Annotated in this window: 111 protein-coding genes, 1 tRNA gene, 3 rRNA genes and 2 pseudogenes (1 of these 117 cut by a window edge); 33 read left to right on the top strand and 84 right to left on the bottom strand. The window is 69.1% G+C overall.

Going from position 1 to position 113,545, the window contains the following annotated elements; translation table 11 throughout:
- Window positions 1-346: 346 nt before the first annotated feature.
- The 7 genes from ACPW96_RS05015 to ACPW96_RS05045 are packed head-to-tail and all read left to right on the top strand — an operon-like array spanning window position 347 to window position 5,893.
- Window positions 347-649 (top strand): urease subunit gamma, encoded by a 303-nt coding sequence (locus tag ACPW96_RS05015; RefSeq protein ID WP_425817741.1) that lies wholly within the window; start codon window positions 347-349, stop codon window positions 647-649.
- Between the two features lie 9 nt (window positions 650-658).
- Window positions 659-1,009 carry an urease subunit beta gene (gene ureB / locus ACPW96_RS05020; protein WP_425817739.1) on the top strand — a complete coding sequence of 117 codons (351 nt, stop codon included), beginning with the start codon at window positions 659-661 and terminating at the stop codon, window positions 1,007-1,009.
- Window positions 996-2,693: an urease subunit alpha gene (locus ACPW96_RS05025; protein ID WP_425882242.1), complete on the top strand. Its 1,698-nt coding sequence runs from the start codon at window positions 996-998 to the stop codon at window positions 2,691-2,693. The genes ureB and ACPW96_RS05025 overlap by 14 nt, the downstream gene beginning before the upstream one ends.
- A 9-nt stretch (window positions 2,694-2,702) precedes the next feature.
- Complete coding sequence (locus ACPW96_RS05030; protein ID WP_425882243.1) at window positions 2,703-3,377, top strand: urease accessory protein UreF; 675 nt, start codon at window positions 2,703-2,705, stop codon at window positions 3,375-3,377.
- Window positions 3,370-4,170: an urease accessory protein UreG gene (ureG, locus tag ACPW96_RS05035; RefSeq protein WP_425817733.1), complete on the top strand. Its 801-nt coding sequence runs from the start codon at window positions 3,370-3,372 to the stop codon at window positions 4,168-4,170. The genes ACPW96_RS05030 and ureG overlap by 8 nt, the downstream gene beginning before the upstream one ends.
- The gene (locus ACPW96_RS05040; protein WP_425882244.1) at window positions 4,167-4,889 is read left to right on the top strand and encodes an urease accessory protein UreD; all 723 of its coding nucleotides are present in this window, start codon (window positions 4,167-4,169) and stop codon (window positions 4,887-4,889) included. Before ureG ends, ACPW96_RS05040 begins: the two co-directional genes overlap by 4 nt.
- On the top strand, window positions 4,886-5,893 hold the full coding sequence (locus ACPW96_RS05045) for a HoxN/HupN/NixA family nickel/cobalt transporter (RefSeq protein ID WP_425882245.1): 1,008 nt from the start codon (window positions 4,886-4,888) through the stop codon (window positions 5,891-5,893). The genes ACPW96_RS05040 and ACPW96_RS05045 overlap by 4 nt, the downstream gene beginning before the upstream one ends.
- Window positions 5,894-6,183: 290 nt before the next feature.
- Here the strand turns inward: ACPW96_RS05045 and ACPW96_RS05050 are convergent.
- Window positions 6,184-6,257 (bottom strand) — tRNA-Pro (locus ACPW96_RS05050).
- Window positions 6,258-6,384: 127 nt separating this feature from the next.
- On the opposite strand from ACPW96_RS05050, the gene ACPW96_RS05055 reads away from it, so the two are divergent.
- Window positions 6,385-6,966 carry a GNAT family N-acetyltransferase gene (locus tag ACPW96_RS05055; protein WP_425882246.1) on the top strand — a complete coding sequence of 194 codons (582 nt, stop codon included), beginning with the start codon at window positions 6,385-6,387 and terminating at the stop codon, window positions 6,964-6,966.
- On the opposite strand, the gene ACPW96_RS05060 is transcribed toward ACPW96_RS05055, so the two are convergent.
- Entirely contained in the window at window positions 6,963-8,141 is a 1,179-nt protein-coding gene (locus ACPW96_RS05060) for a low temperature requirement protein A (RefSeq protein ID WP_425882247.1), read from the bottom strand. The genes ACPW96_RS05055 and ACPW96_RS05060 overlap by 4 nt on opposite strands.
- Before the next feature lie 57 nt (window positions 8,142-8,198).
- On the opposite strand from ACPW96_RS05060, the gene ACPW96_RS05065 reads away from it, so the two are divergent.
- On the top strand, window positions 8,199-8,894 hold the full coding sequence (locus tag ACPW96_RS05065; RefSeq protein ID WP_425882248.1) for a lysoplasmalogenase family protein: 696 nt from the start codon (window positions 8,199-8,201) through the stop codon (window positions 8,892-8,894).
- On the top strand, window positions 8,891-9,274 hold the full coding sequence (locus ACPW96_RS05070) for an RNA-binding S4 domain-containing protein (RefSeq protein WP_425882249.1): 384 nt from the start codon (window positions 8,891-8,893) through the stop codon (window positions 9,272-9,274). The genes ACPW96_RS05065 and ACPW96_RS05070 overlap by 4 nt, the downstream gene beginning before the upstream one ends.
- Here ACPW96_RS05070 and ACPW96_RS05075 read toward each other — a convergent pair.
- The gene (locus ACPW96_RS05075) at window positions 9,271-10,173 is read right to left on the bottom strand and encodes an NUDIX domain-containing protein (protein ID WP_425817719.1); all 903 of its coding nucleotides are present in this window, start codon (window positions 10,171-10,173) and stop codon (window positions 9,271-9,273) included. The genes ACPW96_RS05070 and ACPW96_RS05075 overlap by 4 nt on opposite strands.
- Window positions 10,174-10,333: 160 nt before the next feature.
- Between ACPW96_RS05075 and ACPW96_RS05080 the strand changes: the two genes are divergently transcribed.
- Window positions 10,334-10,750, top strand: coding sequence for a GNAT family N-acetyltransferase (locus tag ACPW96_RS05080; protein ID WP_425817717.1), 417 nt, complete (start codon window positions 10,334-10,336; stop codon window positions 10,748-10,750).
- Window positions 10,751-10,780: 30 nt separating this feature from the next.
- Complete coding sequence (locus ACPW96_RS05085; RefSeq protein ID WP_425882250.1) at window positions 10,781-11,170, top strand: hypothetical protein; 390 nt, start codon at window positions 10,781-10,783, stop codon at window positions 11,168-11,170.
- A gap of 25 nt (window positions 11,171-11,195) precedes the next feature.
- Here ACPW96_RS05085 and der read toward each other — a convergent pair whose 3' ends face one another.
- The 23 genes from der to ACPW96_RS05200 form a co-directional block, all read right to left on the bottom strand.
- A complete protein-coding gene (der, locus tag ACPW96_RS05090; RefSeq protein WP_425817713.1) occupies window positions 11,196-12,719 on the bottom strand; it encodes a ribosome biogenesis GTPase Der in 1,524 nt (507 codons plus the stop codon).
- Window positions 12,709-13,428 carry a (d)CMP kinase gene (gene cmk / locus ACPW96_RS05095; RefSeq protein ID WP_425882251.1) on the bottom strand — a complete coding sequence of 240 codons (720 nt, stop codon included), beginning with the start codon at window positions 13,426-13,428 and terminating at the stop codon, window positions 12,709-12,711. The genes der and cmk overlap by 11 nt, the downstream gene beginning before the upstream one ends.
- Before the next feature lie 115 nt (window positions 13,429-13,543).
- Window positions 13,544-14,665 carry a prephenate dehydrogenase gene (locus tag ACPW96_RS05100; RefSeq protein ID WP_425817710.1) on the bottom strand — a complete coding sequence of 374 codons (1,122 nt, stop codon included), beginning with the start codon at window positions 14,663-14,665 and terminating at the stop codon, window positions 13,544-13,546.
- Window positions 14,662-15,516 carry a pseudouridine synthase gene (locus ACPW96_RS05105; protein ID WP_425882252.1) on the bottom strand — a complete coding sequence of 285 codons (855 nt, stop codon included), beginning with the start codon at window positions 15,514-15,516 and terminating at the stop codon, window positions 14,662-14,664. Before ACPW96_RS05105 ends, ACPW96_RS05100 begins: the two co-directional genes overlap by 4 nt.
- Window positions 15,513-16,223, bottom strand: coding sequence for an SMC-Scp complex subunit ScpB (scpB, locus tag ACPW96_RS05110; protein WP_425882253.1), 711 nt, complete (start codon window positions 16,221-16,223; stop codon window positions 15,513-15,515). Before scpB ends, ACPW96_RS05105 begins: the two co-directional genes overlap by 4 nt.
- Window positions 16,213-17,046 carry a segregation and condensation protein A gene (locus tag ACPW96_RS05115; protein ID WP_425882254.1) on the bottom strand — a complete coding sequence of 278 codons (834 nt, stop codon included), beginning with the start codon at window positions 17,044-17,046 and terminating at the stop codon, window positions 16,213-16,215. The genes scpB and ACPW96_RS05115 overlap by 11 nt, the downstream gene beginning before the upstream one ends.
- Window positions 17,030-17,863: a ParA family protein gene (locus ACPW96_RS05120; RefSeq protein WP_425818605.1), complete on the bottom strand. Its 834-nt coding sequence runs from the start codon at window positions 17,861-17,863 to the stop codon at window positions 17,030-17,032. Before ACPW96_RS05120 ends, ACPW96_RS05115 begins: the two co-directional genes overlap by 17 nt.
- 158 nt (window positions 17,864-18,021) lie before the next feature.
- On the bottom strand, window positions 18,022-19,341 hold the full coding sequence (locus ACPW96_RS05125; protein WP_425882255.1) for an ABC transporter permease: 1,320 nt from the start codon (window positions 19,339-19,341) through the stop codon (window positions 18,022-18,024).
- Window positions 19,338-20,036, bottom strand: a complete 699-nt coding sequence (locus ACPW96_RS05130; protein WP_425882256.1) for an ABC transporter ATP-binding protein — start codon at window positions 20,034-20,036, stop codon at window positions 19,338-19,340. The genes ACPW96_RS05125 and ACPW96_RS05130 overlap by 4 nt, the downstream gene beginning before the upstream one ends.
- On the bottom strand, window positions 20,033-21,730 hold the full coding sequence (locus ACPW96_RS05135) for a hypothetical protein (protein WP_425882257.1): 1,698 nt from the start codon (window positions 21,728-21,730) through the stop codon (window positions 20,033-20,035). Before ACPW96_RS05135 ends, ACPW96_RS05130 begins: the two co-directional genes overlap by 4 nt.
- Window positions 21,727-22,698 carry a hypothetical protein gene (locus ACPW96_RS05140; RefSeq protein WP_425882258.1) on the bottom strand — a complete coding sequence of 324 codons (972 nt, stop codon included), beginning with the start codon at window positions 22,696-22,698 and terminating at the stop codon, window positions 21,727-21,729. Before ACPW96_RS05140 ends, ACPW96_RS05135 begins: the two co-directional genes overlap by 4 nt.
- Before the next feature lie 101 nt (window positions 22,699-22,799).
- A complete protein-coding gene (gene xerD, locus ACPW96_RS05145) occupies window positions 22,800-23,699 on the bottom strand; it encodes a site-specific tyrosine recombinase XerD (RefSeq protein ID WP_425882259.1) in 900 nt (299 codons plus the stop codon).
- An 81-nt stretch (window positions 23,700-23,780) separates the two neighbouring features.
- Window positions 23,781-24,407 (bottom strand): NUDIX domain-containing protein, encoded by a 627-nt coding sequence (locus tag ACPW96_RS05150; protein ID WP_425882260.1) that lies wholly within the window; start codon window positions 24,405-24,407, stop codon window positions 23,781-23,783.
- Complete coding sequence (locus tag ACPW96_RS05155; protein ID WP_425882261.1) at window positions 24,400-26,100, bottom strand: CTP synthase; 1,701 nt, start codon at window positions 26,098-26,100, stop codon at window positions 24,400-24,402. The genes ACPW96_RS05150 and ACPW96_RS05155 overlap by 8 nt, the downstream gene beginning before the upstream one ends.
- 14 nt (window positions 26,101-26,114) lie before the next feature.
- On the bottom strand, window positions 26,115-27,806 hold the full coding sequence (gene recN, locus ACPW96_RS05160) for a DNA repair protein RecN (protein WP_425882262.1): 1,692 nt from the start codon (window positions 27,804-27,806) through the stop codon (window positions 26,115-26,117).
- Entirely contained in the window at window positions 27,803-28,831 is a 1,029-nt protein-coding gene (locus tag ACPW96_RS05165; RefSeq protein WP_425882263.1) for an NAD kinase, read from the bottom strand. Before ACPW96_RS05165 ends, recN begins: the two co-directional genes overlap by 4 nt.
- On the bottom strand, window positions 28,777-29,589 hold the full coding sequence (locus ACPW96_RS05170; RefSeq protein ID WP_425882264.1) for a TlyA family RNA methyltransferase: 813 nt from the start codon (window positions 29,587-29,589) through the stop codon (window positions 28,777-28,779). Before ACPW96_RS05170 ends, ACPW96_RS05165 begins: the two co-directional genes overlap by 55 nt.
- On the bottom strand, window positions 29,589-29,813 hold the full coding sequence (locus ACPW96_RS05175) for a hypothetical protein (protein WP_425882265.1): 225 nt from the start codon (window positions 29,811-29,813) through the stop codon (window positions 29,589-29,591). The genes ACPW96_RS05170 and ACPW96_RS05175 overlap by 1 nt, the downstream gene beginning before the upstream one ends.
- A gap of 17 nt (window positions 29,814-29,830) precedes the next feature.
- The gene (locus tag ACPW96_RS05180; protein WP_425882266.1) at window positions 29,831-30,868 is read right to left on the bottom strand and encodes an HAD-IIA family hydrolase; all 1,038 of its coding nucleotides are present in this window, start codon (window positions 30,866-30,868) and stop codon (window positions 29,831-29,833) included.
- Window positions 30,868-31,797, bottom strand: coding sequence for a Replicase polyprotein 1ab (locus ACPW96_RS05185; protein WP_425882267.1), 930 nt, complete (start codon window positions 31,795-31,797; stop codon window positions 30,868-30,870). The genes ACPW96_RS05180 and ACPW96_RS05185 overlap by 1 nt, the downstream gene beginning before the upstream one ends.
- A gap of 430 nt (window positions 31,798-32,227) precedes the next feature.
- Window positions 32,228-32,344, bottom strand: a 5S ribosomal RNA gene (gene rrf / locus ACPW96_RS05190).
- A gap of 131 nt (window positions 32,345-32,475) precedes the next feature.
- Window positions 32,476-35,579 (bottom strand): 23S ribosomal RNA (locus tag ACPW96_RS05195).
- Between the two features lie 420 nt (window positions 35,580-35,999).
- Window positions 36,000-37,521, bottom strand: a 16S ribosomal RNA gene (locus tag ACPW96_RS05200).
- Together the 16S, 23S and 5S rRNA genes form the textbook arrangement of a ribosomal RNA operon.
- Window positions 37,522-38,284: 763 nt before the next feature.
- On the opposite strand from ACPW96_RS05200, the gene ACPW96_RS05205 reads away from it, so the two are divergent.
- Entirely contained in the window at window positions 38,285-38,497 is a 213-nt protein-coding gene (locus tag ACPW96_RS05205; RefSeq protein WP_425882268.1) for a hypothetical protein, read from the top strand.
- On the opposite strand, the gene ACPW96_RS05210 is transcribed toward ACPW96_RS05205, so the two are convergent.
- The 3 genes from ACPW96_RS05210 to tyrS are packed head-to-tail and all read right to left on the bottom strand — an operon-like array spanning window position 38,484 to window position 41,292.
- Window positions 38,484-39,125: a UdgX family uracil-DNA binding protein gene (locus ACPW96_RS05210; protein ID WP_425882269.1), complete on the bottom strand. Its 642-nt coding sequence runs from the start codon at window positions 39,123-39,125 to the stop codon at window positions 38,484-38,486. The genes ACPW96_RS05205 and ACPW96_RS05210 overlap by 14 nt on opposite strands.
- 25 nt (window positions 39,126-39,150) lie before the next feature.
- Window positions 39,151-39,957, bottom strand: coding sequence for a DUF4184 family protein (locus tag ACPW96_RS05215; protein WP_425882270.1), 807 nt, complete (start codon window positions 39,955-39,957; stop codon window positions 39,151-39,153).
- 33 nt (window positions 39,958-39,990) lie between these two features.
- A complete protein-coding gene (gene tyrS / locus ACPW96_RS05220) occupies window positions 39,991-41,292 on the bottom strand; it encodes a tyrosine--tRNA ligase (RefSeq protein WP_425817670.1) in 1,302 nt (433 codons plus the stop codon).
- 166 nt (window positions 41,293-41,458) lie between these two features.
- On the opposite strand from tyrS, the gene ACPW96_RS05225 reads away from it, so the two are divergent.
- The 3 genes from ACPW96_RS05225 to ACPW96_RS05235 are packed head-to-tail and all read left to right on the top strand — an operon-like array spanning window position 41,459 to window position 43,571.
- Window positions 41,459-42,055, top strand: coding sequence for a DNA-binding protein (locus ACPW96_RS05225; RefSeq protein WP_425817668.1), 597 nt, complete (start codon window positions 41,459-41,461; stop codon window positions 42,053-42,055).
- 12 nt (window positions 42,056-42,067) lie between these two features.
- Window positions 42,068-42,673: a hypothetical protein gene (locus ACPW96_RS05230; protein ID WP_425817666.1), complete on the top strand. Its 606-nt coding sequence runs from the start codon at window positions 42,068-42,070 to the stop codon at window positions 42,671-42,673.
- 37 nt (window positions 42,674-42,710) lie between these two features.
- A complete protein-coding gene (locus tag ACPW96_RS05235; RefSeq protein WP_425882271.1) occupies window positions 42,711-43,571 on the top strand; it encodes a CHAD domain-containing protein in 861 nt (286 codons plus the stop codon).
- A gap of 9 nt (window positions 43,572-43,580) precedes the next feature.
- Here the strand turns inward: ACPW96_RS05235 and argH are convergent, their stop codons facing one another.
- The 18 genes and pseudogenes from argH to infC form a co-directional block, all read right to left on the bottom strand.
- Window positions 43,581-45,020, bottom strand: coding sequence for an argininosuccinate lyase (argH, locus tag ACPW96_RS05240; RefSeq protein WP_425817662.1), 1,440 nt, complete (start codon window positions 45,018-45,020; stop codon window positions 43,581-43,583).
- Window positions 45,017-46,138 (bottom strand): heparan-alpha-glucosaminide N-acetyltransferase domain-containing protein, encoded by a 1,122-nt coding sequence (locus tag ACPW96_RS05245; protein WP_425882272.1) that lies wholly within the window; start codon window positions 46,136-46,138, stop codon window positions 45,017-45,019. Before ACPW96_RS05245 ends, argH begins: the two co-directional genes overlap by 4 nt.
- 12 nt (window positions 46,139-46,150) lie before the next feature.
- The gene (argF, locus tag ACPW96_RS05250) at window positions 46,151-47,074 is read right to left on the bottom strand and encodes an ornithine carbamoyltransferase (RefSeq protein WP_425882273.1); all 924 of its coding nucleotides are present in this window, start codon (window positions 47,072-47,074) and stop codon (window positions 46,151-46,153) included.
- Entirely contained in the window at window positions 47,071-48,315 is a 1,245-nt protein-coding gene (locus tag ACPW96_RS05255; RefSeq protein WP_425882274.1) for an acetylornithine transaminase, read from the bottom strand. The genes argF and ACPW96_RS05255 overlap by 4 nt, the downstream gene beginning before the upstream one ends.
- Entirely contained in the window at window positions 48,312-49,211 is a 900-nt protein-coding gene (gene argB / locus ACPW96_RS05260; protein ID WP_425882275.1) for an acetylglutamate kinase, read from the bottom strand. The genes ACPW96_RS05255 and argB overlap by 4 nt, the downstream gene beginning before the upstream one ends.
- A complete protein-coding gene (gene argJ, locus ACPW96_RS05265) occupies window positions 49,208-50,365 on the bottom strand; it encodes a bifunctional glutamate N-acetyltransferase/amino-acid acetyltransferase ArgJ (protein ID WP_425882276.1) in 1,158 nt (385 codons plus the stop codon). Before argJ ends, argB begins: the two co-directional genes overlap by 4 nt.
- A complete protein-coding gene (gene argC / locus ACPW96_RS05270; RefSeq protein ID WP_425817650.1) occupies window positions 50,362-51,417 on the bottom strand; it encodes an N-acetyl-gamma-glutamyl-phosphate reductase in 1,056 nt (351 codons plus the stop codon). Before argC ends, argJ begins: the two co-directional genes overlap by 4 nt.
- 395 nt (window positions 51,418-51,812) lie before the next feature.
- Window positions 51,813-52,130 (bottom strand): GIY-YIG nuclease family protein, encoded by a 318-nt coding sequence (locus ACPW96_RS05275; RefSeq protein ID WP_425882277.1) that lies wholly within the window; start codon window positions 52,128-52,130, stop codon window positions 51,813-51,815.
- Window positions 52,131-52,486: 356 nt separating this feature from the next.
- The gene (gene pheT / locus ACPW96_RS05280; RefSeq protein ID WP_425882278.1) at window positions 52,487-55,015 is read right to left on the bottom strand and encodes a phenylalanine--tRNA ligase subunit beta; all 2,529 of its coding nucleotides are present in this window, start codon (window positions 55,013-55,015) and stop codon (window positions 52,487-52,489) included.
- A complete protein-coding gene (pheS, locus tag ACPW96_RS05285; RefSeq protein WP_425817644.1) occupies window positions 55,015-56,055 on the bottom strand; it encodes a phenylalanine--tRNA ligase subunit alpha in 1,041 nt (346 codons plus the stop codon). The genes pheT and pheS overlap by 1 nt, the downstream gene beginning before the upstream one ends.
- Before the next feature lie 63 nt (window positions 56,056-56,118).
- On the bottom strand, window positions 56,119-57,024 hold the full coding sequence (locus ACPW96_RS05290; RefSeq protein ID WP_425882279.1) for an amino acid ABC transporter permease: 906 nt from the start codon (window positions 57,022-57,024) through the stop codon (window positions 56,119-56,121).
- On the bottom strand, window positions 57,021-57,668 hold the full coding sequence (locus ACPW96_RS05295; protein WP_425817640.1) for an amino acid ABC transporter permease: 648 nt from the start codon (window positions 57,666-57,668) through the stop codon (window positions 57,021-57,023). The genes ACPW96_RS05290 and ACPW96_RS05295 overlap by 4 nt, the downstream gene beginning before the upstream one ends.
- Before the next feature lie 69 nt (window positions 57,669-57,737).
- Window positions 57,738-58,652: a glutamate ABC transporter substrate-binding protein gene (locus ACPW96_RS05300; protein ID WP_425882280.1), complete on the bottom strand. Its 915-nt coding sequence runs from the start codon at window positions 58,650-58,652 to the stop codon at window positions 57,738-57,740.
- A gap of 80 nt (window positions 58,653-58,732) precedes the next feature.
- Entirely contained in the window at window positions 58,733-59,488 is a 756-nt protein-coding gene (locus ACPW96_RS05305; RefSeq protein ID WP_425817636.1) for an amino acid ABC transporter ATP-binding protein, read from the bottom strand.
- A gap of 86 nt (window positions 59,489-59,574) precedes the next feature.
- Entirely contained in the window at window positions 59,575-60,381 is an 807-nt protein-coding gene (locus ACPW96_RS05310) for a TrmH family RNA methyltransferase (protein ID WP_425817634.1), read from the bottom strand.
- 126 nt (window positions 60,382-60,507) lie between these two features.
- On the bottom strand, window positions 60,508-60,894 hold the full coding sequence (rplT, locus tag ACPW96_RS05315; RefSeq protein WP_425817632.1) for a 50S ribosomal protein L20: 387 nt from the start codon (window positions 60,892-60,894) through the stop codon (window positions 60,508-60,510).
- A gap of 30 nt (window positions 60,895-60,924) precedes the next feature.
- Complete coding sequence (rpmI, locus tag ACPW96_RS05320; RefSeq protein WP_036301881.1) at window positions 60,925-61,119, bottom strand: 50S ribosomal protein L35; 195 nt, start codon at window positions 61,117-61,119, stop codon at window positions 60,925-60,927.
- Between the two features lie 613 nt (window positions 61,120-61,732).
- Window positions 61,733-62,237, bottom strand: a pseudogene (gene infC, locus ACPW96_RS05325) (translation initiation factor IF-3); the annotation flags it as partial.
- 244 nt (window positions 62,238-62,481) lie between these two features.
- Between infC and ACPW96_RS05330 the strand changes: the two are divergent.
- On the top strand, window positions 62,482-62,898 hold the full coding sequence (locus tag ACPW96_RS05330) for a DUF1844 domain-containing protein (protein WP_425817627.1): 417 nt from the start codon (window positions 62,482-62,484) through the stop codon (window positions 62,896-62,898).
- A 6-nt stretch (window positions 62,899-62,904) separates the two neighbouring features.
- On the opposite strand, the gene ACPW96_RS05335 is transcribed toward ACPW96_RS05330, so the two are convergent.
- The 6 genes from ACPW96_RS05335 to ACPW96_RS05360 all read right to left on the bottom strand — a co-directional run bounded on the left by ACPW96_RS05335 (window position 62,905) and on the right by ACPW96_RS05360 (window position 67,326).
- Entirely contained in the window at window positions 62,905-63,699 is a 795-nt protein-coding gene (locus tag ACPW96_RS05335) for an SseB family protein (RefSeq protein WP_425817625.1), read from the bottom strand.
- Complete coding sequence (priA, locus tag ACPW96_RS05340; RefSeq protein WP_425817623.1) at window positions 63,683-64,429, bottom strand: bifunctional 1-(5-phosphoribosyl)-5-((5-phosphoribosylamino)methylideneamino)imidazole-4-carboxamide isomerase/phosphoribosylanthranilate isomerase PriA; 747 nt, start codon at window positions 64,427-64,429, stop codon at window positions 63,683-63,685. The genes ACPW96_RS05335 and priA overlap by 17 nt, the downstream gene beginning before the upstream one ends.
- Window positions 64,430-64,487: 58 nt before the next feature.
- Entirely contained in the window at window positions 64,488-65,159 is a 672-nt protein-coding gene (gene hisH, locus ACPW96_RS05345; RefSeq protein ID WP_425817621.1) for an imidazole glycerol phosphate synthase subunit HisH, read from the bottom strand.
- 13 nt (window positions 65,160-65,172) lie between these two features.
- Entirely contained in the window at window positions 65,173-65,778 is a 606-nt protein-coding gene (hisB, locus tag ACPW96_RS05350) for an imidazoleglycerol-phosphate dehydratase HisB (protein ID WP_425817619.1), read from the bottom strand.
- On the bottom strand, window positions 65,775-66,854 hold the full coding sequence (locus ACPW96_RS05355; RefSeq protein WP_425882589.1) for a histidinol-phosphate transaminase: 1,080 nt from the start codon (window positions 66,852-66,854) through the stop codon (window positions 65,775-65,777). Before ACPW96_RS05355 ends, hisB begins: the two co-directional genes overlap by 4 nt.
- Before the next feature lie 73 nt (window positions 66,855-66,927).
- Window positions 66,928-67,326, bottom strand: coding sequence for a LysM peptidoglycan-binding domain-containing protein (locus tag ACPW96_RS05360; RefSeq protein ID WP_425817615.1), 399 nt, complete (start codon window positions 67,324-67,326; stop codon window positions 66,928-66,930).
- Between the two features lie 261 nt (window positions 67,327-67,587).
- On the opposite strand from ACPW96_RS05360, the gene lexA reads away from it, so the two are divergent.
- Window positions 67,588-68,304: a transcriptional repressor LexA gene (gene lexA, locus ACPW96_RS05365; protein WP_425817613.1), complete on the top strand. Its 717-nt coding sequence runs from the start codon at window positions 67,588-67,590 to the stop codon at window positions 68,302-68,304.
- A 55-nt stretch (window positions 68,305-68,359) separates the two neighbouring features.
- Here lexA and metE read toward each other — a convergent pair whose 3' ends face one another.
- Together metE and ACPW96_RS05375 are read right to left on the bottom strand one after the other, a co-directional pair.
- On the bottom strand, window positions 68,360-70,675 hold the full coding sequence (gene metE, locus ACPW96_RS05370) for a 5-methyltetrahydropteroyltriglutamate--homocysteine S-methyltransferase (RefSeq protein ID WP_425817611.1): 2,316 nt from the start codon (window positions 70,673-70,675) through the stop codon (window positions 68,360-68,362).
- 11 nt (window positions 70,676-70,686) lie between these two features.
- Window positions 70,687-71,664, bottom strand: coding sequence for a methylenetetrahydrofolate reductase (locus tag ACPW96_RS05375; RefSeq protein WP_425817609.1), 978 nt, complete (start codon window positions 71,662-71,664; stop codon window positions 70,687-70,689).
- Window positions 71,665-71,879: 215 nt separating this feature from the next.
- On the opposite strand from ACPW96_RS05375, the gene ACPW96_RS05380 reads away from it, so the two are divergent.
- The gene (locus ACPW96_RS05380) at window positions 71,880-73,817 is read left to right on the top strand and encodes an alpha/beta hydrolase family protein (RefSeq protein WP_425882281.1); all 1,938 of its coding nucleotides are present in this window, start codon (window positions 71,880-71,882) and stop codon (window positions 73,815-73,817) included.
- Window positions 73,818-74,023: 206 nt separating this feature from the next.
- On the opposite strand, the gene hflX is transcribed toward ACPW96_RS05380, so the two are convergent.
- Window positions 74,024-75,571, bottom strand: coding sequence for a GTPase HflX (gene hflX, locus ACPW96_RS05385; RefSeq protein ID WP_425882282.1), 1,548 nt, complete (start codon window positions 75,569-75,571; stop codon window positions 74,024-74,026).
- Between the two features lie 124 nt (window positions 75,572-75,695).
- Between hflX and ACPW96_RS05390 the strand changes: the two genes are divergently transcribed.
- Window positions 75,696-76,340: a class I SAM-dependent methyltransferase gene (locus tag ACPW96_RS05390; protein ID WP_425817603.1), complete on the top strand. Its 645-nt coding sequence runs from the start codon at window positions 75,696-75,698 to the stop codon at window positions 76,338-76,340.
- A 35-nt stretch (window positions 76,341-76,375) separates the two neighbouring features.
- On the opposite strand, the gene dapF is transcribed toward ACPW96_RS05390, so the two are convergent.
- The 16 genes and pseudogenes from dapF to thyX all read right to left on the bottom strand — a co-directional run bounded on the left by dapF (window position 76,376) and on the right by thyX (window position 91,771).
- Window positions 76,376-77,248, bottom strand: coding sequence for a diaminopimelate epimerase (dapF, locus tag ACPW96_RS05395; RefSeq protein WP_425882590.1), 873 nt, complete (start codon window positions 77,246-77,248; stop codon window positions 76,376-76,378).
- 38 nt (window positions 77,249-77,286) lie between these two features.
- The gene (locus tag ACPW96_RS05400; RefSeq protein WP_425817599.1) at window positions 77,287-77,706 is read right to left on the bottom strand and encodes a GNAT family acetyltransferase; all 420 of its coding nucleotides are present in this window, start codon (window positions 77,704-77,706) and stop codon (window positions 77,287-77,289) included.
- Window positions 77,703-78,647 carry a tRNA (adenosine(37)-N6)-dimethylallyltransferase MiaA gene (gene miaA / locus ACPW96_RS05405; protein WP_425882283.1) on the bottom strand — a complete coding sequence of 315 codons (945 nt, stop codon included), beginning with the start codon at window positions 78,645-78,647 and terminating at the stop codon, window positions 77,703-77,705. The genes ACPW96_RS05400 and miaA overlap by 4 nt, the downstream gene beginning before the upstream one ends.
- Window positions 78,644-80,224, bottom strand: coding sequence for a tRNA (N6-isopentenyl adenosine(37)-C2)-methylthiotransferase MiaB (gene miaB / locus ACPW96_RS05410; protein WP_425882284.1), 1,581 nt, complete (start codon window positions 80,222-80,224; stop codon window positions 78,644-78,646). The genes miaA and miaB overlap by 4 nt, the downstream gene beginning before the upstream one ends.
- Before the next feature lie 45 nt (window positions 80,225-80,269).
- Complete coding sequence (locus ACPW96_RS05415; RefSeq protein WP_425882285.1) at window positions 80,270-81,040, bottom strand: regulatory protein RecX; 771 nt, start codon at window positions 81,038-81,040, stop codon at window positions 80,270-80,272.
- A complete protein-coding gene (gene recA, locus ACPW96_RS05420; RefSeq protein ID WP_425817591.1) occupies window positions 81,040-82,104 on the bottom strand; it encodes a recombinase RecA in 1,065 nt (354 codons plus the stop codon). The genes ACPW96_RS05415 and recA overlap by 1 nt, the downstream gene beginning before the upstream one ends.
- A 243-nt stretch (window positions 82,105-82,347) precedes the next feature.
- A complete protein-coding gene (locus ACPW96_RS05425) occupies window positions 82,348-82,572 on the bottom strand; it encodes a DUF3046 domain-containing protein (protein WP_425817589.1) in 225 nt (74 codons plus the stop codon).
- Between the two features lie 21 nt (window positions 82,573-82,593).
- Window positions 82,594-82,902, bottom strand: a complete 309-nt coding sequence (locus ACPW96_RS05430; RefSeq protein ID WP_425817587.1) for a helix-turn-helix domain-containing protein — start codon at window positions 82,900-82,902, stop codon at window positions 82,594-82,596.
- 157 nt (window positions 82,903-83,059) lie between these two features.
- The gene (locus ACPW96_RS05435) at window positions 83,060-83,560 is read right to left on the bottom strand and encodes a CinA family protein (RefSeq protein WP_425817585.1); all 501 of its coding nucleotides are present in this window, start codon (window positions 83,558-83,560) and stop codon (window positions 83,060-83,062) included.
- Window positions 83,557-84,123, bottom strand: coding sequence for a CDP-diacylglycerol--glycerol-3-phosphate 3-phosphatidyltransferase (gene pgsA / locus ACPW96_RS05440; RefSeq protein WP_425882286.1), 567 nt, complete (start codon window positions 84,121-84,123; stop codon window positions 83,557-83,559). Before pgsA ends, ACPW96_RS05435 begins: the two co-directional genes overlap by 4 nt.
- 146 nt (window positions 84,124-84,269) lie before the next feature.
- Window positions 84,270-86,831, bottom strand: a pseudogene (locus tag ACPW96_RS05445) (DNA translocase FtsK 4TM domain-containing protein); the annotation flags it as partial.
- A gap of 84 nt (window positions 86,832-86,915) precedes the next feature.
- Complete coding sequence (locus ACPW96_RS05450; RefSeq protein WP_425882287.1) at window positions 86,916-87,407, bottom strand: GNAT family N-acetyltransferase; 492 nt, start codon at window positions 87,405-87,407, stop codon at window positions 86,916-86,918.
- Between the two features lie 23 nt (window positions 87,408-87,430).
- The gene (locus tag ACPW96_RS05455) at window positions 87,431-89,107 is read right to left on the bottom strand and encodes a ribonuclease J (protein WP_425817577.1); all 1,677 of its coding nucleotides are present in this window, start codon (window positions 89,105-89,107) and stop codon (window positions 87,431-87,433) included.
- Window positions 89,108-89,138: 31 nt separating this feature from the next.
- Window positions 89,139-90,116: a 4-hydroxy-tetrahydrodipicolinate synthase gene (gene dapA, locus ACPW96_RS05460; protein ID WP_425882288.1), complete on the bottom strand. Its 978-nt coding sequence runs from the start codon at window positions 90,114-90,116 to the stop codon at window positions 89,139-89,141.
- A gap of 58 nt (window positions 90,117-90,174) precedes the next feature.
- Window positions 90,175-90,972 (bottom strand): SDR family NAD(P)-dependent oxidoreductase, encoded by a 798-nt coding sequence (locus tag ACPW96_RS05465; RefSeq protein WP_425882289.1) that lies wholly within the window; start codon window positions 90,970-90,972, stop codon window positions 90,175-90,177.
- Window positions 90,973-91,015: 43 nt separating this feature from the next.
- Window positions 91,016-91,771 carry an FAD-dependent thymidylate synthase gene (gene thyX, locus ACPW96_RS05470; protein WP_425817571.1) on the bottom strand — a complete coding sequence of 252 codons (756 nt, stop codon included), beginning with the start codon at window positions 91,769-91,771 and terminating at the stop codon, window positions 91,016-91,018.
- A 106-nt stretch (window positions 91,772-91,877) separates the two neighbouring features.
- Between thyX and ACPW96_RS05475 the strand changes: the two genes are divergently transcribed.
- The 4 genes from ACPW96_RS05475 (at window position 91,878) to ACPW96_RS05490 (ending at window position 94,308) form a co-directional block, all read left to right on the top strand.
- Entirely contained in the window at window positions 91,878-92,321 is a 444-nt protein-coding gene (locus tag ACPW96_RS05475; protein WP_425817569.1) for a TlpA family protein disulfide reductase, read from the top strand.
- The gene (locus ACPW96_RS05480) at window positions 92,314-92,826 is read left to right on the top strand and encodes a DUF4395 domain-containing protein (protein WP_425882290.1); all 513 of its coding nucleotides are present in this window, start codon (window positions 92,314-92,316) and stop codon (window positions 92,824-92,826) included. Before ACPW96_RS05475 ends, ACPW96_RS05480 begins: the two co-directional genes overlap by 8 nt.
- A gap of 143 nt (window positions 92,827-92,969) precedes the next feature.
- Window positions 92,970-93,395 (top strand): OsmC family protein, encoded by a 426-nt coding sequence (locus ACPW96_RS05485; RefSeq protein ID WP_425817565.1) that lies wholly within the window; start codon window positions 92,970-92,972, stop codon window positions 93,393-93,395.
- Window positions 93,388-94,308: a TIGR01777 family oxidoreductase gene (locus tag ACPW96_RS05490; RefSeq protein ID WP_425817563.1), complete on the top strand. Its 921-nt coding sequence runs from the start codon at window positions 93,388-93,390 to the stop codon at window positions 94,306-94,308. The genes ACPW96_RS05485 and ACPW96_RS05490 overlap by 8 nt, the downstream gene beginning before the upstream one ends.
- 24 nt (window positions 94,309-94,332) lie before the next feature.
- Here ACPW96_RS05490 and ACPW96_RS05495 read toward each other — a convergent pair whose 3' ends face one another.
- Both ACPW96_RS05495 and dapB read right to left on the bottom strand, forming a co-directional pair.
- Window positions 94,333-94,788: a hypothetical protein gene (locus ACPW96_RS05495; protein WP_425817561.1), complete on the bottom strand. Its 456-nt coding sequence runs from the start codon at window positions 94,786-94,788 to the stop codon at window positions 94,333-94,335.
- On the bottom strand, window positions 94,785-95,597 hold the full coding sequence (dapB, locus tag ACPW96_RS05500) for a 4-hydroxy-tetrahydrodipicolinate reductase (protein WP_425882291.1): 813 nt from the start codon (window positions 95,595-95,597) through the stop codon (window positions 94,785-94,787). The genes ACPW96_RS05495 and dapB overlap by 4 nt, the downstream gene beginning before the upstream one ends.
- A 60-nt stretch (window positions 95,598-95,657) precedes the next feature.
- Between dapB and ACPW96_RS05505 the strand changes: the two genes are divergently transcribed.
- Complete coding sequence (locus ACPW96_RS05505; protein WP_425817557.1) at window positions 95,658-96,134, top strand: GNAT family N-acetyltransferase; 477 nt, start codon at window positions 95,658-95,660, stop codon at window positions 96,132-96,134.
- Between the two features lie 6 nt (window positions 96,135-96,140).
- On the opposite strand, the gene ACPW96_RS05510 is transcribed toward ACPW96_RS05505, so the two are convergent.
- The 3 genes from ACPW96_RS05510 to ACPW96_RS05520 all read right to left on the bottom strand — a co-directional run bounded on the left by ACPW96_RS05510 (window position 96,141) and on the right by ACPW96_RS05520 (window position 100,375).
- Window positions 96,141-96,743, bottom strand: a complete 603-nt coding sequence (locus tag ACPW96_RS05510; RefSeq protein WP_425817555.1) for a histidine phosphatase family protein — start codon at window positions 96,741-96,743, stop codon at window positions 96,141-96,143.
- An 83-nt stretch (window positions 96,744-96,826) separates the two neighbouring features.
- Window positions 96,827-97,867, bottom strand: coding sequence for an aldo/keto reductase (locus ACPW96_RS05515; protein WP_425817553.1), 1,041 nt, complete (start codon window positions 97,865-97,867; stop codon window positions 96,827-96,829).
- A gap of 216 nt (window positions 97,868-98,083) precedes the next feature.
- Entirely contained in the window at window positions 98,084-100,375 is a 2,292-nt protein-coding gene (locus ACPW96_RS05520; protein WP_425817551.1) for a polyribonucleotide nucleotidyltransferase, read from the bottom strand.
- A gap of 56 nt (window positions 100,376-100,431) precedes the next feature.
- Between ACPW96_RS05520 and ACPW96_RS05525 the strand changes: the two genes are divergently transcribed.
- From ACPW96_RS05525 to ACPW96_RS05540, 4 genes are all read left to right on the top strand, one after another.
- A complete protein-coding gene (locus tag ACPW96_RS05525; protein WP_425817549.1) occupies window positions 100,432-100,764 on the top strand; it encodes a hypothetical protein in 333 nt (110 codons plus the stop codon).
- Window positions 100,761-100,946, top strand: coding sequence for a DUF5302 domain-containing protein (locus tag ACPW96_RS05530; RefSeq protein ID WP_425817547.1), 186 nt, complete (start codon window positions 100,761-100,763; stop codon window positions 100,944-100,946). Before ACPW96_RS05525 ends, ACPW96_RS05530 begins: the two co-directional genes overlap by 4 nt.
- Window positions 100,943-101,746: a DNA/RNA non-specific endonuclease gene (locus tag ACPW96_RS05535; RefSeq protein WP_425817545.1), complete on the top strand. Its 804-nt coding sequence runs from the start codon at window positions 100,943-100,945 to the stop codon at window positions 101,744-101,746. Before ACPW96_RS05530 ends, ACPW96_RS05535 begins: the two co-directional genes overlap by 4 nt.
- A 90-nt stretch (window positions 101,747-101,836) precedes the next feature.
- Window positions 101,837-102,460, top strand: coding sequence for a dihydrofolate reductase family protein (locus ACPW96_RS05540; RefSeq protein ID WP_425882292.1), 624 nt, complete (start codon window positions 101,837-101,839; stop codon window positions 102,458-102,460).
- 27 nt (window positions 102,461-102,487) lie between these two features.
- On the opposite strand, the gene ACPW96_RS05545 is transcribed toward ACPW96_RS05540, so the two are convergent.
- The 4 genes from ACPW96_RS05545 to ACPW96_RS05560 form a co-directional block, all read right to left on the bottom strand.
- On the bottom strand, window positions 102,488-103,144 hold the full coding sequence (locus tag ACPW96_RS05545; protein WP_425817541.1) for a phosphatase PAP2 family protein: 657 nt from the start codon (window positions 103,142-103,144) through the stop codon (window positions 102,488-102,490).
- A gap of 23 nt (window positions 103,145-103,167) precedes the next feature.
- Window positions 103,168-103,467, bottom strand: coding sequence for a SelT/SelW/SelH family protein (locus tag ACPW96_RS05550; protein ID WP_425882293.1), 300 nt, complete (start codon window positions 103,465-103,467; stop codon window positions 103,168-103,170).
- Entirely contained in the window at window positions 103,464-104,156 is a 693-nt protein-coding gene (locus ACPW96_RS05555; protein ID WP_425882294.1) for an NUDIX domain-containing protein, read from the bottom strand. Before ACPW96_RS05555 ends, ACPW96_RS05550 begins: the two co-directional genes overlap by 4 nt.
- Window positions 104,157-104,229: 73 nt before the next feature.
- The gene (locus ACPW96_RS05560) at window positions 104,230-105,687 is read right to left on the bottom strand and encodes a cation:dicarboxylate symporter family transporter (RefSeq protein WP_425818603.1); all 1,458 of its coding nucleotides are present in this window, start codon (window positions 105,685-105,687) and stop codon (window positions 104,230-104,232) included.
- Window positions 105,688-105,820: 133 nt separating this feature from the next.
- Between ACPW96_RS05560 and ACPW96_RS05565 the strand changes: the two genes are divergently transcribed.
- Window positions 105,821-107,119, top strand: a complete 1,299-nt coding sequence (locus tag ACPW96_RS05565; protein ID WP_425882295.1) for a sensor histidine kinase — start codon at window positions 105,821-105,823, stop codon at window positions 107,117-107,119.
- The gene (locus ACPW96_RS05570) at window positions 107,116-107,799 is read left to right on the top strand and encodes a response regulator (RefSeq protein ID WP_425882296.1); all 684 of its coding nucleotides are present in this window, start codon (window positions 107,116-107,118) and stop codon (window positions 107,797-107,799) included. The genes ACPW96_RS05565 and ACPW96_RS05570 overlap by 4 nt, the downstream gene beginning before the upstream one ends.
- A 7-nt stretch (window positions 107,800-107,806) precedes the next feature.
- Here the strand turns inward: ACPW96_RS05570 and ACPW96_RS05575 are convergent, their stop codons facing one another.
- From ACPW96_RS05575 to ACPW96_RS05585, 3 genes are all read right to left on the bottom strand, one after another.
- On the bottom strand, window positions 107,807-108,451 hold the full coding sequence (locus ACPW96_RS05575; RefSeq protein WP_425817530.1) for an FMN reductase: 645 nt from the start codon (window positions 108,449-108,451) through the stop codon (window positions 107,807-107,809).
- The gene (locus tag ACPW96_RS05580; RefSeq protein ID WP_425882591.1) at window positions 108,448-109,617 is read right to left on the bottom strand and encodes an LLM class flavin-dependent oxidoreductase; all 1,170 of its coding nucleotides are present in this window, start codon (window positions 109,615-109,617) and stop codon (window positions 108,448-108,450) included. Before ACPW96_RS05580 ends, ACPW96_RS05575 begins: the two co-directional genes overlap by 4 nt.
- A 122-nt stretch (window positions 109,618-109,739) precedes the next feature.
- Window positions 109,740-110,909: a N(5)-(carboxyethyl)ornithine synthase gene (locus ACPW96_RS05585; protein WP_425882297.1), complete on the bottom strand. Its 1,170-nt coding sequence runs from the start codon at window positions 110,907-110,909 to the stop codon at window positions 109,740-109,742.
- A gap of 112 nt (window positions 110,910-111,021) precedes the next feature.
- On the opposite strand from ACPW96_RS05585, the gene ACPW96_RS05590 reads away from it, so the two are divergent.
- Window positions 111,022-112,197: an acyltransferase family protein gene (locus ACPW96_RS05590; protein WP_425882298.1), complete on the top strand. Its 1,176-nt coding sequence runs from the start codon at window positions 111,022-111,024 to the stop codon at window positions 112,195-112,197.
- Window positions 112,198-112,225: 28 nt separating this feature from the next.
- On the top strand, window positions 112,226-113,545 hold the 5' portion of the coding sequence (locus ACPW96_RS05595) for a RecQ family ATP-dependent DNA helicase (RefSeq protein ID WP_425882299.1). Its footprint extends 807 nt past the window's final position; 1,320 of the gene's 2,127 nt are visible here — the first part of the coding sequence; the start codon lies at window positions 112,226-112,228; its stop codon lies beyond the right edge, outside the window.

Genomic DNA, 113,545 nt, shown 5'->3' on the forward strand with positions numbered 1-113,545 from the left:
ACGCCGAAGAGCGGATGTGCCGGGTGACGGGCGGGACGGACTGATCGGTGAATCAGGGTGTGGTGCAGGGGGACTGCCGGTGATGCGTCGAGGTGCCGTGCTCCGCGTGCCGGTGTTCAGCCGAAGAAGGTGGGCGCCGACTGCTGCGGTAGTGCCAGCATGGGACCGCGTCATTGCTCTGACATTTCTCGATTGTTCCGATTCTGTTAACCGTGAGCCGGGCTTAGCGCCGCAAACCTTGATTTTCCGGGGTCCGCGCCGCTGACACGGTGCGATGCCCCTTCCGTGACGTCCACCGAAACAGGCCGATATGGCACACTTCTGACATCACCCGCCGGAGGCCCGAATGCACTTCACTCCCGCCGAAACCGAGAAGCTTCTGCTGTCGGTCGCAGCGATGGTCGCGCGCGACCGGCTCGACCGCGGCATCCTCCTCAACCACCCCGAAACGGTCGCCCTGCTCTCGTGCTGGGTCATCGAACGTGCCAGAGAAGGACGTGGCGTCGCAGAGCTGATGCAGGAGGGCCGCACCGTTCTCACGCGCGACCAGGTGATGCCGGGCGTTCCCGAGATGCTCGCCGACGTGCAGGTCGAGGCCACGTTCCCCGACGGCCGCAAACTCGTCACCGTCCACCACCCGATCGACTGAGGAGTCGCCGTGGCATCCGCTTCCTCCGAAGGCCCAGGCGCCGTCCGAATTCGACCGGGGCGCATCGAGCTGAACGCCGACCGCACCGAGTCCGAGCGCATCCGGCTCGTGTTCGTGAACACCGGCGACCGCCCCATCCAGATCGGCTCTCACATCCATCTGCCCGACGTGAACAGTGCGCTGGAATTCGACCGGGCCCGCGCTCACGGGTTCCGCCTCGACATCGCCTCCGGCACGTCGCAGCGCTTCGAGCCGGGCGCCTCACGTGAGCTCGACGCTGTGGCGCTGCGCGGAGCGCGTCGGGTCCCCGGCATACAGCTCAAGACCGAAGGACAGGAGCTGCTCGATGGTCTGGCTTGACCGATCCCGATATGCGGCGATCTACGGACCGACCGTGGGAGACGAGGTGCGCCTGGGCGACACCGACCTCTGGATCCAGATCGAGCGCGACCTCACCGTCGGCGGCGAGGAGGCCGTCTTCGGCGGCGGCAAGTCCATCCGCGAGTCGATGGCGCAGGCGACCACGACGCGGGCTGACGGCGCCCTCGACACCGTCATCACCAACGCGATCATCCTGGACTGGTGGGGCATCGTCCGCGCCGACATCGGCATCCGGGACGGACGCATCGTGGGGATCGGCCATGCGGGCAACCCCGACATCAGCGACGGCATCGACATGATCATCGGGCCGTCCACCGACGTCGTCTCCGGTGAGGGGCGCATCGTGACCGCGGGCGCCATCGACTCGCACGTCCACCTGCTCTCGCCCTCCCAGATCCACGAGGCCCTGGCCACCGGCATCACGACGATCGTCGGCGGCGGCACCGGCCCCTCCGAGGGGTCCAAGGCGACGACCGTCACCCCCGGGGCGTGGCATCTGTCCGCCATGCACCGCGCGCTGGACCCTCTACCGGTGAACGTCCTGCTGCTCGGCAAGGGCAACACCGTGTCGATGGCCGCGCTGAAGGAGCAGGCGCTCGCCGGCGCCGCGGGCTACAAGGTGCACGAGGACTGGGGCTCCTCCCCCGCGGCGATCGACGCGTCGCTGCGCGCGGCCGAGGACTGGGGCCTGCAGGTCGCGCTGCACTCGGACTCCCTCAACGAGTCGGGCTTCGTCGAGTCCACGATCGCGGCGATGGGCGGCCGATCGATCCATGCGTTCCACGTCGAGGGCGCCGGCGGCGGCCACGCCCCCGACATCCTCTCGATCGCAGGGCTGCCCAACGTCATCCCGGGTTCCACCAACCCGACCCTGCCGCACACCGTCAACACCGTGGCGGAGCACCTCGACATGCTGATGGTCTGCCACCACCTGAATCCCTCGGTGCCCGAGGACCTCGCCTTCGCGGAGTCGCGCATCCGTGCCACCACGATCGCCGCGGAAGACATCCTGCACGACATCGGAGCCCTGTCGGTGACCTCGTCCGACGCGCAGGCCATGGGCAGGATCGGCGAAGTGATCACGCGCACGTGGCAGGTCGCCCACGTCATGAAGCACCGCCGGGGACCGCTCGGCGGCGGGATGCCGGCGGACAACGAGCGCGCGCGCCGCTACATCGCGAAGTACACGATCAACCCGGCGATCGCGCACGGGATCGCCTACGACGTGGGGTCGGTCGAGGTCGGCAGACTGGCCGATCTCGCCGTGTGGGACCCGAAGTTCTTCGGGGTACGGCCCGCCGTCGTCATCAAGGGCGGCGCGATCGCCTGGGCGGCGCTCGGCGACCCGAACGCCTCCATCCCGACGCCGCAGCCCGTGATGATGCGCCCCTCCTTCGGCGACACGATCGGCGCCGAACTCTCGGTGACCTACGTCTCTCCCGCGGCCCTGGAGGAAGGCCTGGCCGAGACGCTCAACCTGCGTCGCCGGCTCGCCGCGGTGCAGCCCACGCGTCACATCGGCAAGGCCGACATGAAGAACAACGACGTCCTGCCCTCCATCCGCATCCGGCCCGACACGTTCGAGATCGCGATCGACGGCGAAGACGTGCAGCCGGCGCCCGCGGCCTCCCTCCCCCTCGCCCAGCTGTACAACCTGTTCTGAGACCGCCCCGTGGACTCCGCCGCACACACCGTCGCCCTGCTGCTCGGCGACGCACGCCTCCCCTCGGGCGGGCACGCGTTCTCGGCGGGTCTCGAGCCGGCCATCCAGGGAGGACTCGCCCGACGAGATGTCGCCGCATTCCTCCGCGCCCGTGCCCGTACGACCACGCTCGTCGACGCGGCGACGGCGGTCGTGGCGCGGCGCGCCGCACTGACCGGCGCGCCGTACGCCCCCGTCGAACGGGCCTGGGCAGCCCGCACCCCCAGCCGAGCAGCGCGCACCGCGTCGACTGACCTCGGCCGCGGACTGCTCCGACTCGCGCAGCGCCTCTGGCCGCAGGCTCCGGAGATCGCCGCCCTGACGACCGGTGATACCCCATCGCCCGCGCGCCCCATCGTGCTCGGGGCGATCGCCGCCCACGCGGGACTCGACGCCGAGACCCTGGTGCGCGTCGCCGTCTACGACGACATGGCGGGCGGCGCCGCGGCCCTTCTCAAGCTGGAGCCCGGCGACCCCGTCGACGGAGTGCGGCTCGTGCTGGACGCGTGCGCCTCGGTCGATCCCCTCATCCCCCAGCTCGCCGCTCTCGCCTCACCCGAGGCGATCCCCGCGGCGAGCGCCCCCCAAGCCGAGGTGTGGACCGAGGCCCACGCCCGAACGAACAGGAGACTCTTCCGTGCCTGACTCCCCGCTCACCTCCCGCGCGCTCCGACTCGGCGTCGCCGGTCCCGTCGGCACCGGCAAGTCGTCGCTGATCGCGACGGTGTGCCGTGCCCTCGCCGCCGAACTGCGCCTCGGCGTCATCACGAACGACATCTACACCGACGAGGACGCCCGGTTCCTCCGCTCGGCCGGGGTGCTCGACCCCGAGCGCATCCGCGCCGTCGAGACCGGGGCCTGCCCGCACACCGCGATCCGCGACGACATCACCACCAACCTGCTCGCGGCCGAAGACCTCGAACGCGACTTCGCGCCGCTCGACGTCGTGCTCATCGAGTCGGGCGGAGACAACCTGACCGCGACCTTCTCACCCGCCCTGGTCGACGCGCAGATCTTCGTGCTCGACGTCGCGGGCGGGGGCGACGTGGCACGCAAGGGCGGCCCCGGCATCGGTCGCGCCGACCTCCTCGTCATCAACAAGACCGACCTCGCCCCGTACGTGGACGTCGACGTCGCGCAGATGGTGGCGGATGCCGAGGCGGCGCGCGACGGTCGTGCCGTGCTCGCCCTGTCGCGGCACGACGCCGCGTCCGTCGCGGCGCTGCGCGCCTGGGTGCTCACGATCCTCGCCGGCCACCGCGCCGGCACGCACATCGCGCAGGACCCCGGCCCCATGGCCCCGCACTTCCACGCCGACGAGGAGCACCCGGAGGGCGGATTCGTCCACTCCCACGCCGGCGACGAGCCCCACGACCACGACCTGAACCACGACCACTTCCCCGCGCACGCCGCTGCGGGGGCGAACCCGAGCGAGTGACCCCCACCCGCATCGCGCTCACGGCGGGCGAGCCGCGCGCGCACGTGCAGCTCGCGGTCGGCGCGCTCGCCCCGCGCCTGATAACCCGCGATGCCACGCGTGCGCACGTCGCAGTCACGGCCGCCGGAATGGTGCTGCTCGGGGGCGACCACGTGCACGTCGCGATCGACGTCGGTCCCGGGTGCACTCTCGAGATCGAGGATGTCGGGGGCACCGTCGCCTACCGCGGGGCGCCCTCGTCCTGGGTCCTGGATGTGCGGATCGGAGCCGGTGGAACGCTGCTGTGGCACGGGCTTCCGTTCGTGGTCACCGACGGCGCCGACGCCGAACGTCGCAGCTCCCTCACCCTGGCCGACGGAGCGCGCGCCCTCATCCGGGAGACCCTCGTGCTCGGCAGGCACGGCGAGCGGGGCGGTCGGCTCACCTCGGAGCTCACCGTCGTCGACGAGACCGGCCCGGTGCTCATCGAGCGGCTGGAGGCCGACGGGGCGGCGCCCCAGCCGGGGCTGCTGGGTCAGAACCGGGTGATCGATGCCGTGATCGCGGTCGGATTCCGCCCGCCCGCCCGCCCGGGCGACCTCGAGTTCGACCGCCCCGGCTCGATGGCGCGCCATCTCTCGGACCACACCCACGGCTCGCCGCTGGACCCCGTGTGGGACGCCTGGGCCGGGGCGGCCGCGGAGCGGGCGCACGCCGAAGAGGCGGTGATCGCCCGATGACATCGCTCACCGAAGACCGCGCCCCCGCGCGCATCCTGCCGAGTACGATCGGCGTCATCTCGCTGATCGCGCTCCTGCACGTGGTCGGGTGGGGCGTCCTCCTCCTGCTCGTGATCCCGGCCGGCATCCCGCTCGGCGGCGCAGGCGGCGCGGTCGTCACGCTCGGCGTCGGCCTCACCGCCTATGCCCTGGGAGTGCGGCACGCGTTCGACGCCGACCACATCGCCGCGATCGACAACACGACGCGCCGCCTCGCCGAGCGGGGCAGGCCTGCGAACACGGTCGGCTTCTGGTTCTCGCTCGGTCACTCCACGATCGTCGTCGTGCTCTGCATCCTGCTGACCCTGGGCATCACCGCGATCGGCGCCTCGCTCGCCGATGAGTCCTCCGCCCTTCGCACGTGGACGGGGGTGATCGGCCCCAGCGTCTCGGGCTTCTTCCTGCTCCTGATCGCCGCCATCAACATCGCGTCGCTGCGACGGCGCCACGGGCACGCCGGCGGCCCAGTGCTGCGGATGCTCGGCCCGTTCGAGAAGGCGGTCGACCGCCCCTCGCGGATGTACATCGTCGGTCTGCTCTTCGGGCTCGGCTTCGACACCGCAACCGAGATCGGACTGCTCACGCTCGCGGGCGCAGCGTCGCTCGCGGCCGTGCCCTGGTGGGCCGCGCTCACGCTGCCCATCCTCTTCGCCGCAGGCATGAGCGCCTTCGACACCACCCAGGGCGCGGTGATGCGTCGCGCCTACTCATGGCAACCCGGGCGCCGTTACCTGGGAGAGGTGTACGCAATAGCGATGACCGGGCTCTCCGTCGTCGCCGCTGTGCTCATCGCGATAGTCCAGCTCTCTGACGTCCTCGTCGCGAATCTCGGGCTCGGTGGCCCGCTTGCCTGGGTGGCGTCGGTCGGGCTCGATGGCCTCGGGTTCGTGCTGACCGGGCTGCTGCTCGTGACTTGGATGGCTGTGCTGGCAACGATGGGATGGACTCGCCCCAGGACGGACTGACCGTTATCGTCCAGGATTCGAGCGCTCCAACTCCCGCAGCTGCGCGGCATTCGTCATTTCCGGGGCTGAGGAGTCGGTGCCGCCCTTCCCGCCAACAGTTCCGAGCACAATTCAAGTCTCTGAAGCGCGCTCTGGCCGCAACGCGACCGTTCTCCGCCCGCAGTAACCCGATCTCGCCGAGCGTGCCGATCGCGAGTCGAGAGCGGTCAATTCGATGGCATTGCGATGACGTGGTCACATCTCACCAACTAAGAAGTCCCGGGAACCCTTAGGTTCCCGGGACTTTCCGGTCGGGATGACAGGATTTGAACCTGCGACCCCTTGACCCCCAGTCAAGTGCGCTACCAAGCTGCGCCACATCCCGATTCTTCAGTTGTCGTGACCGTGCCGAAGCGCGGACAACTCCCCCATCTTAGCCGCTCGCCGTAGCCGCCGCGAACGCGGGCGGGCGTATTCTGTCGGATGTCGCCGCATCCGAGTACCGTCGGTGCATGCCGAAGATCACGATCGAACCTGCGACGGCCGACCGGTTCGACGACGCGGAGCACGCCCTCACCGGCGGCGGGGACGGGCGCAGCTGCCAGTGCCAGTGGTGGATGATCACGAACGCCGAGTTCCAGAAGCTGTCGACGGATGAGCGCGAGCGTCTGCTGCAGCGAGAGCTGGATGCCGGTCCCCCGCCGGCCCTGATCGCCTATGCCGACGGCGATGCTGCCGGGTGGGTTCGGGTCGGTCCGCGCGTCCCGCAGGTGCGCATCGCCCGAACCCGCGAGATCGCGGGAGCGACGGCCCAGGCCCTCGATGATCCGTCGGTGTGGTCGGTATCGTGCTTCGTCGTCCGCAAAGAGCACCGGGGGCTCGGTCTGACGACCGCGCTGCTCGAGGCGGCGATCGCGCACGCCCGCAAGGGCAAGGCGCGGGTGATCGAGGCGTACCCCATCGACCCGACGGCCGCGAAGCACTCGTCGAACGAGCTGTACCGAGGGGTGCTCTCGGTTTTCCTGGCTGCTGGCTTCACCGAAGTGGCGCGCACGAAACCGGATCGCGCCATCGTTCAGCTCGAGCTGCGTTAGGAGTTCACGGGGGTGCGAGTGCCCGCGGCATCCCGTTCGAGCACCACGACGACGGCGACCAGCACGAGAGCGACGACCCCTGCCGACCCGGCGGGCAGGAGGCCGGCCAGCGCGATGAGCGCCGCGCCCCCGAGCACCGCCGCCGAGGCGCCATGGGTGATCCGGGGCCGCAGCGCCACCAGCCACACTCCGAAGACGAACAGCGCGACGGGTATCGCCAGGGAGAGCCCGGCGACGGTCTGGGACACCTCCGCGTGCTCGGTGATCACGTCGATCTGCACTTCGACGCCCGCCGAGACGGCGCCGGCCGCGGCGAAGATCACGTAGTGCAGGTATCCGAATGTGAACCCCGCACGTACAGAGGTGAGCCCGTCGGCCTGATCGCGTGCGAAGTACACCCACCACATGCCCGCGGCGATCACGACGCCGCTCCCGGCGAGCCAGAGCAGCTCGGGAACGTGCTCCCCCTCGGCCACGGCGTCGATGATCGCGTTCGCCGACGCGAGCAGGCTCTCACCGAGCAAGAGGAGGGTGAACAATCCGTACCGCTCGGCGATGTGGTGGGCGTGCCACGATGTGCGGCCGTGCGCCTCGGCCCAGAGGGGCACCAGCAGCTCAGCGATCATCAGCGCGAAGAAGCTCCAGAACTGCCACTGCTCGTCGAGCAGGTAGATGCGCGCCACCCACAGCACCTGCACCGCCGCGATGCCGACGGCCATGCGCAGGGCTGCGGGGCGGGATGACGGGTCGGATGCCGCGGCCCGAAGCCACTGTGCGACCATGGCCAGCCTCATGATGACGTAGCCCCACGTGGCGGTGGCGAAGTTCTGGTCGACCATCGCGTCATGCACTCCGGCCGCCAGCACCAGCACACCGGTCATCTGCACGATGGTGGTCACGCGATAGAGCCAGTCGTCCGTGTCGAACGCCGAGGCGAACCAAGAGAAGTTCATCCACGCCCACCAGATCGCGAAGAACACCATGATGTACGCAATGACGCCCTCGCCCACATGGTCGTCCGCGATCATGTGGTGGAGATTGATGGATGCCTGCGACACGGCCACGACGAACACGAGGTCGAAGAGCAGCTCCAGCGGCGTCGCGACGCGGTGCGGATCGTGCTGGTCCCTGGGCGACATCCGGCGAAGGCCCATGCGGCTGATGACGTCGGTCATGCCTCCATTCTGGCGGTGGGAAGATGGGTGCACTCACCAGCGTCCTGAAGGAGTGCCGTGTCCGCAGTGCGTGCGCCATCCGCGGTAGCCACGCGCCCGCTGTGGTGGGGTTTCGCGCCCTACGCCGTGCTGTCCCTCGTTCACGTCGTCGCCCTCGCGGTCGGCTCCGACGATGTCGCCGCGCCCACGAAGCTGACGCTGATGCCGGCGCTCGCGCTGGCGGTGCTGTGGGGTGGGCGCGGCGGCGCGTGGGGCGCCCCATACACCCTGCTGCTCCTCGCGATCGCGTTCTCCTGGCTGGGCGACGGCGCGGGTGCGTTCTTCCCCTTCGCCGGCGATCCGCTGCCGCTGATGCTGCTCTTCTTCGGGCTGGCGCACCTCTGCTACATCTGCCTGTTCTGGAAGCACCTGGCGGTGCGCGCTCTTCCCGGGTGGGCCGCGGTGTACGCCGTGTGGTGGCTGGGGCTGCTGCTCGTGCTGTGGCCGAGCCTCGGCGGACTGTCGATCGCCGTGGCCGTCTACGGCCTGGTGCTCGGCGGCACGGCCGCGCTCGCGGCACGGTGTCATACGCTGGTCGTCTGGGGAGGCGCCTTCTTTCTGGCCTCCGACACTGTCCTCGCGTTCCGCATCTTCCTGCCCGACGCCATGCCGGGGTGGACGAGCCCGCTCGTGATGCTCACGTACACGCTCGGCCAGGGCCTCATCGCGGCCGGTGCGATCGTCACACTGCGGCGGCGGGCGGTGGTCGTGTGACGGAGGGACCGACGTCCGCACGCGTCGACAGCTGGCTCTGGGCGGTGCGCGTCTACAAGACGCGATCGGCCGCGACCACCGCATGCCGCGCAGGGCATGTACGGGTGAACGGCGAACGGGCGAAGGCCGCGCAACCGGTGAGGATCGGCGACGAGCTGCGCGTGCGCATCGCCGGATTCGACCGGATCCTCGTCGTGCGCAAGCTGATCGTGAAGCGGGTGGGCGCGGCGCTGGTGGCCGAAGCGGCAGAAGACCGGACTCCCCCGCCTACCCCGCTGACGGAGCGCGCGATGGTGCCGATCCGCGACCGTGGCGCCGGACGACCGACGAAGCGCGAGCGTCGGGACATGGAGAAGCTGCGCGGGCGCTCCGGGCCCTAGGGCAGCAGGTCGAGCAGCCAGCCGGCGCCGCGCACCGAGGCACCGGCATCCGTCGCCCGCGCCGTCAGTCCGCGGTCGCTCGTGACGACGGTGACTGCGCGGCCGTCGCGCACGAGACCGGCCGCCACCTCGGCGATGGTGTCGTCCCCCTCGCCGTCCGCGCGAACCACCGCGATGCCCGTTTCCCCGTCTTCGAGCGCGCGCGCCTTCCCTTCGACGACGAGCGTCCATTCGGGATACCAGTGCGTCGCTGCGAGACCCAGAGCCGCGGCGTCCACACCGGCGGCGGACAGTGCCGTGAGCCGGTCCTTGAGCCGGGCGGCGGCGCCGGCCCGGTCGCGCCACCAGCCGTCGGGCACCGAGCCGACGACGTTGGCGCCGTCGACGACGATCGCGGGTCGCACGCCGAGCAGCTCTCGAAGTCCTGCCCAGGCCTCCTCGAATGCCGGATGCAGCGGCTGGGCGTCGACGTCGGGAACCGGCGTCCACTCCAGTGCGTAGCTCTCCGGATCGCTGATGACCGGCTCGAAGGGCTCGATCACATCGGCGACGACCGTCGCATACGACCACACGCCAAGGTCGAGCACGCTCGAGAATCGCGGACGCACCGCCTCGTGCGGCACACCGGCCTCTTCCTCGGCCTCGCGGAGCGCCGCGGCGATCGCCGACTCCTTCTCGTGACGGGCGCCCCCAGGCAGTGCCCACGTGCCGCCGAAGTGGCTCCATGACACCCGATGCTGCAGCAGCACCCCGCGATCCGGGTCGAGGGCCAGCAGCCCCGCGGCGCCGAAACGCCCCCAGTACCGCTCCCCCGACTCGGCGACCACCCACGCGTCACCCGGGTCCCGCGGCCCGGTGGGCCGACGCGGTTCGCCGGGAACGGGGGGCTCGATGGTCACCGCTTCAGCCTGTCACATGCGAGCCGAGTCGGACCCGTGGCGCGTCATCCACCGATGCACCACGCCCGCGGACCGCACTTCGGGCCCCATCCCGGCCCCCAGGCCACGGGGTTCTGATCGGCACGCGGCATGTGTCGGCGACTCTCGGCAGAATAGGCCGATGACGTACGAACTCGACGACGATCCCGAGCGGGTCCAGCGCGATGTCGTGTGGGACTGGCTGTCGACCGACGCCTACTGGGGTCGCTGGCGTTCCCGCGCAGACCTCGAGGCGCAACTCGATTCCGCGTGGCGGCTCGTCGCCGCGTACGACGAGCAGGGAGCGCTCGTCGCCTTCGCGCGGGCCGTTTCCGACGGCGTCGCCTTCGCGTATCTCGCCGATGTCTTCGTGCTGCCCGCGCACCGAGGCAACGGCCTCGGCAAGCGGCTGATGACGCGGATGATCGACGAGGGCCCCGGTCGCGACTTCCGGTGGGTGCTCTTCACGGGCGACGCGCACACGCTCTACACGCAGTTCGGCTTCGAAGAACCGGATGCGACGACGATGGTGCGCCGTGCGGCCCCGCACATGCGGTGACCGCCTGCCCGATTCTGCTTGACTGACCTCGTGCCCCCGCTCGTTCTCCCCGCCGCCCTCATCGCCGTGGCGATCCTCGCCGCCCTGGCCGCACTGCAGCTCGCCGTCGCGTTCGGCGCGCCGCTCGGGCACTTCGTGTGGGGCGGCAAGAACCGCGTGCTGCCGCCGAAGCTCCGCATCGCGAGCGCCTTCTCGATCGTGATCTACGCCGCGATCGCGCTGGTGCTGCTCGACCGGGCCGGCGCGATCGACATCTTCCCCGGCGAGCAGGTCGAGGCGGTCGCGACCTGGTTCATCTTCGGCTACTTCACGCTCGGCATCCTGGCCAACGGCGTCTCCCGCAGCAAGCCCGAGCGCTACACGATGACGCCCACCTGCGCGTTGCTGGCCTCCTGCACACTCCTCATCGCGCTGAGCTGAATGCTCAGCCCAGCGCGGCGACCGATCAGCGCGTGCGCTTCTCGCGCACCCGCATGTTGATGACGATCGGCGTGCCAGCGAAGCCGTACAGCTCGCGCAGGCGACGCTGCACGTAGCGGCGGTACCCGGGGTCGAGGAATCCGGTGGTGAACAGCACGAATGTCGGCGGGCGGCTGGCCGCCTGCGTGCCGAACAGGATGCGCGGCTGCTTGCCACCACGCAGCGGGTGCGGATGCTCGGCCACGAGCTCTGCGAGGAAGGCGTTGAACTTGCCGGTCGGGATGCGCTGATCCCACGACTCGAGCGCCGTCTCGAGCGCCGGCACGAGCCGTTCGAGGTGACGACCGGTGCGGGCGGAGATGTTGACGCGGGGCGCCCACGCGACGTGCGCGAGGTCCTGTTCGATCTCGCGCTCGAGGTAGCGGCGACGATCGGCGCCCTCGAGGTCGTCGTCGGCCAGGCGATCCCATTTGTTGAATGCCAGCACGAGCGCGCGGCCCGACTCGAGCACGAGGTCGATGATGCGCACATCCTGCTCGCTGATCGACTCGGACACGTCGATCACGACGACGGCCACTTCGGCCTTCTCGAGCGCGGCCGACGTACGCAGCGACGCGTAGAAGTCGGCGCCCTGCTGCAGGTGCACGCGGCGACGGATGCCGGCGGTGTCGACGAAGCGCCACAGCTTGCCGCCGAGTTCGACGATTTCATCCACCGGGTCGCGCGTTGTGCCGGCGAGCTCGTTCACGACGACGCGCTCCTCGCCCGCGGCCTTGTTCAGCAGCGACGACTTGCCCACGTTCGGCCGGCCGAGGATGGCGACGCGGCGGGGTCCGCCGATCTCGTGCTTCGCGACCGCCGACACCTCCGGCAGCACCTTCATGACCTCGTCGAGCAGGTCGGCGACGCCGCGCCCGTGGATCGCCGAGACGGGATACGGTTCCCCGAGCCCCAGGTTCCAGAGGGCGGCGGCCTCGGGCTCGTGACGGGCGTCGTCGATCTTGTTCGCGACGAGGAAGACCGGCTTGCCGCTCTTGCGGAGCAGCTTGACGACGTGCTCGTCGGTCGAGGTGGCGCCGACCATCGCATCGACGACGAACAGCACGACGTCGCAGAGGTCGATCGCGACCTCGGCCTGCGCGGCGACCGACGCATCGATGCCCCGGGCGTCGGGCTCCCAGCCGCCGGTGTCGACGAGCGAGAAGCGGCGCGCCATCCACTCGGCCTTGTAGGTGACGCGGTCGCGGGTGACACCGGGGGTGTCCTCCACGACGGCCTCCCGGCGGCCGAGGATGCGGTTCACCAGCGCGGACTTGCCGACGTTCGGGCGGCCGACGATCGCCACGACGGGCAGCGCGGGAAGGAACTGGATGCCGTCTTCGCCGAGTTCGACGCCGGCCAGCAGCGCGGCATCCTCCTCATCCAGCTCGTAGTCCTCGAGGCCCGCCCGCAGTGCGGACGCCCGCTGCTCGGCGAGCTCCTCGTCGAGGTCGGCCAGCTTGTCGGCGAGCTGGTCCGGCCCACCCTCGTACTCTTCTTCAGCGCCCATCCGGGCCTCCTGCTTCATGCACGCCGAGCGTGCGGTCAACGACGTCGATCACCGCGGATACGGTCTGATCGAAGTCCAGTTCGGTCGAGTCCACGACCTGCACGCCGGGGGCGGCGGTGAGGAAGTCGACGACCGTCGAGTCGGATGCGTCGCGCCGGTGCAGCGCATCGGCCACGGCCGAGGCATCCTGTGTGGTCAATTCTCTGGCCCGGCGGGCGGCGCGCACCTCGGGCGCCGCGGTCAGCAGCACGCGCACAGGCGCGTCGGGAGCGACGACCGTCGTGATGTCGCGACCCTCGACGACGACTCCCCGGGCATCGGCCGCCGCGACGAGCGCGCGGAAGAAGGTGTTGATGCTGCGTCGGATGGCGGGCACGCGCGCGACGCCGCTGACGGCCTCGGTGACGCGCGGCTCACGGATGGCCGCCGTGACGTCGGTTCTGCCGACTCTCACCCAGAAGTCGTCGGGATCGAGGGAGAGCTGCACGTCGAAGTCGCCGGCCGCATCGACGACCGCGGACGAATCGGAGGTGTCCGCGCCGTGCGCGAGGACATGCCACGCAAGAGCGCGGTATGCGGCGCCGGTGTCGAGGAAGCCGAGGCCCAGTCGCCTCGCGACGGCCTTCGAAACGCTGGACTTGCCGCTTCCCGCGGGGCCGTCGATGGCGATGATGTACGGCGACGACGGCGGATGGGTGAGGCCGGGCACGTCGGTCCCTGAGCCTGGCTCGGTCCCTGAGCCTGGCTCGGTCCCTGAGCCTGGCTCGGTCCCTGAGCCTGGCTCGGTCCCTGAGCCCGGCTCGGTCCCTGAGCCTGTCGAAGGGTCAGTCATTCGTGGTGCTCGCAATCCGCCATCCGCGTTCTGAGAGTCCTTCTTGCGCCCGTCGGACCGCCGAGGGGACGACACTGATCTCGGCGAGGCCGAACTGGGCGCCGGGCGAGTGCTCGAGGCGCAGGTCTTCGACGTTCACCTCGAGTTCGCCGAGCTCGCCGAACAGGCGTCCGAGCTGGCCGGGTGTGTCATCGACCATCACGACGAGCTGCTCGAAGCGGCGGTTCTGGCCGTGCTTGCCCGGAAGCCTCTCGACCCCTTCATTGCCGCGGCGGATCGTGTCGGCGACCGCGCGGCGCGAGCCGGGAGCATCCGGGGCACGCAGCGCGGTGGCGACTCCGGCGAGATCCGCGGCGAGATCATCGAGCACGTGGACGACGGGCTGGGCATTCGCGCCGAGGATCTGCACCCACAGCTCGGGCGCGGATGACGCGATCCGGGTCGTGTCGCGCACGCCCTGACCAGCGAGCCTCAGCGAGTCATCCGGTGCCTCTACGAACCGGGCGGCGAGCAGGCTCGCCACGAGCTGCGGAACATGCGAGACCAACGCGACCGACTTGTCGTGGTCTTCCGGGGTCATCTCGATCGGGGTCGCGCCCAGTTCCAGCGCCAGAGCCTCGACGAGGGCGAGATCGGATGCCGGGGTCTCCTCATCGCGGCAGACCACCCAGGGGCGCCCGACGAAGATGTCCGCGCGCGCCGAGATGGCGCCGCCGCGTTCGCGGCCAGCCATGGGATGCGAGCCGATGTAGTGGGTGAGGTCCACGCCGCGGGCGCGCAGCGCGTGCAGCGGCTCGAGCTTGACGCTGGCGACATCCGTCACCACCGCGTCCGGAAAGCGAGCGAGCTCGCGCTCGATCACGTCTGCGGTGACATCCGGCGGAACGGCCACGACGATGAGCGATGGTGCGTCGTGGGCGGCAGCGGCCCGGCCCGCCCCGTAGTCGATCGCGAGGCGCAGCTGCGACGGAGAGGTGTCATCGAGCACGACATCGACGCCGCGAGCTCTCAGGGCGTGCCCGATGCTGGCGCCGAGCAGGCCGGCGCCGACGATGCGCACGGTCCCCGAAACGCGAGGTGCCACACCCTCGCGTGATCGTGCGTGATCGCTCACTCGGCCTCCTGCCGCGAATCCCCCTGAGTCCCGTCATCAGCGGGCTCTTGGCGCGACAAAGTCAGAAGCGCGCCGCGTTCCACCTTAGTCAACTCGCGTGCCTTCCCCACTGGGAGGGTTCCCAGGTGAAGGGGCCCGAACTGCCGGCGCACGAGCTCGATCACCGGATGCCCGACCTCGGCCATCATGCGGCGCACGATCCGGTTGCGCCCGGAGTGCAGGGTGAGCTCGACGAGGCTCGTCCCGCCTCCGGTCGCTGAGCTCGTCGAAGCGTCGAGAAGCCGTGCCTTGTCCGCTGCGATCGGCCCGTCCTCCAGCTCGACGCCGCGGGTCAGTCTGGCGATGGTCTGCGCGGTGACGCGCCCCTCGACCTTCGCGATGTAGACCTTCGTGACCCCGAACGACGGGTGGGCGAGCACATGCGCGAGCTCGCCGTCGTTCGTCAGGATCAGCAGCCCGCTGGTATCGGCATCCAATCGGCCGACGTTGTAGAGGCGCTCGTCCCAGTCCTGCGTGAAGTCCCTCAGGTCGCGCCGGCCGCGGTCGTCCTTCATCGAACTGACCACGCCGGTCGGCTTGTTCAGCATGACGTAGCGCTTCGACGTGTCGAGCTGGATCGCCGTGCCATCGACGTCGACGGTGTCGGTCTCGGGGTCGATGCGGTTGCCGAGCTCCGTCACGACCACGCCGTTGACGCGCACGCGCCCCTGCACGATCAGGTCTTCCGATACGCGGCGCGAAGCCACGCCCGCATTGGCCAGCACTTTCTGCAGGCGCACGCCCTCCGGCCCGCCCCCGGTCGCTGAGCCACCACCGGTCGCTGAGCCTGTTGAAGCGCCGTCGTCGCTCATCGCGCCACCATCTCATCGAAGCCGTCGGCGCCGTCATCCAGGAGCGGAGAGATCGGCGGCAGCTCATCGAGCGAGTTGATGCCGAGGTTCACCAGCAGCGCATCCGTCGTGCCGTAGTTGATCGCTCCGGTCTCGGAGTCGGTGAACAGTTCCGTGATCAGCCCGCGTCCGAGAAGCGTGCGAACGACGGAGTCGACGTTGACGGCCCGGATGGACGCCACCTGCCCACGGGTCACGGGCTGCTTGTAGGCGATGACCGCGAGCGTCTCCAGCGCCGCCTGAGAGAGACGCGACGGCGCCTGGGAGTTCACGAACTCCGAGACCAAATCATCGTGCTCGGCGCGCACGTACATCCGCCAGCCGCCGCCCACCTCGCGGAGTTCGAAGCCGCGACGTGGTCCGCCCGCGAGTCCGTCGTAGTCCTCGACGAGCGACTCGACGGCCTGTCGTACCGCGGCGACGGGCGCCGCGACCGCGGTGGCCAGGCTGACGAGGCTCTGTGGTTCGTCGACGATCAGCAGGATCGCCTCCAGTCGACGTGCAACATCCGTCGTCGCCCTCCCTCCGGTCGCCGTGCCGTCCCCTCCGGTCGCCGTGCCGTCCCCTCCGGTCGCCGTGCCGTCCCCTCCGGTCGCCGTGCCGTCCCCTCCGGACACCGTGCCGTCCCCTCCGGTCGCTGAGCCTGTCGAAGCGTCGTCATCGGTCATAGTCGGCTCCCAAGGTGGCGAGTGTGTCTTCGGACCAGTGCTCTGCGGTCCAGCGAAGCGTGAGCTCCCCGAGCGGCTCGAGCTGCTCGAAGGACAGGGCGGCGTGGCGGTACAGCTCGAGCACCGAAAGGAAGCGCGCGACGACGACCCCCGCCTCCGCCACGCCCGCGATCAGCTCTCGGAACGAGAGGGAATCCCTCCCCCGCAGCAGGGTCACGACGATGGCCGCCTGTTCGCGGATGCTGATGAGCGGGGCATGCAGGTGGTCCAGGCCGACGTGCGGGATCTCGCGCGGCGTCATCGCCAGCAGGGCGAGGGCGGCGAAGTCGTCGGCCGTCAGTGTCCATACCAGCTCCGGAACGCGCCGGCGGAATTTCTCCTCGAGCGGCACGGTGCGTGCGTGCCGGGTGTCTTCGGCGCCGAGGCGGCGGGCGAACCACGTCGACACGTCCTTGAATGCGCGGTACTGCAGCAAGCGGGCGAAGAGCAGATCCCGCGCCTCCAGCAGCGCGACGGATTCGGCATCCACCAATTCGCCCTGGGGGAGCAGCCCCGCGACCTTCATATCGAGCAGCGTGACGGCGACGACCAGGAATTCGGATGCCTGTTCCAGCTCCTCGTCCGGACCGAGGTCGCTCAGGTAGGCGATGAATTCGTCCGTCACCTTGCTGAGTGAGACCTCCGTGATGTCGAGCTCGTGCTTGGAGATCAGGTTGAGAAGGAGGTCGAACGGCCCGTCGAAGTTCCCCAGCGAGACGCGGAATCCTTCGTCCGGCGCGTCGCGCTCGCTCAGGGACCGCGCTTCGTCAGGCGACGGCGCCACGGGCGACCAGCTCCCGCGCCAGCCGCAGGTAGGCCTGGGCGGCCGGGTGCTCGGGCGCGAATTCGGTGATGGGCATCCCCGAGACCGATGCGTCGGGGAACTTGACGGTGCGTCCGATGACCGTCTCGAGCACGTCGTCGCCGAACGCATCCACCACCCGCTCGAGCACCTCACGCGAATGCAGAGTGCGAGGGTCGTACATGGTCGCGAGCACGCCGTCGAGCTGGATCGTCGGATTGAGCCGGTCGCGAACCTTGTCGATCGTCTCGATCAGCAGGGCGACGCCTCGGAGGGCGAAGAACTCGCACTCGAGGGGAATCACGACTCCGTGGCTAGCCGTCAGGGCGTTGACGGTGAGCAGGCCGAGCGAGGGCTGGCAGTCGATGAGGATCACGTCGTAGTCGGGCGCCACCTTGCGCAGCACGCGCGAAAGGATGGTCTCGCGTGCGACCTCGTTCACGAGGTGCACTTCGGCCGCCGAGAGGTCGATGTTGGCGGGCAGGATGTCGAGCCCCTCGACGGAGGTCGGCACGATGACCTCGTAGGGGTCCCGCTTGCCGTCGAGCAGCAGATCGTAGATCGTCGGCACGTCGTGGGTCTGGATGCCGAGCCCGGCGGAGAGGGCTCCCTGCGGGTCGAAGTCCACCGCCAGCACCTTGCGGCCGTATTCGGCGAGCGCGGCGGCGAGGTTGATGGTCGTCGTCGTCTTGCCGACGCCACCCTTCTGGTTGCACAGCGAGATGATGCGCGCAGGGCCGTGGCCATCAAGCGGCGGCGGGGTCGGGAACCCGTGATACGGACGACCGGTCGGCCCCATCAGCTCTGCGCCGTCGTCCGCATTCGACGCTTTCGCCTTGCTCTTCGTCGCGCTGCCAGCCACCGGCACTCCCACTTTCAGTCCGCTCGTTCGATTCTAGCGACCGGCGCAGATCACTCGCGGAGCCTCGCGGCCGGGCCGTCGATGTCGGTGGGCCGTCATGATCCTCGGAGCGCGGTGATGGGCTCGATGCGCGCCGCACGACGAGCGGGCAGCCCACCCGCGGCGAGCCCGACCACGGCGCCCAGAAGCGCCGCCCCGATGGCCATCAGCGGATCGAGAACCGGAGTCCACTGCTGGCTCAGCGAGAGCGTCACGACCGCCAGCACTCCGAGGGATGAGCCGATGAGCCCGCCGAGCAGGCCGATGATCACCGATTCGAGCATGAACTGCGCGGCGATCTGCCGCCTCCGGGCCCCGAGTGCGCGGCGAAGCCCGATCTCTCCGACCCGTTCCATCACCGACAGCGATGTGACGTTCGCGATTCCCAGTCCGCCCGCCAAGAGTGCTATCCCTCCGAGGATGAGGAAGACCACGTTAACATCGGCCTGCACGTCGGCGCTGAGGTCGGAACCCGACGCCGGAGCGACGACATCGAAGTTCTCCGGAGCGTTCGGATCCAGGGCGATCGGCGCCTGCCGGCCGATCTGCGTTCCCGCGCCCGGCGCGATCCGCACCTGCAGTTCCTCGACGCTCCCGAGGTCGAAGTCGTTGCGGGCGGCTCCGATCGGCACGATGACCGCGTCTTTCAGGTCGGGTCGGCGCTGCATGTCATCCACGACGCCGATCACCGCGTAGGCGATGCCTCCGATGAAGATGGAGGGCTGACGGTCGACGCGGGCGATGCCGAGACGTTCCGCAACACGGGCGCCGAGAACGGCGACCCGGTCTCCGCGCGCATCGTGCCCCTCGTCGAAGGAGCGCCCCGTCACGACCGTTCCGCGCACGGCGTCGAGCAGTCCGCCCGACACCGCGAGGAGCGGAGGCGGTGCCGTGCTCGCCGCGGACGGATCGTTCACCGGCACGGCCGTGATCGTCAGGTCAGCGAGCGGGACCTCGCCGATCAGTCCTGCTGCCTCGACCCCGGCGAGGCGGCCGACCCGGTCGGGTGCGTCCCACGGCAGCCGGGCCGTCGCAACGCTCTCGCCCGTGGCGGTGCGGGTGTCGCCGGGGGTGATCACGACCTGGGTCGCTGCGACGGCGTCGAACTGGCTGGCGATCTGACGGGCCGCCGTCTGAGCGAAGCCGATCGTCATCACCAGCGCCGCGATCCCCAGCACAGTTCCCAGCGTGGTCATGACCAGGCGCGCCGGACGCCCTCCGATGCCGGAGGTGGCTTCGACGACGAGATCCTGGAACGTGAAGCGGTCCCGCCGGGCGATATCCCTTCCCAGCAGCTCCGCCGCCGGTCGATCGGACGCCGTCGTGGTCGCACGGGAGCGTGAGGGCGGCCGCAGCGGCCGCATCCGGTCCGTCATGCGACCTCGCTCAATCGCCCGTCGGCGATCCGCATCGTTCGCGCCGCCCGCTCCGCGACCGCTGCGTCGTGCGTGATCACGATGAGAGTGAGGCCGTCCGCATTCAGCTCCTCGAAGAGCCCCATCACCTCGCCGGATGTCGTGCCGTCGAGGTTTCCGGTGGGCTCGTCGGCGAGCAGCATGCGCGGCCCGCTGACCACCGCCCGCGCCACGGCGACCCTCTGCTTCTCGCCTCCGGACAGCGTGCCGGGCATGAAATCGACGCGGTGACTCAGTCCGACGCGATCGAGTGCCCCGCGCGCCCGAGCCTCCCGTTCGCCGCGCGGCACCCCGCTGTAGAGCATGGGCATCAGCACGTTGTCGAGCACGGAGCGCTGCGGCATCAGGTGGAACGCCTGGAAGACGAAGCCGATGGAGGTGGCGCGCACGGCGGCTCGGTCATCCTCGCTGAGCTCCGCCGTGAGAGCACCCGCCAGCCGGTACTCCCCGACGCTCGGTCTGTCGAGCAGCCCGAGGATGTTGAGCATGGTCGACTTGCCCGAACCGCTGGGGCCCACGATGGAGATGTAGTCTCCCGGCAGCACCGAGAGGTTGACCCCCTTGAGTGCCTGCACCTCCGGCGGCCCGACGAAGGACCGGGTGACGTCCCGCAGCTCCACGAGCGGCGTCAGCACCCCCTCCGCGACGATCGTCACTGACCGACCACGACGAGATCGCCCTGGGCGAGCTCGTCATCCAGCGCGGCCACCTCGACGTATCCGGCGGCGGCGAGACCCGTCTCCACCACCACCAGGCGCGTCTCGGCGCCCTTGCCGTCCTTCGGATCGCCGACGACGACCTCGACCCGCGACTCGCCGCCGGGTCCTGCGGTGAGCGCCGCAAGCGGCACCGACAGCACCTCGCCCTGCGTCGATCCCACGGGGATCGTGACACGGACGTTCTGCCCCTGCAGTGCGGAGATCTGCTCTGGCGTGAGCGGGTCCGGCTGCAGCGTGAGCGACCACCGGGACGACGGCGCCGCGCCCCCCTCGCCCGAGGAGGCGCCCGGCGGCTCGATCTTCGCCACCACCGCTCGGTGCGGGGTGCCGTCGGGAAGCTCGAACGACGCTTCGGCCCCGACGGCGAGGAGGCTCGCATCGGCTTCGGCCGCCGAGGCCGACACCTGCACGTCCGCGCCGGACACCGTCATCGCGGCACCGGAGAGCACGTCGCCACGGGCCACGGTCACGTTGTCCACACGGCGGGGAAGCTGGGTCAGGTACAGCACCTCACTGGCGGGCAGGTACGACAGCCCCTCCTCCCGTGCCTTTTCCAGCCCGGCGACCGCCGCGTCCCGCTGGGCGCGAGCCGAATCCAGCGCCGCCTGCTGACCGCTGGTGTCCGGAGGGAGCGAGAGCTGCTCCCGACGGAGGATCGCCAGCCCGAGCGCGTCCTGCAGATCCGCGATCTGGTCGGGATCCGGCGGAACCTGCGCCTGCGCGGTCGCCAACTGGCGCTTGGCGCTGGAAATGGCGTTGTCGGCTTCGCGGAGCTCCACCGGAGAGGCACCGCCTCCCGCCCGGTTCAGTTCCGCTCGCGCGGCCTGGATCGCCTGATCGGCGGAGCGGACACCCTCTTCGGCGGCGCGCACGGCATCGGCCGAGCCCTCCGCCGGAGCCGGCGCCGGATATCCGACGGCGTCGTACAGCGCCCCCACGGCGCCGGCCGCCGCGGCGTCGAAGACGTTCGAGTCGACGTCCCCGGCGTTGATCCCGACCGCCGCCATGGCCTGCTTGAACTGCAGCACGTCGGGGCCCGACACCCCGACGCGCAGCGTACGGTAGGCGGGCAGCTCGCCCGGAAGCACGATGACCGGCCGGCCGACGACCTCGAGCGCGATCGCGAGCGGCCCGAAGACCGCTCCGGCCGCCGGAACCTGCCCCGTCACGACGGCCGCACCCCCGATGTCCGCGGCGTCGATCGTCACCTCCACGGCATCCGCGTAGCCCACGTCCCCGCGGATGGTGACGTCGTTGCTGAGCTCACCCAGCTCGACGGGCACCGTGATCAGCCCCGCCTCCGGCGCCTGGGCGTTCGCGGCCGCATCGGCCGGCGACACGACGAAGCGACCGATCAGCAGCCCGGCGACCAGGCTCAGGACCGCGACCGATGCCACGATCCACAGGGTCCGATTCCCCCGGAACACGCGGCGCCACCCCGACACGCGGCTCGTCGAGCCGGCCTCTCCCGTGTCTGCCGGCGGCTCGGCGAGGAGGGTATCGAACTCCGTGGCGTCGCTCGGATCGTCCCGACCCGTCGGCACGTCGTTCGCATCGGTCTGGCCCGTCGGCGCATCGTCCCCGGGGGTCCGGCCCGTCGGCGTGTCGTGCCCTGGCGCCGTCGGCGTCACTTCCGACCCTGTTCGGCGTCCGCCTTGAGTGCGTCGAGTTCCGCCTTGTGATCGGCGATGAACTTCTCCTCGAGTTCGAACTGGATCTCCGCCGCCTTCGCGCGGTAGTCGGTCTTCTCGCGGCACTCGAGATCGACGAGCGCCAGCGCGATCTCCCTCTCACCGATCTCCTCGAGCTCAGGGTCGTTCTCGACGTACTCCGTCTGCGATTCGTAGTACTGGTTCATCTCGTCCTGGATGGAGTTCTGCGCGTCGGCCTGCTGAGCGAAGCCTCCGTGACCGCCGTCCGCCATGCAATCCGCCCATTCGGCATCCACTTCGCTCAGCTCCGGCGCGGTCGACTGCTTCTGCCAGAAGGTCTGCAGGGCGTCCATCAACGGCTTGTGCTCTTCGAGCTGCATCGGGTCATCCCCGCGGATCTCGTGCGATGCCCAGCCGTAGCACCCCTGTTCCTCCCAGGTGGGGCTGTACGAGCCGTCCTCGGCGAGATCCTCCTCGGCCGGCTGAGGGCCCCACAGCGACTCGGAGTACGCCATCTGCTCCGACTCGGAAAGGCCCGTCAGGTAGTCCTGATTCGGATCCTCCACTTGTTCCTGCTCATTCGCGTCGTCCCGACCCGGCCAGTTCACGGCGCCATAGCCGTACTCGGCGACCCACTCCTCCGATTCCGGCTTCCACTCGGTGCCGGCGTCGAACGACATGTTGTTGGTCTGCGGGATGTACTCGAAGCCCTCCTCGTTCATGCACTGGGCGACGAGCTCCTCCGTCTTCTTGTTGTCCTCGATCGCCTGCTTCTGCCAGTCCTCCTCGTCGCCGCTCTGGCCGTAGACGGCCATCATGTACTTCGAAAGAGGCGAGTCGGCGGGATCCGGGGCGCTGTCCGGGCCAGGATCCGCACCGCACCCGGCGAGGACAAGTGCGAGGGCCAGCAGAGGTGCGCACGCGAGCGCGGCGAAGGAACGTGACACGGTGGGGGGACTCCGAATCGTCGAGTTGACTGCCGGCTCCGATGCCGGCTGCCCTCAGCCTAAGTGTCCGCCCCAACGCGACACATCATCCTTGAGAATGATCAGCGGGCCCTCGGATGTGAGCTGGCGTAGACATCCCGCAGCGCGTCCACCGACACGTGCGTGTAGATCTGCGTCGTCGCCACGGACGCGTGGCCCAGCAGCTCCTGCACCACCCGCACGTCGGCGCCGCCCTGCAGCAGGTGGGTCGCGAACGAGTGCCGCAGGGTGTGCGGCGAGACGTGCGCCGTCAGGTCGGCTGCGTTCGCTGCTGCCCGGATGACGAGCCACGCGCTCTGTCGAGACAGTGGCGCTCCCCGTGCGCCGAGGAACAGCCGGGGGGTCGCGCTTCCCCTCGCGGCGAACTCCGGCCGTGCCCGCGTCAGGTACGCCTCGATCGCCGCCCGCGCGTAGGAGCCGACGGGCACGATCCTCTCTTTCGAGCCCTTGCCGCGCAGCCGCACGACCTCACCCTGGGCGAGGTCGTCGACATCCAGCTGCACCACTTCCGACACTCGGGCGCCGGTGGCGTACAGCAGCTCGAGCAGCGCACGATCGCGCAGCCCGACGAGATCGTCGCTCGGAGCGCCCAGCAGCGCCTCGACCTGATCGACCGTCAGCGCCTTGGGCAGACGCTGCGCAGCCTTGGGAGGCCTCAGGCGGCCCGACGGGTCCTCGTCCGCGAAGCCCTCCCGCACGAGGAAGCGGTGCAGCCCCCGCACGGATGACTGGAGGCGGGCGAGGCTGGATGCCGCGGCCGGCGGTTCCGCCGAAGCCCGCTCCGCCGCGAACGCAGCCACCATGGCGGGTGTCACGGCGCCGGTGTCCTCCACGCCCTGCGCGGTCAGCCAGTCGGTGTACCCGGCCAGATCGCGGCGGTACGCGGCGACCGTATGGTCCGAGAGTCCGCGCTCGATCGTGATGTGGCGCAGGTAGGCGTCCACCGCCTTGTTCAATCGCACGTCAGGTCAATCGCATGTCAGGTCGGTCGCATGTCAGGCGTGCCCCACCGCAGGCCCGTCGCATCGCAGGCGCGCGGCATGTCAGCGGGCGGCGGTCTCGGCCGAAGGATCCCCCGGCACGCGGCGAAGGCGCTCGGCCGCCGTCAGCACGCCCATGATGAGGATCGCATTGCGCATCCGGCCCTCGAGCACGGCCGTCACGGCATCCGCCAGCGGCACCCACTCGATCCGGATGTCCACCTCCTCCTCTTCGCGGACGTGCACATGCGGCGCCGCGGAGAGTCCCCTGGCGAGGTAGAGGTGTATGACCTCGTTGCTGCCGCCGGGGGTCGAGAAGACGCTGACCAGCGGCTCCCAGTCCGACGCGATGAGATCCACCTCCTCGGCGAGCTCCCGCTTGGCGGTCTCGGCTGGCGGCTCCTCGTCCACATCCAGCAATCCCGCCGGAATCTCCCAGTCCCGGTGCCCGATCGGGTGCCGGTACTGCTGGATCAGCAGCACCCGGCCCTCCTCGTCGAGAGCGACGATCGCCACGGCGCCGGTGTGGTCCACGTAATCACGCACGACGCGCTTCCCGTTGTAGAGGAAGGTGTCCGAGCGGATGTCCCAGACCCGGCCCTCGAACGCGACATCGCTGGAGAGCACGTCGACCGCGAGCGGCTCGTCACGGAGCGCTTCCGTGCCCGGCTCGCCGAGCGGGTCAGCCATTGGGCACGTCGAAGAGCTCGCTCGAACGGTGACGCTCCACGGCGGCGGCCACCAGTCCGCGGAAGAGCGGATGCGGATCAGTCGGCCGCGAGCGCAGCTCGGGGTGTGCCTGGGTGGCGATGTAATACGGGTGCACGTCGCGCGGCAGCTCGACGTACTCCACGAGGTTGCGGTCGGGCGAGAGGCCGGAGAACACGAGGCCGGAGGACGAGAGCGTGTCGCGGTAGGAGTTGTTCACCTCGTACCGGTGGCGGTGCCGCTCCGACACGTTGTTGGAGCCGTACACCTCCGCCGCGAGGGAGCCGTCCGCCAGATCGGCAGGGTAGAGACCGAGACGCATCGTGCCGCCGAGGTCCCCGCCCGCGATGATCTCGACCTGCTCGGCCATCGTCGCAATGACCGGCGCGGTGGTGTCGGGGTCGAATTCGCTGGATGACGCGCCGTCGAGTCCTGCGACGTGTCGTGCGTACTCGATCACCATGCACTGCAGGCCGAGGCACAGGCCGAGCGTAGGAATGCCCTGCTCGCGGGCGAAGCGCAGCGCGCCGAGCTTGCCCTCGATGCCCCGGATGCCGAAGCCACCCGGTACGCAGATCCCGTCGACATCGGCGAGGGCCTTCTCCGCGCCCTCCGGCGTCTGGCAGAGGTCCGAGGGGATCCAGCGGATCGCCACGTGCGTCTCCTGCGCGAACCCGCCGGCCTTCAGCGCTTCGGTGACAGACAGGTAGGCATCCGGCAGGTCGATGTACTTGCCGACCAGCCCGATCGTGACCTCGTGCTTGGGGTTGTGCACCGCCTGCAGAACCCTGCTCCAGCGCGACCAGTCGACCTCGTTCGCCTTCGACAGCCCGAGCGCACGGACGATGTAGGCATCCAGACCCTGCTCGTTGAGCATGGACGGGATGTCGTAGATGCTCGGCACATCGACCGCGTTGACGACGGCCTCTTCGTCGACGTCGCACATCAGCGCGATCTTGCGCTTGTTCGATTCGGTGACGGGGCGATCGCTTCGCAGCACGAGCGCGTCGGGCTGGATGCCGATGGAGCGCAGCGTGGCGACGGAGTGCTGCGTCGGCTTGGTCTTCTGCTCGCCGGAGGCGGCCATGAACGGCACGAGCGACACGTGCACGAAGAAGACGTTGTTGCGTCCCAGTTCATGGCGGATCTGCCGTGCGGACTCGATGAACGGCTGCGACTCGATGTCGCCGACCGTGCCGCCGATCTCGGTGATGATGACGTCGGGCTGCGGGTCCTCGGTGGACTGCAGGCGCATGCGCCGCTTGATCTCGTCGGTGATGTGCGGGATGACCTGCACCGTGTCTCCGAGGTACTCGCCGCGGCGCTCGCGCGCGATGACCTGCGAGTAGATCTGTCCCGTCGTGACGTTGGCCGCCTGGCTGAGGTCGATGTCGAGGAACCGTTCGTAGTGCCCGATGTCGAGGTCGGTCTCCGCCCCGTCGTCGGTCACGAAGACCTCGCCGTGCTGGAACGGGTTCATCGTTCCCGGGTCCACGTTGAGGTAGGGGTCGAGCTTCTGCATGACGACGCGGAGACCGCGCGCGGTGAGCAGGTTGCCGAGGCTTGCGGCGGTGAGGCCCTTGCCCAATGAAGAAACGACACCGCCGGTTACGAAGATGTGCTTCGTGGTCGAGGAGGTGTCGTTTTGAATGTCCGCGTCTGGAGTACCTGTCACGGGCTTTTATCCTATCAGCCGGCCGCTGTGCCGAGGCTGAGCAACTCGCGGGCGTGCGTGAGGGCGGCGTCCGAGTCGCTCAGCCCGGAGAGCAGCCGGGCCATCTCGGCCTCGCGCTCGGCGCCCTCCAGGCGGCGGACGCTCGAGGCCGTGACGCTGCCGTCGCTCTGCTTCTGCACGCTGAGATGGTTGGTGGCGAAGGCGGCGACCTGGGCGAGGTGCGTGACGGCGATGACCTGGGACGCCTGGGCGAGGCGGGCGAGGCGGCGACCGACCTCGATCGCCGCGGCGCCGCCGATTCCGGCATCCACCTCGTCGAAGACGAACGTCGGCACCGGGTCGGTGGCGGCGATGACGACCTCGATCGCGAGCATCACCCGGCTGAGCTCACCGCCTGAGGCGCCGCGGGCGATGGGGCGGGGCTCCGCTCCGGAGTGCGGCGCGAGCAGCACCGCGATGTCGTCTCGCCCGTGCACGCCCGCCCCGCCCGGGGTCACGTCGACCTCCAGCCGGGCATCCGGCATCGCGAGCGCGTGCAGCTCGTCCGTGACCGCCGAGGCCAGCCGTCCGGCGGCCTCCGTGCGGGCGTCGGTGAGCGCGGCCGCGCGGTCATCGAGGACGGATGCCGCGGCCTCCCGCTCGCCGGTCAGCCTCTCGATCCGGTCGTCGTCGTCGTCGAGTTCGGCCAGGCGCGCCGAGCCGGTCTCGAGCAGCGCGATCGCCGCATCCAGCGATCCGTGCGTGCGCACGAGCACGCCGAGCTGCGCGCGCCGGTCCTCGACGGCCGCAAGCTCGTGCGGGCCCGATTCGTCGAGGTCCGCAAGGTAGCCGCTGAGCTCCACGGCGATGTCAGCGGCCCGGTAGCCGAGCTCGGCCAGCTGCTCGGCGAGCGTCTGCAGGGCGGGATCGCCCGCGCGCTCGAGCAGCCGACGCGACTCACCGAGCAGCGCGGAGACATCCGGCGAGTCCTCTTCGCTGGAGAGCGCCTCCCTGGCCGCCGCCGCCGCCACCCGGAGCTCCTCGGCGTTCCCGAGGCGCTCCGCCCTTGCCTGAAGTGCCGCATCTTCGCCCGGCTCCGGTGCGACGTCTTCGATCTCTGCGATCGTCGCCCTCAGCCGCTCTGCCTCCGCCGCACGTGCGTCGCGCTCCTCCGTGAGGCACCTGAGTTCGTGGTCGATCCCTCTCCACGTCTCGTATGCCGTCCGATACTCGCGCAGGGCGTCGCGCACCGCCACGCCGCCGAACCGATCGAGGGCTTCGCGCTGCGCGGCGGCGGACCGCAGCCGCAGCTGGTCGGATTGCCCGTGCACCACGACCAGCTCGGTCGCCAACTCGGCGAGTACGCCGGCCGGCGCGGCTCGACCCCCGACGCTTGCGCGACTGCGTCCCTCGCTGGTCAGAGTGCGAGCGACGTACAGCTCGCCCCGACCGTTCCCGATCGGCTCGAGCTCTCCCCCGGCTTCACGCACGCGATCCGCGACAGGACCTTCGTCTCGCACGATCCAGACGCCCTCGACCGCGGCCTGTTCCGCGCCCGAGCGCACCGCACCGGAGTCGGCTCGCTGGCCGAGCAGAAGACCGAGGCCGGTGACCACCATCGTCTTGCCGGCGCCGGTCTCGCCCGTGATCGCCGTGAACCCGGGACCGATCGGGAGGACGGCCTCCGCGATCACGCCGAGATCGCGGAGGCGCATCTCCTCGATCACGCCGGCCCGTCCGGAGCATGGGATCCGCCGTTGCCGCCGGTCGCCGGAGTGTCGGCGGCAGTCGCCGGACCCCGCCATCCCTCCACGGGCAGCCGGAATTTGCGCACCAACCGGTCGGTGAAGGCGGCCGGGTGGAGGCGTGCCAAGCGCACCGGCAGCGTGGAGCGGCGCACCACGACGCGAGCGCCCGGTGGGAGATCGTGCGAGCGGCGGCCATCGCACCACAGGATGCCCGTGCCGTTCGTGCGCTCGAGCACCTCGATGGCCACGGAGGCCTCCGGCCCGACGACGAGCGGCTTCGCGAAGAGGGCGTGCGCCGAGAGGGGCACCACCGCGATCGCCTCGACGGTGGGCCAGATCACCGGGCCACCGGCGGAGAAGTTGTAGGCGGTCGAGCCCGTGGGAGTCGAGACGACGACACCGTCGCAGCCGAAGGTCGAGAGCGGGCGGCCATCGATCTCGATGACCACCTCGAGCATCCGCTCACGGCTGGCCTTCTCGACCGTCGCCTCGTTGAGCGCCCACGTCTCGTAGAGCACCTCGCCGTCGGCATCCTTGACCCGCACCGACAGCGCCAGGCGCTCCTCGACCCGATAGTCGCGCGAGATGACCCGGCGAACGGCGTCATCCATGTCGTCGCGCTCGATCTCGGCAAGGAACCCGACGTGACCCATGTTGATGCCGAGCACCGGCGCCGGGCCACCGCGCACGAGCTCGGCCGCCCGAAGGATGGTGCCATCGCCTCCGAGCACGATCGCGAGCTCGAGGTCGGACACCGTCACGTCATGGTCGAGGGTTTCGACCGGAGGAATGGTGCCCGTCGCGGTCGCCAGCTCTGCGAGGTCATCGGCCGCGAGCACCGGCCGTGCCCCGGCGGTGGTCAACGCGTCGATGACCCGTATAGCCGCCTCCACGGTGTCGTCCCGGCGCGCATGCGCCACGACGAGGATGTTCCGTTCGCCATCGGTCGTCACGCTGTCCGCCCCCCGTCCTCGCCCGCCAGTCGGTCCACCGTGCTCAACCATTCTGTCGGATTGGTCCCCCGCCCGGCCGCGATGTGCACGAGGTACTCCCGATTGCCGTGCGTTCCCGGCAGCGGGGAGGAGACAACGCCGAGGACGCCGAAACCCACATCCCATGCCGCCCACAGCACCGTGGCCACCGCGTCGGCGCGCAGGGCCGGGTCAGTGACCAGACCGCCCTTGACCGCCGTGCGCCCGACCTCGAACTGGGGCTTGATGAGCAGCGCGATGTCGGCGTCCGGCGCCGCCGCAGCGCGGACGGCCGGAAGGACGTGGGTGAGGGAGATGAAGGACAGGTCCCCGGTGACGATCATCGGGGCGGCGTCGATGCCACTCGCCTCGGCGAGGGACGCCGCAGTCATGTGCCGCACATTGAAGCCTTCGACGGAGATCACATCCGGGTCGGCGGCGACGGATGCCGCAAGCTGGCCGTGCCCGACATCGACGGCGATCACGGGACGGGCGCCTCGCTCCCGCAGCACCTGCGTGAACCCGCCGGTCGACGCGCCCAGGTCGAGCGCGACACGCCCGGCGACGTCGATCTCGAAGGTGTCGAGGGCGGCGATGAGCTTGTGCGCCGCCCGGCTGACGTAGTGATCGGATGCCGCCACGGCAAGGGCGGCGTCGTCCGCCACACGCGCGGAGGCCTTGATCACCGGCTGCCCGTCGACCGTCACGAGGCCGTTCGCGATGAGGGTCGCCGCGTGGGTGCGCGAGCGAGCCAGGCCTCGCGCAGCGAGCGCGGCGTCGAGCCGCTCCATCAAGCTCGTTCGTCCGAGGGGGCGGACTCGAGACGCTTCGCCAGCTCTTCATGAACGCTCGCATAGGCCGCCGCGCGCGCTCCCAGAGGCTGCGCCTCGATCACGCGCAGCCGGCTGACAAGCTCGGCCTCACCGCCGCGAGCGAGGTCGGCATCGCGAAGGTCCGTGATGGCGGCGGAGTTCTCGTGCTCGATGGAGTCGTCTGGCGTTGCGGGGGCGCTCACGCCCTCAGGATACGCGCCTACGGCCGGTGGAACGGGTCGGCGTACAGGCGTTCGGGCACACGGAAGCCGTAGATCGCCCTGCCGGAATGCCAGATCGCGTGTGCGCCGGCGCGCAGCAGGTCGACCTGCCGGTCGCCCTCCGAGACGATGTGGATGTCGGCGCCTTCTATGCGCACCGTCGCCCTACCGACGGTCACGCCGTTCCCGCGCACGACCGCCTCGGGGTATGGCTCGCTGAGTTCCCTCAGGTCGCCGAGGATGAACGTCGGCTGGGAGCCGGCCGGCGCGGCGAGCACCTGCTTGGGGCGGTCGATTCCCGTCAGGACGAGGGCCGACGGGATGCCTGCTCTGTTGGCGCCGAGGATGTCGGTGTCGAGGCGATCCCCGAGGAAGAGGGGCTGCTGCGCGCCGAAGCGCGCGACGGCCTCCTCGAAGATCGGTGTCTCCGGCTTGCCGGCCACCGTGGCGAGGCGTCCGACGGCGGTGTGCACCGCTGACACCAGCGTGCCGTTGCCCGGCGCGATGCCGCGCGCCTGCGGGATCGTCCAGTCCGTGTTGGTGGCGATCCACGGGATGCCGCCGTCCTCCTCCGGTAGCTTCAGCGCATACGCGGCCTCGGCGAGCTGCACCCACCCCACTTCTGGTGCGAATCCCTGGACCACGGCGGCGGGAGCGTCCTCGGCGCTCCTCGTGACGACGAAGCCCGCCTTCTCGACCTCGACGACCAACCCCTCACCACCGACGACGAGCACGGTGCTGCCCGGCGCGATCCGCGTCGCGAGCAGCCGCATGGCCGCCTGAGGGCTGGTGACGACGTCGTCGGGCTGCGCTTCGAGCCCGAGCTCGCGGAGGTGTCCGGCAACCGACGCATCGGTGCGCGAGGCGTTGTTCGTGATGTAGCCGAGGCGACGCGTCTGCCCAGCGGCGTTCAGGCTCTCGATCGCGTACGGCAGTGGACCCGGGCCTGCGTAGACCACGCCGTCGAGATCCGCGAGAACCGCGTCCACCCCGTCGAGCGGCGTCGCGGGCGAGCCGCGTCGCCCGAACAGCGCCATCAGGCGCGGTCCCCCGACTCGTCCTTGTTCTGCTCCGGCGACTCGAGCTGGTCCGACAACTTCGGCGGGTCCGACAACTCCTGCTCGTCCGGCGACTCCGGTTCGTCTGGCGACTCCGGTACGTCTGGCGACTCCGGCTCGTCGGCGACCGGAGCGCCCTCTGCGGCATCCGCTCCTCTGGTCGGTGCGTCGGAGAGTGACTCCTGGTCGGCCTCCTCGTCGCCGATCGGCTCCTCGAGGATCTCCTCGACGAGCACGAACTCGTCGGCACCCTGGAGCTCGTCGGTCGCACCGAGCGCCTCGGCGGCGATCTCCGCGCGGCGACGCCACTCGGCGGCCTCCTCGTTCCGGCCGAGCTCCTCGAGCACCGTCGCACGAGCGGCGAAAAGAGCCGGACTCCACTCGAACGCCCGGTCCGGATTGAGTTCGGGGATGTCGAGCTCGTGCAGCGAACGCTCCGGCTGACCGAGATCGAGGCGTGCGCCCGACATCGCGATCGCCAGTTCAACCCGCACGGCGGCGTCGAGCTTCGAGCGGTCCACGGCACGGCCGACCTCGAGCGCACGGTCGGGACGACCGACGCCTCGCTCGCTGTCGACCATGAGCGCGATCTGGTCGTCCTTGCCCGAGATCCGACGATACGTGCGCAGCTCTCGAAGGGCTAGCGCAAAGTCCCCCGTGGCGTACGCGGTGATTGCCAGCGTCTCGCGCACGACCGCGATGCGACCCGCACGCCGCGCTGCCGAAAGGGCGTGCTGGTGAGCCAGCGCGGGGTCCTCCTCGATCAGCGTGGACGCCATGGCCATATGCCGGGCGACCATCTCGGCGTTCTCCTTGCTGAGGGTCTTCAACTCGTTGCGGGCGCTGGGGTGCAGGTCCTGCGGGGTGACGTCGTCCGGAACGAATGGATCGTCGTGCCGGGGACGCACCGAGCGGATCTCGTCCTCACGAGGATCGCGCGCCGGTCGATCGCTTCCTCCGCGCTGAGACGAGTGCGTGCGCGCCCCACCGTCACGCGGCGGATAGCTCTTCCGCTGCCCATCACGCGGCGGATACGACTTCCGCTCACCATCACGCGGCGGATACGACTTCCGCTCACCATCACGCGGCGGATACGACTTCTTGTCGCCTTCGCGCTTCACGTAAGGTTTGCGTTCCCCCTGCCGGCCGGTGGCCGAGCTGCGGGGCGCATCGTTCCGTCGCGCGGCGCCGGAGCCCGACCGCGGAGACCGCTTCGCGTCGCGATCCTCGTTCTCCTCGACCATGGGGTCCCCTTCTTGCCGCGGCTCGTCGCGAGCACGGGATATGTGACTTAACGAAAAATGGCCACCCAGCTTTGGGTGGCCATTTCACGAAGAAGTCCGGCGGTGTCCTACTCTCCCACAGGGTCCCCCCTGCAGTACCATCGGCGCTGTGAGGCTTAGCTTCCGGGTTCGGAATGTAACCGGGCGTTTCCCTCACGCTATGGCCGCCGAAACACTATTGATGTTTCAATCGTTCAAAAGCATGGTTGCTGTCAGCGACAGCACGCAGCCGCAAAGGCTGCTCATGCGGCTCTCGACCGTACATCGAGAACCACTCAGTGGACGCAAGCACCTAGAAAGGTGATTATCAAATCATCGGCTTATTAGTACCGGTCAGCTACACGTGTTGCCACGCTTACACACCCGGCCTATCAACCCAGTAGTCTGGCTGGGAGCCTCTCGCCCGAAGGCATGGAAATCTCATCTTGAGGCCGGCTTCCCGCTTAGATGCTTTCAGCGGTTATCCATCCCGAACGTAGCTAATCAGCGGTGCTCCTGGCGGAACAACTGACACACCAGAGGTTCGTCCAACCCGGTCCTCTCGTACTAGGGTCAGATCCTCTCAAATTTCCTGCGCGCGCAGCGGATAGGGACCGAACTGTCTCACGACGTTCTAAACCCAGCTCGCGTACCGCTTTAATGGGCGAACAGCCCAACCCTTGGGACCTACTCCAGCCCCAGGATGCGACGAGCCGACATCGAGGTGCCAAACCATGCCGTCGATATGGACTCTTGGGCAAGATCAGCCTGTTATCCCCGAGGTACCTTTTATCCGTTGAGCGACAGCGCTTCCACAAGCCACTGCCGGATCACTAGTCCCGACTTTCGTCCCTGCTCGACTTGTCAGTCTCACAGTCAAGCTCCCTTGTGCACTTACACTCGACACCTGATTACCAACCAGGTTGAGGGAACCTTTGGGCGCCTCCGTTACTTTTTGGGAGGCAACCGCCCCAGTTAAACTACCCATCAGGCACTGTCCCTGAACCGGATTACGGTTCTAAGTTAGATATCCAGAGTGACCAGAGTGGTATTTCAACAATGACTCCACATGAACTGGCGTCCATGCTTCAAAGTCTCCCACCTATCCTACACAAGCCACACCGAACACCAATACCAAACTATAGTAAAGGTCACGGGGTCTTTCCGTCCTGCTGCGCGTAACGAGCATCTTTACTCGTAATGCAATTTCGCCGAGTTCGCGGTTGAGACAGTTGGGAAGTCGTTACGCCATTCGTGCAGGTCGGAACTTACCCGACAAGGAATTTCGCTACCTTAGGATGGTTATAGTTACCACCGCCGTTTACTGGGGCTTAAATTCTCAGCTTCGCCTTGCGGCTAACCGGTCCTCTTAACCTTCCAGCACCGGGCAGGCGTCAGTCCGTATACATCGTCTTGCGACTTGGCACGGACCTGTGTTTTTAGTAAACAGTCGCTACCCACTAGTCTCTGCGGCCTCCAAACGCTTTCGGAGCAAGTCCTAATACGTCGAAGGCCCCCCTTCTCCCGAAGTTACGGGGGCATTTTGCCGAGTTCCTTAACCACGATTCTCTCGATCTCCTTGGTATTCTCTACCTGACCACCTGAGTCGGTTTGGGGTACGGGCGGCTTGAACCTCGCGTCGATGCTTTTCTTGGCAGCATAGGATCACCCACTTTTTATCCGCATCGTGTCTCAGCCTGCATGAGTGACGGATTTGCCTATCACTCGGCCTACGCACTTGCACCAGGACAACCATCGCCTGGCTTGGGCTACCTTCCTGCGTCACACCTGTTAATACGCTAACCGCCTCAGCATAGGGTCGTGTGCTAGGCCCAACGCTTCACCCCGAAGGGATCCGTCAGTGGGATTCAGACACTTAGCATTACTGGATTGGTTTGGGCGGTTCTTCGCCGGTACGGGAATATCAACCCGTTGTCCATCGACTACGCCTGTCGGCCTCGCCTTAGGTCCCGACTTACCCAGGGAAGATTAGCTTGACCCTGGAACCCTTGGTCTTTCGGAGGACGTGTTTCTCACACGTCTTTCGCTACTCATGCCTGCATTCTCACTCGTGTGGCCTCCACGGCTGGTTCACACCGCCGCTTCGCTGGCCACACGACGCTCTCCTACCCATCAATACGGCTGGACCACGAAGGCCTACCAATAATATCAATGCCACAACTTCGGTGGCGTGCTTGAGCCCCGTTACATTGTCGGCGCGGAATCACTTGACCAGTGAGCTATTACGCACTCTTTCAAGGGTGGCTGCTTCTAAGCCAACCTCCTGGTTGTCTAAGCAACTCCACATCCTTTCCCACTTAGCACGCGCTTTGGGACCTTAGTTGGTGGTCTGGGTTGTTTCCCTCTCGACTATGAAGCTTATCCCCCACAGTCTCACTGCTGCGCTCTCACTTACCGGCATTCGGAGTTTGGCTGACGTCAGTAACCTTTTAGGGCCCATCGGCCATCCAGTAGCTCTACCTCCGGCAAGAAACACGCAACGCTGCACCTAAATGCATTTCGGAGAGAACCAGCTATCACGAAGTTTGATTGGCCTTTCACCCCTATCCACAGCTCATCCCCTCAGTTTTCAACCTAAGTGGGTTCGGTCCTCCACGACGTCTTACCGTCGCTTCAACCTGGCCATGGATAGATCACTTCGCTTCGGGTCTAGGACATGCGACTGAATCGCCCTATTCAGACTCGCTTTCGCTACGGCTACCCCACTCGGGTTAACCTCGCCACATATCGCTAACTCGCAGGCTCATTCTTCAAAAGGCACGCTGTCACCCCTACTAAGGAGGCTCCAACGGTTTGTAAGCAAACGGTTTCAGGTACTATTTCACTCCCCTCCCGGGGTACTTTTCACCTTTCCCTCACGGTACTTGTCCGCTATCGGTCATCTGGGAGTATTTAGGCTTATCAGGTGGTCCTGACGGATTCACACGGGATTTCTCGGGCCCCGTGCTACTTGGGATACTCTTCGCGCTGTGAGAGACATTTCGACTACGGGGTTTGCACCCTCTGTGACTGGCCTTTCAATGCCATTCGTCTATATCTTCACATCACGCCGGCTGCTCGGCAGAGCAGCCTGAAAAGTCCCACAACCCCGAATATGCAACTCCTGCCGGATATCACACATACTCGGTTTAGCCTGTTCCGGTTTCGCTCGCCACTACTAACGGAATCGCGGTTGCTTTCTCTTCCTGTGGGTACTGAGATGTTTCACTTCCCCACGTTCCCTCTACCCGCCCTATATATTCAGGCGGGAGTCACTGGGTCGGCACGCCGCCCAGCGGGGTTTCCCCATTCGGAAATCCTCGGATCAAGGTGTGCTTATCCACTCCCCGAGGCTTATCGCAGATTGCTACGTCCTTCTTCGGCTCCAGATGCCAAGGCATCCACCGTTTGCTCTTAAAGATTTGAAATCACATGAGTTTCGTCAGAATCGGTCCGGACCGAAGTCCGGAATTGAAATTGACTAATGATCTATAAAGATCATCTATGTGAAATGATCCCGAAGGATCATCTCAAAGATGCTCGCGTCCACTGTGTAGTTCTCAAAGTACGGGCGGTACCTTCTCCGCATGCCGTATACCGGCAGACAGGAAAAGGTCCTGAGTTTCGTCTGTGCCGGCCCGTGGGCCAGCGCATCCGGTCCCTCAGGACCCAACAGCGTGCATGTGCCGGCCATCCCGACCCAAACCTTTCCAGCTGCAAGCAGCGTACTGAGTTCGGGAAGTTCCGATCGGCACCTAGTCAAATGTTCCACCCATGAGCTACCAGTCGAGAACGTGTGTCTCGAATCTGGCGCCTGAACACTCCGAAGAGTGCCAGATGCTCCTTAGAAAGGAGGTGATCCAGCCGCACCTTCCGGTACGGCTACCTTGTTACGACTTAGTCCTAATTACCGATCCCACCTTCGACGGCTCCCTCCACAAGGGTTGGGCCACCGGCTTCAGGTGTTACCGACTTTCATGACTTGACGGGCGGTGTGTACAAGACCCGGGAACGTATTCACCGCAGCGTTGCTGATCTGCGATTACTAGCGACTCCGACTTCATGAGGTCGAGTTGCAGACCTCAATCCGAACTGGGACCGGCTTTTTGGGATTCGCTCCACCTTACGGTATTGCAGCCCTTTGTACCGGCCATTGTAGCATGCGTGAAGCCCAAGACATAAGGGGCATGATGATTTGACGTCATCCCCACCTTCCTCCGAGTTGACCCCGGCAGTATCCCATGAGTTCCCACCATTACGTGCTGGCAACATAGAACGAGGGTTGCGCTCGTTGCGGGACTTAACCCAACATCTCACGACACGAGCTGACGACAACCATGCACCACCTGTTTACGAGTGTCCAAAGAGTTGACCATTTCTGGCCCGTTCTCGTATATGTCAAGCCTTGGTAAGGTTCTTCGCGTTGCATCGAATTAATCCGCATGCTCCGCCGCTTGTGCGGGTCCCCGTCAATTCCTTTGAGTTTTAGCCTTGCGGCCGTACTCCCCAGGCGGGGAACTTAATGCGTTAGCTGCGTCACGGAATCCGTGGAATGGACCCCACAACTAGTTCCCAACGTTTACGGGGTGGACTACCAGGGTATCTAAGCCTGTTTGCTCCCCACCCTTTCGCTCCTCAGCGTCAGTTACGGCCCAGAGATCTGCCTTCGCCATCGGTGTTCCTCCTGATATCTGCGCATTCCACCGCTACACCAGGAATTCCAATCTCCCCTACCGCACTCTAGTCTGCCCGTACCCACTGCAGGCCCGAGGTTGAGCCTCGGGTTTTCACAGCAGACGCGACAAACCGCCTACGAGCTCTTTACGCCCAATAATTCCGGATAACGCTTGCGCCCTACGTATTACCGCGGCTGCTGGCACGTAGTTAGCCGGCGCTTTTTCTGCAAGTACCGTCACTTTCGCTTCTTCCTTGCTAAAAGAGGTTTACAACCCGAAGGCCGTCGTCCCTCACGCGGCGTTGCTGCATCAGGCTTGCGCCCATTGTGCAATATTCCCCACTGCTGCCTCCCGTAGGAGTCTGGGCCGTGTCTCAGTCCCAGTGTGGCCGGTCACCCTCTCAGGCCGGCTACCCGTCGACGCCTTGGTGAGCCATTACCTCACCAACTAGCTGATAGGCCGCGAGCTCATCCCTGACCGAAGTTCTTTCCAGCTGCTGAAGATGCCTTCGCAGCTCGTATCCGGTATTAGCAGCTGTTTCCAGCTGTTATCCCAGAGTCAGGGGCAGATTGCTCACGTGTTACTCACCCGTTCGCCACTGATCAGGAGAGCAAGCTCTCCTTCACCGTTCGACTTGCATGTGTTAAGCACGCCGCCAGCGTTCATCCTGAGCCAGGATCAAACTCTCCGTAAAGAATTTTTGCTGCGACTGAACCGGAATGGGTTCGGCCGAGCGAGTTTGATCTGACGATCGGATGTCATTACTGACATATCCGTTTAATCTCAAAAGAATCTCATCGATCAGCAGAGCTGATCGCGAGGTTTTTTGGCATTTGACAAGTGCACGCTGTTGAGTTCTCAAGGATCGGATGCTCCTGCTGCTCAGCCTCTCGGCCTCGCCCGCAGGGCAACTTCTCTATCTTATTCATCGTGATCCGCGTGTCAAATCGGCGCTTTTCGACGTGAAGTCGTTCGCAGCTGTCAGTGACGGCGTCTCACCAAGCTAGATCGTGTACCTCGCGTTCCTGGCGTATCAACCGGGCCGCCGGGGCAACTTCTCTATCTTATCTCACTCGCTCTGCTTGTCAAGTCGGGCTGTCCGTGACTGTTTCAACGTCACCGGCCAGCACTCTTCGACAGCTTCGAGGAGTGGGAACCTCCATCTTAGACCCGAAGGTCGCGACACTCAATGAGTGTGTTTCAGATGGGGGGTGGTTCTCCGCTTGAGGGGGGTCAGGCTCTCGGCCTCTCCGCTTCCCTGTGGGGCGAACAAGTAATAAGTTACGTCGGTTCCGCGCATCGGGCAAATCCTGGCCGTCGCCCGGGCGTGTCGCACCGAGCGCCAGTGAGGAGAACCGCCGGTCATACGCCGTATTCGCCCTTCCGTCGGGTGTGCCCGCGGACGCTGCCCTCCCCTGTGGGCAGCAGACCGCGCCGAGCTCAGAGAGGTCGACGACATGTTCTTCGGCAACGCGCGCACGCTCGAGCTGCACGTCGTCACATGCCAGTGGTGGCCGCAGCTCGCGTCGGCCCGCAAGGTGCCGTTCTTCACGATCGCCGACGCGATCGCCCGTGCCTACAACGGCTGCCGCTCCTGTCTGCCCCACCGCCGACAATGGATGAGGAGCAGCGCCGGCTGGAGCAGCGCCGGCTGGGTCAGCGCCGGCTGAGGCCGAGCGCCTCGGCCCCCACGCGCAGATCGGCGACGAGCGCATCGAACGCGGCCGATCGATCGGCATCCGCACGCAGCCGCAGGATCGACGACGGGTGCACTGTCACCAGCGCCTGCCGACCCCTCGCGGGCTGCAGTCTTCCGCGCTCGCCTCCGATGGCAACGGTGCGGTCGAACACGGCGCGTGCGGCGGTCGCTCCGAGGCAGACGATCAGGTCTGGATCCACGGCATCCAGCTCCGCTTCCAGCCACGGGGCACACGCGACGATGTGGGCGACGCCGGGCTTGCTGTGGATACGGCGCTTACCTCGTTCCTCGAATCTGAAGTGCTTGACGGCATTGGTGACGTAGATCTCGTCCCTCGCGATGCCCGCGGCCTGAAGAGCACGGTCAAGGACCGCGCCCGCCGGACCGACGAACGGCTCGCCGCTCAGGTCTTCGCGGTCACCCGGCTGCTCGCCCACCAGCATCATCCGGGCGGACGGGCTCCCGTCGCCGAACACGGCCTGCGTTGCCGGCCTCCAGAGCTCGCATCCGCGACAGGACTGCACGGCGTTGCGCAGCTCACCGAGGTCCGCGCCGCGAGGCACCCACTTCTCCGCCCCTAGTCGCTCCTCCGCTGTCATGCGGGAAGAGTAGCCACGCCGCCGATCACCGGTGCAGGGGATGGCGGCCGACGCGCGGGGCGCGTATCGTCCGCTCCAGCTGGATGGCGACCGCCACCACCACGGTGAGCAGGCCCCATGCGGCGCAGGCCGGTGGCAGCACGAAGTAGCCGAGATGCGCTGGCGTCCATTCATCGGTCAGCGCCCCGACCGTGACGACGCCCCACACGAGCGCCCCGCCGAGCAGCAGCGGAAGCGACGCCCACCATGACCAGCGGATCCATCCGGGCAGACGGCGGCGGATCCGGTTCACGGAGCTGCGCGCGAGGCTGACCCCAGCCCAGACGGCGAGGATGGCGAGCCCCGCTGCGCTGGACCCGTGCTGCAGCCACTTGACCCCCACGAACGGGCCCCACGGCTCTGCGAGCGCAGGGATCGCCGACACGCCCCACCGGCCTTCATGGGTGAACAGGTCCCAGACGATGTGCGAGACGACGCCGATCGCGAGCGACGCGAGGAGCAGGAACACGCCACGCCACGACGGGAAGGTCTCCTTGACGGCGGTTCGCCACCCTGCGTCCCACTCGGTGGGAAGTCGAGACGCCAGCCATCCGGGCACCAGCTCCCGAGTCGCCGGACGCAGCACGCACCGCCAGAGGAGCAGCAGCACGAGCGCGATGACAATGGTCAGCGGAATCCAAGCGAGATCGTGCGTGACCGCGTACCGCGGAAGCACCCCGCGCACGAACAGCGGGAGGTCGGGCGTCATCGCTCCGATCGCGATCGCGGCCGGCACCAGCGGTGTCCGTACGAAGGGCAGCGCGACGACGGCGTGACTGGGAGTGAACGGCATGGCGCTTCGCCTAGCCGGCGGGCGGGGTTTCCGTCATGCGCGCACGAAGACGCCGCCGAGCGTCTTCTTGCCGCGCCGCAGCACTGAAACGCCACCGGGAAGGGAGCCCTGCACGACGGCGGACTCGTTCTCCACCTTCACGCCGTCGAGAGAGACTCCGCCCTGACCGAGCGCGCGTCGTGCCTCGCTCAGGCTGGCGACGAGCCGGGTCTCCACGAGTGCCTGGACGACGGGCGTGCCGGCCGGGAGTTCGGCATGCGGCAGTTCGCGGAGCGCGCTTGCAAGGGTGGCCGCGTCTATGGAGCGCAGGTCACCTTGGCCGAAAAGGGCCTCGGATGCCGCGATCGCCGCGTTCGCGGCATCCGCTCCGTGCACCAGGCTCGTGACCTCGGCGGCGATGCGCTTCTGACCGATCCGTCTGAACGGCTCCGCGGCGTGCTCCGCCGCGATCGCCTCGATCTGGGCGCGCGTGAGGAAGGTGAAGACCTTGAGGCGATCGACGACGTCGGCGTCATCGGTGTTGAGCCAGAACTGGTACATCGCGTAGGGGCTGGTCAGCGCCGGATCCAGCCAGATCGCGTTGCCCTCGCTCTTGCCGAACTTTCGCCCGTCGCTGTTCGTGATCAGCGGCGTGCCGATGGCGTGGACGCTCTTCCCCTCGGCGCGGTGGATGAGGTCGACCCCGCTCGTGAGGTTGCCCCACTGGTCGCTGCCCCCGGTCTGCAGCACACAGCCGTACTGCAGGAACAGCTCACGGTAGTCGAGGCCCTGGAGGATCTGGTAGCTGAACTCGGTGTAGCTGATGCCTTCGTCCGAATTCAGTCGCGCGCTGACGGCCTCCTTCTTCAGCATGGTGCCGACGCGGTAGTGCTTGCCGATCTCGCGCAGGAAGTCGATCGCCGACAGCGGCGCCGTCCAGTCGAGGTTGTTCACCATCCGCGCGGCGTTCTCGCCGTCGAAACTCAGGAACCGCTGCACCTGCTCCTGCAGGTACCCGACCCACTCGGCAACGGTCTCCTTCGTGTTGAGCGCGCGCTCCGATGTCGGTCGTGGGTCGCCGATCAGGCCGGTCGAGCCACCCACGAGTCCCAGCGGCTTGTGCCCCGCCAACTGCAGCCGACGCATGGTGAGCAGCTGCACGAGGTTGCCGAGGTGGAGACTGGGGGCGGTCGGGTCGAAGCCGCAGTAGTACACGATCGGCGGACCGGCGAGCAGCGCGCGGAGAGCCTGCTGGTCGGTCGAGACGTGCACGAGGCCTCGCCAGACGAGCTCGTCCCAGACATTCTCGAAGGACGGATCGACTGCGGGCGGCGCGGGATCGGCGGACACAGACACTCCGTCAGGCTATCAGCGGGCGCTCGTGACCTCTTTCCGCCCGTGAGGCCGGCTCGCGATAAGCTCGGAGACATATCTATGACTTGATGAAGCCTGAAGGCTTCAATAGAATAAGCCTCCAGCAATAATGCTTATGGAATTAGGCGTACAGCATAATGGAGGACGGATGTTCGTTATCACCGCGGATCAGCGGGCCAGCCGCACCAACCGTGATCTCGTTCCCGCCGCGCTCGCGGATGTCGACCGGCTCGCCGGCAGTCGCCTCGCGGCGCCCGCCGAGCGTACCGTGGGGGACGAGATCCAGCTGGCGACGACCGACGCGGATGCTGCCCTGCAGATCGCACTCCATCTGGTGCGCGCGCAGGAATGGAGCGTCGGAGTGGGAGCCGGTGCCATCGAAGCGCCCCTCTCCACCCACGTCCGGGAAGGGCGAGGCGACGCCTTCCTGCACGCGCGCACGGCCGTCGAACGCGCGAAGAAATCCCAGCAGCGCCTCGCCGTCGAAGCCGACGACCGTGTCGCAGGCGGTGACGCGGAAGCCCTCATCCGGCTGCTCATCGAACTGCGCGATCGCCGGACACCTCAGGGGTGGGAAGTCGCCGATCTGCTGAGCCGGGGAATGACGCAGAAGAGGGCCGCCACGGTGCTCGGCATCACCCCCACCGCGGTGAGCCTGCGCGCCAACGCCGCCGGGCTGCGTACCGACGAAGCGGCGATTCCCGCCCTGGGGCGGGTGCTCGCCCGCCTCGACGGGGGTGCGTGACAGACTGTGCGGATGCCGGCGCTGTTCCCCGAGGCGATCTCCATCGCCATCCTCTCGATCTTCCTGTTTCTCGCGATGTGCGCGGCGCTGGTGCTCATCGTGCTGAGCATGCGCAGGCCCGCGACGCTGCCCCTTGTCGTGGCCGCCGGACTGGTCGTGTCGGCTCTCGTCCTCGTCTCGGTCGCGCCCCTCAACGTGCCTATTCTCATGGGCATGGTCATCGCACTGCTCGGCACCGCGGTAGGCGTGCTGGGCGGGAACCCGATCACTCGGCGGGTGCTCGAGATCGCAACGCACGGCCGTGTGCGCGACGGGGTGAACGGTGGAATCATCCTGGATGCCGAGGCGGCGGGCACCGCCATCACCGAGCCGTCCGCGGCCGGCGCCGAGGTGATGCGAGGCGGCACGACCATCGGCTACCTGGAACGCCTCGCCGTCGTGGTGGCGCTCATCGCGGGCTATCCAGAGGCGATCGCGATCCTCGTCGCCATCAAGGGTGTCGGGCGGTTCTCCGAACTCGCCGCCGCCGAGGCGAGGGAGCGCTTCATCATCGGCACCCTGTCGAGCCTGCTGTGGGCGTGCATCGTCGGGGCTCTCGTGCGACTGGCGATCTGGTGAACGACCTTCGCTCCGGAGCGACCGAATGAGCACTCGGATGAGCGCGGAGTCCGACGCCGAAGAGACCCTCGGAGGTCTCGTGCAGCGCTATGTCGCGGAGCAGTGCGGCGTGATCCTGGAGAACTGGGAGCCCCTCGGTCGCAGGGAGGCGGAGTCGGTGCACCCCGCCCGGGTGGCCGTCCGTCGCCTGCGCGCGACCCTGCGCACCTTCGGGCGGGTCTACGACGCGCGGGCCGCGGAGGAGTTCGCCGCCGAGCTGCGGTGGTGGGGCCTCGTGCTCGGCGGGGTGCGGGATCTGCAGGTGCTCGGGGAGCGCTTCGCCCCGGACGAGGACCCACGGACCCCGCGTGGCCGGGTCGAACTGTACCTCGCTGCCGAGATCGCGCGGGAACTGGACTCGGCGTGGCGGGCGATGTCGGACGCGATGACCAGCGAGCGCGCCACCCGGCTGTACGACGCGGTCGGCCGGTGGCATCGTTCTCCGCCTTTCGCGGACGATGCCGACCGCCGGCCCGAACGCGCGAGGAAGCGAGTGAAGAAGGCCGACGCGAAGCTCCGCAAGCGGCTCGAGCGCGTTCGGGAAGCGGCCGCGGCGGGCGACCCACGGGCAGCCGATCTGCTTCACTCCGCTCGCAAGACCGCGAAACGCCACCGCTACGCGCTGGAGCTCGCCGCACCGGTGCTCGGCGCCGGCGCGGACGAAGAGATCGAGCGTCGGCGCGAGCTGCAGGATGCCTTCGGGGAACAACAGGACGCCGTCGTCGCGGCCGAGTTCCTCGAGGGCCGGAACGTGGCCGGCGAACCACCAGAGGTCGCCTTCGCACTGGGAGAGCTGACGGAGGCCACGCGCCGACAGGCCCACGACGTGCGAGGACCGCTCGCCGCGGTGCGGGGCTGATTCGGTCGCCTAGAGTCCGAGGGTGTGGGCGGCGGCCTGCACCCGGGCGATCAAGTCGGCTCGCTGCTCCGCCACCCGCTCCGGTGCGGTCCCTCCGGCCCCGGTGCGGCTGGCCACCGAACCCTCGATGGTGAGCACCGATCGGACGTCGGGTGACAGTTCGGGCGAGACGGAGGCGAGCATGTCGTCGCTGACCTCGTCCAGTTCGATCCCGCGCTCTTCGCAGAGCCGCACGAGCGATCCCGAGATCTCGTGCGCGTCCCGGAAGGGGACCCCCCGCTTCACCAGCCATTCGGCGACGTCCGTGGCGAGCGAGAACCCCTGCGGTGCGAGCTCGGCCATCCGGTTCGTGTCGAAGCGCAGAGTGGCCACCATGCCGGCGAATGCCGGAAGCACCAGTTCGAGCGTCGCCACCGAGTCGAACACCGGCTCCTTGTCCTCCTGCAGATCGCGGTTATAGGCGAGCGGCAGCGCCTTCAGTGTGGCGAGCAACCCGGTGAGATTGCCGATGAGGCGACCGGCCTTGCCACGGGCCAGCTCGGCGATATCAGGATTCTTCTTCTGCGGCATGATGCTCGATCCGGTCGAATACCCGTCGTCGAGCGTGACGAATCCGAATTCGCGCGTGTTCCACAGGATGATCTCCTCGGCGAACCGGGAGATGTCGATGCCGATCATCGCCGCGATGAAGGCGAACTCGGCGACGACGTCGCGCGACGAGGTGCCGTCGATCGAATTCTCGGCCGGGCGCGCCATCCCGAGCTCGCGGGCGACCAGTGCCGGATCGAGGCCGAGGGTGGAGCCGGCAAGGGCTCCTCCGCCGTACGGCGAGACGACCGCACGCGCCTGCCAATCCCGCAGGCGTTCCAGGTCACGCACGAGCGGCCACGCGTGCGCCTGCAGATGGTGTGCCAGTGTCACCGGCTGGGCGTGCTGCAGGTGCGTGCGGCCGGGCATGATGGCGTTCTCGTGGGCTTCGGCCTGCGCGACGATCGCGTCGACGACGCGCAGGATGTCGCGGGCGATCGGGCGCGAATGATCGAGCAGATACATGCGCACGAGTGTCGCGATCTGGTCGTTGCGACTGCGGCCGGCGCGGAGCTTGCCGCCGAGCTCGGGACCGACGACCGCGATGAGCGCCTGTTCGAGGGCACCGTGCACGTCTTCGTCGGCCGGACCGGGGCGCAGCGTTCCGTCGGTGATGCCACGCGCCAGCACGTCGAGGCCCTCGTGCATGGCACGCTCCTCCTCGGCCGTGAGGTAGCCGGCAGCGGCGAGGGCCTTTGCGTGAGCGTGCGATCCGGCTATGTCATACAGCGCGAGCACCCAGTCGAAGTGCGTGGAGCGGCTCAGCGCGGCGAGCTCCGGTGAGGGCCCACCCACGAAGCGGGCGCCCCAGAGTGCCCCCTCGTTGGTGGTCGCGTCGCTGGAAGAATCGTCGTCGGTCATGGCGTTTCCAGACTATCGGGGACGGCGAATCGCACGATGCGGTCGAAGGCCCACTCGACCGGTCCACGGCCGACGAGAAGTGCCCATGCGGTGCACAGCACGATCGTCCACAGCGTGAACGGCCAGAACGGCTCCAGCGCGCGGAACGCGCTGAGCTTGCTCTCCCCCGGCGCCGGCGCCGGCTGCAGCAGCGCCCATGCGATCAGCTGGGCGGAGTAGGCGGTGAGCGCCATCGCGCCGACGGCGCGCAGAGGAAGCACCACCCAGGTGAGCGGCGTAGAGGTCACGAGCACGCACAGTCCGAGGATCGCGATGGCGAATCCACCGGAGCCGACGACCTCGGCCACGCCGCTCGAGTGCGCGTCGGAGTTGGTCACGAACGCCCACAGCGACTCGCGCTCACCGGCCCGGGCGCCGGCCGTCGCGGCGCCGATGGCGTACCCGACCAGGGCGAGTGCGGAGCCTACGCCGAGCAGCGCCGCGGCTGTCCGCGGGCGGGAGAAGGGGAGCCGCGCCACCCCTAGCCCGGCCACGACGAACGCGCTCCACACCAGGAACGGGTAGTGGCCGCCGATCGCCGCGTCGATCAGCCAGCCTTGCGGCGTCGCCCACAGCGACCATCCGGCGACCACGAACTGCACGAACGGCATCGTGGCGGCGAGCGCCGCAGCGAGCGCGAACAGCCACGCGGCCGGAAGCCGGAGCAGCGGAAGCACGAGGAGGAAGAGCACGGCGTAGGCCGGCAGGATGACCAGCACCGGAACCTCGAGGGAGATGAGGGCGATCCCGAGCAGCCAGACCAGCACCGCCCGCACGGCGAGGCGACTCCGCGCGAGCGAGAGTTCCGGGCCGGCGAACGGGGTGGTTCGTCCGGTCACGAGCCCGACCGAGACGCCGGCGAGCGTTGCGAACAGAATCGAAGACCGCCCGTTCACCACGTCGTGCCAGGTGGAGGCATCCGTCCACTCGAACGGCGGAATCGACACCAGGTGCGCGGCGAACATGCCGATCACCGCGAGCCCTCGCGCCAGGTCGACCCCCGGCACCCGGCGATGGCCGTTCAGCCGCTCCCAGCGGGAGGCGACGTACGAGCGTCTCGTCTCGGTGCGCTCACTCAACGACCGGGGACCCTAGCCCTGTCGCAGCAACCACACAAGCAGCGCCTTCTGGGCATGCAGCCGGTTCTCGGCCTCGTCCCACACGACGCTCTGCGGACCATCGATCACTTCTGCATCGACCTCGTAGCCGCGGTCAGCCGGAAGGCAGTGGATGAAGATCGCACCCGGTCGCGCAAGCGACATCAGCTCCTGCGTCACCTTGTACTGCCCGAGGTCGCGCAGCCGCGCGAGCTTCTCCTCCTCCTTGCCCATCGACACCCAGGTGTCGGTCACGACCACATCGGCGCCCGATGCCGCCTCGAGGCCGTCGGTGTACAGCGTGACGGAGCCTCCGGTCGTCCGGGCGATGGCATCCGCATCCGCTATGACGTCCTCCCGCGGCGCGTACGACTCGGGTGAGGCGACGCGCACATGCATCCCGGCAGTGACGCACGCGAGCACGTAGGAGTGCGCCATGTTGCTGCGACCGTCTCCGAAGAAGGCGAGCGTGAGGCCTTTCAGCTCGCCCTTGTGCTCGCGGATGGTGAGCAGATCCGCCAGCAGCTGGCAGGGGTGGAAGTCGTCCGACAGCGCGTTCACCACCGGCACGCGCGTGCCGGCCGCCATCTCTTCGAGGCCGGCCTGCGCGTACGTGCGCCAGACGATGGCGGCGACCTGGCGCTCGAGCACCCGGGCGGTGTCGGCCGGGGTCTCCTTTCCGCCCAGCTGGCTGTTCGCGGTCGAGATGATGAGCGGCGAACCACCCAGATCGGCGATGCCCACCGCGAAGGAGACGCGGGTGCGTGTCGAGGACTTGTCGAAGATCACGGCGACGGTCTGAGGGCCGGCGAGGCTCTTGTCGGCCCAGCGGTCTTTTTTGAGCTCGATCGCGAGGTCGAGGATCTCGGCCTGTTCGGCGGGGTTCAGGTCGTCGTCGCGCAGTAGGTGACGGGTCACGCCGAGACCTCCTGCGCGGCGGGATGGTCGAGCAGGAGCGCTTCGGATGCCGTCGCCAGAGCCGCCGCGAAGAGCTCCGTGAACTGGGCGATCTCCGCGTCGCCGATGATGAGCGCCGGCGCCAGCCGGATCGTGCTGTCGTTGGCGGCGTTGACGATGAGGCCGTGCTGCTGGGCGGCGGCCACGACCGCGCCCGCCACGGGATGCGCGAGTCCGACGCCGATCAGGAGGCCCGCACCGCGGGTCCCCTCGACGAGCGGAGAGCCGATGCCCGCCACCGCTTCGCGAACCTGGTTGCCACGGAGCGCCGCGTTGCGGACCAGTCCCGCGCGTTCGATCTCCGTGAGAACGGCTCCGGCCACGGCCGTGCCGAGTGCGTTCCCCCCGAAGGTCGAGCCGTGCGAGCCGGGATAGAAGAGGTCGCTGGCGGCGCCGAAGGTGATCAGCGCGCCGATCGGGAACCCACCGCCGATGCCCTTCGCGACGGTGATCGCGTCGGGGGTGATCCCCGCGTGCTGGTAGGCGAACCATGCCCCGGTGCGCCCGGCGCCGGTCTGGATCTCGTCGATGATCAGCAACGCCCCGTGCCGCTCCGTCAGTTCGCGCGCCGCTCGCAGGTATCCATCCGGCAGCGGGATGACGCCGGCCTCGCCCTGGATGGGTTCGAGGAACAGCGCGGCCACGCGATCATCCATCGCTTCTTCGAGCGCTTCGAGGCTGACCGGGATGTGCTCGACGCCGGGCACCATCGGCAGGAACGACTCCTGCATCGCCGGCTTGCCGGTGAGCGCGAGCGTTCCCATCGTGCGGCCGTGGAAGGCGTTCTCGAGGGTCAGGATGCGCGTGCGGCCGGTGTCCTTGCCGTGCAGGCGCGCGAGCTTGAACGCCGCCTCGTTCGCCTCGGCGCCGGAGTTGCCGAAGTACACCCGACCCGAATCGCCCGTGCCGGCGAGCCGCTTGAGCCGGGCGGCGAGCTCGAGCTGCGGCTTCGTGGCGAAGTAGTTGGAGACGTGAGCGAGCGTTGCGGCCTGCTCGGCGATCGCCTCGACGAACGCAGGGTGGGCGTGCCCGAGCGAGTTGACGGCGATGCCGGCGAGGAAGTCCAGGTACCGACGGCCGTCCTCGTCCCACAGATACGCGCCGCTCCCGCGGGCGAACAGTGCCATACGGGGACCGAAGCTGCGGACGAGGTCGCGGCCCGCGGCATCCTGCCATGTCGTTGACCCGAAGGAATCGGTCACTTCGCCACCACCTCTGTTCCTATTCCGTTGTCTGTGAAGAGCTCGACGAGCACCGAGTGCGGCACCCGTCCGTCGATGATCGCGGCCGTCTCGACACCGCCCTCGACGGCGTCGAGACACGCCTGCATCTTGGGGATCATCCCCGACTCGAGCCTGGGCAGCATGGCGCGCAGCTGCGCGCTCGTCAGGTGCGAGACCAGCGAATCGCGGTTCGGCCAGTTCGCGTAGAGGCCCGGCACATCCGTGAGCACCACCAGCTTGGTCGCCTTCAGGGCGACCGCGAGTGCGGCGGCCGCGGCATCCGCATTGACGTTGAGTGAGTGCCCCGGACGATCGAGATCGGGGGCGATGCTGGACACCACGGGGATGCGGCCCGCGGCCAGATGATCGTGCACGGGGGTCGGGTCGACCTCCACGACATCGCCGACGCGACCGAGGTCCTGCTCGACGCCGTCGATCACCACTCCCCTGCGGCGACCGCCGAAGAGCCCCGCGTCCTCCCCGCTCAGGCCGGTCGCGTGGGGGCCGTGCGAGTTGATCTTGGCGACCAGCTGCGGGTTGATCTGACCCGTCAGCACCATGCGCACGACGCTGATCGCCTCGGTGCTGGTCACGCGGTAGCCGCCCTTGAACTCGCTCGGGATCGCCAGGCGATCGAGCATGTTCGAGATCTGCGGCCCGCCGCCGTGGACGACGACCGGCAGCACGCCGACGTAGCGCAGGTAGGCGATGTCTTCGGCGAAGGCGTCCTGCAGCTCCTCGCTGACCATCGCGTTCCCGCCGTACTTGATGACGATGATCTGGTTGTGGAAGCGCTTGAGCCACGGCAGCGATTCGACGAGCGTCTTCGCCTTCGCCGCGGCCTCTTCCGGGCTCGTGTTCTGGATGTCGGTCATGACGCGTAGGCGCTGTTCTCGTGCACGTAGTCGTGGGTGAGGTCGTTGGTGAGGATCGTCGCGGATGCGTCGCCGACCTTCAGGTCGATGACGATGCTGGTCGCCCGAGGGGTCAGGTCGACCTCTTCGCGCGGGCGATCAGGACCGCCGGAGCTGCAGACCCGCACACCGTTCATCTCGACATCCACGTCGTAGGGGTCAAAGAGCGCCGTCGTGGTGCCGATGGCGGCGAGCACGCGGCCCCAGTTCGGGTCGTTCCCGAAGATGGCGGCCTTGAAGAGGTTGTTGCGCGCGACGGAGCGGCCCACTTCGACGGCTTCTTCTTCGGATGCCGCGTGCACGACCTGGATGGAGATGTCATGGCTCGCGCCCTCGGCGTCACCCTGCAGCTGCCTCGCGAGGTCGCTGCAGATCGCCGTCAACCCGGCGCGGAAGGCCGCGGCATCCGGTGTGACACCGCTCGCCCCGCTCACCATCAGCGTGACCTGGTCGTTGGTCGACATGCAGCCGTCCGAGTCGAGGCGGTCGAAGCTCACGCGCGTCGCCGCACGGAGGTGCGCGTCCGCCTCGGACGAGGTGAGCACCGCGTCGGTCGTGAGAACGACGAGCATCGTCGCGAGCCCGGGCGCAAGCATCCCGGCGCCCTTCGCCATGCCGCCGATGCTCCAGCCGTCCGCCTGGTAGGTCGCGGTCTTCTGCACCGAGTCGGTCGTCATGATGGCGTTCGCCGCATCCGGCCCGCCCTCCGGGTTCAGCCGCGCGATGCCCTGCTCGACGCCGGCGAGCACCTTGTCGCGGAAGACCTGGTCGCCCGTGCCGATCAGCCCCGTCGAGCAGACCAGGATGTCGCCGGCCCCGACGCCGAGCAGCTCGGCGGCGCGCTCCGCCGTCTGGTGCGTCGTCTGGAATCCGAACGACCCGGTGAAGCAGTTGGCGCCGCCGGAGTTCAAGACGATGGCTTCCACAACCCCGTCGCGGATGACCTGCTCGGACCAGAGGATCGGGTTCGCCTTGGCCCTGTTGCTGGTGAAGACGGCGGCGCCTGTCTTGAGCGGGCCGCGGTTGACGATCACGGCGACATCCGGTTTGCCGGTGCTCTTGAGGCCGACCGCGACGCCGGCCGCTTCGAAGCCCTGGGGAGCGGTGACGCTCATGGTGCCACCCCGTTCACACTGAGTGCGCGGCCCTCGGGAAGGCCGAGCGCGATGTTCATCGATTGGATGGCGGCGCCCGCCGTGCCCTTGGTGAGGTTGTCGACGGCGGCGATCACCACGACCCGGCCGGCGGCGCGGTCGACGGCGAGGCCGAGAAGAGCCGTGTTGGCGCCGATCACATCCGCCGTGCGCGGGAACTGGCCCTCGGGCAGGAGCTGGACGAACGTCTCGCCGCCGTAGGCGGATTCCCAGGCGGCCCGGATCTCGGCATCCGTCGCGCCCGACGCGATGGGTGCGGAGCTGGTCGCGAGGATCCCCCGTGCCATCGGAACGATGATCGGGGTGAAGGAGATGCGGATGCCGTCTGCCGGTCCCCCGGCGGCGACCAGCGCCTGCCGGATCTCGGGGATGTGCCGGTGGGTGCCGCCGACGCCGTACGGGTTGGCCGATCCGAGGATCTCGCTGCCCAGGAGGTGTGGTTTCAGGCTCTTGCCCGCGCCGCTCGGACCGACGGCGAGCACCGTCACGATGTCGGAGGGATCGATCACTCCCGCCGCGACGCCCGGGGCGAGGCTGAGCGCGACCGTGCTCGCGTTGCAGCCGGGTGCGGCGATGCGCGTGGCACCGACAAGGCGCTTCCGCTGCCTGCCGTTCGCAGGACCGACCGGAAGCTCTGGCACACCGTAGGTCCAGGGGTCGGAGAACTCGCCGCCGTAGAAGCGATCCCACTCGGCGGTCGATTCGAGGCGGTGATCCGCCCCGCAGTCGATCACGAGGGGTGTGTCCGCGAGCGCTTCGGTGAACTGGCCCGACTGCCCGTGGGGCAGCGCCAGGAAGACGATGTCGTGGCCCGCGAGGGTGTCCGGCGTCGTGTCCTGCAGCGTCAGATGGGCGAGCGAGCGCAGGTGCGGCTGGTGCGCGACGAGCGGCTGGCCCGCGTTGGAGTGCGCGGTGACGGTGCGGATCTCGATGTCGGGATGATCGGCGAGGAGGCGGAGGATCTCGCCACCCGCATAGCCGGATGCGCCGGAGACGGCGACCGAGTACGTCATGGTTTCTACCTTATGGTCAGGAGTGCGGAGGCCGGGGACGGCGACACCGGCTGCTCGACCCGGGCGAAACCGGGGAGCGCGGGGTCGCCTACGGTCGGCGGTCGCTCTGACGACGGCGCGCGGGAGCGACGCTCGCGAGGAGCGTCGCGGGAAGCTGCGCGGCCGAAGGCATGCCGCGACCATAGCCGCCGGTGGGCCGGCTCCGCAAATCGAGGGCGGGACGTGCCACGGTCGCCGAGCCTGTCGAGGCGTCGGCCCCCACCCGGTCGCCGAGCCTGTCGAGGCGTCGCCCCTCCGACCCTTCGACAAGCTCAGGGACCTATCCCTACGCTCCGGTCGCCGAGCCTGTCGAGGCCTCGCCCCTCCGACCCTTCGACAAGCTCAGGGACCTATCCCTAAGCTCCGGTCGCCGAGCCTGTCGAGGCGTCGCCCCCGGCACGCGACAACCCGGGGAGATCATCGAGCCGACCCTCCACCAGCGCTTCCTTCTTGGCCCGACTCCACTTCTGCACCTGCTTCTCGCGCCTGAACGCGTCGTCGATCCGGGCGAACGACTCGACATAGACCAGAACGACCGGGCGCCGCTTGATCGTGTATCGCGCGGCGTAGTCCTCGTCATGGTTGTGCTCCCAGACGCGGGCCTCCGGATCCTTGAGCGTACTTCCGGTGTAATACGCTCCATCGCGGCAGCGCACGATGTACATGTATGGCATTCGGCCATGCTGGTTCGCGTCGCTCGACCCGAGCACGCCCGTGACTGAAGGTGTGGAGAAAGTGCTGACCGCCGAGCCTGTCGAGGCGTCGCCCCCTCGACCCTTCGACAAGCTCAGGGACCGAGAGCAAGCTCAGGGACCGGACCGCGGAACGACCCTTCGACAAGCTCAGGGACCGAAAGCAAGCTCAGGGACCGAGAGCAAGCTCAGGGACCGGTGAGGGCAGTGACCTGAAGCCCGGTCGCCGAGCCTGTCGAGGCGTCGCCCCCTCGACCCTTCGACAAGCTCAGGGACCGAGAGCAAGCTCAGGGACCGAGAGCAAGCTCAGGGACCCCAGAACAGGCCGCAGCCGGGGACTACTCGCGGAGCGTGGCGCCGAAGCGCTCCGCGGCGAGCGCGACGCCCGCGAGCTTCGAGTCCGTCGCCTCAGCGGCGGTGAGCGTGCGATCCGGCGCCCGGAAACGGAGCGCGAACGTGAGGCTCTTCGAACCATCCGGGATGCCGGTTCCCCGGTAGTCGTCGACGAGGCGCAGCGACTCCAGGAGCTGCCCTGCGCCCTCCTCGAGGGCGGCGCGAACGTCGCCGGCGGCGACACCGATCGGCACCACCAGCGAGACGTCCTGCGTCGCGGCGGGGAAGCCCGACAGCGATGCGGCCACGACCTTCTCGCCCGCAAGCCTCAGGAGGAGGTCGAGATCCAGCTCGGCCACGATCACCCGGCCCGGGAGGTCGGCGGCCTCCGCCACCGCCGGCAGGAGCTCACCGGCGTAGCCCACCACGGTCGGGGAGTCGCCGGGCACGGCGAGCACCGCGGTCCGGCCCGGGTGCAGCGCCGCACGCTCGCCCTGCGCCACCGTGAGCTCGACCCCGGCCGCGAGAGCGATGGTCCGCACGCCGTCCAGCGCGTCCGCCAGGCCCGCGGGCACGGGGGCCACGTCCGGCTGCTTCGGCACCGTGTTGCCCACGAGCAGCAGACCGACGTGTCGGCGCTGCGGCGGGATCGACGCGTCGAGCGCGGCGAGGGTCGCGGCATCCGGTCGCACGGCGAGGGGCGGCACCGAGTCGGTGCCGTAGACGACCCCCGGTTCGGGCAGGAACACGGTGCCCACCTCGAACAGCGACAGGTCGGTCAGCCCGCGCGCCACGTTGCGGTGCGCCGCCTGCAGCAGCCCCTGCACGAGAGAGCGGCGGAGGTACGGAGCCTGCCCGTCGAGCGGGTTGGCCAGCCGGATGCTCGGCAGGTGCTCTCCCGTCGCCGAGCCGTGCAGGTCGTTCTGCTCCTCAGTCGTGAACGGGAACGAGGGCGTCTCGACGAAACCGGCTGCCGCGAGGGCGTTGGAGACCCGCCGGCGTCCCTGCTGCGCCGGGGTCAGCCCCCGGCCGGAGGGCGGCGTCGGCAGCACGGACGGGATGCGGTCGTAGCCCTCGATGCGGGCGACCTCCTCCGCGAGCGTCCACTTGTCGGTGAGATCCGGGCGCCAGCTCGGCGGGGTGACGACCCACCCTCCCTCGGCATCGAGCACCCGGCATCCGATCAATTCGAGCGCTCCGCGCACCTCGGCATCCGAGTACTCCACTCCGATGAGGCCCGACACGAAGTCAGCCCGGAGCCGGATCTCTGGCGCCACGAACGGCTCGACGATCATGGCCCCGAGGTCGGACGCGGTCCCGCCCGCGTAGGCGACCATCAGCTGCACGACTCGGTCGGCGGCCGCCGCGGCCACCAGCGGATCGACACCGCGCTCGAACCGGCGCGACGCCTCCGATGGGAGCTTGTGCCGCCGCGCGGTGCGTGCGATCGAGATCTGGTCGAAGGTCGCCGCCTCGACGAGCACGTTGCGCGTACCGTCGCCGATCTCGGTCGTGCCACCGCCCATGACGCCCGCGAGGCCGATCGGTCCCGATCCGTCGGTGATCAGCAGGTCTTCGCGATCGAGCACCCGCACCTGACCGTCGAGGGTCTCGAGCTTCTCGCCGTGCTGTGCGCGGCGCACCGTGATGCCGCCGTTCAGCTTGTCGAGGTCGTATCCGTGGATCGGGTTGCCCAGTTCGAGCATCACGTAGTTCGTGATGTCGACCAGCACCGAGATCGAGCGGATGCCGGCGAGGGTCAGGCGCGTGATCATCCAGGGCGGGGTGGGGCGTGAGGCATCCACATCGAAGACGGCCCGCACGGCGAACCCGGTCGCACCGACCCGGCCGCGGATCGGGGCCTCGTCGAGGATCGCGAGCGGGAAGCCGCTCGCCGTCCACTCCGGAGCGTCGGCGCCGGGGTCGCGGAACGGCGCGCCCGTGGCGTGCGAGTACTCCCGCGCGACACCGCGGATCGACAGCGCGTAGCCGCGGTCCGGCGTCACGTTGATCTCGACCGCGACGTCGTCGAGCCCCAGCAGCGAGATGGCGTCGGTGCCGACGGGTGCGTCGACGCCGAGCTCGGCGAGGCGCAGGATGCCCGAGTGCTCGCTGCCGAGCCCGAGCTCCTTCGCCGAGGCGATCATGCCATCGGAGACGTGCCCGTAGGTCTTGCGCGCGGCGATCGGGAAGGGACCGGGCAGCACCGCACCCGGGAGCGTCACCACGACCTTGTCCCCCTCGAAGAAGTTGAGCGCACCGCACACGATCCCGTGCACGGCCGGGCCACCATCCGCGGCCGTTTCGCCGTCGGGCGCCACGCGCACCTGGCACCAGCGGATCGTCTTGCCGTTGGACTGCGGCTCCTCGGTGAACTCCAGAACCTCGCCCACGACGATGGGGCCCTGCAGCTCGAACCTGTGGACGTCCTCCTCCTCGAAGCCGACCGACACGAGCGCCGCAAGCACGTCTTCCGGGGTCGCCTCGGCGGGGACATCGACGTACTCACGCAGCCACGACAGGGGGACGCGCATCAGACCACCATCCCGAACTGCTGCGAGAAGCGGATGTCGCCCTCTGCCATATCGCGCATGTCCTGCACGTCGGAGCGGAACATCAGGGTCCGCTCGATCCCCATTCCGAACGCGAAGCCGGAGTACTCCTCCGGATCGATGCCCGCCGCGCGCAGCACGTTGGGGTTGATCATGCCGCAGCCTCCCCACTCGATCCAGCGGGCTCCGCCCTTGAAGGTGGGGTGCCAGAGATCGAGCTCGGCGCTCGGCTCGGTGAAGGGGAAGAAGTTCGCGCGGAAGCGCGTCTTGGCCTCCGGTCCGAAGAGCACGCGCGCCGCGTGATCCAGGGTTCCCCTGAGGTGCGCCATCGTGATGCCCTTGTCGACCACGATGCCCTCGAACTGGCTGAAGACCGGGAGGTGCGTCGCGTCGAACTCATCGGTGCGGTACACGCGACCGGGGCAGAGCACGTACACCGGCAGCTCCCGCGCGAGCAGCGAGCGCACCTGCACCGGGCTCGTGTGGGTGCGCATCACGAGGTGGCGCTCCGGCGGGTCGACGAAGAAGGTGTCCTGCATCTGCCGCGCGGGGTGGTCGGCGTCGAAATTCAGCGCGTCGAAGTTGAACCACTCGTGCTCGAGTTCGGGGCCCTCCGCGATCTCCCAGCCCATGCCGACGAAGATGTCGCTGACCTCCTCCTGGAGAAGAGTGAGCGGATGCCGCGCCCCGAGGCGCGCGCGGGAAGGCAGTGCCGTGACGTCGATCCGCTCGGCCTCGAGGCGGGCTGCGGTCTCGGCCTCGACGAGCTCGGCCTCTCGGGCGGCGATCGCCTGGCCGACCCGCCCTCGGGCCTGGCCCACGAGCTTTCCGAAAGCGGCCTTGTTCTGCGGGGCGACGTTGCGCAGCTGAGCGTTCAGAGCGGCGAGCGGCGATCCCTCCCCCGCGTGTGCGGAGCGCGCGGCCTTCAGCGCCGAGGAATCGGATGCCGCGGCGACCGCGGCGAGCGCGGCCTCGGCGGCGGCATCCACCGCTTCTGGTGTGATTTCGGGTACGTCGGACACGAGAGTCGAGTCTACCGACGGCTGTGCCGCGTCCCGTTCAGCGGGGGCGCAGGCGGCGCCCGGTCAGACGGTGGCCCTGCCCGTGTTGAGCGTGCCGTCCTCGACCTGCGTGATGATGAGCTGGGTGTCCGTGCCGTCCTTCTGACGCGGGTCTCGCGGGACCTTCGGCGAGCGACGCGTTCGCCTTTCCACCTGGTTCGCGATGAGCGACAGGATGAGGCACAGTCCGATGTAGATCGACCCGATCACGATGGTCGCCGGAACAATCGGCGAGTCCAGCTGCGACTGCGATCCGAGGTAGCGGGCGTAGAACAGCAGCTCGGGGTACGTGATGATGAAGCCGAGGGCGGTGTCCTTGAGCGTGACCACCAGCTGGGCGATGATCACGGGGAGCATGGCGCGGATCGCCTGTGGCAGCAGCACGAGTCGCATGACACCCGACTTGCGGAGCCCGATGGCGTACCCGGCCTCCTTCTGCCCACGGGGCAGCGACTCGACGCCCGCCCGGATGACCTCGGCGAGCACCGATCCGTTGTAGAGCACGAGTGCGATGACGACCGCCCAGTACGGCGCCATCTTCACGCCGATGACGGGCAGGCCGTAGTACAGCAGGAACATGAAGATCAGCACGGGGACCGCCCGCAGGAACTCCACGATCGCCGTCACCGGCGTGCGGATCCAGGCGTGGTCCGACATCCGGCCGATCGCCAGAGCGAATCCGAGGATGAGCGCCCCGATGCCGGCCACCGCGAACGCCGCCAGGGTGCGAAGCGTGGCGAGACCGATCTGCAGCCACACGTTCGTGTACGTGAAAGCGGCCCACTTCTCGGCGGAGAACTGGCCCGTCACGGCCAGGCGCCACACGAAGAAGCCTACGATGGCGGCGACCACCACCACGGTGACGACGCCGAGCACTCGGTTGCGGGCGATCGCCCGCGGACCGGGCACGTCGTAGAGCACGGAAGTCATCGCGCCACCCTCCATCGGTTCTCCAGGGTGCGCTGCGCCCATGACAGCAGGAGCACGAGGGCGACGAAGGACACCATCACCCAGAGGATCACGACCATCTGGTTCTCGCCGCGCTCGCTCAGGTAGTTGCGCACCGATCCGAGGTTGATGACCGAGAAGCCTGCCGCCACCGTCGTGTTCTTCAGCAGGGCGATGAACACGCTCATCATGGGAGGGATGACCGAGCGGAAGGCCTGCGGCATGACCACGAGCGACATCACCTGGCCGAAGGTCATGCCGATCGCCCGAGCCGCCTCCGCCTGACCCACGGGGACGGTGTTGATACCGGAGCGGATCGTCTCCGCAACGTACGTCGCGGTGTAGATGCCCAGGGCGCTGATGGCCAGGATCAGCGGGTTGATCCTCATCTGCAGGAGAGGCGGCAGCGCGAACACGAATCCGAAGAACACCAGCGTCAGCGGCGTATTGCGGATGATGTTGACGTACAGCGTTCCCATCGTCCGGGCGATCGGTACGGGCGAGACCCGCATCGCGCCGACGATGATGCCGAGGATCAGGGCGAGCAGTCCCCCGCACACGAAGAGCACGAGCGTGCCGTACAGGCCTTCCAGCCAGATGTCGGCGTTGTCGCTGATCACGCCCATGGCTCATCCTCTCGTTCGGGGGAAGTGCTCCGGGAGCGGCGGGCCGAAGCCGCCGCTCCCGGAGGACGATCACTCGTCTACAGCGGGCTGCGTCGCCTCGATGCCGGCCGGGGCGAGGTGCTCTTCGAAGAGGGCGGTCCAGACATCGCCGCCGTCCGTGAGCAGGGTGTTGATGTGATCCTTCAGGGCCGTGTCGCCCTTGGCGAGTCCGACGCCGTAGCGCTCCTCGCTGAAGGGCTCTCCGACGATCTTCAGGGCGTCGGGCTCCTGCGCGACGTAGCCGGCCAGGATCGCCTGGTCGGTCGTGATGGCGTCGACCTGTCCGTTCTTCAGCTGCTCGACGCACTGCGAGTACGTCTCGTACTCGACGGTCTCGCCCGGGTTGTACTCGTCTCGGATCCGCTGCAGAGGCGTCGAACCGGTGACGGAGCAGACGACCTTGCCCTCGAGGTCGTCGGGGCCGTTGATCGAGTCGTCGTCCGCGGCCACGAGCAGCCCCTGACCGGTCTCGAAGTACGGGCCGGCGAAGTCGATCTGCTCCTTGCGGGAGTCGGTGATCGAGTACGTGCCGACGTAGTAGTCGATGTCGCCGTTCACGATCGCCTGCTCGCGGTTCGCGGACGGGATGGTGACGTACTCGATCTGGTCCTCGCTGAACCCGAGCGACGCCGCGATCCAGCGGGCGATGTCCACGTCGAAGCCGGAGCGTTCGCCGGTCGTGGCGTCCTCGATGCCCAGACCCGGCTGGTCGTTCTTGACGCCGACCACGACGCCGTCGCGCTCCACCATGGCGTCGTACGTCGGGCTGCCCTCGAGGGACACGTCCGTCGAGACCTCCCAGAGCGCCTCGCTGGTGGTCTCTTCTCCGGCATCTCCGCCGTCGTCGCTGGGGGCTGCGCCGGGTGTGCCGCTGTTGCACGCCGACAGCATGAGCGCCGCCGTCACCGCGAATGCGGCTCCTGCGACGATTCGTGACTTTCGCATGTGATTCCTCCTTGTGTTGCGTCTCTCAAGTGAGCGGGTTCGACGGCTCACCGCGCGCGGCCGTGCCGACGCGCAGCGCCTCAGTGGGTGATGAGCTTGGAAAGGAAGTCCTTGGCGCGATCCGTGCGAGGCGTCGTGAAGAAGCCGTCGGGGGTCTGCTCTTCGAGGATGAGTCCGTCCGACATGAAGACGACGCGGTCGGCCGCCTTCCGAGCGAATCCCATCTCGTGCGTCACGACGATCATCGTCATGCCATCACGGGCGAGACCGACCATGACATCCAGCACCTCGTTGATCATCTCGGGATCGAGCGCGCTGGTCGGCTCGTCGAAGAGCATGACCTTCGGGTTCATGGCCAGCGCCCGGGCGATCGCGACGCGCTGCTGCTGTCCGCCGCTGAGCTGAGCGGGCAGCTTGGATGCCTGGTGCCCGACGCCGACGCGGTCGAGCAGAACCTGCGCCTGACGTTCGGCATCGGCCCGCTTGAGCTTGCGGACCTTCATGGGCCCGAGCGTCACGTTCTGCAGGATCGTGAGGTGCGCGAAGAGGTTGAACGACTGGAACACCATGCCCACGTCGGCGCGGAGCTCGGCGAGGCCCTTGCCCTCCTTCGGCAGTTCCTTGCCGTCGATCGTGATGGTTCCGCTGGTGATGGTCTCGAGGCGGTTGATCGTCCGGCAGAGCGTGGACTTGCCCGAGCCGGATGGGCCGATCACGACCACGACCTCGCCGCTGTTGACGGTGAGGTCGATATCGGTCAGGGCCTGGAAGTCCCCGTAGTGCTTCTGCACGTCTTTCATCACGACGAGGGGTGTGGCGGTCGCGCTTTGAGCCATGCCCTCACCATAGGAGGCGGATGGCGCGCCCGCAGGAGGTTGCCGGTGTCTTTACCGGAACGTAACAGTTGCGGAATGTGACCGCGTCAGGAGCGCTCGCGCTGCGCGAACGCCGTTTCGTAGAGGCACACGCTGGCGGCGGTGGCGAGATTCAGCGATTCGGCGCGACCGAAGATCGGCAGCCGCAGCGCGCGATCCGCGAGCGCCAGGCTCTCGTCATCCAGCCCTCGCGCCTCATTGCCGAACAGCCAGGCCGTCGGTCGGGACAGCACGCCTTCGGCGCGGGCAGCAAGCAGATCGTCGCCCTTGACGTCGGCGGCGATGACCTGCAGTCCGGCGGAGCGAGCCCGGTCGATGATCTGGTCGAGCTCGCCCCCGACCGAGACCGGAAGGTGGAAGAGCGAGCCGGTCGTGGCACGCACGACCTTCGGGTTGTAGGGGTCGACGGTGCGGCCGGTGAGCACGACGCCGTCGGCGCCGGCGGCATCCGCTGCCCTGATGATGGTGCCGAGGTTGCCGGGATCCCGTACCTCCTCGCAGATCGCGATGAGCTTCGGCGACCCCGCCAAGATGTCCCTGACGGATGTCGGAGTCTGGCGCGCGACGGCGATCACCCCCTGCGGGGTGACGGTGTCGGCCATGGCATCGAGCACCGCCTCGGTGGCGAAGTCGATGTCCACCCCGGCGGCCCCCGCGGCGGACCTCAGATCCGGATGCCGCTCCACGGCGGTCGGCGTGGCGAAGAGCTCGACGACGCTTTCGGGCACGTACGACAGGGCCTCGCGCACGGCCTGCGGACCCTCGAGCAGATAGAGCCCGGTCTCGTGGCGCGCGCTGCGCTTGGTGAGCTTCGCGACCGCACGCACGCGCGGAGATCGAGGGTTTTCGAGCACGCGCTCAGTCTAGGGGCGGGCGCGCGCCAGCAAGCCGGGGGTGTGGGGCGGAGCCCCACAAAGACGCGCGGGTACACGAAAGGGGCGCCCTCCCGAAGGAGGGCGCCCCGAACGACGATGATGCGACTACGCGGTGGCCTTGGGGGCCGACGTGTCGGCGGGCAGCGCCGCCTTCGCCGTGGCGACCAGCGACGCGAACGTGGCCGGCTCGTGCACGGCGAGCTCCGCCAGCATGCGACGGTCGACCTGCACACCCGCGAGGCCGAGGCCCTGGATGAAGCGGTTGTACGTCAGGCCGTTCTGGCGGCTCGCGGCGTTGATACGCTGGATCCACAGGCGGCGGAAGTCGCCCTTGCGCTTGCGACGGTCGCGGTATGCGTAGACGAGGGAGTGGGTGACCTGCTCCTTCGCCTTGCGGTACAGGCGCGAACGCTGACCCCGGTAACCGGAGGCACGCTCGAGGATGACGCGACGCTTCTTGTGGGCGTTTACGGCCCGCTTGACTCTAGCCATTTCTCATTTTCCTATCGTGTCTCGGGCGCGTCAGCGGCCGAGGAGCTTCTTGGCGACCTTGGTGTCGGCCTTGGACAGAACCTGGTCCTGGTTCAGGCGACGCGTACGGCGGCTCGACTTCCCCTCGAGGTTGTGGCGCATTCCGGCCTGCTGCTTCTTGAGCTTTCCGCTGCCGGTGATCTTGAAGCGCTTCTTGGCACCCGAGTGGGTCTTCTGCTTCGGCATCTTCCGTGTTTCCTTTGCTGGGGCCCTACGGGGCTTCGTTGTGTGTGCTGCCCGACGAGCGGGAGTCTGCTGTCCTACTCGGCGGATGCCGGAGCAGGTGTGTCTGTGCTTCGCGCCGGTGCGGCGGGCTTGCCCGGTGTGGGCTTCGGCGCCGCGGGCTTCGCGGGTGATGCTGCGGGCTTCGCCGGTGCGGCCGGCTTGGCCGGTGCTGCGGGCTTCGCGGGTGCCGCCGGCTTCGGGGCTCCCGCCGCTGCGGGCTTCGCCGGTGCTGCCGGGGCGGTCGCCGGGGGCGTCGCCGGGGCGGTCGCCGGGGGCGTCGCGGGTGCCGCCGGCGCGGATGCTGCCTGCGCGGCCGCCGCGGGCTTCGCCGGTGTCGCGGCAACCTGCTCGGCCGCCGCGGGCTTCGCCGGTGTCGCGGCAACCTGCTCGGCCGCTACGGCGGGTGCCGTGGCCGGTGCTGCCGCCTGCGGCTGAGCCGCTGCGACGGGCTCGCTGAGCGCGGGTGCCTCGTCGAGGGCCGGCGCCGAATCCGTGGCGGGCCTGCGCTCGCTGCGTGCGGCCTCCTTGTTGGCAGCCCGGACCGCGTTCTGCTCGGTCTTGACCTCGGACTTGTTCTTGTGCGGCGCGACGACCATGACCATGTTGCGACCGTCGATCGTGGGGTTCGACTCCACTGTGCCGAACTCGGCGACCTCTTCTGCGAACTTGCGGAGGAGGCGGACGCCCTGCTCGGGGCGCGACTGCTCGCGGCCGCGGAACAGGATCATGGCCTTCACCTTGTCGCCCGCCTGGAGGAAGCCCTCGGCGCGCTTGCGCTTGGTCTCGTAGTCGTGCTGGTCGATCTTCAGACGGAACCGGACCTCCTTGAGGACCGTGTTCGCCTGGTTGCGTCGGGCCTCCTTGGCCTTCTGCGCTGCCTCGTACTTGAACTTCCCGTAGTCCATGATCTTGACGACGGGAGGCTTCGAGTTGGGAGCGACCTCGACGAGATCGAGGTCTGCTTCCTGGGCAAGACGAAGGGCGACCTCGATGCGGACGACGCCGATCTGCTCGCCTGCCGGGCCGACGAGTCGGACCTCCGGCACGCGGATGCGGTCATTGGTGCGGGGATCGCTGATGCGGAACTCCTCTTTGTGCGGATTCGGCCGCCGCGACGCGAGGAATCGTGTCACGGGCGAATTCGGATCACAGTCCACCCGGCACGTGCAGCGCCTGCACCCTTGCTACCCCTGCGCTGGCGGCGCGGAGGCGGAGTGCTGTGACCCGGTAGCCTGGAACGGCAAGCGCGGGTGGGATGTGAATCCTCTTTCGAGCCGGAGCAGAACGCTCCGGAGCCCGCCCAAGTCTAGCAGAGAGCAGCGCGTGAGCACGATTCCAGTCCCAGACGGCCCTCCCGAGAGCGATGCGAGCGAGGATGACGCGCGCCAGGCCCAGTGGGAGGAGCGCGAACAGGCCGCGGCATCCGCCACACGCGACATCGCCGACGTACCGGCCGTCGAGGTCATCACCACGGCCGCAGTGCACCTGCTCAGCGCCGCCGCGGTGAAGGTCGGGCTCGCCGACGACCCGGATGCGCAGATCGACCTCGACGAGGCGCGCAAGCTCATCAACGCCCTGGCGGGCCTCATCACCGCGGCCGCGCCCGAGGTCAGCGACATGCATGCGCGCTCCCTGCGCGACGGGCTGCGGTCCGTGCAGCTCGCGTTCCGCGAGGCGTCGGTCATCCCCGACCCCATCGGCAAGGGACCCGGCGAGAAGTGGACCGGTCCCGTCACCTGAGACGGCTCAGGAGCGCGACAGCGGGTCTCCTGATACGAGCGTGACCGTGAGGGAGTCTACGAGTACCGCGATCCGGTCATCGGCGGCCCATCGCCGAGCCAGCCGCGCGAGCACTCCGTCGAGCTCCGCGCGCTCGAGGCCCGCCATGAGCTCCAGCCGGACGACGAGTTCGGGCCCGCGCAGGCGCGACTGAGGATCGCCCGCCGCGACGGACAGGTCGAGGACGGCCAGCTCCGATGCGACCGACGCGGTGAGGGCAGAGAACACCTCCGGAGACGAGTAGCTCGGCTCCCAGGGGATCCCGCGGGCGATCGCCCACACGGCCGGGCGGCGGACGATGAATTCGGTGTCGGAGCCGGGGTCGACCACCACGAGGTCCGTGCCCTCGTCGGCCGCCGCGAGCGCAATGCGCCGCACCGGTGTCGGGATGGGCCGGGCCGCGGGATCCCACCGCGCCATTGCGGCGACGTCGCTGAAAGCCGGCAGCACCGTTCGTCCGTCCGGCGCGGCGACCGTCACGATGGAGAGCTCCTGCGACTTGTCGGCGGTGTGCCCGTTCGTGCCGGTTCCCGACTCGCCCAGCTCCGCCACGAGGGGCATCAGCAGGCGCGCATCCCGCAGGGACTCGACGACGGCTTCGGGTCCGGCCTCGCCGGCGCGGAACCGGGCCAGGGCGTCGAGGAAGGCGGGAGGGGCCGACCCGTCGTCGGCGGCGTGCTCGTTGGGCTCGAAGGACCGGCCGGCCCACGGGACGCCCGCGGAGTCGGCGGGGAAGCCATCCGGATCAGCCGGCCGCGACATCCAGTGCCTCGGCGAGCGTGAAGGCGCCGGCGTAGAGCGCCTTGCCGATGATCGCTCCCTCAACGCCGAGCGGCACGAGGTCGCGGAGCGCCGCGATGTCATCGAGGCTCGAAACTCCGCCGGACGCGACCACCGGCTTGGGCGTGCGCGCCGTGACATCGCGCAGCAGTTCGAGGTTGGGACCCTGCAGCGTACCGTCCTTGGCGACGTCGGTGACGACGTAGCGACTGCATCCTGCGGCTTCGAGGCGGTCGAGCACCGTCCAGAGGTCGCCGCCCTCCTGCGTCCAGCCGCGCGCCGCGAGCGTCGTGCCGCGCACGTCGAGCCCGACTGCGATGGCCTCCCCGTAGCGCGCGATCACATCGGCCGCCCACTCCGGATTCTCCAGCGCCGCCGTGCCGAGGTTGATGCGCGCCGCCCCGCTCTCGAGCGCCGCCTCGAGGGTCGCGTCGTCGCGGATGCCGCCCGATAACTCGATGGACACGCCTCTGACCTGCTTGATCACGCGGCGGAGGACCGCCGCGTTGCTGCCCCGGCCGAACGCCGCGTCGAGATCGACGAGGTGGATCCACTTCGCGCCCTGGCGAGCGAAGTCGGTGGCCGCATCGACCGGGTCGCCGTAATTCGTCTCGCTGCCGGCTTCGCCCTGCGTGAGCCGGACGGCCTTTCCCCGCGCGATGTCCACCGCGGGAAGGAGGGTCAGCTCGGGCGTTGACGCGAAATCGTTCATGGCTCCTCGTGCGTGTCGTGGGGACGGGTGCCCTCCACTGGTGGCACGAAGTTAGACACTAGCCCTTGCGCAGTCCGTCGATCCAATTGGCGAGAAGCCGGATGCCGGCAGCGCCGGACTTCTCCGGGTGGAACTGCGTCGCCGACAGAGGACCGTTCTCCACGGCGGCGAGGAAGGGGGATCCATACGTCGACCAGGTGAGCACCGCCGGCCGGAACGGCCGCTGCGCGTCAAGCAGCCACTTCTGGGCGCCGAACGAGTGAACGAAGTAGAACCGCTCGTCCTCGATGCCCCGGAAGAGGCGGGAGCCCTCCTCGGGTTCGACGGTGTTCCAGCCCATGTGCGGCAGCACGGGGGCATCGAGTTCGGTGACCACTCCGGGCCACTCCCCCATGCCCTCGGTGTCGACACCGCGCTCCACGCCCATCTCGAATAGCACCTGCATGCCGACGCAGATGCCGAGCACCGGCTGGCCGCCGGCCAGACGGCGGTCGATCAGTTCGTTTCCGCGGCTCACTCGGAGCGCGTCCATCACGGCGCGGTAGGCGCCGACCCCCGGCACGACCAGGCCGTCCGCCTCCATCACGAGGCCGCGGTCCTTGGTCAGTCGCACGTCCGCGCCCGCGGCCTCGAGCGCCTTCACCGCCGAGTGCACGTTGCCTGATCCGTAGTCCAGCACCGCCACGAGCGGCCTGGTCGCGGCATCCGGCCGGGTCTGCTCCGTCGTCACAGTGCTCCCTCAGTCACAGTGCTCCCTTGGTGCTGGGCACGCCCTCCACCAGAGGGTCGAGGGCCTTCGCCTGACGGAACGCGCGAGCGAACGCCTTGTATTCCGCCTCGGCGATGTGGTGCGGGTCCCGACCCGACAGCACGCGGACGTGAACGGTCAGCGCCGCGTTGAACGCGATGGCCTCGAAGGTGTGGCGAACGAGCGACCCCGTGAAGTGACCGCCGATCAGGTGGTGCTCGAAGCCCTCCGGCTCGCCGGTGTGCACGAGGTACGGCCGACCGCTGATGTCCACGACGGCCTGCGCCAGCGCCTCATCCAGCGGGACGAGCGCATCGCCGTAGCGGGAGATGCCGGCCTTGTCTCCGAGAGCCTCCCGGATCGCCTGGCCGAGCACGATCGCCACGTCCTCGACGGTGTGGTGCACGTCGATGTCGGTGTCACCGGAGGCGCGGACGGTGAGGTCCGTCAGCGAGTGCTTGGCGAAGGCCGTGAGCATGTGATCGAAGAACGGGACGGTCGTGTCGATGTGGCTCTTGCCCGTGCCGTCGAGGTTCAGCTCGAGCTCGACGGTGGACTCGCTGGTGGCCCGGGTGCGACGTGCGGTGCGGGCTGTGGTCATGCTGGGGAGTCTATCGACGCGAGTGCTTCGAGGAACGCGGTGGTCTCCTCCTCGGTGCCGGCGGTGACGCGCAGACATCCGGGTATCCCGATGTCGCGGATCAGCACACCCTGGTCGTAGAGACCCTGCCATGTGGCGGCGGGGTCATCGACGCCCCCGAACAGCACGAAGTTGCTCCACGATTCATAGGCCCGGTAGCCGAGTGCTTCGAGGGTCGCCGACATCCGGTCGCGCTGCGACACGATCTCATCCACCATGCGCAGCATGACGGGGGCGTGGCGAAGCGCCGCGAGCGCCGCCGCCTGCGTCAGCGCGCTGAGGTGGTACGGCAGCCGCACGAGGCGCAGCGCGTCCACCAGCGCCGCGTCCGCGGCGAGATACCCCACACGGGCTCCGGCGAAGGCGAACGCCTTGCTCATCGTCCGCGAGACCACGAGCCGCGGGCGATCGGGAAGGAGGGTCAGCGCCGACCGTTCCTCGTGCGGCGCGAACTCCTGGTAGGCCTCGTCGACGACCACGATGCCGTCCGTGGCGTCGTACACCGCCTCGATCACATCGAGCCGCATCGGAGTGCCGGTCGGGTTGTTCGGCGCGCAGAGGAAGACGACGTCGGGTGCCGCGTCGGCGACCTGGGATGCCGCATCATCGGGCGTGACCGTGAAGTCCGGCTCGCGGGAACCGCCGATCCAGGTGGCGCCGGTGCCGCGCGCGAGCAGCGGATACATGGAGTACGTCGGCTCGAAGCCGAACGCTGTGCGGCCGGGACCGGCGAAGGCCTGGAGGACATGTTGCAGCACCTCGTTGGAGCCGTTGGCCGCCCAGACCTGATCTGCGGTGACGCCGTGCCCGAGATAGTCCGCGAAGCTCTCTCGCAGCGCGACGAATTCGCGGTCCGGGTAGCGGTTCACCTCGCGCAGCGCGAGGGCGATCGAGTCGAGGATGTCGTCGGCGACCTCTTCCGGCACCGGATGCGTGTTCTCGTTGACGTTCAGCGCGATAGGGAGCGGGGCCTGCGGGGCGCCATACGGGACCTTCCCCCGCAATTCCTCGCGCAGGGGCAGATCATCGAGACTCACACTCACCACTCCATGCTAGAGCGCGGGTCGCGGCTGTCGGCTCGGTGCGGAGGGTGCGACGAGCCGCCCGGCGTCAGTCGGTGGCGTACTCGGCGGGGATGGCAAGGCGCTGGCCCGGGGTGATCGTGACCCCGTCGAGGGCGTTGAGCCTCGCGATCGCGTCGACGACATCCCGGGGGTCGGCGGCCGGGGCGACGTCTTGCGCCAGCGACCACAGCGTGTCGCCGCTCGTCACCGTGACCATCTCGAACGCCGTAGACGGTGCCGCGTCGTCGCGGGCCGCGATGGCGGAGCCTCCGGCGACGATGGCGAGGCCGAGCCCCAGAGCCGCCGGCGTGGCCGCGAGGACGGCGAGCACACGACGGCCGCGCACGGTGAGGCGGAGGCGGGCAGTGGGCGTCTGCCCTGCGCGGGACACCGGAGCCGAGACGATCGCGTGGCGGATGCCGGCGGGTGCGGTGACCGTGGTCATGGCGGGTCCTTCCGAGGTTGGCGTAGTTTCGTATCCGACTCTCGGCCGGGAGGGCCGGATACGAACCTACGTTCCGAATTTATCTTCGATGTTCTACGCTGTCAAGCGGGTCTTCGAATCGGATGCCGTTCCAGGCGCGACACGCTCGAACAAATCTCTGCTTGACGGGCTTTTTTCGGATACCGTTTCGATAGACAGAGAACATCAGGAACCACCGACATTCGAAGAGCGGCCTCTTCGAACGGCAGACAAGGAGCACGCATGAGCGACGCGAGCGACAGCATCGGCGATGAGGCCGGGGCGACCTCGACCGTCCGCGAGAAGCCCCAGACGCGGCGGCGCAAGAGCCTCAGCGACAAACAGCTGGCGATCCTCGAGGTCATCCAGCGCTCCATCGCCCGGCAGGGCTATCCGCCCAGCATGCGCGAGATCGGTGACGCGGTGGGCCTCAAGTCCCTTTCCAGCGTCACCCACCAGCTGAACCAGCTGGAGTTGAGCGGCTACCTGCGGCGTGACGCGGGCAAGACGCGCGCGATGGAGGTCCTGATCGATCTGCCGGGCAGCGCCACGGAGAACCCGGCCGACAGCGGACCGTCGGTGGGCGACGCCGCGATGGTGCCGCTCGTGGGGCGCATCGCCGCCGGCGTGCCCATCACGGCCGAGCAGCAGGTGGAGGAGATCTTCCCGCTCCCCCGTCAGCTCGTCGGCAAGGGTGAGCTCTTCATGCTGCGGGTCAGCGGCGAGTCGATGATCGATGCCGCGATCTGCGACGGGGACTGGGTCGTGGTGCGTTCTCAGCCGAACGCGGAGAACGGCGACATCGTCGCCGCCATGCTCGACGATGAGGCGACCGTCAAGACGTTCCGCCGGCGCGACGGCCACACGTGGCTGCTGCCGCGCAACTCGGCGTTCGAGCCCATCCTCGGCGACGAGGCGACGGTGCTCGGCAAGGTCGTGGCCGTGCTGCGCGCCGTCTGACCGGACGACGGGAACGGCCGCCGCGCTGGGCGCGGCGGCCGTTCTCGTATGGAGGTCAGGAGACGGGCACGCCCTCGCGCACCCGCAGCGCGGCCTCGACGATGTTGTTGAGCGACGCAGTGGTCTCGGCGTACCCCCGCGTCTTCAGCCCGCAATCGGGATTGACCCACAGCTGCCGCTCCGGGATCTCGGCCAGAGCGCGCGAGAGCAGATCTGTCACCTCGTCGACCGAGGGCACCCGCGGCGAGTGGATGTCGTAGACCCCGGGGCCCACGGCGTGGTCGAAGCCGGAGCGGGCGACATCCGTCACCACCTCCATGCGGCTGCGGGCGGCTTCGATCGATGTCACGTCGGCGTCGAGGCCGGCGATCGCGTCGATGACGACGCCGAACTCCGAGTAGCAGAGGTGCGTGTGCACCTGCGTGGCGGGCGCAGCACCGGCGGTCGCGAGGCGGAACGAGCCCACCGACCAGTCCAGGTACGCGGGCTGGTCGTCCTTCTTCAGCGGCAGGAGTTCGCGCAGCGCGGGCTCGTCGACCTGGATGATGCCGATGCCGGCCGCCTCGAGGTCGGCGATCTCGTCCCGCAGGGCGAGCGCCACCTGGTTCGCCGTGTCGCCGAGGGGCTGGTCGTCGCGGACGAAGGACCACGCAAGGATGGTGACCGGGCCGGTCAGCATCCCCTTCACCGGCTTCTCGGTGAGCGACTGCGCAAAGGCGGACCACCCGACCGTGATCGGCGCCGGACGCGACACGTCGCCCCAGAGGATCGACGGGCGCGTCGCACGCGAGCCGTAGGACTGGACCCACCCGTGACGCGTGACCGCGAAGCCGTCGAGGTTCTCGGCGAAGTACTGCACCATGTCGTTGCGCTCCGGCTCACCGTGCACCAGCACGTCCAGCCCCAGCTCCTCCTGCAGGCCGATGACGGTGCAGATCTCGACGCGCAGGAACTCCTCGTACTCCTCGGTGCTCAGCTCGCCCTTGGCGTGGCGCGCCCGCGCGCGGCGGATGTCGGCGGTCTGCGGGAAAGATCCGATGGTCGTCGTGGGGAGCACCGGGAGGTCGAGTGCTTCCGCCTGTGCGGCCTGGCGCTCGGCGTAGTCGCCGCGGTCGAAGTCCAGCGGCGACAACGCGGCCGCACGCGCGCGCACGGAGCCATCGCGCACGCCTGGGGCGTCGAGGCGATCGGCGAGCGCGGCGGACGCCTGGGCGATCTCGCCCGCGATCGCGTCGCGGCCCTCGGCGAGCCCGAGGGCCAGCGCGGCCACCTGGGCCACCTTCTGGTCGGCGAAGGCGAGCCACGACGCCAGCCGCGCATCGAGATCGGTCTCTTCCGAGACGTCGTGCGGCACGTGCAGCAGAGAGGTGGATGTGGATGCCGACACCGTCGCACCCAGACCGCGCAGCGCCTCGAGCCGGTCGAAGGCGGCACCGAGGTCGCCCCGCCAGATGTTGTGCCCGTCGATGACCCCGCCGACGAGAGTCTTGCCTTCGAGCCCCGGAACGCCCGCGGGAACGTCGCCGCGAACGAGATCCAGACCGAGCGCCTCGATCGGCGCGGCCGCCAGCGCGGCGAAGCCGGCGCCGAGGTCGGCATAGGGTGCGGCGACGAAGATCGCGGGGCGGCTCTCGGCCGCACCGAGCACGGCGTACGCCCGAACCGCGGCATCCGTCAGCGTCGCGGCATCCACCGGCAACGACTCGCTGACGAGCGCCGGCTCATCCAGCTGCACCCACTCGGCACCGGCCTCGGCGAGCCGGGCGAGCAGTTCGGCGTACACGGGAAGCAGGTCATCGAGCCGGCTCAGCGGCGCGAAGCCCTCCGGCGCCGCATCCGATGCCTTCGACAGGGCCAGCAGCGTCACCGGGCCGACCACGACCGGCCGCGTGGTGAAGCCCTCCGCCCGCGCCTCGGCGACATCGCGCACGAGCCGGTCGCTCGAGAGGGAGAAGACCGTCTCGGGACCGATCTCGGGCACGAGGTAGTGGTAGTTGGAGTCGAACCACTTGGTCATCTCCAGCGGCGCCAGCTCGCCCTCGCCGCGCGCGGCGGTGAAGTACGCGGGCAGCCCGATGGTCCCATCCGTCGAACGGAGGTGCTCGAAGCGCTCGGGAAGCGCGCCGACCGCGAGGGCGGCGTCGAGCACCTGGTCGTAGTAGGAGAAGGACTCCGGGATCGAGGAGTCCTCGCGGGCAAGACCGAGGGCCGCGAGGCGCTCCCTCGTCCCCGATCGCAGCTCGGACGCCGTCGCCTCGAGGGCCGCCTCATCGATGCGGCCGGCCCAGAAGGACTCGACGGCGTGCTTCAGCTCGCGGCGGCGGCCGATGCGCGGGTACCCGAGGATCGTGCCGGTGGGGAATGCGGTCATGGGAGTTTCCTTCACTGGATGGGAACGAGGCGGTGGTCGGCGGGTGTGCCGGCCGGGGTGGTGATCCCGGCCTCGGCGAGGACGGAGAGGACGGTTTCGTGCTGATTGAAGGCGTAGAGGTGGACGCCCGGGGCGCCTCCCGCGACGACCTCGCGGGTCAGGCGCGCCGCGGCCTCGATGCCGATCCGGTTGCGGCCGTGGACGGTCGGTTCGATCTCGAGCGCTATCGCCAGCTCGCTGGGAAGCGGCTCGCCGGAGAGCTCGAGCACGCGGCGGAGGCGGTTCGGCGAGGTGATCGGCATGATGCCGGGCAAGATCGGGATGACCACCCCCGCGCGGCGTGCGCGCTCGACGAAGGACAGGTAGTCGTCGGCGTGGAAGAACAGCTGAGTGATGGCGAGCGTCGCGCCCGCCGCCTGCTTGGCCACGAGGGCGTCGACGTCCTCCCCGGGGTGCCGTGACCGCGGATGCCCGTTCGGAAAGGCAGCGACCGCGATGCGCACCTTGCGCCGGGGCGCGACCGTGGCCGCACGGGGCAGACCCGGCACGACCGCCTCGGTGTACGGGGCGCGCTCCGCCTGCACCCGCTGGATGAGCTGGGTCAGCTGCGCGGCGCTTTCGAGGTCGCCCAGGGAGGAAGCGCCGTCGAAGGCGCCGGCCGGCGGGTCGCCGCGAAGCGCGAGGAAGTTCTCGATGCCGGCGTCCAGGAACTCGCGGATGAGGGCCGCGGCGCCCGCGTAGCTGTTTCCGACGCACGTCAGGTGGGCCATCGGCTCGACGGACGTGTGTTCGCGGATGTAGCGGAGCACCTCGAGCGAGCGGCCGCCGGTGGAGCCTCCTGCACCGTAGGTCACGGAGATGAACTGGGCACCGGCATCCGCCAGCCGGCCGATCGTCGAGTGGAGCTGCGCCTCGCTCGCGTCGGAGCGCGGCGGGTACAGCTCGAACGAGAAAGGCACCGCTGACGGACTGCGGGTCTCGAAGGGCATCGCTCCCCCTCGGGTCGATGGACGGTGAAGGCCGGACGGCCGCGACCGGCGCTGGAGACGCCGGGGATCGCGGGCGGGTGCCGGGCTCGGCTGTCGCACCATGCCCTGGACTGCCGGGCAACGATGGGACCACGGTAGGGGAACTCGGCACCCGCTTTCACGGATGTGTCGCTGTGTTTCGCCGGCGCCGTGTTCCGGCCCCCTAGCCTGGGGTGGTGCCCCAGACGCTCACGTATGGTTCGTGGCCCTCTCCGATCGCGGCGGCCGATGTCGCCATCGCCTCGCCGCGGATCGACGGTGCGCGATTCGTCGGCGAGGACGTGTGGTGGAGCGAGGGGGTACCCGCCGAGCGCGGCCGCACCGCGGTCTTCCGTCGAGCGTCCTACGGTCCATCGGATGCCCGGGTGGAGCTTCTCCTCCCCGCCCCGTGGAGCGCGCGGTCGCGCGTGCAGGAGTACGGCGGCGGCGCATGGACGAGCATCGGCCCCGACGATCTGGTGTTCGTCGAGCACTCCGACCAGCGGGTGTGGCTGCAGCGGCTCGGTGGCACGCCGGAACCCCTGACCCCCGCCGACGCGGGCATGCGCTTCGCCGACCTCACCGCCGCCGACGGGCGGCTCTTCGCGGTGCGCGAGACGCACACCGATGGCGCCGCACCGGTCCGCGACATCGTGATCGTGCCGCTCGACGGCTCGGCCGCCGATCGCGCCGAAGCCCTGACGCGGGTGGTCGGCGGGACGGACTTCGTGGCCTATCCCTCGGCACGGGGCGCTCGGTTCGCCTGGCTCTCGTGGAATCACCCGGACATGCCGTGGGATGCGGCGGCCCTTTCCGTCGGCCGGCTGATGCCCGATGGCGCCGTCGCCGACAGCGTGGTCGTCGCCGGGGGAAACGGCGTCTCCGCGCTGCAGCCCGAGTGGACGGGACCGGACGAACTCACGTTCCTGGCGGATCCCCACGGTCGCTGGAACCTGCAGCGGCTGCAGCTGGAGGGGCGCCTCGCCGGGAAGGTGGAGCCGCTCGCCACCCCGGATGCCGACACGGGCGGACCGCTGTGGAACCTCGGGCTCCGCTGGTTCCTGACGCTGGAGGACGGGCGGATCGTCGCCGTCCGCACCAACGGGCGCGACGATCTGGTGGTCCTTGAGCCCACCGGAACGCGCACTCTCGGCATCCCGCTGTCCGGCTCGCTGCTGCTGCGCGACGCGCGCGGCACCCGGGTGCTGCTGACGGGCGGCGGCTCCCGCGTGCCGGGCGGGCTCTGGCTGCTGGATGTGGATGACCCGGCGTCCCTCGTGGCGCTGCGCGGAGGCGCGGGGATCGACCCCGAGTGGCTGCCGCCCTCGCGACCGGTCACGTTCGAAGGCCCGTCGGGCGAGGTGCACGCGTTCGACTATCCGCCGACCAACCCTGACGTGACCGAGCCCGATGATGAACGGCCGCCCTACCTCGTGCTGGTGCACGGCGGGCCGACCACTTCCGTGTCGGGCGAGGCATCCGCGGCCGTCGCCTTCTTCACCAGCCGCGGGATCGGCGTGCTGGACGTGAACTACGGAGGCTCCACCGGCTACGGACGCCGCTACCGGGAGCGCCTGAACGGGCAGTGGGGCGTGGTCGATGTCGAGGATGTCGCGGCGGCCGCGCGGGGGCTCGCGGAGGACGGGCGGGCGGATGGGCGGCGGCTGGCCATCAAGGGCGGTTCGGCCGGAGGCTGGACGGTGCTGTGCGCGCTCGCGAACACGGATGTCTTCGCCGCCGGCATCAGCCGGTACGGCGTCGCCGATCTCCGCGCCCTCGCCGCGGACACCCACGACTTCGAGGCACGCTATCTCGATCGCCTCGTCGGTCCGCTGCCCGAGGCCGAGGACGTCTACATCGAGCGGTCGCCTCTCACGCATGCGGACCGGCTGCGCGTGCCCGTACTGATCCTGCAGGGCGCGGATGACCCCGTGGTGCCGCCGGCGCAATCCCTCGCCATCCGCGATGCCCTCGCGGCCAACGGCGTGCGGCACGCCTACATCGAGTACGCGGGCGAGGGCCACGGGTTCCGGCGAGCGGAGACGATCGAGAACGCCTTCGAGTCGGAGCTGAGCTTCCTCGGCCAGGTGCTCGGCTTCGAGACTCCCGGCGTGCCGGCCCTGCCGCTGGACTGACCGGCGGGCCCCGCGCCTGGCTCCGCGGGCTCAGGAACGGGAAGGGCGCCGTGCACCGACTTCGGAGAATGTCACGGCTTTCGGCCCATACGGCATGAATCGGCCGACGATGGTGAGATCTTCCGAAGTTCGTGCCCGCCGGCGAACGACGAAGCGGCCGGCATCCGCGCTGAAGAACGGGATGCCGGCCGCTGGCCGCCGGGCGGTTACACCCGGTACTGCTTGAGCTCCGCGGCGAGCCGCTCCGACACGTGCGCGTGCAGGGCGGTGCCGCCCTCTTCGTGCACGGCGGAGAGGATGTGCCCGGAGTCGTGTGCCGCCGAGATGAGGTCGCCCCGGTCGTACGGCACCAGGGCGCGCACCTCGACCGCCGGCAGCGGCAGGGCGGCCTCGACCGCCTCGCGCAGAGCGTCGATGCCCTCGCCCGTGCGTGAGGACACGAAGAGCGCGTCGGGCTCGAGCCCTCGCAGCACCATCCGCGTGTCGTCGTCGACGAGGTCGGCCTTGTTGAACACCACGATCTCGCGCGATCCGCGTGCCCCGACATCCGCCATCACGTCGCGCACCGTCTGCAGCTGGCTCGCCGGATCCGGATGCGCGGCGTCGACGACGTGCAGGATCACATCGGCCCCGGCCACCTCCTCGAGCGTCGAGCGGAATGCCTCGACGAGCTGGTGCGGCAGGTTGCGAACGAAGCCGACGGTGTCGGTCAGCGTGAAGGTGCGGCCGTCCGCCGTCTCCGACCGGCGCACCGTCGCATCCAGGGTCGCGAACAGCGCGTTCTCGACCAGGACCCCCGCGCTCGTGAGGCGGTTCAGCAGGCTGGACTTGCCGGCGTTCGTGTATCCCGCGATCGCCACGGAGGGAATGGTGTGGCGCTTGCGCTCGGCGCGCTTGGCCTCGCGGGACGGTCCGAATTCGCGGATCTGCCGGCGAAGGATGGCCATGCGCGTGCGGATGCGGCGGCGATCGAGCTCGATCTTCGTCTCACCCGGTCCGCGCGAGCCCATGCCCGCACCGCCGGCACCGACCTGGCCACCGGCTTGGCGGCTCATGGAGTCACCCCATCCGCGCAGGCGCGGGAGCAGGTACTCGAGCTGCGCGAGCTCGACCTGCGCCTTGCCCTCGCGGCTCTTCGCGTGCTGGCTGAAGATGTCGAGGATGACGGTCGTGCGGTCGATGACCTTGACCTTCACCACGTCTTCCAGCGCGCGGCGCTGCGACGGGGCGAGCTCGGTGTCGGCGATCACCGTGTCGGCTCCGACGGCCTGCACGAGATCGCGGAGCTCACCGGCCTTGCCGCTGCCGATGTAGGTCGCCGGGTCGGGGTGCGGTCGACGCTGCAGCACGCCGTCGAGCACGACGGCGCCCGCCGTCTCGGCGAGAGCCGACAGCTCGCGGAGCGAGTTCTCGGCGTCCTCCTGCTCGCCCTGGGGGTAGACCCCCACCAGCACGACGTTCTCCAGCCGCAGCTGCCGGTACTCGACCTCGGTGACGTCTTCGAGCTCGGTGGACAGGCCGGGCACCCGGCGCAGCGCTGCGCGCTCTTCGCGGTCCCACTGGTCGCCGTCGGCGCCGGCGCCGCCCGCCGTGGATTCGTCTTGCAGAGCCTGAGCGGCTCCCGTCACGCGACCGTCTGTCGGGGTCGCGTCGGAGCCGAAGACCCGCACGCCGGATCGCGCTTCCGCGCGGGCGAGAACGCGCTCGACCGGGTCGGTCGGGGTCTCGCTCGGCTGTGTGGTCGTATCGGTCATGTATTGCCTTTCGGATGCTTCTGATGTCTGTCTTCGTCGAGAGTGGTGGCTGGAGCCGGTATCAGAGGAGCATCCCCAAACCCTAGCCTCCCCCGCCGACGCCTGTTCCGCTACGCTCGCTCCCATGGGCGGCGACCACTACTTCAGCGCCACACCATCATCCCCCGAGAATCTGCGTCGCATCAGGGTCACCCTTGCGGGCCGGGATGTCGAGGTGGCGACCGCGGGTGGAGTTTTCAGCCCCGAGCACGTCGACGTCGGAACCGCGGTGCTGCTCGCGAACACTCCGCCCCCGCCGCCCGGTGGCCAGATCCTGGACCTCGGATGCGGATGGGGTCCCATCGCGTTGTCGATTGCGCTGCTCTCCCCCCACGCCACGGTGTGGGCCGTCGATGTCAACGAGCGAGCCCTCGATCTGGTGCGCCGCAACGCGCTGTCACTCGGGCTCGATAATGTCAACGCCGCGCTGCCCGACGATGTTCCCGAGGACGTGTCCTTCCGCGGCATCCGATCCAACCCGCCGATCCGCGTGGGCAAGAGCGAACTGCACGGTCTGCTCGAACGCTGGATCCCTCGTCTCGACGAGCGCAGCGACGCATGGCTCGTCGTGCAGCGCAATCTCGGATCCGACTCGCTGCAGCGCTGGCTCGCGGCCACGTTCGCGACCGGGTACAGCGTGCACCGGGCCGCGACGGCGAAGGGGTTCCGCGTGCTGCGGGTGCGCCGGCACGGCACTCCCCCGACGGAGCCCCTGCACATCGTCGGCTGACGCCTCGCACGGCGGGACCCGCGGACGCGATCGGTTCAGCCGGCGAGTGCGATCTCGCCCGAGAAGACGAGCGACGCAGGACCGGACAGGGCCACGTGTTCGCCCTCCTCGGTCGGGAACATGCGAACACCGAGCGTTCCGCCCGGCACCTCGACGCGCCAGTGATCGGGAGCCGCCGGCCCGGCCCAGTGCCGCACGGCCAACGCCGCCGCGGCGACCCCCGTGCCGCAGCTGAGCGTCTCGCCGACGCCTCGTTCGAAGACGCGCATCCGGATCGAGCCGACGCCGTCGTGGACGAGCGGGTCACCCGGCACGACGAACTCGATGTTGGCGCCGTGTGGCGGCACCGGATCGAGCTGCGGGAGAACGGTGAGGTCGAGGCTCTCGAGCTCGTCGACGGACTGCAGGGCGACGACGACGTGCGGGTTGCCGACGTCGATGCCCTGACCCGGGCGCGGCACGGACAGCCCGCGAGCGCGCACCAGGGTGTCGGCCTCCTCGATGCGCCAGCGCCCCAGGTCGACCTGGAACCCGCTGTCGCTGCGCGTCAGGTCACGCACGCCCGCGCGGGTGCCCACCGGCAGTGTCGACCCTGCGTTCAGCGTGGTCAGCCCGGAATCGAGCAGGTACTTGGCGAAGACGCGGATGCCGTTGCCGCACATCTCGGCCTTCGATCCGTCGGCGTTGCGGTAGTCCATGAACCACTCCGCGGCCGGCTCCTCCGCCAGCGCGGCGGCTCCTTCGGCGAGCTGGGCCGAGCGCACGACGCGTAGGATGCCGTCGGCGCCGATGCCGAAGCGCCGGTCGCAGAGCGCGGCGACCTGGTCGTCGCTGAGGTCCAGCTGCCCCTCCGGGTCGGGGATCACGACGAAGTCGTTACCGGTGCCGTGCCCCTTCGTGAAGGCGATGGTGTCGGCGGGCATCGCCCCAGTTTAGGGGGCCGGGATCAGTCGGCGATCAAGCGCTTCCCGGTCGTCGTCGTCGGGAACCGCTCGTAGCCGAGCGCGTCGTAGAAGCCGAGGACGTCCTCGTTCTCCGGGCGCACCATGAGCTGGACCTTGGGGCAGCCGAGGTCCAGCAGCGCGTCCTCCGCCGCGGTGACGAGAGCCCGGGCGATGCCCTGCCCGCGGTGACGCGGCGATGTTGCGAGGTAGTAGAGCCACCCGCGATGGCCGTCGTAGCCCGCCATCACCGTTCCGACGACGTCATGACCGTCCACCGCGACGAAGAACAGCTCTGGCTGCACCGAGAGCTTGCGCTGGATGTCGAGGTGCGGGTTGTTCCACGATCTGGTGAGGCCGGTCTGCTGCCAGAGCGAGATGACGGACTCGGTGTCTCGGAGCGTGAACGCTCGGATGCTGGTCATCCACCCAGTATCCGTGCCACCGCCCCCGAATCGCCCGCATCGAACCACCGCGCGTCGGGGTAACGGTTGAACCACGACACCTGACGGCGCGCATAGCGCCGGGTGAGCGCCTGCGTCTCGGCGATCGCGTCGGCCTGCGTGCTGTCGCCGCAAAGCTGGGCGAGGGCCTGTGCGTACCCGATCGCGCGGCGGGCCGTGATGCCGTTCTCGAGGCCGTCGGCTCTCAGCCTCTGCACCTCTTCGAGCAGACCCGCTGCCCACATGCGCTCGACGCGCGCGTCGAGCCGGCCGATCAGCTCGTCCCGGGGGCTTCGGAGGCCGATGATCGTGGAGGGTCGCCACAGCACCGGCTCGTCGGGAAGGGCGGCGCCGTGCGTCGCCTCACCCTGCGCGATCACCTCGAGCGCGCGGACGATCCGCCGGCCGTTCCGAGGGTCGACGCGAGCGGCGGTCGCGGGGTCCGCCACGCGCAGCCGTTCGAACAGCGCACCGGGCCCGAGGGCTTCGAGCTCATCCTCCAGCCGGGCCCGCACCGCCTCGTCCCGCGGCGGAAAGCGGAAGTCGAACAGCACGCTCGAGACGTAGAGTCCCGACCCTCCGACCAGGATCGCGTGGGACCCACGCCCCAGAGCCGCCTCGATCGCGGCGCGAGCCCGGCTCTGGTAGCGGGCGACCGCGGCGTCCTCCGTGACATCGAGCACGTCGAGCAGGTGATGCGGGATGCCGCGGCGCTCGGCCACGGTGAGCTTGGCGGTTCCGATGTCCATGCCCCGGTACAGCTGCATCGCGTCGGCGTTGACGACCTCCGCCGGGCGCCCGGAGGCGGCGAGGGCTTCGGCGAGATCGAGGGAGAGGTCGCTCTTGCCCGTGCCCGTGGCGCCGACGACCGCGAACAGCTGCGGCCCCGCGGACCCCTGCTCGGTCCGTGCCGGCTGGTTCACTCCCCGACGTGGAGCGCGGGCGCCGCGAGAGACGTCGCGCGGAGGGTCGGCAGCCCGAGCGACACGGCGCGCGGGGTGCCGGCGCCGACGGATGCCGCAGGGATGGCGCAGGACTCGGCTTGCGATCGATCCCACGCGTCGCCCGCGCGCGTGCGGCGGATGAGAAGCGGTCCCCCCGCCGGCGCATCGGCCAGCAGGTGGAACGGGGCGGCGTGCGTGATGCGCACCGACACGACGTCCCCCGGCCGCGGCGTGTCGCTGCCGGCGGGCAGCTCGAAGTGCACCAGGCGGTTGTCTTCCGCACGGCCGGTCAGCCGGTGCGTCGCCGCATCCTTCTTGCCCTCTCCCATCGATACGAGCACCTCGACCTCGCGCCCGACCTGCGCCTGGTTCTCCTCGAGCGAGATGCGCTCCTGCAGCGCGAGCAGGCGGTTGTAGCGCTCCTGCACGAGCGCCTTGGGGACCTGGTCGGGCATCGTCGCGGCAGGGGTACCCTCGCGGATCGAGTACTGGAAGGTGAAGGCGCTCGTGAACCGCGCCTGCTCGACCACTCGCAGGGTGTCTTCGAAGTCTTCGTCGGTCTCGCCCGGGAAGCCGACGATGATGTCGGTCGTGATGGCGGCGTACGGCATGCGCTCGCGCACGCGGTCGAGGATGCCGAGGAACCGCTCGCTGCGGTACGACCGGCGCATCGCGCGCAGGATGCGGTCGCTTCCCGACTGCAGGGGCATGTGCAGCTGCGGCATGACCGACGGGGTCTCGGCCATGGCGTCGATCACATCGTCGGTGAACGCGGCGGGGTGGGGGCTCGTGAAGCGGATGCGCTCGAGCCCCTCGATCTCACCTGCCGCGCGCAGCAGCTTGCCGAAGGCGAGCCGGTCGCCGAACTCGACCCCGTAGGAGTTCACGTTCTGGCCGAGGAGCGTGACCTCGATCGCGCCGTCCTCGACGAGCAGCCGGATCTCGTTGAGGATGTCGCCGGGCCGGCGGTCCTTCTCCTTGCCGCGCAGACTCGGCACGATGCAGAACGTGCACGTGTTGTTGCAGCCGACCGAGATGGAGACCCAGCCGCTGTAGATGGAGTCGCGCTTGGTCGGAAGCGTGGACGGGAAGACCTCCAGCGACTCGAGGATCTCGAGCTCCGCCTCGCCGTTGTGCCGGGCGCGCTCGAGCAGGCTCGGCAGCGAGCCCATGTTATGGGTGCCGAAGACGACGTCCACCCAGGGGGCCTTGTCGAGCACCGTCTGCTTGTCCATCTGGGCGAGGCAGCCGCCGACCGCGATCTGCATGCCGTCTCTGCGGCGCTTGATGGACGCCAGGTGCCCCAGGGTTCCATACAGCTTGCCGGCCGCGTTGTCACGGACGGCGCACGTGTTGATGATGACGACGTCGGCCTCTTCCCCGGCCGCGGCACGCACGTAGCCCGCGCTCTCCAGCGACCCGGAGAGCCGTTCCGAGTCGTGCACGTTCATCTGGCATCCGAACGTGCGCACTTCGTAGGAGCGCGCCTTGCCGGCCGCATCGTGAGCGGCGGGCGATGGTGCGATGTGCGTGGGGGTGCCATCCAGCAGAGTCATGATTCCCCGATTCTACGGCTCGATGCCCGATGACCGGCTGGGCGGTCAGCGGAAGCGGACCCCGGATGCGCCCGAGGAACCGCGCGCCTCCGCCAGTGCCGCGCGAGCCGCCTGCCCCGCGGCGGAGCCGCCGAATCCGCGACGGGCGAGCATGCCCATCAGGCGCCGCGTGGCGGTGGCATCGTCATATCGGGTCAGCGCCCTGGCCTTGGCACGGGCGAACTCGAGCGCACGTTCCGCGTCGTCATCCGGCAGCTCTGCGATCACGGCGTCGATCACCTCGCGGCTGACGAGTCGCTTGACGAGCAGCTGGCGGACGGCGCGGGTTCCCATGTCCTTGCGAGTGGTGGCCGCATAGACGAGCTGCTCCGCGAGGACGCCGTCATCGAGCCAGCCGCGCTCCACGAAGCCCTGAACCACGCCGGCCGCTTCGGCATCGGTGAGGCCGTCCGCGCGAAGCCGGGCGTTGGCCTCGGCCACCGAGAGGCCTCGCCGCCCCAGGTCGCGGGTCAGGGCGTCGGCGGCCGATGCGGCGATCGATTCCCGGTCGGGGACCTGCGGCTCGCCGGAGACGTCGTCCCCTGAGAGGACGTCGTCGGCGAATGCCGCGGACGTGTCCCCAGATGCGTCGTCCTCTGCCCAGTAGTCCTCGGTGAAGGCGACCGGGCGTCGCGGCCCGTCCGGCAGCGACGCCGCACGCCGCGGCGCTTCACGCTGTTGCGGCGCTGGCTCCGACTCGACAGGCGGTAAAACACCGGGGAGGAAGGTGACGGGGGCGAGCTTCTCGCCCCCGTCACCATGGCCGTGTGAGGTCATCAGGCCGGACGACGCTTGGCCAGTTCGTCGGCCGCATTCGGCGGTTCGGCCGCCGTCTCGGCCTTCGGGACGCCGATGCCGAGCTTCGTCTTGATCTTCGTCTCGATCTCCGTCGCGATGTCGGGGTTCTTCAGGAGGAAGTTGCGGGCGTTCTCCTTGCCCTGACCCAGCTGCTCGCCCTCATACGTGTACCAGGCGCCGGACTTCTTGACGATCGCGTGCTCGACGCCGAAGTCGATCAGGCTGCCCTCGCGGGAGATGCCCGTGCCGTAGAGGATGTCGAACTCGGCCTGCTTGAAGGGCGGCGCCATCTTGTTCTTGACGACCTTGACGCGGGTGCGGTTGCCCACGGCATCCGTCCCGTCCTTCAGCGTCTCGATGCGGCGGATGTCGAGACGGACCGACGCGTAGAACTTCAGCGCCTTTCCACCGGCGGTGGTCTCGGGCGAGCCGAAGAACACGCCGATCTTCTCGCGCAGCTGATTGATGAAGATCATCGTGGTGTTGGTGGTGTTGAGCCCACCCGTGAGCTTGCGGAGCGCCTGCGACATGAGCCGCGCCTGAAGGCCGACGTGGGAATCGCCCATCTCGCCTTCGATCTCGGCACGAGGCACGAGGGCTGCGACGGAGTCGATGACGATGAGGTCGATCGAGCCCGAGCGGATGAGCATGTCGGCGATCTCGAGCGCCTGCTCCCCCGTGTCGGGCTGGGAGACGAGCAGCTGGTCGATGTCGACACCGAGCTTCTGCGCGTACTCGGGGTCGAGGGCGTGCTCCGCGTCGATGAACGCGGCGATGCCGCCCTGCTTCTGCACGTTCGCGATGGCGTGCAGCGTGAGCGTGGTCTTTCCCGATGACTCCGGTCCGTAGATCTCCACGATGCGTCCGCGGGGCAGCCCGCCGACGCCGAGGGCGACATCGAGGGCGATCGAGCCCGTCGGGATCACTTCGACCGGCGCGCGCTCGTCGCTGCCCAGCCGCATGACCGAGCCCTTTCCGAACTGCCGGTCGATCTGGGCGAGGGCCGATTCGAGGGCCTTCTCGCGGTTCTCTGCTGAGGGCATGACGTGCTCCTATGCTCGCGTTCCGTCGCCTGTAGGCTGTCGCGCCTCGCACCGAGGGTGGCACGGGATCTGCGACAAGGCGTAGTGGTGTGTTGTGCCGATCTGCACGCTACGAGGAACCTCCGACGTTGGAGCCGGAATGGACGACGCTGTGGGCAGAGAGGCGCTCGACACCACCTGTGCAGGAGACTACGGGAGATCGAACAGATCTTCGAGGACCGGCCCGGCGTGTCGACCGCGATCTCAGCGTCGGCGGGGCTCGAGCCGACCTACTCCGTGACGGCGCTCCATCGGCACGTCGGTCTCGGCGCACAGCGCCAGCCAGACGTCCTTGGGGGGCACACCCGCATCGATCGCGGCGGCCGCGGTGCGGTCGCCGACGGCCGGCAGCACGAGGTCGCTCAGCAGGGCGGGCCCGCGTGCGCCGAACTCATCCTGAACGGCGCGCAGGAACTCACTGCGCCGCATGCACTGCCTCCGGGCCCGGAATCAGCGGAACGACAGCTCGGCGTCGACCGACGCCACGAGGTCGTCCGGTACGACATCCGGGAAGGGATGGATGCCTTCGAGGACCGAGATGCGGTCGCCGACCTCGCGCATGATGGTCGAGATCGGGACATCGAGTGCATCCGCCACCGAGGCGAGAATCTCGCTCGACGCCTCTTTCTGACCCCGCTCGACCTCGCTGAGGTAACCGAGGGCGACGCTGGCGCGACTCGCCACCTGCCGAAGCGTCTGGCCTTTTTGAAGGCGGAAGTCCCGCAGGACGTCGCCGATTTCTTGACGTACCAGAATCATGATGGACCCCCTCCTTCGCTGCTGGATCTGCGTGCCGGGTGGATAACAGTACAACACCCGCTGATTCCAATCTAATCCCCTGGGCTGGGGAAGGGTTGAGAATCACCGAATGTAACCGAGGCGAAACACTCCGTATTCCAGCCGTCGCGCGACGCCCTCACGTCGCCTCGATCGCCAGGCGAATCGCGCGGCGGGCGGCCTCCTGCCGGATGGCGTCCCGTGTGCCATCCAAGTGCAGCGATTCCACGCGTGTCCCTCGAGGTGTGGCGATGCCGACGAAGACCGTGCCCACCCTCTGCCCGTCCGGCGAATCGGGCCCGGCGATCCCGGTCGTCGAAACCCCGACATCCGCCGCCTTCCCGTCGACGGCGAGCGCGTCGCGGACGCCCTCGGCCATCTGCCGCGCCACCTCGGGATGCACGGCGCCCTGCGCTTCGAGCAGGCCGGCATCGACGCCCAGCAGCGACGCCTTGACCGGCGTCGCGTACGCGACGATCCCGCCACGCACGCTCGCTGAGGCCCCGGGCACGGCGACGAGCGCCTCCACGACGAGCCCGCCGGTCAGGGACTCGGCCACGCCGATCGACCAGCCTCGCTCGCGGAGTGCCCGCAGCAGCCGCTCGGCGTCGGACGGAGACGCGGGGTGCGCCCCGCTCACGCGGGATCCCGCTGCCTGCGGGCGCCTCGTACCTCCGTGACGACGTAGTCGATGCCGCTCGCGACGGTGAGCAGCACGGCGATCCACATCGTGACCGTGTTGACCCAGAAGATCCACTCCCCCACGAGGGTCCACAGGGGCAGGAGCGCGAGGGAGAGCGCGACCGCCTGCGCCAGCGTCTTGAGCTTGCCCATCCAGGCGGCCGCGACGACGTGGTCGCTCGCGACGACGAGGCGATGCACCGTGATGCCCACCTCCCGCACGAGCACCAGGATCGTGACCCACCACGGCAGTTCGCCGAGGATCGACAGCCCGACGAATGCGAACCCCGTCAGCACTTTGTCGGCGATCGGGTCGAGGAGCTTTCCGAGGTCCGTGACGATGTCGTACCGGCGCGCGATCCAGCCGTCGATCCCGTCGCTGGCGATCGCGACGATGAAGAGGGCCGCCGCCCACCAGCGGAGCGGTCCGTCGGCACCCCCGTCGGCGATCAGCATCCAGAGGAAGATCGGCGCACAGAGGATGCGCACCAGCGTGATCGTGTTCGGGAGCTGCCGGGGCACGGCCATCAGTCGCGACCCGTCAGGCCCCACGCGTCTTCGTCGCCATCCTCCTCGACGACGGGCATCCCTTCGTACTGGGCCTCGATCGGGTCCGCCGCGCCCGCGGACATGCCCAGCGAGCGGCCGCCGGAGGCCGGCGCGTCCTCACCTCGCATCTGTGCGAGCACGCCGGGCAGCTGCTCGGCGGTGACGAGCACATCGCGGGCCTTGGACCCCTCCGAGGGTCCGACGATCTCGCGGGACTCCAGAAGGTCCATCAACCGGCCCGCCTTGGCGAAGCCGACGCGCAGCTTGCGCTGCAGCATGGATGTCGAGCCGAACTGCGTGGACACCACGAGCTCCGCCGCGGCCAGCAGAAGCTCGAGGTCGTCTCCGATGTCGGCGTCGATCTCCTTCTTCTCGGCCGCCACGGCGACCTCGCGGTACTCCGGCCGGGCCTGCTGCGTCACATGCTTGACGACCTTCTCGATCTCGGCCTCGCTGACCCACGCGCCCTGCACGCGGATGGACTTCGAGGCGCCCATCGGCAGGAAGAGCGCGTCGCCCTGGCCGATCAGGCGGTCGGCCCCCGGCTGGTCGAGGATGACCCGGGAGTCGGTCACGCTGGTCACCGCGAAGGCAAGCCGGGAAGGGACGTTGGCCTTGATGAGGCCGGTGACCACATCCACCGAGGGTCGCTGGGTGGCGAGCACCAGGTGGATGCCGCTTGCCCGGGCGAGCTGCGTGATGCGTACGATCGAATCCTCGACGTCGCGGGGGGCGACCATCATGAGATCCGCGAGCTCGTCGACCACGACCAGCAGGTAGGGATAGGGCTTCAGCACGCGCTCACTGCCCGGCGGCACATCGATCTCGCCCGCGACGACGGCCTTGTTGAAGTCGTCGATGTGACGGAAGCCGAACGACGCGAGGTCGTCGTACCGCATGTCCATCTCCTTCACGACCCACTGCAGCGCCTCGGCCGCCTTCTTCGGGTTCGTGATGATCGGGGTGATGAGGTGCGGCACGCCCGCGTAGGAGGTCAGCTCGACGCGCTTGGGGTCGATCAGCACCATCCGCACGTCGGAGGGCTTGGCCCGCATCAGCAGGCTCGTGATCATCGAGTTGACGAAGCTCGACTTGCCGGAGCCGGTCGAACCGGCGACGAGGAGGTGGGGCATCTTCGCGAGGTTCGCGATGACGTAGCCGCCGCCGACGTCCTTGCCCACGCCGATGGTCATCGGGTGCGTGCTGTTCATCGCGGTCGGCGAGCGGAGCACATCGCCGAGCGTCACGATCTCTCGGTCGGTGTTGGGGATCTCGACGCCGATCGCGCTCTTGCCGGGGATCGGGGCGAGGATGCGCACCTCGTTCGAGGCGACCGCGTACGCGATGTTGTTGGTCAGCGCCGTGATGCGCTCCACCTTCACGCCGTGCCCCACCTCGACCTCGTACTGCGTGACGGTGGGACCGCGCGAGAAGCCCGTGACACGGGCATCCACCTGGAACTGCTGCAGCACGCTCGTGATGGCGGCCACGATCGCGTCGTTCGCCGCGGAGCGCTCCTTGTGCGGCGTGCCGGCGGCGAGCGTCGCGGTGGAGGGCAGCTTGTACGGCGGCGCGGGAGGGCGGGGGCCGCCGGCACCGGGTCCGTCGGTGCCGAAGCCGGAGAGTCCGGGGAGGGCGTCGTCGTCGTCCTCGCCGTCGTCGAGGATCGATGTCGCGCCGCCCTTGCCGAGCGATCCGGCGACGGCCTGCACGTTGCCGAGCACCTCGGTCGCCGCATCGAAGATCACGGGCGACGGCGACGGGGGCACCGCCGGGGCGATGGCCTGCTCGAAGCCGCCCTGCGCCTGTCCAGGGGTGAGCAGCTCGGTCAGATCCTGCGATCCGATGCCCGAGTCCGGGTCCTCCTCGCGGCCGGTCTTGTTGCGGCGCCACCATGGAATCGAAGGATCCGGCATCGAAGGGTCGGCGTCGGATGCCGGCACGGCCGTGACGACGCCGGGCTGCGGCTCCGGCTTGCGCTCGGCGTCGAACATCCAGAAGTAGAGGTCACCGAGCCGCTTGCCGATGCGGTTGGGCGGGGTCTTCGTGAGAATGAGGATGCTGAGCACGGCGAGCAGCGACAGCACGATGTAGGCGCCGACATCCGTCAGCAGCATCGCAAGAGGTTCGCCGACCATCCAGCCGAAGAGCCCGCCGGCCTCGCTGAGCGCGGGAAGCCCCTCGCGTGGGACGGGCCGTCCGCCCGCGACGTGGCAGAAGCCGGCGACGGTGAGAGTGAAGAGGCCGAAGCCGATGCCGATGCGGCCGTTGTCGTGCACCGATGACGGATGCCGGAAGAGCCAGCCCGCAAGCAGCAGAAGCAGCACGGGGAACACGAAGGCCACGCGGCCGATCAGTCCGCCGACGGTGTAGGCGCTGATGTTCTCGGCGACCTCGTTGCCGATGAAGAACCACTCGACGACGGTTCCCGCGATGGCGAGGAGGACGAGGAGGAACGGCAGGCCGTCGCGGCGCTGCTCCTTCTCGAGCGTCTCGGGACCGAACGCCCGGAACAGGCCGCCGGTGCCGTGCGCCAGGCCCATCCATGCGCGTGCCAGAACGGGCGGCTTGTCCTCCTCGCCGACGTACCGTTTCGGCGCGGGGGCCGGCTTGCGGGCGCGCGAAGATGACGCGTTCGCGGGCGCGCGACCATTCTTGGTCGGGCTTGAGCTCCTGGCCATTCCTCCACGGTAGGCGGAAGCGCCCCCGAATCACCGGAACGACGCGGGAGCGTTATCTCCGCGAGGTGGCGTCGGCGGGCTCGCTCAGCGCAGCCGCTTCACCATCGTGTCGCGGCCGACTCCGCGCTGCGTCACGGCGAAGCCCTCCGAGCGGTACAGCGTCGTGGCGAAGTTGGCCCGCTCGACGCTCAGGCTGATGCGCGCGTAGCCGTCCGCGCGCGCCTGTTCCGTCAGCGCCTGCAGAAGGGCCCGACCGACGCCGTGGGCGCGCCAGATGGGGCGAACCCCGATGATCAGCTCGGGCACGCCCGTTCCGACGTAGCCGAATCCGGGGTCGCTGCGGGGCATGAGGCGATACCAGGCGGCCCCGATGGGATCGCCGCCCGCGTCGACGGCGATGAAACCGGCGTCGGCAGGGCGCTTCCAGCCCGTCAGGTACCGGGTGTGCTCGGCGTCGGAGAGCAGCTGCACCTTCGGACGCGCCGCCTCCGGCCGCCAGTTGGCGGCCTCGACGACCATGTCGCCGAGGAAGGCGCCGTCGGACTGACCGGCGGGGCGTACGCGGAAGGTGGCCATGCGGGGATAGTACCCGCGCCGTGTTACGCCTCGATCACGAGGGGGATGATCATCGGCTTGCGGCGGAGCGAAGTGTTCACCCACCGGCCGATGGTACGGCGGACGATCTGCGAGAGGGCGTGGTTGTCGCGGACCCCGGACTGCGCGGCGTCGGCGAGCGCCGCCGCGATCTTCGGCTTGACCCCCTCGAACACGGCGTCGTCCTCCGCGAACCCCCGGGCGTGGATCTCGGGGCCCGAGATGACCCTGCCGGTCGCGGCATCCACCACGACGATCACGGAGATGAAGCCCTCTTCGCCGAGGATCCGGCGATCCTTCAGGTCGGCATCCGTGATCTCGCCCACGGTCGAGCCGTCGACGTACACGAATCCGAGGTCGAGCTGCCCCACGACCGAGGCGACGCCGTCGCGCAGGTCGATCACCGTGCCGTTCTCGCCGACGATCGTGCGCTCGGGCGCGATGCCGGTGTCCTGCGCGAGCTTCGCGTTGGCGATCAGGTGCCTGTACTCGCCGTGCACGGGAAGCACGTTCTTCGGCTGCAGGATGTTGTAGCAGTAGAGCAGCTCGCCCGCGGCCGCGTGGCCGGAGACGTGCACCTTGGCGTTGCCCTTGTGGACCACGTTCGCACCCAGTTTGGTGAGCCCGTCGATCACGCGGTAGACCGCGTTCTCGTTGCCCGGGATGAGGCTCGAGGCCAGGATCACCGTGTCGCCCGGACCCGGTTCGATCTCGTGGTCGTTGTTGGCCATGCGGCTGAGCACGGCCATGGGCTCGCCCTGCGAGCCCGTCGACATGTAGACGATCTTGTCGTCCGGCAGGTCGCGCGCCTTCTTGTAGTCGATGAGGACGCCCTCGGGAACGTTGAGGTAGCCCAGCTCATCGGCGATCGTCATGTTGCGGACCATGCTCCGACCGAGGAGCGCGACACGGCGACCGTGCGCCGCCGCGGCATCCAGCACCTGCTGCACGCGGTGCACGTGGCTCGCGAAGCTCGCCACGATCACGCGCCGGGGCGCCTTGCCGATCACCTGATCGAGCACGGGGCCGATGCTGCGCTCCAGCGCCGTGAAACCCGGGACGTCCGCGTTCGTCGAATCGACGAGGAACAGGTCGACGCCCTGCTCCCCCAGCCGGGCGAACGCGCGGAGGTCGGTGAGGCGCCCGTCCAGCGGCAGCTGATCCATCTTGAAATCGCCTGTGGCGAGGGCGAGGCCGGCGGGGGTCCGGATGGCGACGGCCAGGGCGTCGGGGATCGAGTGATTGACCGCGATGAACTCGAGGTCGAAGGGTCCGATCCGCTCGTGCTGACCCTCGCTGACGGTCAGCGTGTACGACTTGATCCGGTGCTCCTTGAGCTTCGCCTCGATGAGGGCGAGCGTGAGGCCGGAGCCGATCAGGGGGATGTCGGACTTGAGCTTCAGCAGGTAGGGAACCGCGCCGATGTGGTCTTCGTGGCCGTGTGTGAGCACCACGCCGACGATGTCGTCGAGTCGGTGCTTGATCGGCTCGAAGTCGGGCAGGATCAGGTCGACCCCCGGCTGGTGCTCCTCGGGGAACAGCACCCCGCAGTCGACGATGAGGATCTTGCCCTCGTACTCGAAGGTGGTCATGTTGCGACCGATCTCGCCGAGCCCGCCGAGCGGGGTGACCCGCAGGGTCTGTGGCGCGAGCGCGGGCGGATCGTAGACGTTCGTGGGCATTCAGTGCCTCCTCGGGATGGCGCGCATCCCCTCAGCGAGTGGTTCCGTGCACCTTCGGCAGCGCGCCGCCGGCGGCGGCGTTGCGGTCGGGGCGGAAGTTGGAGAAATCGGCGCCCGGGACGTCCTTCACGAGGGCGAGCTCGTCTTCGATCATGGCGGCCTCCCACTCTTCGGGGCCGACGAGCGGAAGGCGGACACGCGGGCTGCCGATGCGACCCAGGCCGTGCAGGATGTACTTCGCCGCGACCGTGCCCGGCACGTGCGTCATCGTCGCGCGCACCAGGGGTTCGAGACTCTTGTGAGCCGCGGTGGCGGCGGCGAGGTCGCCTCGGTTCACCGCGTCGACGATCGTGCGGTACGGGGCGGACGCGATGTTGGCCGTGACGCCGATCAGACCGGCGGCCCCGATGCTCAGGTGCGGCAGCACGTTGGCGTCGTCGCCGGAGAAGTACATCAGGTCGGTCTGGTTCAGCACACGGCTGACCTCGCTGAAGTCGCCCTTCGCGTCCTTGATCGCGAGCACGTTCGGGTGCTTCGCGATCCGCAGGATCGTCTCGTACTTGATCGGCACGCCCGTGCGGCCGGGGATGTCGTAGAGGATGACGGGCAGGTCGGTCGCGTCGGCGACGAGCCGGAAGTGCGTGAGGATGCCGGCCTGCGTCGGCTTGTTGTAGTACGGCGTGACGATCATGATGCCGTCGGCGCCGGCCTTCTCGCTCGCCTTGTAGAGGCCGATCGCGTGTGCGGTCTCGTTGGATCCGCCGCCCGTGATGATCTTCGCGCGGCCGGCCGAGACATCCTTGCCGACCTCGACGAGCCGGATCTTCTCCGGGTCGGTAAGCGTGCTGGTCTCGCCCGTGGTGCCCGTGACGACGATGCCGTCGGCGCCGGCGGTGATCACGTCGTCCATGTGCTTCTCGACGGCAGACCAATCGACCTCGCCGTCGGCCGTCATCGGGGTGACGAGCGCGACGAGCACCTGACCGAATGGGTTGCCGGTGTGCGTCATGCCCTCAGGCTATCGGTCGCGCGGTGGCGGGTCATCCGGGCGGAGGAGGGCAGGGCCATCAGCCGATCGCGGTGCGACCCGCACCCGCGGACGGTCTGCCGCGCTCGCCGATCCTCGCGGCGAGTCCCGGCGGTGCCACCCGCGACAGGGCGACGAGTGCCTTGTATCGGAGCGACGGGATCGACACGCCTCTGCCGCGGGCCACGTCGCGCAGTGCCTCGCCGACGACGTCCCTCACGTCGAGCCACATCCAGCCCGGGACTCCCTCGGCGCCCGGAGCCAGTCCCATCCGCTCGTGGTAGTTGGTGTGCGTGTAGCCCGGGCAGACCGCGGTGACGGTGACGCCGCGTCCCGAGTACTTCCCGTTCGCCCAACGGCTGAAGGCGATCAGCCATCCCTTGCATGCGCCGTAGGTCGCACGCGGGATGAACCCGGCCACGGAGGCGACGTTGACGATGCGTCCGCTCCCCCGCTGCAGCATCGGCCCGAGCGCGGCGTGGGTCAGCCGCATCGGCACCTCGACGTGCAGCTCCAGGTGGCGCACCTCGTCCTCGACGTCGTTGCGCTCGAACTGCAGCGGCAGCCCGAATCCGGCGTTGTTGACGAGCATGTCGATCGGCTGCTCCGGGTCGGTCAGGCGGCGGACGATGCGGTCCCGCTGTCGCGGCACGAGCAGGTCGGCGCTCAGCACCTCGACCTCGACGCCGTGCTCGTCGTGCAGGGCGATGGCGAGCGTCGACAGCGCCGCCCTGTCGCGCGCGACGAGCACCAGGTCCATGCCGCGCGCGGCAAGCTGCCGCCCGAATTCCGCTCCGATGCCGGAACTCGCGCCCGTGATCAATGCCGTTCTCACCATGCGTGTCAGCCTATGTCGGCGCCGACCCGGCGCGCCCCGCGGCCTAGGGGGCGACCCGACCGTTCGCATTGAAGGCGGCATGCGTCATCGGCATGAGCGCCGTCCACGCCGTCTCCATCTTCTCGGCGCACATCTCGATCTCGCGCTGCGGGAAGGAGGGGAAGTGAGTGCCCGCCACCCTGGTGCGCAGCGACAGGAAGTTCATGAGCGCGCGGGCATTCATCGTCACGTACATCGACGAGTAGATGTTCAGGGGAAGGACGATGCGGGCGACTTCGCGGGCCACACCGGCCTCCAGCATCCGCTGATAGGCATCGAAGGCGGCGACGGACGACGCACGGGTCACCTCGTCGACGAGGGCGCTCTGGTCGGGGGTGCCCTCGAGGAACTCGTAGGCACCTGGCTTGCCGACCTGGATGAGCCGGCGATCGGGCCCGGGAACGTAGAACACCGGCCGCAGCTCGCGGTATCGGCCGGATTCCTCGTTGTACGAGGCGATGCGGTGGCGCATGAACTCGCGGAACACGAAGATCGGCGCCTGCACGTAGAAGGTCATCGAGTTGTGCTCGAACGGGGACCCGTGTCGGTCCCGCATGAGGTAGTTGATCAGTCCCCGGTCGCGGCTGGTGGCACCGGCATCCGACTGCGCCTCGCCGAGGGTCTGCTCCCCCTGCGTCGAGACCCGCGCCGCGAAGAGGACGTCGGAATCCGACGCGCTGGAGCGGACGAGTTCGACGGTGACGTCGCTTCGGAATTCGGGAACTGCACTCTCTGCTGCCGTGGATGTCGCATCGCTCACGCGCCCCACACTACCGACGCCGCCGACACCGGGATTGTCACCGGACGCGCGTCACAGAGACCCCTTCGGCCTTCCATTCAGGCGCAAGGGGTTAGCCTGGGGTGCTGTGACCCTGATCAACGCGCTTTTCGCCCTCACCGCTCTGCTGGTGCTGACGATCGGCGTCGGCGCACTCCTCAAGTGGCGCCAGGGCCGGCCGCGGCCCTCGAGGGCGCATGAGGTCATCGAGGCCTCCCGTCTCGGGGCCCCCCCGCTCGGCGAACGCGCGACGCTGCTGCAGTTCAGCACGGAGATGTGCACCCGCTGCCCCGCGGTGCATCGCACCCTCGCCGATGTCGCCGAAAGCTTCGACGGCGTGGCCCACCTCGACATCGATCTCACCCACCGACCGGATATCGCCAAGCACTTCCACGTGCTCCAGACGCCGACGACCCTCATCCTCGATCGGAACGGCGTCGTGCAGACCCGCTTCGGGGGAGCAGCCCGGCGTGACGTCGTCGAACTCGAGGTGGCCCGGGTCGTGGGAGAACAGGAGCGTTCCCATGCCTGAGACGTCCGGTCGGATCGATCCGCGCGGTCCGCGCTTCGCGGCGTCCATCACGGCCGTCCTGCTGCTGCCGGCAGTGCTGCTGGCGCTCACGGGGATCGCCACGTCGGCCGGGATGCCGGCGGCAACGGCGGCGCAGCGAGCCGGTGATCCCGGCTTCCCGGTACTGCTCCTCATCGCCGGACTGTTCCTGTGGGGCGTACTCTCGCCGAGTACCCACCCGTACGCCGTGCTCTTCCGCCGTGCCGTAGGCCCGCGCCTCAAACCCCCCACCGAGTGGGAGGATCCGCGTCCTCCGCGCTTCGCCCAGGGTGTCGGCCTGCTCGTGACCGGTGCCGGGCTGCTGCTGCATCTCGCGGGCGTGCCGTGGGCGCTGCCCGTGGCGGCGGCCGCGGCATTCGTCGCCGCCCTGCTCAACGCCGCCTTCGGCTACTGCCTCGGGTGCGAGCTGTACCTGCTTCTGCAGCGCGTCGGGATCATCGGCCGCCGGCGCGCCGCGTCCGCGTAGCGCCGCGGACCCGGCCGTCGCGGCGATCACCGGATCCGCACACGGCATCCGATCCGTCAAGCCATCGCCCTGCCGTGCGCTGCCGGTTTAGGCTGGCCGCGGGCGTGGAAGCCCGCACCAGTCCGCGAGAACCGGAGAATCATATGACCGCAACGAGTGAAGCATCCACCGCCTGGAAGGGCACCCTGTTCGAGGGATCGGGCACCGTCACGCTCGACTCGTCACATTCCGGAACGTTCGATGTGAACTGGAAGGCGCGCAGCGAGGGATCGGACACGACTACCACCCCCGAGGAGCTCATCGCCGCAGCGCACTCCTCGTGCTTCAGCATGGCCTTCTCGCTCGAGCTCACGAACAACGGCACCCCGCCGGAATCCATCGACACCACGGCATCGGTCACCTTCAAGCCCGGTGTCGGCATCACCGGGAGCCACCTGAACGTCAACGCGGTCGTGCCGGGCCTCGACCAGGCGGACTTCGACCGGATCGCCGAGACGGCCAAGGCGAACTGCCCCGTCTCGAAGGCCCTGGCGGGCGTCGAGATCACACTCGAGGCGACGCTTGCCTGACGATGGGGACGGGCCCTCGCGCCACGTCGTGGTGGCGGGGTCCTCAGGGCTCATCGGCTCCGCGCTGGTGGACAGCCTCCGCGCCGACGGCATCCGCGTGACGACGCTCGTGCGGCGGCCCCCGGAGGCGCCGGATGAGGTCGAGTGGCTGACGGGCGGCGGAGTCCTCGACCCCGGCGTGCTCGAGGGGGCGCATGCCGTTGTCGGCATGAACGGCGCCAGCATCGGTCGCTTCCCCTGGACCCGCTCCTACAAGAGCACCCTGCTCTGGTCCCGCATCACGCCCACGCGCGCGCTGGCGACCGCGATCAAGGCGCTCGGGGCGGACGCGCCCGCGTTCGTCTCGGCGTCCGCCGTCGGCTACTACGGCTCGGCGCCGGGGCGCAAGCTCACGGAAGCCTCGCCGCGCGGGGAGTCGTTTCTCGCAGACCTGTGCGGCGAATGGGAGTCCGCAGCGCTCGCGGCCGGACCGCACGCGCGTGTGGTGCTGACCCGCACCGCGCCGCTCGTGCATCCGCGCGGCGTGCTGAAGCCCCTGCTGCTGCTGACGAGATTCGGCGTCGCCGGCCCCATCGGGCGAGGCACGCAGGCGTGGCCGTGGATCTCACTGGATGACGAGGTGCGTGCCATCCGGCACCTTCTGGATGCCGACGTCGAAGGCCCTGCGAACCTGACCGGGCCGACCCGCGCCACGGCGAATGACCTCGGTTTCGCGCTCGCGCGGGCGATGAACCGCCCCTATGTCGTGCGCGCGCCGATCTGGGGGATGAAGCTCGTCCTCGGGTCGGATGCGACGGATGCACTCCTCGCCGCGGACGCGGATGTCGTGCCCGCGGCGCTGCAGGGCTCGGGCTTCACGTTCCAGCACACGACGGTGGAGGAAGCGATCGCGGCCGCACTCCGGGCCGACTGAGCGTCACGGGGCGCCGGGTGAGCGTCACGGGCTGACGTCGCGCGAGCCCGCCTCGAGGCGGATCGCCTGCCGGATCGCGGAGCGTGCGCGTCGTCTGTCGCCCGCCGCATCGTAGGCGAGTCCGAGCCGGTACCAGGCGCGCCAGTCCTCCGGAGCGGCCTCGACCGCCTCCCGGTAGACCGGGAACAGGGCGTCGCCCTCCTCTCGAAGCACCCGACCGCTGGGCCTGACCGCGACGGATTCGGCGGGGAGGGCGTCGTCCGCCTCGAGCCGCGCGCCGAGGCGCTCCGCCGACCGGCCGAACATCAGCTCGCGAACGAGTGCCCACCCGGCGATCGCCGGCAGGACGAAGAGGGCGACGCCCATCGCCACGCCGATGGGGTCACCGCTGCGCAGGAGCAGCCATCCGCGCTGCGCCACCAGCACGAGATACAGGACGAGCAGCGCGGCCATGACGGCCACGCCGATGCGGGCGCTCACGCCCCTGTCGCCCGAGCGACCTGGCCGGGCACGCCGCCGTCGTCGACCGGGGCGGCCCCTGGTGTGCCGGGGACGCGGATGCCGATGTCGATGAAGTTCTCGAGGCCGATCGTCACTCCCCGCGCTGCGCGAGCGGCCTGCAGGGCGAGCCGGATGCCGGGGGCGTACGCCGTGGCGGGCTCGATGGTGTCGTGCGTGATGGTCAACGACTCGCCCGCTCCGGCGAGGATCACCTCCTGCCTCGCGACGACACCCGGCCGGCGCAGCGAGTGGATGGGAACGCTCGCGACCTGCTGGCCGCGGGCCCGCTGATCGACGTGCGGAGACTCGACGGGGCCGGCATCGGCGCGGGCCGCGGCGATGAGCTCGGCGGTGCGAACGGCGGTGCCGCTCGGCGAGTCGACCTTCGTCTCGCGGTGCGCCTCGACGATCTCGATCGACGGGAAGAAGGGGGCGGCGGCAGCGGAAAGCGCGGAGCCGAGCACCGAGCCGAGCGAGAAGTTCGGGATGAAGACCGCTCCGGTGCCGCCGGCGTCGACGAGCGGACGGACGAGCGCAACTCGTTCGCTCGACCAGCCCGACGTGCCGACCAGCACGTTGATGCCGCGTTCGATGGCGGCGCGGACGACGTCGATGCTCACCGCCGGTGTGCTCGCATCGACCACCAGGTCGGCGCCGGACAGATCGTCCCAGTCGCTGCCCGAGCCCAGCACGGCGAGGACCTCGAAGTCGTCCAGTTGGTCGACGACAGTGCGGATGATGCTCCCGAGCCTGCCGGTGCCGCCCACGAGTGCCACACGCGTCGTCATGGGTCCATCCTACGTTCGGCCGCCGCGCGGTCCTTTCCGCCCACTCGTTAGGCTCGAAGCATGGTACTGCTTCGCGCATCCGCCGTCGACGCGCCGGATGCCCACGCGCTGCTCGCGGAGTACTTCGCTGCAAGAGCCACCGGATTCCCCGACGCCACCTACCGCACCACCTTTCCCGCCCCGGAGACGTTCGAGCCGCCGGCGGGTGTCTTCCTCCTCGTGGAGGACGACGACGGAGCGCCGGTGGGATGCGGAGGGATCCGCGCGATCCCGGATGGTCCGCACGGCCGGCGCTACGAGATCAAGCACCTCTACCTGCGCCCCGAGACGCGCGGCCGGGGCTGGGGGCGGCTGCTGATGGATGAGCTCGAGCGCCGGGCACGCGAGTGGGGCGCCGTCGAGCTCGTGCTCGACACCCATCACACCCTCGAGGCCGCCGGCGCTCTGTACGCCCGCTCCGGCTTCACCCCCATCGAGCCGTACAACGACAACAGCAACGCCACGCGCTGGTACGGGAAGGTTCTCTCGCCCGTCTGATCCGGCCTAGACGACGGTGTGGTCCGAAAGGCCGGTGCGGAGCTCGAAGGGCAGATGCGCGAGGTCGTTGAAGGCGTTCAGCGTCCAGGGCCTGCCCTGCTTCTGCGAGATCACCGTCAGGCCGCCGTGCGCCTGGTTGAGCGTCATCCAGCGCCACTCCGGCGCCTGCAGCACTTCGCGCACGAACCAGGCGATGACGAAATTGTGGGTGATGAGGAGCTCGTGCACATCGCCCTGCCGACGCACCAAGAACTCGCTGACGGCATCGGCCATCTGCGCCCGGCCGGCATCGACCTCCGCCTCGGTGATCGAGCCGAAGAACGGCTCGAAAGCGGCGGGTGTCTGCCCGGTCATGCCCGTCGGCACGCAGTCGAAGAGCAGCGCCGACGGCTCGGGTGTCACGGACGGCAGCCGGTCGGCCACGATCCGGGCGGTCTGCGCTGCCCGCTCGAGCGGGGAGTGCCAGACCGCCTCCAGCGGCACCCCGGAGAGGCGATCGGCGATGAGGGAGGCCTGCCTCCGGCCGCGCGCCGACAGCGGTCCGTCATGGAGGCCGTGCTCGGCATCCTGATGCTCACCGTGGCGCACGAGGTAGATAAAGTGCGTCACTGCACATCACTCCGATACTTCGGCTGGGGGGAACCATCAGACTATGCCACGTCGCGCCAGGGCCGCCGCAGGGTCGGTCTCCGCTACTCGGCCGCCCTGTTCAACTCGGCCAGCTGTGCTCGGCTGAGGTGCACACCGACGCCCTGTACGAGCTCCTCGACGTGCTGAGCCGCGTAGGCGTTGACGATCGGCGCCACGACGGTCTTCTGCGCGAGCAGCCATGCCACAGCGACCGCGGCGTCCGGCACCTGCAACTCGGCGGCGACGGCATCCAGCGCGCGCAGCGTGCGCGTGCCCCGGCGGTTGAGGCTGCCGACCATCTGGGCGCCGCGGACCGTGTGGCTGAGTCGGGAGCGCTGGCGGTGGCGGCCCGAGAGGAAGCCGTGCTCGAGCGCGTGGGAAGGAGTGACGGCGACGCTCTGCGCGCTCGCGACGAGGCGGACGTCACCCTCGAACTCCTGTCGCCGCAGCACGTTGTACGGCGCGTCGAGCACCGTGATGCGCGGGTAGCCGGCAGATGCCAGGATGCGTGCTTCCACCAACTTCTCAGCGGAGAAGGCAAACGCGCCGAGTGCCCGCGCCTTGCCGGCCTCGACGAGCCACTCGGCGGTGGCGAGCGTGTCCTCCAGCGGAGCGTCGGCATGGGTGGCGTCGAGATAGAGCACGTCGATGCGGTCGGTGCCGAGGCGCGTCAGCGACGCTTCCACGGCTCGCACCAGACTGACCGGACCGAGCCCCGGATTGTCGGCGTGGCCGCCGACGCGCACCGCCAGCACCACGTCGTCGCGGAGTCCGCGGGAGCGGGTCCACTGCCCGATGATGTGCTCGCTGCGGCCGGCGGAGTATGCGTCCGCGGTGTGGACGGTGTTGCCGCCCAGCTCGACGTAGCGATCGAGGATGTCGTGGCTCGACTCGAGGTCGACATTCCAGCCGAACTCGGCACCGCCGAGGATCAGCGGGAAGACCCCGGGGCCTGATTCGCCCAGTGGGACGCGCACGCTGCGTCCGACGGCGGGTCCCTGGACGGGAATGGGGGCTGATGGGTGCGGCGCGTTCGCCTGGACATCCGGTCCACCGGATGGCACCTCGGCGGAAGCCGTTGTACCAACGCCGAAGAAAGACATGAGCCCACCCCCCACGAAGCCCTTGGGTTCTTCGTGATCTAATGCGCACCCCCCGGCGCGTACTTCGAGGCTAGAGCAGGGCTCCGACAGAGACCGTCAATCAGGCGGACCGGCGGTAAACATTACATAACAGTTTGGTCACGGTGCGCAAGCGAAGGCCCGGCTGTCCACCGAATAGGGGACAGCCGGGCCTTTTCTGCTCCGTCAGAGCGTCGCTCAGACCTCTGCGGGTGCCTCGAGGCTCTCCGGCGCGGCCACCGGCGACTCGGTCCCCGCGGCCTCTTCGACCACGGGCTCGAGCGACAGCTTGCCGCGGTCGTCTATCTTCGTGATGCGCACCAGGATCTTCTGGCCGACACCGAGCACGTCTTCGACGTTCTCGACGCGCTTGCCGCCGGCGAGCTTGCGGACCTCGCTGACGTGCAGCAGTCCGTCCTTGCCGGGAAGGAGCGAGACGAACGCGCCGAAGGTGGCGATCTTGACGACGGTTCCGAGGAACTGCTCGCCGATCTCCGGGTTCGTCGGGTTGGCGATCGCGTTCACCTGGGCGCGGGCGAGTTCGGCCGAGGGGCCGTCCGCCGAGCCGATGTAGACGGTGCCGTCCTCCTCGATGGAGATCTGCGCGCCGGTCTCGTCCTGGATCGCGTTGATCGTCTTGCCCTTGGGGCCGATCAGCTCGCCGATCTTGTCGACCGGGATCTGCACGCTGATCACGCGCGGAGCCGTCGGCGCCATCTCGTCCGGACCGTCGATCGCGGCGTTCAGCACGCCGAGGATCGTCAGGCGGGCGTCGTGGGCCTGCTGGAGCGCGGCGGTCAGCACCGAGGTCGGGATGCCGTCGAGCTTCGTGTCGAGCTGGATCGCCGTGACAAACTCGCTCGTGCCGGCGACCTTGAAGTCCATGTCACCGAGAGCGTCTTCTGCACCGAGGATGTCGGTCAGCGCCGCGTAGCGGGTCTGACCGTCGACCTGGTCGGATACGAGGCCCATCGCGATGCCCGCGACGGGTGCGCGCAGCGGCACACCGGCGTTGAGCAGCGAGAGGGTCGAGGCGCACACGGAACCCATCGACGTCGAGCCGTTGGAGCCGAGAGCCTCGGACACCTGGCGGATCGCGTACGGGAACTCCTCGCGGCTGGGCAGCACCGGCACGAGGGCGCGCTCGGCCAGGAAGCCGTGCCCGATCTCGCGACGCTTGGGGCTGCCCACTCGGCCGGTCTCACCGGTCGAGTACGGCGGGAAGTTGTAGTGGTGCATGTAGCGCTTGTGCGTCACAGGCGACAGCGAGTCGATCTGCTGCTCCATCTTGAGCATGTTCAGCGTGGTGACGCCCAGGATCTGGGTCTCGCCGCGCTGGAAGATCGCGGAGCCGTGCACGCGCGGTATGACCTGCACCTCGGCATCGAGCGGGCGGATGTCCGCCAGCCCGCGGCCGTCGATGCGCACGCCTTCGGCGAGGATGCGGCCGCGCACGATGATCTTCGTCACCGACTTGTAGGCAGCGGAGAACTCGAGCGTGGCGGTGGCCGGAAGCTCGCCGGCCTCGACCGCGGCGGTCAGCTCGGCCCTGACGGCATCCTTGACCGCGTCATCCGCGTTCTGGCGCTCCTGCTTGTCGGCGATCTGGTAGATCGGGACGAGCTTATCGTACGCGCGACCGGCGACGAAGTCGTAGGTCTCCTTCGTGTACGGCAGGAAGACCGGGTAGTCCTGGATCTCCTTGGCCGCCGTGCTCGCGACGCTGTTCTGTGCCGCGACCAGCTGCTTGATGAAGGGCTTCGAGGCCTCGAGGCCCTCGGCCACGACCTGCTCGTTCGGCTTGGTGGCGCCGCCCTTGATGAGGTTCCAGCTGCCTTCGGTGGCCTCGGCCTCGACCATCATGATCGCGACGTCCTCGCTGCCGTCGGCAGCGGTGATGACCCGACCGGCGACGATGAGGTCGAAGACGGCCTCCTCGAGCTGGGTGACGGTGGGGAACGCGATCCACTGGTCGGCGTTGTCGCCGTGACCAGGGATGAGGGCGAGGCGCACGCCGGCGATGGGGCCGGAGAACGGCAGACCCGAGATCTGCGTCGACAGCGATGCCGCGTTGATCGCGAGCGCGTCGTAGAACTCGCCCGGCGCGATCGAGAGCACGGTGATGACGATCTGCACCTCGTTGCGGAGGCCGTCGACGAACGACGGGCGCAGCGGGCGGTCGATGAGACGGCAGACGAGGATGGCCTCGGTCGAGGGGCGGCCCTCGCGGCGGAAGAACGAGCCGGGGATCTTGCCGGCGGCGTACGAGCGCTCTTCCACGTCGACGGTCAGCGGGAAGAAGTCGAAGCCTTCGCGCGGGTGCTTTCCGGCGCTGGTGGCCGAGAGGAGCATCGTCTCCTCGTCGAGGTACGCGGCGACGGCGCCCTGCGCCTGCTGCGCGAGACGACCCGTTTCGAAACGGATCGTGCGAGTGCCGAAACGGCCGTTGTCGAGAACGGCTTCGGCGAACGTGATTTCAGGACCTTCCAAGAGGTCTATCTCCTTCTTTGTTGATGAGTCCTCCCCTACCTGGGGACGACTCTTTGATGAGCTCCTCCCATACCGGGGAGGAACTCCTCGCCCGCCCGAGTGGCGCGCGAGTTCGTTCGAAGGAGCAGGAACAGGCAGATTTCAGCACGGCTTTTGATGCGCTTGCGCTGGTCACCAGTGGAAGTCCACCAGCCGCCGATGGCGAGATCGGCGACTGGGAGACCACCACAGGGGACCAGCATCCTGCCGGCCTGCTCCGTAGTGGCTCATATGAAATTGAGCGGATGCCCGAAGGCAACCTGCACAAGCCTACCAGCGTGCCCGTCGTACGCCGCGATCGGCCGCGTCTGGCGGGGCGAGGAGGCATCGATCTAGGGTGGGAGGCATGAGCACCGACGATAAGCCGCAGGAAGCGGCAGCCGACGAACAGAAGCGCAAGTTCAAGGAGGCGCTCGACAAGAAGAACGCGAAGCACCGCGAGGGCGAGGCGCACCTCGACGGCGATTCGACGGTGCACGCGGCTCACGGGCCGATCCAGACCAAGCGCGAGTTCCGCCGCAAGAGCGGGTGATCGACGCCGAAGAGGTCGGTTACGACGCCTCGTTCCTGGGGGTGCCGGTCCCCGTGCCGACTCCGCTCGGCGGGGCCGAGGTGCGCGAGCTGGCGTACCTGCACTTCAGCGTGCTGCTGGACATCGAGCGCCGGCTCGCGAGCGTGACCGCCGTCAACATCGACGGCGAGGCGCTGCTCGACCTGCCGCGGACGGGCAGGTGGGAGCTCGACGCCCGGGTTCCCGCGAGCGCGCAGGCGGGGCCAGCCCTCTACAGCGACAATGACTTCGACCGCGGCCACATGGTCCGGCGGCGCGATCCCGGCTGGGGGGATGCCGCGACCGCGCGCGCCGCGACCGAGCAGACCTTCGTCTACACGAACGCCGCACCCCAGGTCGGTCGCTTCAATCAGGGCGAGGATCTGTGGGTCGGACTCGAGGACCACGTTCTCGGCTACGCCGACGCCCAGGACCTGCGCGTGTCGGTCTTCACCGCACCCGTGCTGGTCGAAGACGACCCGCTCTATCGGGGAGTGCAGATTCCCCGGCGGTTCTGGAAGGTCGCCGCGTGGGCATCCGACGGGGCGCTCAGCGCCGCGGGGTTCGTGCTCGACCAGAGCGCCCTCCTGCGGGACGGCTCTCCCAGGGCCGTGCCGCCGTTGGGCGGCTTCCGCACCTTCCAGGCGCCGATCGCCGAGCTAGGCGACCTCGCCGGCATCGACTTCGGCCCGCTCGTCGCGGCGGATGTCCTCGTGCCGGTCACGGCGCTCCCCCGCCCGCGATGGCGTGAACTGCGCACCACCGCCGACATCGTGCTGTAGGTCCAGCGGCACTGCGCGTAGCGGGGTCGCCCTGCGGGAGCAGCGTATCTCGCCGTTGACAACCTGGCGGTTTATCAACACAATGGTTGCATGCACCGCTCCAGCCGTGTTTCCGCCCAGTTCTCGATGTCCATCGACGGGTTCATCGCCCGCGACGACGACAGCGTGGGCCCCCTCTTCGACTGGTACGAGGCGGGGGACGTCGAGACGTGGATGCCTGGTCATCCGGTTCCGTTCCATCTGAGCCAGGCGGACTCGGAGTACTGGAATTCCCTGCCCCGCGAGGGCGCCTTCCTCACCGGGCGCCGCCTCTTCGACGTCGCGAGAGGCTGGGGCGGGCATCCGCCGAACGAGTCGCCGACCGTGGTGCTGACCCACCGGGAGCCCCCCGCTGACTGGCCGCCCGCGCGTCGGGATGGCGCCCCTGCGCCGTTCGAGTTCGTGGGAGACCTCGACGCCGCGCTCGATCGCGCGGCCGAACTCGCGGGCGGCGGGGAGATCGGGGTCGCGGGGCCGGATGTCGTGCGGCAGTGTCTGCGTCGGGGCGTCGTCGACGAGATCCGGATCGACCTCGTGCCGGTGCTGCTCGGCGGGGGCATCCGCTGGTTCGGCGAGCTCGATGGCGACATCCTGTTCGAGGATCCCGTGATCCACCCCGGCGACCGGGTGACCCATCTCATCTACCGGATCCCGGGGTCGACGGACCGCGGCTGAACACGGCCCGCGCCACCCCCGTTCACGTCAGGGCGAGGCGTTCGCGAGGCGGGCCGCTCTTCGCCTGCGGATCGTCTCCACCGTCGCCCAGACGAGAATTCCGACGGCGATGCCGAGGAACGCCCCGCCGATGACATCTGTCAGCCAGTGGGCGGCGAGATAGGTCCGGCTCCACGACATCCACACGATCCACACCGCCGCGAGCGCCCACCAGACCCAATGCCGGAGGAGCAGCGCGAGAACCGTCGTGAGGGCGGCCGCGAAGGCGACGTGGCCCGAGGGGAACGAGGTCGGGACGTCTTCGGCGAGCGAATCCTCCGGCCTGATCCGGGCGACGACCGCAGCCAGCGGAGCGGCGATGGCGATGCACACCACCAGCGTCGCGGCGACGGTGATGGCGGCCCACCACCACCGCAGGATCAGGAGTGTTCCCACGACGACCAGTCCGGTGACGATGGCCAGCACCGGACCCCCGAGGTGTCCAGGGATCCACGCCAGCACCAGCCCCGCATCCGTCCGATTGGAGACCATCAGCTCGTGCCACCAGACATCGATCGGGAACGGCTGGTCGCGGCGCACCGACGTCACGATCCACAGGAAGATGATCGCGACGATGGCGGCGGCCGCGCCCACGATCAGCGGGATCAGCCGTGAGAGGTCGGGGCGTTCGTGGGGAGGTTGCACTGGGCTATCCTCGCAGGCACCGCTCAGGCATCGGGTCGCGCCGCGGCGCGGTCCGCGTGACCGAGCGGACGATCCGGCGCGATGCGGTCGCGCACCCGGCGCTTCAGCAGCACGATGTCCGGGAAGCCGCCGTCGTCCTTGCGGGACCACACGAGCTGGTCGTCGGCGTAGACCTCGAAGATCCCGCCCGTGCTCGGTACCAGGGTGGCGCCCCCGCCCATCAGCTCGTCCTGGAACGTGGTGAGCAGCTCCTGCGCGACCCACGCGCCTCGCAGCATCCAGGCGCACTGCGTGCAGTAGACGACCTTGATGTGGTGGATCATCGTGAGTGACCGGCACTCGGCGCGAACGGCCCGTCGAGCGCCGCCCAGTGCAGCAGCATGATCGTCTTCGCGTCGCAGATCCGCCCGTCCCGGATCATGGCCAGGGATTCGTCGAACGGGATGTCGAGCACGTCGATCTCCTCCCCCTCGTCCGCCAGCCCGCCGCCGTCGGCGGTCCTGGTATCGGCGGTGTACGGCGCGGCGTAGAAGTGCAGGCGCTCGGTCACCGACCCGGGGCTCATGAAGACGTCGTACACGTGCTGCAGCTCGCCGATCTCCACGCCCGTCTCCTCGGCGGCCTCGCGGCGGATCGCCGTCTCGGGGTCATCCTCGTCGAGCAGTCCGGCCGCCGCCTCGATCAGCATCCCGTCCGGATGGCCGTTGACGTAGACCGGGAAGCGGAATTGGCGCGTGAGCAGCACGGTTCGGCGATCGGGATCGTAGAGCAGCACGGTGGCGCCGTTGCCGCGGTCATAGGTCTCGCGCTGCTGCGTCGACCACTCGCCCGAGGCGTCCTGGTATTCGAGAGTGGTGCGCCGCAGCACGTGCCACGCGGCCGCGACCAGTTCGACATCCGTCACCCGCACCCGCGGATTGCCCGTCAGATCGAGTCCGGTGCGATCAAGGCCGGTGCGGCCGCGGGAGTCGGGGATGTCGGCGCCGGGAGTGCCTGCGGGGGAAGTCGTCACTCCGGCACCATAGCGCGAGCGAGCCCGCCCGGTCGGGACCGGACGGGCTCGCGCCGTGGCTGCTCCGCGTGGTTCAGTGCGAGGCGACCGCGCGCTGCGCCTGACGTGCTTCCTTCGCCTCGGCCTCGGCGATCGCCGCGTCTTCGAGGCCCTGCGTGCCGACGGCATCCTTCGCATCCGACATGCCGTCGTGATCGTCCCCCTGCATCGTCGTCTCGTCGAAGGGGATCTCGCCGCGGAGCACCGCTTGCGCGCGGGCGCTGTCGATCTCCTTCACCCACGTTCCGATGAGGATCGTCGCGACGGCGTTGCCGGTGAAGTTCGTGAGGGCACGACCCTCGGACATGAAGCGGTCGATGCCGACGATGACGCCCACGCCGTCGACGAGGTCGGGGCGGTAGGCCTGGAGGCCGCCCGCGAGGGTCGCGAGCCCGGCACCCGTGACGCCGGCCGCACCCTTCGACGCGATGATCATGAAGACCAGCAGCCCGATCTGCTCGGGGATCGACATCGGCGCACCCATCCCCGATGCGATGAAGAGCGACGCCATCGTGAGGTAGATCGCGGTGCCGTCCAGATTGAAGGAATAGCCGGTCGGGACGGTGATGCCGACGACCGCGCGCTGGATGCCGAGATGCTCCATCTTGGCGATGAGTCGTGGCAGGGCCGACTCGCTCGAGGAGGTGCCCACGATGAGAAGGTATTCGCGGGCGAGGTACTTCATGAGGCTGAAGATGTTGATGCGGGTCACCACGTAGAGCAGCGTCCCGAGGATGCCGACGATGAAGACGATGCACGTGATGTAGAACGCGACCATCAGGATGCCGAGGCTCCAGATCGCCGCCACCCCTGTCTCACCCACGACGGCCGCGATGGCACCGAAGGCGCCGAGCGGAGCGAGCCACAGGATCATGCCGAGGATCCGGAACACGAGCGACTGCAGCTGCTTGACGGCGTTCATGATGGGCTGACCCTTTTCGCCCATCTGCTGGAGGGCGAACCCGACCAGCAGCGCGATGAACAGGACCTGGAGGACGTTCTCGCCGACGAACGCGGAGAAGAACGTGGTCGGGATGATGCCGAGGAGGAACTCCTCGGTCGTCTTCGCCTCCGCTGTCGCGGCGGACTCGTACGTCGCGGCCGTCATGTTGAGGCCCTCGCCGGGGTGGATGATGTTTCCGACCACCAGGCCGATCGCCAGCGCGAACGTCGACATCACCATGAAGTACAGGAGCGCGAGTCCGCCGATCTTGCCCACCGTCGCCGCCTTGGCGATCGACCCGACCCCCACGACGATCGTGCAGAAGATGATCGGCGCGATCATCATCCTGATCAGCGAGACGAAGGCCGTCCCGATCGGCTTGAGGGTCACGGCGAACTCGGGCCAGATCAGGCCGATCGTCGCGCCGGCCACGACAGCGACGATCACCGCGACGTACAGCCAGGTGTGCTTGTCCCAGGCCGTCTTGCCCCGTCGCCAGTTGTAACCGGGCAGCTTGAACGATCCCGTCTTGGGATTGGAAAGAGCCATCATCGCCTCCAGGGGAGAAACTTCACTGTTCTGCGGACCGCGGTCGCGGCATCCGCCCTGCGAGTACTCTGGGCCTTCATCGGCGACGCAGCCGGGTTGCGGTCGTATTGGTCTCGGAGAGGCGGGGGCTCGCATGGCGCGGAGCGGCGCGAGCGCGGCATCCCGCGTCTTCCTCGCCTTTCTCGGAGCGGTCTTGGTCATCACCGCCGTGCTGGTGGCGCTGCTCGCCTGGCAGGCACAGGCGACGGAGCGCGCCGAGGCGGAGGCCCTGACCCTCGCCGTCGCTCAGACGATCGCCGAGATGCCTGCGGTCGCCGAGGCCGTGGCAAGCGGGACGGATGCCGCGGCCACGGCATCCCTGCAGCCCATCGCCGAGGCGATCATGGATGAGACGCCGATCGACTTCGTCACGATCATGAACACCGACGGAATCAGGCTGACGCACCGCGATCCGACCGAGATCGGAAAGCCCTATCTGGGGACCATCGAGGAGGGGCTCGAGGGCCGGTCGCTCACCGAAGAGGCGGTCGGAACGCTGGGTCCGTCGCTGCGCTCGGTGGTCCCGGTGGTCAGCGACGGCGAGGTCGTTGCACTCGTGTCCGCCGGAATCACCCTCGGCAGCGTCGGAACCGGAGTGTGGGGTCAGATTCCGTTCGTCATCGCGATCGCCATCGCGCTCGCGGCCATCGGCATCATGGCTGCCTGGCTCGCGCGCCGCCTGACCCGCCGGATCGCCGGCGACCTTCCCGCAAGCGCCGTGCGCGACGCCGTCTCGTCGTACGAGTCGGTGCGCACCCTGGGCGAGGCCCTGCGTGCGCAGACGCACGAGCACGGGAACCGCATGCACACCGCGGTCGCGCTGATCGAACTCGGCCGCAGCGACGAGGCGGTGGAGCTGTTGACGGAGACCTCGCGCGTCAGCCAGGACCTGGTCGACCGCGTGCTCGCGCGCGACGGCGACCCGACCGTGGCGGCCCTGCTGCTCGGGAAGGCCTCGCAGGCCAAGGAGCGGGGCATCGAATGGATCGTGGATGTCGACCCCATGGCGCCGCGATCGGTGCTCGGACCCGTTGACGCCGTGTCGGTTGTCGGCAACCTGATCGACAACGCCATCGACGCGGCGGCGGCGGGGCCTGAGCCGCGGTGGGTGCGGGTGCGGATCGCCAGGGCCGGCGCCGACCTGTCGGTCACGGTGACCGACAGCGGGCGGGGCGTGGATCCGGGCCTCCGGGAGCGGATCTTCGAGCACGGGTTCAGCACCAAACCGGCCGGCGCTGCCGGTCGCGGCGTCGGGCTGGCGCTCGTGCGGGACGTCGTCGCGGCGGCCGGCGGCACCGTCAGCCTCGCTGCGGCACCGCCCACGGCGTTCTCGGTCGTGCTCCCCGCGGTCGGCGTCGCGGGCGCGCCGACGGTGACCAGGGGCGCGTCGTGATCCAGGTGCTCATCGTCGACGACGAACGCCTCACGCGGGAGCTGCATCGCCAGTACGTCGAGCGCCTTCCCGGGTTCCGGGTGGTTGCGGAGTGCGCCGGCGCCCGGGCGGCCGTGACGGCGGTGCTCGAGAGTCCTCCGGCCGAGGGCATCGACCTCGTGCTGCTGGATATGACGATGCCGGACGGACACGGGCTCGACGTGGCCCGGCACATCCGCGCCCGCGCCTCGGACGTCGACATCATCGCCATCACCGGTGTGCGGGACGCGGATGTCGTGCGTCAGGCGGTCGCGCTGGGCGTTGCCCAGTACCTGCTGAAGCCGTTCACGTTCGCGACGTTCCGCGAACGGCTGGAGCAGTACCAGGCCTTCCGGGCGAAGGTCTCGGACGTCGACGGCCAGGCGACGCAGGCCGAGGTCGACGCGCTGCTGAGGTCGCTTCGGCCCCCGGCATCCGTCGACCTGCCCAAGGGCCTCTCGGCAACGACGCTCGACCGCGTCGCGGCGGCCGTCCGCGCGTCGGGACCGCTCTCGGCGAGCGAAGCCGCCGCGGCGCTCGGGATGTCACGTGTCGCGGTGCGGCGGTATCTCGAGCACCTCGCGGAGCAGGGCAGCGTGGGCCGCGACTCCCGGTACGGCACGCCGGGGAGGCCGGAGACGGAGTACGCCTGGCGGCGCTGACGCGGGCCTACTCCCCCGCGAGCCCGCCGAGCAGGTGGCCGAACGAGCCGCCGTCGCCCAGATAACTCGCCGGGTCGAACGGGTCGCTCGACGTCGACGACTCGCGCGCCGCGATCGCGGAGGCCAGCTCGCGGGCCCCCCGGTCGATGCGCTCGCCCAGTGGGGCGACGCCGTCGCCGTTCGAGCCCCAGTCGCTCGACGCCGCGAAGACGCCCGTCGGCACGGCCTCGGCGTGCAGGTACGCGAAGAGCGGCCGCACGGCGTAGTCGATCGCGAGCGAGTGCCGCGGCGTCCCGGCGTTCGCGCCGAGCAGCACCGGCATGCCGGTGAGTGCGTCCGGGTCGAGCACATCGATGAACGATTTGAAGAGCCCGGAGTAGCTGGTCGAGAAGATCGGTGTCACGACGATCAGCCCGTCCGCGGAGACGACCGTGTTGACCATCGACTCCAGCGCCGGCGGGGCGAAGCCCGTCAGCAGATTGTTCGTGATGTCGTGCGCGTAGTCGCGCAGTTCGAACACGTCGATGTCCGCCTGGATGTCGCGCTCGGCCAGCTCGCGCACCGTGGCCGTCGCGAGGCGGTCGGCCAGAAGGCGGGTCGTCGACGGATTCGAGAGCCCTGCCGTGACGACGGCGATGCGGCGAGGGTTCATCGTGCGCCCCCGATACCGAAGGAGGCTCCCCGTGCGGCCTGCGCGGCGACCGGCTGAGGCGCCTTCGTGCCGCCGGCGACGGGCAGCTCACCGCGCGCAGCCTGCACCACGCGGGCCGCGTGGGTGGGGGCATCCGGGACCTCGACCGGGCGGTTCTTCGCGAGCTCCTTGCGGAGGGCGGGAACGACCTCGCCACCCAGGATGTCGAGCTGCTCGAGCACCGTCTTCAGCGGCAGACCCGCGTGGTCGATGAGGAACAGCTGGCGCTGGTAGTCGCCGAAGTACTCGCGCATGCCGGCGTAGCGGTCGATGACCTGCTGCGGAGAACCGACGGAGAGCGGGGTCATCTCGGCGAAGTCCTCGAGCGACGGGCCATGCCCGTACACCGGGGCGTTGTCGAAGTACGGCCGGAACTCGCGGACGGCGTCCTGCGAGTTGGCCCGCATGAAGACCTGGCCGCCGAGGCCGACGATCGCCTGCTCCGGCGTGCCGTGCCCGTAGTGGGCGTAGCGCTGTCGGTAGAGCGTGATCAGGCGCTGGTAGTGCTCCTTCGGCCAGAAGATGTTGTTCGCGAAGAAGCCGTCGCCGTAATACGCGGCCTGCTCGGCGATCTCGGGCGTGCGGATCGAGCCGTGCCACACGAACGGGGGCACATCATCGAGCGGGCGCGGGGTCGAGGTGAATCCCTGCAGCGGCGTGCGGAACCTGCCCTCCCAGTCGACGACGTCCTCCCGCCACAGCTTGTGCAGCAGGGCATAGTTCTCGATGGCGAGAGGGACGCCCTGACGGATGTCCTGGCCGAACCACGGGTAGACGGGGCCGGTGTTGCCGCGGCCGAGCATCAGGTCGGTGCGACCGCCCGAGACGTGCTGCAGCATCGCGAAGTCCTCGGCGATCTTCACCGGGTCATTCGTCGTGATCAGCGTCGTCGCGGTCGAGAGCAGCAGGCGCTCCGTCTGCGCGGCGATGTACGCGAGGGTCGTGGTGGGAGAGGACGACCAGAACGGCGGGTTGTGGTGCTCGCCGAGGGCGAAGACGTCGAGACCCACCTCTTCGGCGTGCTTGGCCACGGTGATGGTGTTGCGGATCTTCTCCGCCTCACTGAGGGTTCGCCCCGTGGTCGGATCTTCGGTGATGTCGCTCACCGTGAAGATGCCGAACTGCATCTGGTTCTCGTTCACGATCGCTCCTCGCGTTTCTATGCAAGTGAATGTATCTCGTGTAACGCGACACCCTCAAGGATATTCCCGGCCCAGCCGCAGAGCGGTCCCGGCGCGGCGAGCGCCGCTCAGGCGGGAGCTATCGAATGCGGGTACGCGGCATCCCGGCCTTGGAACTCGAGGATCGCGGGATTGAGGATGATGCCATCCCTCATCTCGGTTGCCCGGCGGATCGTCTCGTCCGCGGCCCACGCCTCCGGACCGGCGAGCACGGTGGGAAGGAAAGGCAGCAGCGCTTCGCTGATCTCCCAGCTGGCCGAATTCCAGAGATACGAGGGGCTGTGGTCGACGCCGTAGTAGTTGATGATGGCGCCGGAATCGGTGTTGCCGCCGACCATGAACATGGGGTCGGCGAAGCTCGTCGGACGCGCCCACTCGAACGCCATGCCCTCGTCGCACGACACATCCACGATCAGGCTGCCCGGACGGAACGCGTCCAGATCCTTCTCCCGCAGGTACAGCAGCGGCCGGTTCGGGTCCTGGAGCGTGCAGTTCACGACGATGTCGCTCTCCGCGAGGAACGGCGCGAGCGGCACCCTGCCGTCATCCGTGATCACCTCGCTGAGGTACGGGCCGTCGTCATGGTCGAACTGGATCATGTGCGCCGCGTGGATGGGAGAGGCGACGGATGCCGTACGGCGGTTCGTGAGGACCCGCACATCGTGCACGCCGTGGGCGCGGAGGGCCGTCACCGCACCGCGAGCCGTCGCGCCGAACCCGATGACGACGGCCGTGAGCCGCCGCCCGTAGTCTCCCGTCGACCCGCAGAGCTGCAGGGCATGAAGGACGGAGCAGTACCCGGCGAGCTCATTGTTCATGTGGAAGACGTGCAGCCCGAATGTCCCGTCCGCACCCCAGTGATTCATGGCCTCGAAGGCGATCATCGTCAGGCGCTTGTCGATCGCGAGCTGCGTCATCCGCGCGTCCTGCACGAGATGCGGCCAGCCCCACAGCACCTGACCGTCCCGCAGCGCTCGAACGTCGTCCAGCTGCGGCTTGGGCAGCAGCACGACATCGGATGCCGCGATCACGTCTGCGCGCGACGCGACCGAGCCGACGAGGGGTCGCAGCTCGGCATCCGAAACGTCGAAGCGCTCGCCGTACCCCTCCTCGAGGACGATGCGGTCGCGCAGATCCGAGGGGATGCGGTCGAAGTGCCCCGGATGGATGGGGACCCGCCGCTCATCGGGTTTGCGGGAGGTTCCGATCACGCCGAGGCTGAGGCTTGCTGAGGTCATGTCTGCTCATTCCGTCAGCCGGGCGAGGCCTGCCCCGACATCCCGACGCTACACCCGGGCTCCCCGATGGATCGCCGGAGCGGAAGCCGCGTGGCGTCGCCCCGCGGATAATGTGGACACGTTCCTCGAAGACCCGGCGGTGACGATGTCCGACAGCGGAGCGGCGCGGACCGGCGCCACGCCGACCGGCTCCATCGCGCGCCCCAAGCGCCGTGTTCCGTTCTGGGACAACGCACGGTTCGCGTGCATCGTGCTCGTCGTGCTCGGCCACTCGGTGCAGCGACTGACCTACGACTCGGATATCGCGCTCGGCCTGTACCTGCTCATCTACGCGTTCCACATGCCCGCGTTCGCCATCATCTCGGGATACTTCTCCAAGGGCGGCCCGCCCACCAGGGTGCAGATGGCACGCGTGATCACCGACATCCTGGTGCCTTACGTCATCTTCGAATCGCTGTGGACCCTGACGAAGTGGATCGTCGAGGGCGGCGCCAATCCCAATCTGACGCAGCCGTCGTGGACGCTGTGGTTCCTTTTGTCCCTCGGCACGTTCCGTCTTGTGCTGCCATATCTCGCCCTGCTCAGATGGCCGCTGCTCTGGACCGTGGCGATCTCCATCGGCGCCGGATACCTGCCGAACGTCGACGACACCTTCTCCCTCGCCCGCACCCTGGGGCTGCTGCCCTTCTTCACCCTCGGCTGGTGGCTTCACGAGCACGACATCGTGGAGCGGCTGGGGCTTCTGCGTCAGCGACCATGGTGGGTCTTCGCGGGGGCCGCGGGGCTGTTCGCCCTGGCCGGCTGGGTGGCGTGGTACGGCAAGGACCTGTGGCAGGACGTCGACCTGCGGCACTGGCTCTTCTACGACGAGTCCTACTCCGACCTCCTCGGGGAAGAATGGTGGGCGGGGGCCGTGCGGCTCGGAGTGATGGCGATCGCGGTCGTGCTCTGCGCCGCGTTCTTCGCGCTGGTCCCCCGCGGCGGGCATTGGTGGACGCACTTCGGCCAGTACACGATGTACGTCTACATGCTCCACTCCTTCGTGCTGTATCCGTTCCGCGAATCCGGCCTGCTGCGCGACCTCGAGCCCACCTGGATCTGGCTGCCCATCATCATCGTGGCATCGGTGCTGATCGCGATCGGACTCTCGACCAAGCCGGTGCGACGGCTGTTCCGGCCACTGGTCGAACCGCGGCCGCGATGGCTGTTCGACGATCCATCGCTCGCGGCCCGGGAGGGCCGGCGGTCGGATCCGACCGGCTCTCGGCGCCCGCGCGAGAGCGCCTGACGTCGGCGGAACCGTGTACGGTCGCGGGGTGAGTGAACCCGAGACGGCCGAAGACCTGCGCGACGAGGCTCTCGGGGCGCTCCGGCGTCTCGTGGCCGACGAGACGGCGACGTTCCACGACGGCCAGTTCGAAGCGATCCAGGCGCTCGTGCAGCGGCGCGCCCGGGCGCTCGTGGTGCAGCGCACCGGTTGGGGCAAGTCCGCCGTGTACTTCGTCGCGACACTGCTGCTGCGCGGCCGCGGCGCCGGGCCGACGATCCTCGTCTCCCCGCTCCTCGCGCTCATGCGGGACCAGGTGGCGGCCGCCGAGCGAGCCGGGGTGCGGGCCGCGAGCATCAACTCCGCGAACCCCCTGGAGTGGACTGACATCCTCACCCGCCTGGGCAACGACGAGATCGACGTGCTCCTGGTCAGCCCGGAGCGACTGAACAACCCCAGATTCCGTGACGAGCAGCTCCCCGCGCTGATGGCGCGCATAGGGCTGCTCGTGGTCGACGAGGCCCACTGCATCTCGGACTGGGGGCACGATTTCCGGCCGGACTACCGGCGCCTGCGCGACCTCATCGCCGGGATGCCGCCCGGAGTTCCGGTGCTGGCCACCACCGCGACCGCGAACGAACGCGTCGTGCACGATGTGGAGGAGCAGCTGGGCACCGGCGGCGATGGTGTGGTGACCATCCGCGGGCCGCTCGCCAGGGATTCACTGCGACTCGGCGTGCTGCGCCTTCCCGACGCCGCGACGCGCCTCGCGTGGCTGCTCAGTCACATCGGCGACCTTCCGGGGAGCGGCATCATCTACGCCCTGACGGTGTCCGCCGCGGAGGACACCGCTCGCCTGCTCCGCGACGCCGGCCACGAGGTCCGCGCGTACACCGGCCAGACCGACCCGGCCGAACGGGAGGAATCGGAGCGGCTGCTCAAGGAGAACCGCGTCAAGGCCCTCGTGGCCACCAGCGCGCTCGGAATGGGATTCGACAAGCCCGACCTCGCCTTCGTGCTGCACCTCGGCGCGCCGTCATCGCCCGTCGCTTACTACCAGCAGGTCGGGCGCGCAGGGCGCGCGACCGCTCGGGCCGACGTGCTGCTGCTTCCCGGCCCTGAGGACGAGGCGATCTGGCAGTACTTCGCGACGTCCTCGATGCCCGAGCAGGCGAAGGCGACCGCGGTGCTCGACGAGCTGGACCACGAGGGCGGCGCCCTGTCCACGGTCGCCCTGGAGGCGCGAGTGGACATCCGCCGCAGCCGGCTCGAGCTGCTGCTCAAGGTGCTCGATGTGGACGGGGCCGTCGAGCGCGTGCAGGGCGGCTGGCGCTCGACCGGTGTCCCTTGGGCGTACGACGCCGAGCGC

This window comes from Micromonospora sp. DT81.3 (assembly GCF_049847225.1).
Taxonomy (GTDB): domain Bacteria; phylum Actinomycetota; class Actinomycetes; order Actinomycetales; family Microbacteriaceae; genus Microbacterium.

Bases quoted from the DNA above. Each gene is read 5' to 3' on its own strand.
- ACPW96_RS05015 (WP_425817741.1), top strand. From the start codon at position 347: ATGCACTTCACTCCCGCCGAAACCGAGAAGCTTCTGCTGTCGGTCGCA.
- ACPW96_RS05025 (WP_425882242.1), top strand. From the start codon at position 996: ATGGTCTGGCTTGACCGATCCCGATATGCGGCGATCTACGGACCGACC.
- ACPW96_RS05045 (WP_425882245.1), top strand. From the start codon at position 4,886: ATGACATCGCTCACCGAAGACCGCGCCCCCGCGCGCATCCTGCCGAGT.
- ACPW96_RS05055 (WP_425882246.1), top strand. From the start codon at position 6,385: ATGCCGAAGATCACGATCGAACCTGCGACGGCCGACCGGTTCGACGAC.
- ACPW96_RS05060 (WP_425882247.1), bottom strand. From the start codon at position 8,141: ATGACCGACGTCATCAGCCGCATGGGCCTTCGCCGGATGTCGCCCAGG.
- ACPW96_RS05080 (WP_425817717.1), top strand. From the start codon at position 10,334: ATGACGTACGAACTCGACGACGATCCCGAGCGGGTCCAGCGCGATGTC.
- der (WP_425817713.1), bottom strand. From the start codon at position 12,719: ATGGGCGCTGAAGAAGAGTACGAGGGTGGGCCGGACCAGCTCGCCGAC.
- ACPW96_RS05105 (WP_425882252.1), bottom strand. From the start codon at position 15,516: ATGAGCGACGACGGCGCTTCAACAGGCTCAGCGACCGGTGGTGGCTCA.
- scpB (WP_425882253.1), bottom strand. From the start codon at position 16,223: ATGACCGATGACGACGCTTCGACAGGCTCAGCGACCGGAGGGGACGGC.
- ACPW96_RS05120 (WP_425818605.1), bottom strand. From the start codon at position 17,863: ATGGGGCCGACCGGTCGTCCGTATCACGGGTTCCCGACCCCGCCGCCG.
- ACPW96_RS05125 (WP_425882255.1), bottom strand. From the start codon at position 19,341: ATGACGGACCGGATGCGGCCGCTGCGGCCGCCCTCACGCTCCCGTGCG.
- ACPW96_RS05150 (WP_425882260.1), bottom strand. From the start codon at position 24,407: ATGGCTGACCCGCTCGGCGAGCCGGGCACGGAAGCGCTCCGTGACGAG.
- ACPW96_RS05165 (WP_425882263.1), bottom strand. From the start codon at position 28,831: ATGGTTGAGCACGGTGGACCGACTGGCGGGCGAGGACGGGGGGCGGAC.
- ACPW96_RS05170 (WP_425882264.1), bottom strand. From the start codon at position 29,589: ATGGAGCGGCTCGACGCCGCGCTCGCTGCGCGAGGCCTGGCTCGCTCG.
- ACPW96_RS05180 (WP_425882266.1), bottom strand. From the start codon at position 30,868: ATGGCGCTGTTCGGGCGACGCGGCTCGCCCGCGACGCCGCTCGACGGG.
- ACPW96_RS05205 (WP_425882268.1), top strand. From the start codon at position 38,285: ATGTTCTTCGGCAACGCGCGCACGCTCGAGCTGCACGTCGTCACATGC.
- ACPW96_RS05210 (WP_425882269.1), bottom strand. From the start codon at position 39,125: ATGACAGCGGAGGAGCGACTAGGGGCGGAGAAGTGGGTGCCTCGCGGC.
- ACPW96_RS05215 (WP_425882270.1), bottom strand. From the start codon at position 39,957: ATGCCGTTCACTCCCAGTCACGCCGTCGTCGCGCTGCCCTTCGTACGG.
- ACPW96_RS05225 (WP_425817668.1), top strand. From the start codon at position 41,459: ATGTTCGTTATCACCGCGGATCAGCGGGCCAGCCGCACCAACCGTGAT.
- ACPW96_RS05230 (WP_425817666.1), top strand. From the start codon at position 42,068: ATGCCGGCGCTGTTCCCCGAGGCGATCTCCATCGCCATCCTCTCGATC.
- ACPW96_RS05235 (WP_425882271.1), top strand. From the start codon at position 42,711: ATGAGCGCGGAGTCCGACGCCGAAGAGACCCTCGGAGGTCTCGTGCAG.
- argH (WP_425817662.1), bottom strand. From the start codon at position 45,020: ATGACCGACGACGATTCTTCCAGCGACGCGACCACCAACGAGGGGGCA.
- argB (WP_425882275.1), bottom strand. From the start codon at position 49,211: ATGACCGACATCCAGAACACGAGCCCGGAAGAGGCCGCGGCGAAGGCG.
- argJ (WP_425882276.1), bottom strand. From the start codon at position 50,365: ATGAGCGTCACCGCTCCCCAGGGCTTCGAAGCGGCCGGCGTCGCGGTC.
- argC (WP_425817650.1), bottom strand. From the start codon at position 51,417: ATGACGTACTCGGTCGCCGTCTCCGGCGCATCCGGCTATGCGGGTGGC.
- ACPW96_RS05275 (WP_425882277.1), bottom strand. From the start codon at position 52,130: ATGCCATACATGTACATCGTGCGCTGCCGCGATGGAGCGTATTACACC.
- pheT (WP_425882278.1), bottom strand. From the start codon at position 55,015: ATGCGCGTCCCCCTGTCGTGGCTGCGTGAGTACGTCGATGTCCCCGCC.
- ACPW96_RS05290 (WP_425882279.1), bottom strand. From the start codon at position 57,024: ATGACTTCCGTGCTCTACGACGTGCCCGGTCCGCGGGCGATCGCCCGC.
- ACPW96_RS05295 (WP_425817640.1), bottom strand. From the start codon at position 57,668: ATGGGCGTGATCAGCGACAACGCCGACATCTGGCTGGAAGGCCTGTAC.
- ACPW96_RS05300 (WP_425882280.1), bottom strand. From the start codon at position 58,652: ATGCGAAAGTCACGAATCGTCGCAGGAGCCGCATTCGCGGTGACGGCG.
- ACPW96_RS05305 (WP_425817636.1), bottom strand. From the start codon at position 59,488: ATGGCTCAAAGCGCGACCGCCACACCCCTCGTCGTGATGAAAGACGTG.
- rplT (WP_425817632.1), bottom strand. From the start codon at position 60,894: ATGGCTAGAGTCAAGCGGGCCGTAAACGCCCACAAGAAGCGTCGCGTC.
- rpmI (WP_036301881.1), bottom strand. From the start codon at position 61,119: ATGCCGAAGCAGAAGACCCACTCGGGTGCCAAGAAGCGCTTCAAGATC.
- ACPW96_RS05335 (WP_425817625.1), bottom strand. From the start codon at position 63,699: ATGTCGCGGCCGGCTGATCCGGATGGCTTCCCCGCCGACTCCGCGGGC.
- priA (WP_425817623.1), bottom strand. From the start codon at position 64,429: ATGAACGATTTCGCGTCAACGCCCGAGCTGACCCTCCTTCCCGCGGTG.
- hisB (WP_425817619.1), bottom strand. From the start codon at position 65,778: ATGACCACAGCCCGCACCGCACGTCGCACCCGGGCCACCAGCGAGTCC.
- ACPW96_RS05360 (WP_425817615.1), bottom strand. From the start codon at position 67,326: ATGACCACGGTCACCGCACCCGCCGGCATCCGCCACGCGATCGTCTCG.
- lexA (WP_425817613.1), top strand. From the start codon at position 67,588: ATGAGCGACGCGAGCGACAGCATCGGCGATGAGGCCGGGGCGACCTCG.
- metE (WP_425817611.1), bottom strand. From the start codon at position 70,675: ATGACCGCATTCCCCACCGGCACGATCCTCGGGTACCCGCGCATCGGC.
- ACPW96_RS05375 (WP_425817609.1), bottom strand. From the start codon at position 71,664: ATGCCCTTCGAGACCCGCAGTCCGTCAGCGGTGCCTTTCTCGTTCGAG.
- hflX (WP_425882282.1), bottom strand. From the start codon at position 75,571: ATGACCGATACGACCACACAGCCGAGCGAGACCCCGACCGACCCGGTC.
- ACPW96_RS05390 (WP_425817603.1), top strand. From the start codon at position 75,696: ATGGGCGGCGACCACTACTTCAGCGCCACACCATCATCCCCCGAGAAT.
- ACPW96_RS05400 (WP_425817599.1), bottom strand. From the start codon at position 77,706: ATGACCAGCATCCGAGCGTTCACGCTCCGAGACACCGAGTCCGTCATC.
- miaB (WP_425882284.1), bottom strand. From the start codon at position 80,224: ATGACTCTGCTGGATGGCACCCCCACGCACATCGCACCATCGCCCGCC.
- ACPW96_RS05415 (WP_425882285.1), bottom strand. From the start codon at position 81,040: ATGACCTCACACGGCCATGGTGACGGGGGCGAGAAGCTCGCCCCCGTC.
- recA (WP_425817591.1), bottom strand. From the start codon at position 82,104: ATGCCCTCAGCAGAGAACCGCGAGAAGGCCCTCGAATCGGCCCTCGCC.
- ACPW96_RS05425 (WP_425817589.1), bottom strand. From the start codon at position 82,572: ATGCGGCGCAGTGAGTTCCTGCGCGCCGTTCAGGATGAGTTCGGCGCA.
- ACPW96_RS05430 (WP_425817587.1), bottom strand. From the start codon at position 82,902: ATGATTCTGGTACGTCAAGAAATCGGCGACGTCCTGCGGGACTTCCGC.
- ACPW96_RS05450 (WP_425882287.1), bottom strand. From the start codon at position 87,407: ATGGCCACCTTCCGCGTACGCCCCGCCGGTCAGTCCGACGGCGCCTTC.
- ACPW96_RS05455 (WP_425817577.1), bottom strand. From the start codon at position 89,107: ATGCCCACGAACGTCTACGATCCGCCCGCGCTCGCGCCACAGACCCTG.
- dapA (WP_425882288.1), bottom strand. From the start codon at position 90,116: ATGACGCACACCGGCAACCCATTCGGTCAGGTGCTCGTCGCGCTCGTC.
- ACPW96_RS05465 (WP_425882289.1), bottom strand. From the start codon at position 90,972: ATGGTGAGAACGGCATTGATCACGGGCGCGAGTTCCGGCATCGGAGCG.
- ACPW96_RS05480 (WP_425882290.1), top strand. From the start codon at position 92,314: ATGCCTGAGACGTCCGGTCGGATCGATCCGCGCGGTCCGCGCTTCGCG.
- ACPW96_RS05485 (WP_425817565.1), top strand. From the start codon at position 92,970: ATGACCGCAACGAGTGAAGCATCCACCGCCTGGAAGGGCACCCTGTTC.
- dapB (WP_425882291.1), bottom strand. From the start codon at position 95,597: ATGACGACGCGTGTGGCACTCGTGGGCGGCACCGGCAGGCTCGGGAGC.
- ACPW96_RS05505 (WP_425817557.1), top strand. From the start codon at position 95,658: ATGGTACTGCTTCGCGCATCCGCCGTCGACGCGCCGGATGCCCACGCG.
- ACPW96_RS05515 (WP_425817553.1), bottom strand. From the start codon at position 97,867: ATGTCTTTCTTCGGCGTTGGTACAACGGCTTCCGCCGAGGTGCCATCC.
- ACPW96_RS05525 (WP_425817549.1), top strand. From the start codon at position 100,432: ATGAGCTCCTCCCATACCGGGGAGGAACTCCTCGCCCGCCCGAGTGGC.
- ACPW96_RS05530 (WP_425817547.1), top strand. From the start codon at position 100,761: ATGAGCACCGACGATAAGCCGCAGGAAGCGGCAGCCGACGAACAGAAG.
- ACPW96_RS05540 (WP_425882292.1), top strand. From the start codon at position 101,837: ATGCACCGCTCCAGCCGTGTTTCCGCCCAGTTCTCGATGTCCATCGAC.
- ACPW96_RS05550 (WP_425882293.1), bottom strand. From the start codon at position 103,467: ATGATCCACCACATCAAGGTCGTCTACTGCACGCAGTGCGCCTGGATG.
- ACPW96_RS05560 (WP_425818603.1), bottom strand. From the start codon at position 105,687: ATGGCTCTTTCCAATCCCAAGACGGGATCGTTCAAGCTGCCCGGTTAC.
- ACPW96_RS05565 (WP_425882295.1), top strand. From the start codon at position 105,821: ATGGCGCGGAGCGGCGCGAGCGCGGCATCCCGCGTCTTCCTCGCCTTT.
- ACPW96_RS05575 (WP_425817530.1), bottom strand. From the start codon at position 108,451: ATGAACCCTCGCCGCATCGCCGTCGTCACGGCAGGGCTCTCGAATCCG.
- ACPW96_RS05580 (WP_425882591.1), bottom strand. From the start codon at position 109,617: ATGCAGTTCGGCATCTTCACGGTGAGCGACATCACCGAAGATCCGACC.
- ACPW96_RS05585 (WP_425882297.1), bottom strand. From the start codon at position 110,909: ATGACCTCAGCAAGCCTCAGCCTCGGCGTGATCGGAACCTCCCGCAAA.